This window comes from Salmonella sp. 32010601201800023SM (genome assembly GCF_017572235.1).
Lineage (GTDB): Bacteria > Pseudomonadota > Gammaproteobacteria > Enterobacterales > Enterobacteriaceae > Salmonella > Salmonella enterica.
On the sequence record NZ_JAGEQS010000003.1, the window covers coordinates 1 to 115,343 of the forward strand.

Annotated in this window: 106 protein-coding genes, 3 tRNA genes and 1 other annotated feature (1 of these 110 running past the window's edge); of the genes, 44 read left to right on the plus strand and 65 right to left on the minus strand. The window is 51.2% G+C overall.

What is annotated here, in order from left to right:
• The 3 genes from J4617_RS10835 to J4617_RS10845 all read left to right on the plus strand — a co-directional run.
• The coding region (locus tag J4617_RS10835) for a sodium ion-translocating decarboxylase subunit beta (protein ID WP_208201586.1) at positions 1–704 on the plus strand (704 nt) is incomplete at its 5' end.
• Between the two features lie 134 nt (positions 705–838).
• Positions 839–2,458 carry a sensor histidine kinase gene (locus J4617_RS10840; protein ID WP_001670823.1) on the plus strand — a complete coding sequence of 540 codons (1,620 nt, stop codon included), beginning with the start codon at positions 839–841 and terminating at the stop codon, positions 2,456–2,458.
• 1 nt (position 2,459) lies between these two features.
• On the plus strand, positions 2,460–3,146 hold the full coding sequence (locus J4617_RS10845) for a response regulator (protein WP_000377406.1): 687 nt from the start codon (positions 2,460–2,462) through the stop codon (positions 3,144–3,146).
• Between the two features lie 21 nt (positions 3,147–3,167).
• Here J4617_RS10845 and rihC read toward each other — a convergent pair whose 3' ends face one another.
• From rihC to J4617_RS10885, 8 genes are all read right to left on the minus strand, one after another.
• Positions 3,168–4,088, minus strand: coding sequence for a ribonucleoside hydrolase RihC (rihC, locus tag J4617_RS10850; RefSeq protein ID WP_000127279.1), 921 nt, complete (start codon positions 4,086–4,088; stop codon positions 3,168–3,170).
• 15 nt (positions 4,089–4,103) lie between these two features.
• Positions 4,104–5,306, minus strand: coding sequence for a nitrite reductase (locus J4617_RS10855; protein ID WP_000516322.1), 1,203 nt, complete (start codon positions 5,304–5,306; stop codon positions 4,104–4,106).
• Positions 5,307–5,505: 199 nt separating this feature from the next.
• On the minus strand, positions 5,506–6,456 hold the full coding sequence (ispH, locus tag J4617_RS10860; protein ID WP_001166422.1) for a 4-hydroxy-3-methylbut-2-enyl diphosphate reductase: 951 nt from the start codon (positions 6,454–6,456) through the stop codon (positions 5,506–5,508).
• A 2-nt stretch (positions 6,457–6,458) separates the two neighbouring features.
• Positions 6,459–6,908, minus strand: a complete 450-nt coding sequence (gene fkpB / locus J4617_RS10865) for an FKBP-type peptidyl-prolyl cis-trans isomerase (RefSeq protein WP_000047269.1) — start codon at positions 6,906–6,908, stop codon at positions 6,459–6,461.
• 154 nt (positions 6,909–7,062) lie between these two features.
• Positions 7,063–7,563, minus strand: coding sequence for a signal peptidase II (gene lspA, locus J4617_RS10870; protein ID WP_000042739.1), 501 nt, complete (start codon positions 7,561–7,563; stop codon positions 7,063–7,065).
• Positions 7,563–10,397, minus strand: coding sequence for an isoleucine--tRNA ligase (gene ileS / locus J4617_RS10875; protein ID WP_001674865.1), 2,835 nt, complete (start codon positions 10,395–10,397; stop codon positions 7,563–7,565). The genes lspA and ileS overlap by 1 nt, the downstream gene beginning before the upstream one ends.
• A gap of 44 nt (positions 10,398–10,441) precedes the next feature.
• Positions 10,442–11,380 (minus strand): bifunctional riboflavin kinase/FAD synthetase, encoded by a 939-nt coding sequence (gene ribF / locus J4617_RS10880; RefSeq protein WP_000767311.1) that lies wholly within the window; start codon positions 11,378–11,380, stop codon positions 10,442–10,444.
• Positions 11,381–11,387: 7 nt separating this feature from the next.
• The gene (locus tag J4617_RS10885; protein WP_001575565.1) at positions 11,388–11,603 is read right to left on the minus strand and encodes a YaaY family protein; all 216 of its coding nucleotides are present in this window, start codon (positions 11,601–11,603) and stop codon (positions 11,388–11,390) included.
• A 105-nt stretch (positions 11,604–11,708) separates the two neighbouring features.
• Here J4617_RS10885 and rpsT point away from each other — a divergent pair, with 105 nt between their 5' ends.
• The 3 genes from rpsT to J4617_RS10900 all read left to right on the plus strand — a co-directional run bounded on the left by rpsT (position 11,709) and on the right by J4617_RS10900 (position 15,880).
• Positions 11,709–11,972, plus strand: coding sequence for a 30S ribosomal protein S20 (gene rpsT / locus J4617_RS10890; protein ID WP_001518655.1), 264 nt, complete (start codon positions 11,709–11,711; stop codon positions 11,970–11,972).
• 455 nt (positions 11,973–12,427) lie between these two features.
• Positions 12,428–13,801: an MFS transporter gene (locus tag J4617_RS10895; RefSeq protein WP_000099989.1), complete on the plus strand. Its 1,374-nt coding sequence runs from the start codon at positions 12,428–12,430 to the stop codon at positions 13,799–13,801.
• Between the two features lie 39 nt (positions 13,802–13,840).
• Entirely contained in the window at positions 13,841–15,880 is a 2,040-nt protein-coding gene (locus J4617_RS10900; RefSeq protein WP_001615332.1) for a glycoside hydrolase family 31 protein, read from the plus strand.
• Positions 15,881–15,934: 54 nt separating this feature from the next.
• Here the strand turns inward: J4617_RS10900 and nhaR are convergent, their stop codons facing one another.
• The 6 genes from nhaR to J4617_RS10930 all read right to left on the minus strand — a co-directional run bounded on the left by nhaR (position 15,935) and on the right by J4617_RS10930 (position 24,121).
• Positions 15,935–16,834 carry a transcriptional activator NhaR gene (nhaR, locus tag J4617_RS10905; RefSeq protein WP_000062872.1) on the minus strand — a complete coding sequence of 300 codons (900 nt, stop codon included), beginning with the start codon at positions 16,832–16,834 and terminating at the stop codon, positions 15,935–15,937.
• Positions 16,835–16,895: 61 nt separating this feature from the next.
• Complete coding sequence (nhaA, locus tag J4617_RS10910) at positions 16,896–18,062, minus strand: Na+/H+ antiporter NhaA (RefSeq protein WP_000681340.1); 1,167 nt, start codon at positions 18,060–18,062, stop codon at positions 16,896–16,898.
• Positions 18,063–18,224: 162 nt separating this feature from the next.
• Positions 18,225–19,940: an aryl-sulfate sulfotransferase gene (locus tag J4617_RS10915; RefSeq protein ID WP_001094799.1), complete on the minus strand. Its 1,716-nt coding sequence runs from the start codon at positions 19,938–19,940 to the stop codon at positions 18,225–18,227.
• 117 nt (positions 19,941–20,057) lie between these two features.
• On the minus strand, positions 20,058–21,320 hold the full coding sequence (locus J4617_RS10920) for a hypothetical protein (protein WP_001055830.1): 1,263 nt from the start codon (positions 21,318–21,320) through the stop codon (positions 20,058–20,060).
• Between the two features lie 18 nt (positions 21,321–21,338).
• Entirely contained in the window at positions 21,339–22,529 is a 1,191-nt protein-coding gene (locus J4617_RS10925) for an anaerobic sulfatase maturase (protein WP_000971148.1), read from the minus strand.
• 98 nt (positions 22,530–22,627) lie between these two features.
• Positions 22,628–24,121 carry a sulfatase-like hydrolase/transferase gene (locus tag J4617_RS10930; RefSeq protein ID WP_017466083.1) on the minus strand — a complete coding sequence of 498 codons (1,494 nt, stop codon included), beginning with the start codon at positions 24,119–24,121 and terminating at the stop codon, positions 22,628–22,630.
• A 594-nt stretch (positions 24,122–24,715) separates the two neighbouring features.
• Here J4617_RS10930 and J4617_RS10935 point away from each other — a divergent pair.
• Both J4617_RS10935 and J4617_RS10940 read left to right on the plus strand, forming a co-directional pair.
• Positions 24,716–25,477 carry an outer membrane protein OmpK gene (locus J4617_RS10935; RefSeq protein WP_000791534.1) on the plus strand — a complete coding sequence of 254 codons (762 nt, stop codon included), beginning with the start codon at positions 24,716–24,718 and terminating at the stop codon, positions 25,475–25,477.
• A 98-nt stretch (positions 25,478–25,575) separates the two neighbouring features.
• Positions 25,576–27,147 (plus strand): bifunctional UDP-sugar hydrolase/5'-nucleotidase, encoded by a 1,572-nt coding sequence (locus J4617_RS10940; protein WP_000262866.1) that lies wholly within the window; start codon positions 25,576–25,578, stop codon positions 27,145–27,147.
• A 45-nt stretch (positions 27,148–27,192) separates the two neighbouring features.
• Here J4617_RS10940 and J4617_RS10945 read toward each other — a convergent pair whose 3' ends face one another.
• Positions 27,193–28,911 (minus strand): aryl-sulfate sulfotransferase, encoded by a 1,719-nt coding sequence (locus J4617_RS10945; RefSeq protein ID WP_017466082.1) that lies wholly within the window; start codon positions 28,909–28,911, stop codon positions 27,193–27,195.
• A gap of 522 nt (positions 28,912–29,433) precedes the next feature.
• Here J4617_RS10945 and J4617_RS10950 point away from each other — a divergent pair.
• Complete coding sequence (locus J4617_RS10950) at positions 29,434–29,874, plus strand: transcriptional regulator (RefSeq protein ID WP_017466219.1); 441 nt, start codon at positions 29,434–29,436, stop codon at positions 29,872–29,874.
• Positions 29,875–29,890: 16 nt separating this feature from the next.
• Here J4617_RS10950 and J4617_RS10955 read toward each other — a convergent pair whose 3' ends face one another.
• Positions 29,891–30,886 (minus strand): LysR family transcriptional regulator, encoded by a 996-nt coding sequence (locus tag J4617_RS10955; RefSeq protein WP_001247397.1) that lies wholly within the window; start codon positions 30,884–30,886, stop codon positions 29,891–29,893.
• A 369-nt stretch (positions 30,887–31,255) separates the two neighbouring features.
• Here J4617_RS10955 and J4617_RS10960 point away from each other — a divergent pair, with 369 nt between their 5' ends.
• Positions 31,256–31,705: a transcriptional regulator gene (locus tag J4617_RS10960; RefSeq protein ID WP_001250363.1), complete on the plus strand. Its 450-nt coding sequence runs from the start codon at positions 31,256–31,258 to the stop codon at positions 31,703–31,705.
• Between the two features lie 99 nt (positions 31,706–31,804).
• Here J4617_RS10960 and J4617_RS10965 read toward each other — a convergent pair whose 3' ends face one another.
• The 12 genes from J4617_RS10965 to J4617_RS11020 all read right to left on the minus strand — a co-directional run bounded on the left by J4617_RS10965 (position 31,805) and on the right by J4617_RS11020 (position 46,382).
• Complete coding sequence (locus tag J4617_RS10965) at positions 31,805–32,092, minus strand: hypothetical protein (RefSeq protein ID WP_017466054.1); 288 nt, start codon at positions 32,090–32,092, stop codon at positions 31,805–31,807.
• Positions 32,093–32,130: 38 nt separating this feature from the next.
• The gene (locus J4617_RS10970; protein ID WP_000291392.1) at positions 32,131–32,976 is read right to left on the minus strand and encodes a DsbA family protein; all 846 of its coding nucleotides are present in this window, start codon (positions 32,974–32,976) and stop codon (positions 32,131–32,133) included.
• A 63-nt stretch (positions 32,977–33,039) separates the two neighbouring features.
• Positions 33,040–33,771 (minus strand): fimbrial chaperone BcfG, encoded by a 732-nt coding sequence (bcfG, locus tag J4617_RS10975; protein WP_017466055.1) that lies wholly within the window; start codon positions 33,769–33,771, stop codon positions 33,040–33,042.
• The gene (locus J4617_RS10980; protein ID WP_017466056.1) at positions 33,737–34,255 is read right to left on the minus strand and encodes a fimbrial protein BcfF; all 519 of its coding nucleotides are present in this window, start codon (positions 34,253–34,255) and stop codon (positions 33,737–33,739) included. The genes bcfG and J4617_RS10980 overlap by 35 nt, the downstream gene beginning before the upstream one ends.
• A 15-nt stretch (positions 34,256–34,270) precedes the next feature.
• Positions 34,271–34,816, minus strand: coding sequence for a fimbrial protein BcfE (locus tag J4617_RS10985; RefSeq protein WP_001082038.1), 546 nt, complete (start codon positions 34,814–34,816; stop codon positions 34,271–34,273).
• A complete protein-coding gene (locus J4617_RS10990) occupies positions 34,817–35,824 on the minus strand; it encodes a fimbrial protein BcfD (RefSeq protein WP_000701247.1) in 1,008 nt (335 codons plus the stop codon).
• Positions 35,825–38,446, minus strand: coding sequence for a fimbrial usher BcfC (gene bcfC, locus J4617_RS10995; RefSeq protein WP_001245865.1), 2,622 nt, complete (start codon positions 38,444–38,446; stop codon positions 35,825–35,827).
• A gap of 4 nt (positions 38,447–38,450) precedes the next feature.
• On the minus strand, positions 38,451–39,137 hold the full coding sequence (gene bcfB / locus J4617_RS11000; RefSeq protein WP_000742551.1) for a fimbrial biogenesis chaperone BcfB: 687 nt from the start codon (positions 39,135–39,137) through the stop codon (positions 38,451–38,453).
• Positions 39,138–39,237: 100 nt separating this feature from the next.
• A complete protein-coding gene (locus J4617_RS11005; protein ID WP_000743357.1) occupies positions 39,238–39,780 on the minus strand; it encodes a fimbrial protein BcfA in 543 nt (180 codons plus the stop codon).
• 429 nt (positions 39,781–40,209) lie between these two features.
• Positions 40,210–40,914 (minus strand): winged helix-turn-helix transcriptional regulator, encoded by a 705-nt coding sequence (locus J4617_RS11010; RefSeq protein WP_000738617.1) that lies wholly within the window; start codon positions 40,912–40,914, stop codon positions 40,210–40,212.
• A gap of 280 nt (positions 40,915–41,194) precedes the next feature.
• On the minus strand, positions 41,195–44,191 hold the full coding sequence (locus J4617_RS11015; RefSeq protein ID WP_017466058.1) for a hypothetical protein: 2,997 nt from the start codon (positions 44,189–44,191) through the stop codon (positions 41,195–41,197).
• Between the two features lie 91 nt (positions 44,192–44,282).
• Positions 44,283–46,382 (minus strand): glycosyl hydrolase family 18 protein, encoded by a 2,100-nt coding sequence (locus J4617_RS11020; protein WP_000235796.1) that lies wholly within the window; start codon positions 46,380–46,382, stop codon positions 44,283–44,285.
• A 380-nt stretch (positions 46,383–46,762) separates the two neighbouring features.
• Here J4617_RS11020 and J4617_RS11025 point away from each other — a divergent pair, with 380 nt between their 5' ends.
• Positions 46,763–47,206, plus strand: coding sequence for a transcriptional regulator (locus tag J4617_RS11025; protein ID WP_000860681.1), 444 nt, complete (start codon positions 46,763–46,765; stop codon positions 47,204–47,206).
• Between the two features lie 16 nt (positions 47,207–47,222).
• Positions 47,223–47,756, plus strand: coding sequence for a glycoside hydrolase family 108 protein (locus J4617_RS11030; protein ID WP_001068132.1), 534 nt, complete (start codon positions 47,223–47,225; stop codon positions 47,754–47,756).
• A gap of 60 nt (positions 47,757–47,816) precedes the next feature.
• Here the strand turns inward: J4617_RS11030 and J4617_RS11035 are convergent, their stop codons facing one another.
• From J4617_RS11035 to dnaK, 4 genes are all read right to left on the minus strand, one after another.
• Positions 47,817–48,161, minus strand: coding sequence for a phage holin family protein (locus J4617_RS11035; protein WP_000026889.1), 345 nt, complete (start codon positions 48,159–48,161; stop codon positions 47,817–47,819).
• A gap of 126 nt (positions 48,162–48,287) precedes the next feature.
• Positions 48,288–49,235, minus strand: coding sequence for a LysR family transcriptional regulator (locus J4617_RS11040; RefSeq protein WP_000534905.1), 948 nt, complete (start codon positions 49,233–49,235; stop codon positions 48,288–48,290).
• A gap of 280 nt (positions 49,236–49,515) precedes the next feature.
• On the minus strand, positions 49,516–50,655 hold the full coding sequence (dnaJ, locus tag J4617_RS11045) for a molecular chaperone DnaJ (RefSeq protein ID WP_001119009.1): 1,140 nt from the start codon (positions 50,653–50,655) through the stop codon (positions 49,516–49,518).
• 85 nt (positions 50,656–50,740) lie between these two features.
• Complete coding sequence (gene dnaK / locus J4617_RS11050) at positions 50,741–52,657, minus strand: molecular chaperone DnaK (protein WP_000516126.1); 1,917 nt, start codon at positions 52,655–52,657, stop codon at positions 50,741–50,743.
• 348 nt (positions 52,658–53,005) lie between these two features.
• Here dnaK and J4617_RS11055 point away from each other — a divergent pair, with 348 nt between their 5' ends.
• The 3 genes from J4617_RS11055 (at position 53,006) to satP (ending at position 54,875) form a co-directional block, all read left to right on the plus strand.
• Entirely contained in the window at positions 53,006–53,410 is a 405-nt protein-coding gene (locus tag J4617_RS11055) for a DUF2541 family protein (RefSeq protein ID WP_001258090.1), read from the plus strand.
• Between the two features lie 35 nt (positions 53,411–53,445).
• Positions 53,446–54,159, plus strand: coding sequence for an acidic protein MsyB (gene msyB / locus J4617_RS11060; RefSeq protein ID WP_001103477.1), 714 nt, complete (start codon positions 53,446–53,448; stop codon positions 54,157–54,159).
• Positions 54,160–54,308: 149 nt separating this feature from the next.
• Positions 54,309–54,875: an acetate uptake transporter gene (gene satP, locus J4617_RS11065; RefSeq protein WP_000528525.1), complete on the plus strand. Its 567-nt coding sequence runs from the start codon at positions 54,309–54,311 to the stop codon at positions 54,873–54,875.
• Positions 54,876–54,931: 56 nt separating this feature from the next.
• Here the strand turns inward: satP and mog are convergent, their stop codons facing one another.
• Both mog and tal read right to left on the minus strand, forming a co-directional pair.
• Positions 54,932–55,522: a molybdopterin adenylyltransferase gene (mog, locus tag J4617_RS11070; protein WP_001094677.1), complete on the minus strand. Its 591-nt coding sequence runs from the start codon at positions 55,520–55,522 to the stop codon at positions 54,932–54,934.
• Between the two features lie 110 nt (positions 55,523–55,632).
• The gene (gene tal, locus J4617_RS11075) at positions 55,633–56,586 is read right to left on the minus strand and encodes a transaldolase (protein WP_000130175.1); all 954 of its coding nucleotides are present in this window, start codon (positions 56,584–56,586) and stop codon (positions 55,633–55,635) included.
• Between the two features lie 268 nt (positions 56,587–56,854).
• Here tal and J4617_RS11080 point away from each other — a divergent pair, with 268 nt between their 5' ends.
• Positions 56,855–58,285: a sodium:alanine symporter family protein gene (locus J4617_RS11080; protein ID WP_017466061.1), complete on the plus strand. Its 1,431-nt coding sequence runs from the start codon at positions 56,855–56,857 to the stop codon at positions 58,283–58,285.
• 78 nt (positions 58,286–58,363) lie between these two features.
• Positions 58,364–59,137, plus strand: a complete 774-nt coding sequence (yaaA, locus tag J4617_RS11085; protein ID WP_017466062.1) for a peroxide stress protein YaaA — start codon at positions 58,364–58,366, stop codon at positions 59,135–59,137.
• Between the two features lie 93 nt (positions 59,138–59,230).
• On the opposite strand, the gene thrC is transcribed toward yaaA, so the two are convergent.
• The 6 genes from thrC to yjjY all read right to left on the minus strand — a co-directional run bounded on the left by thrC (position 59,231) and on the right by yjjY (position 65,502).
• A complete protein-coding gene (gene thrC, locus J4617_RS11090) occupies positions 59,231–60,517 on the minus strand; it encodes a threonine synthase (RefSeq protein ID WP_001748841.1) in 1,287 nt (428 codons plus the stop codon).
• Positions 60,518–60,520: 3 nt separating this feature from the next.
• Positions 60,521–61,450, minus strand: a complete 930-nt coding sequence (gene thrB, locus J4617_RS11095; protein WP_000241685.1) for a homoserine kinase — start codon at positions 61,448–61,450, stop codon at positions 60,521–60,523.
• A 1-nt stretch (position 61,451) separates the two neighbouring features.
• Positions 61,452–63,914 (minus strand): bifunctional aspartate kinase/homoserine dehydrogenase I, encoded by a 2,463-nt coding sequence (thrA, locus tag J4617_RS11100; protein WP_001264677.1) that lies wholly within the window; start codon positions 63,912–63,914, stop codon positions 61,452–61,454.
• A 26-nt stretch (positions 63,915–63,940) separates the two neighbouring features.
• Positions 63,941–64,061 (minus strand) — a sequence feature (Thr leader region).
• The gene (thrL, locus tag J4617_RS11105; protein ID WP_001575544.1) at positions 63,997–64,062 is read right to left on the minus strand and encodes a thr operon leader peptide; all 66 of its coding nucleotides are present in this window, start codon (positions 64,060–64,062) and stop codon (positions 63,997–63,999) included. Its footprint overlaps the feature before it by 65 nt.
• Before the next feature lie 213 nt (positions 64,063–64,275).
• Positions 64,276–64,962: a tRNA/rRNA methyltransferase gene (locus J4617_RS11110; protein WP_017466063.1), complete on the minus strand. Its 687-nt coding sequence runs from the start codon at positions 64,960–64,962 to the stop codon at positions 64,276–64,278.
• Positions 64,963–65,361: 399 nt separating this feature from the next.
• On the minus strand, positions 65,362–65,502 hold the full coding sequence (gene yjjY / locus J4617_RS11115; protein ID WP_001541509.1) for a protein YjjY: 141 nt from the start codon (positions 65,500–65,502) through the stop codon (positions 65,362–65,364).
• 95 nt (positions 65,503–65,597) lie between these two features.
• On the opposite strand from yjjY, the gene arcA reads away from it, so the two are divergent.
• The 8 genes from arcA to sthE all read left to right on the plus strand — a co-directional run bounded on the left by arcA (position 65,598) and on the right by sthE (position 73,873).
• Complete coding sequence (arcA, locus tag J4617_RS11120) at positions 65,598–66,314, plus strand: two-component system response regulator ArcA (protein WP_001194359.1); 717 nt, start codon at positions 65,598–65,600, stop codon at positions 66,312–66,314.
• A 266-nt stretch (positions 66,315–66,580) separates the two neighbouring features.
• Positions 66,581–66,895: a hypothetical protein gene (locus J4617_RS11125; RefSeq protein WP_000749514.1), complete on the plus strand. Its 315-nt coding sequence runs from the start codon at positions 66,581–66,583 to the stop codon at positions 66,893–66,895.
• Positions 66,896–67,279: 384 nt separating this feature from the next.
• Positions 67,280–67,951, plus strand: a complete 672-nt coding sequence (locus tag J4617_RS11130; RefSeq protein WP_000811635.1) for a winged helix-turn-helix transcriptional regulator — start codon at positions 67,280–67,282, stop codon at positions 67,949–67,951.
• 338 nt (positions 67,952–68,289) lie between these two features.
• A complete protein-coding gene (locus tag J4617_RS11135; protein WP_001647479.1) occupies positions 68,290–68,835 on the plus strand; it encodes a fimbrial protein in 546 nt (181 codons plus the stop codon).
• Between the two features lie 70 nt (positions 68,836–68,905).
• Positions 68,906–69,589, plus strand: coding sequence for a fimbrial biogenesis chaperone SthA (gene sthA, locus J4617_RS11140; protein WP_000680523.1), 684 nt, complete (start codon positions 68,906–68,908; stop codon positions 69,587–69,589).
• A 45-nt stretch (positions 69,590–69,634) separates the two neighbouring features.
• Positions 69,635–72,172, plus strand: coding sequence for a fimbrial outer membrane usher protein (locus J4617_RS11145; protein ID WP_001160707.1), 2,538 nt, complete (start codon positions 69,635–69,637; stop codon positions 72,170–72,172).
• 17 nt (positions 72,173–72,189) lie between these two features.
• On the plus strand, positions 72,190–72,747 hold the full coding sequence (locus tag J4617_RS11150) for a fimbrial protein (protein ID WP_017465674.1): 558 nt from the start codon (positions 72,190–72,192) through the stop codon (positions 72,745–72,747).
• A gap of 40 nt (positions 72,748–72,787) precedes the next feature.
• Positions 72,788–73,873 carry a fimbrial major subunit SthE gene (gene sthE / locus J4617_RS11155; protein WP_001253765.1) on the plus strand — a complete coding sequence of 362 codons (1,086 nt, stop codon included), beginning with the start codon at positions 72,788–72,790 and terminating at the stop codon, positions 73,871–73,873.
• Between the two features lie 57 nt (positions 73,874–73,930).
• Here the strand turns inward: sthE and creD are convergent, their stop codons facing one another.
• From creD to creA, 4 genes are read right to left on the minus strand one after another with little or no spacing between them, the layout of a single operon-like run.
• A complete protein-coding gene (creD, locus tag J4617_RS11160) occupies positions 73,931–75,280 on the minus strand; it encodes a cell envelope integrity protein CreD (RefSeq protein WP_000920394.1) in 1,350 nt (449 codons plus the stop codon).
• A gap of 57 nt (positions 75,281–75,337) precedes the next feature.
• Entirely contained in the window at positions 75,338–76,762 is a 1,425-nt protein-coding gene (creC, locus tag J4617_RS11165; protein WP_001748835.1) for a two-component system sensor histidine kinase CreC, read from the minus strand.
• Positions 76,762–77,451 carry a two-component system response regulator CreB gene (gene creB, locus J4617_RS11170; protein ID WP_001187047.1) on the minus strand — a complete coding sequence of 230 codons (690 nt, stop codon included), beginning with the start codon at positions 77,449–77,451 and terminating at the stop codon, positions 76,762–76,764. Before creB ends, creC begins: the two co-directional genes overlap by 1 nt.
• Positions 77,452–77,463: 12 nt before the next feature.
• The gene (gene creA / locus J4617_RS11175) at positions 77,464–77,937 is read right to left on the minus strand and encodes a protein CreA (RefSeq protein ID WP_000875811.1); all 474 of its coding nucleotides are present in this window, start codon (positions 77,935–77,937) and stop codon (positions 77,464–77,466) included.
• A gap of 211 nt (positions 77,938–78,148) precedes the next feature.
• On the opposite strand from creA, the gene robA reads away from it, so the two are divergent.
• A complete protein-coding gene (gene robA, locus J4617_RS11180; RefSeq protein WP_000371685.1) occupies positions 78,149–79,018 on the plus strand; it encodes an MDR efflux pump AcrAB transcriptional activator RobA in 870 nt (289 codons plus the stop codon).
• On the opposite strand, the gene gpmB is transcribed toward robA, so the two are convergent.
• Positions 79,015–79,662 carry a 2,3-diphosphoglycerate-dependent phosphoglycerate mutase GpmB gene (gene gpmB / locus J4617_RS11185; protein WP_000942363.1) on the minus strand — a complete coding sequence of 216 codons (648 nt, stop codon included), beginning with the start codon at positions 79,660–79,662 and terminating at the stop codon, positions 79,015–79,017. The two genes, robA and gpmB, sit on opposite strands and share 4 nt — an antisense overlap.
• A gap of 48 nt (positions 79,663–79,710) precedes the next feature.
• On the opposite strand from gpmB, the gene yjjX reads away from it, so the two are divergent.
• Positions 79,711–80,226, plus strand: a complete 516-nt coding sequence (gene yjjX / locus J4617_RS11190) for an inosine/xanthosine triphosphatase (RefSeq protein ID WP_000554315.1) — start codon at positions 79,711–79,713, stop codon at positions 80,224–80,226.
• Between the two features lie 101 nt (positions 80,227–80,327).
• Here yjjX and trpR read toward each other — a convergent pair whose 3' ends face one another.
• Both trpR and sltY read right to left on the minus strand, forming a co-directional pair.
• Entirely contained in the window at positions 80,328–80,654 is a 327-nt protein-coding gene (trpR, locus tag J4617_RS11195) for a trp operon repressor (RefSeq protein ID WP_000192003.1), read from the minus strand.
• A gap of 57 nt (positions 80,655–80,711) precedes the next feature.
• Entirely contained in the window at positions 80,712–82,649 is a 1,938-nt protein-coding gene (sltY, locus tag J4617_RS11200; RefSeq protein WP_000373272.1) for a murein transglycosylase, read from the minus strand.
• 208 nt (positions 82,650–82,857) lie between these two features.
• Here sltY and ettA point away from each other — a divergent pair, with 208 nt between their 5' ends.
• Complete coding sequence (ettA, locus tag J4617_RS11205; RefSeq protein ID WP_000046770.1) at positions 82,858–84,525, plus strand: energy-dependent translational throttle protein EttA; 1,668 nt, start codon at positions 82,858–82,860, stop codon at positions 84,523–84,525.
• A gap of 117 nt (positions 84,526–84,642) precedes the next feature.
• Here the strand turns inward: ettA and nadR are convergent, their stop codons facing one another.
• From nadR to serB, 3 genes are all read right to left on the minus strand, one after another.
• On the minus strand, positions 84,643–85,875 hold the full coding sequence (gene nadR, locus J4617_RS11210) for a multifunctional transcriptional regulator/nicotinamide-nucleotide adenylyltransferase/ribosylnicotinamide kinase NadR (protein ID WP_000093829.1): 1,233 nt from the start codon (positions 85,873–85,875) through the stop codon (positions 84,643–84,645).
• Between the two features lie 150 nt (positions 85,876–86,025).
• Positions 86,026–87,408 (minus strand): DNA repair protein RadA, encoded by a 1,383-nt coding sequence (gene radA / locus J4617_RS11215; RefSeq protein ID WP_001029720.1) that lies wholly within the window; start codon positions 87,406–87,408, stop codon positions 86,026–86,028.
• A gap of 83 nt (positions 87,409–87,491) precedes the next feature.
• Positions 87,492–88,460 (minus strand): phosphoserine phosphatase, encoded by a 969-nt coding sequence (serB, locus tag J4617_RS11220; protein ID WP_001132983.1) that lies wholly within the window; start codon positions 88,458–88,460, stop codon positions 87,492–87,494.
• Between the two features lie 116 nt (positions 88,461–88,576).
• On the opposite strand from serB, the gene J4617_RS11225 reads away from it, so the two are divergent.
• From J4617_RS11225 to J4617_RS11255, 7 genes are all read left to right on the plus strand, one after another.
• Positions 88,577–89,221: a YtjB family periplasmic protein gene (locus J4617_RS11225; protein WP_000090067.1), complete on the plus strand. Its 645-nt coding sequence runs from the start codon at positions 88,577–88,579 to the stop codon at positions 89,219–89,221.
• A gap of 33 nt (positions 89,222–89,254) precedes the next feature.
• Entirely contained in the window at positions 89,255–90,271 is a 1,017-nt protein-coding gene (lplA, locus tag J4617_RS11230) for a lipoate--protein ligase LplA (RefSeq protein WP_000209759.1), read from the plus strand.
• A 312-nt stretch (positions 90,272–90,583) separates the two neighbouring features.
• Positions 90,584–91,273: a DUF1120 domain-containing protein gene (locus J4617_RS11235; protein ID WP_000734707.1), complete on the plus strand. Its 690-nt coding sequence runs from the start codon at positions 90,584–90,586 to the stop codon at positions 91,271–91,273.
• Between the two features lie 47 nt (positions 91,274–91,320).
• On the plus strand, positions 91,321–92,010 hold the full coding sequence (locus tag J4617_RS11240; protein WP_000722275.1) for a DUF1120 domain-containing protein: 690 nt from the start codon (positions 91,321–91,323) through the stop codon (positions 92,008–92,010).
• Positions 92,011–92,087: 77 nt separating this feature from the next.
• Positions 92,088–92,795, plus strand: coding sequence for a fimbrial biogenesis chaperone StjC (gene stjC / locus J4617_RS11245; protein WP_001112031.1), 708 nt, complete (start codon positions 92,088–92,090; stop codon positions 92,793–92,795).
• A gap of 13 nt (positions 92,796–92,808) precedes the next feature.
• Positions 92,809–95,217, plus strand: coding sequence for a fimbrial biogenesis outer membrane usher protein (locus J4617_RS11250; protein ID WP_017465675.1), 2,409 nt, complete (start codon positions 92,809–92,811; stop codon positions 95,215–95,217).
• Positions 95,214–95,786, plus strand: coding sequence for an outer membrane protein (locus tag J4617_RS11255; RefSeq protein ID WP_000841604.1), 573 nt, complete (start codon positions 95,214–95,216; stop codon positions 95,784–95,786). The genes J4617_RS11250 and J4617_RS11255 overlap by 4 nt, the downstream gene beginning before the upstream one ends.
• A 37-nt stretch (positions 95,787–95,823) precedes the next feature.
• Here J4617_RS11255 and deoD read toward each other — a convergent pair whose 3' ends face one another.
• The 4 genes from deoD to deoC all read right to left on the minus strand — a co-directional run bounded on the left by deoD (position 95,824) and on the right by deoC (position 100,253).
• Positions 95,824–96,543, minus strand: coding sequence for a purine-nucleoside phosphorylase (gene deoD / locus J4617_RS11260; protein ID WP_000224870.1), 720 nt, complete (start codon positions 96,541–96,543; stop codon positions 95,824–95,826).
• Between the two features lie 209 nt (positions 96,544–96,752).
• The gene (gene deoB / locus J4617_RS11265) at positions 96,753–97,976 is read right to left on the minus strand and encodes a phosphopentomutase (RefSeq protein ID WP_000816459.1); all 1,224 of its coding nucleotides are present in this window, start codon (positions 97,974–97,976) and stop codon (positions 96,753–96,755) included.
• Positions 97,977–98,027: 51 nt separating this feature from the next.
• Positions 98,028–99,350, minus strand: coding sequence for a thymidine phosphorylase (gene deoA / locus J4617_RS11270; protein WP_000477838.1), 1,323 nt, complete (start codon positions 99,348–99,350; stop codon positions 98,028–98,030).
• A 123-nt stretch (positions 99,351–99,473) separates the two neighbouring features.
• On the minus strand, positions 99,474–100,253 hold the full coding sequence (gene deoC / locus J4617_RS11275) for a deoxyribose-phosphate aldolase (RefSeq protein WP_001519713.1): 780 nt from the start codon (positions 100,251–100,253) through the stop codon (positions 99,474–99,476).
• Positions 100,254–100,512: 259 nt separating this feature from the next.
• Here deoC and J4617_RS11280 point away from each other — a divergent pair, with 259 nt between their 5' ends.
• Both J4617_RS11280 and J4617_RS11285 read left to right on the plus strand, forming a co-directional pair.
• Positions 100,513–102,063 (plus strand): YjjI family glycine radical enzyme, encoded by a 1,551-nt coding sequence (locus tag J4617_RS11280; RefSeq protein WP_017465676.1) that lies wholly within the window; start codon positions 100,513–100,515, stop codon positions 102,061–102,063.
• Positions 102,035–102,898, plus strand: a complete 864-nt coding sequence (locus J4617_RS11285; RefSeq protein WP_001064940.1) for a YjjW family glycine radical enzyme activase — start codon at positions 102,035–102,037, stop codon at positions 102,896–102,898. Before J4617_RS11280 ends, J4617_RS11285 begins: the two co-directional genes overlap by 29 nt.
• A 32-nt stretch (positions 102,899–102,930) precedes the next feature.
• Here the strand turns inward: J4617_RS11285 and J4617_RS11290 are convergent, their stop codons facing one another.
• The 8 genes from J4617_RS11290 to J4617_RS11325 form a co-directional block, all read right to left on the minus strand.
• Positions 102,931–103,704, minus strand: coding sequence for a metal-dependent hydrolase (locus J4617_RS11290; RefSeq protein WP_000119005.1), 774 nt, complete (start codon positions 103,702–103,704; stop codon positions 102,931–102,933).
• Positions 103,701–104,774, minus strand: a complete 1,074-nt coding sequence (locus J4617_RS11295; RefSeq protein WP_017465677.1) for a patatin family protein — start codon at positions 104,772–104,774, stop codon at positions 103,701–103,703. The genes J4617_RS11290 and J4617_RS11295 overlap by 4 nt, the downstream gene beginning before the upstream one ends.
• 123 nt (positions 104,775–104,897) lie before the next feature.
• Entirely contained in the window at positions 104,898–105,059 is a 162-nt protein-coding gene (locus J4617_RS11300) for a DUF1328 family protein (protein ID WP_000490276.1), read from the minus strand.
• A 128-nt stretch (positions 105,060–105,187) separates the two neighbouring features.
• The gene (gene osmY / locus J4617_RS11305) at positions 105,188–105,805 is read right to left on the minus strand and encodes a molecular chaperone OsmY (RefSeq protein ID WP_000178963.1); all 618 of its coding nucleotides are present in this window, start codon (positions 105,803–105,805) and stop codon (positions 105,188–105,190) included.
• 401 nt (positions 105,806–106,206) lie between these two features.
• The gene (prfC, locus tag J4617_RS11310; RefSeq protein ID WP_000175965.1) at positions 106,207–107,796 is read right to left on the minus strand and encodes a peptide chain release factor 3; all 1,590 of its coding nucleotides are present in this window, start codon (positions 107,794–107,796) and stop codon (positions 106,207–106,209) included.
• A 91-nt stretch (positions 107,797–107,887) separates the two neighbouring features.
• Positions 107,888–108,565: a pyrimidine 5'-nucleotidase gene (gene yjjG / locus J4617_RS11315; RefSeq protein ID WP_000870686.1), complete on the minus strand. Its 678-nt coding sequence runs from the start codon at positions 108,563–108,565 to the stop codon at positions 107,888–107,890.
• Positions 108,566–108,586: 21 nt separating this feature from the next.
• On the minus strand, positions 108,587–109,033 hold the full coding sequence (gene rimI, locus J4617_RS11320) for a ribosomal protein S18-alanine N-acetyltransferase (protein ID WP_001092436.1): 447 nt from the start codon (positions 109,031–109,033) through the stop codon (positions 108,587–108,589).
• The gene (locus J4617_RS11325) at positions 108,978–109,415 is read right to left on the minus strand and encodes a DNA polymerase III subunit psi (protein ID WP_000203998.1); all 438 of its coding nucleotides are present in this window, start codon (positions 109,413–109,415) and stop codon (positions 108,978–108,980) included. The genes rimI and J4617_RS11325 overlap by 56 nt, the downstream gene beginning before the upstream one ends.
• Before the next feature lie 102 nt (positions 109,416–109,517).
• Here J4617_RS11325 and rsmC point away from each other — a divergent pair, with 102 nt between their 5' ends.
• The 4 genes from rsmC (at position 109,518) to J4617_RS11345 (ending at position 111,054) form a co-directional block, all read left to right on the plus strand.
• The gene (gene rsmC, locus J4617_RS11330; RefSeq protein ID WP_001651446.1) at positions 109,518–110,546 is read left to right on the plus strand and encodes a 16S rRNA (guanine(1207)-N(2))-methyltransferase RsmC; all 1,029 of its coding nucleotides are present in this window, start codon (positions 109,518–109,520) and stop codon (positions 110,544–110,546) included.
• Positions 110,547–110,735: 189 nt separating this feature from the next.
• Positions 110,736–110,822, plus strand: a tRNA-Leu gene (locus J4617_RS11335).
• Positions 110,823–110,849: 27 nt separating this feature from the next.
• Positions 110,850–110,936: transfer RNA gene (locus tag J4617_RS11340), tRNA-Leu, on the plus strand.
• Positions 110,937–110,967: 31 nt separating this feature from the next.
• Positions 110,968–111,054, plus strand: a tRNA-Leu gene (locus tag J4617_RS11345).
• Between the two features lie 31 nt (positions 111,055–111,085).
• On the opposite strand, the gene J4617_RS11350 is transcribed toward J4617_RS11345, so the two are convergent.
• Entirely contained in the window at positions 111,086–111,322 is a 237-nt protein-coding gene (locus J4617_RS11350; protein ID WP_000941876.1) for a DUF1435 domain-containing protein, read from the minus strand.
• Positions 111,323–111,572: 250 nt separating this feature from the next.
• On the opposite strand from J4617_RS11350, the gene J4617_RS11355 reads away from it, so the two are divergent.
• From J4617_RS11355 to J4617_RS11365, 3 genes are all read left to right on the plus strand, one after another.
• On the plus strand, positions 111,573–112,637 hold the full coding sequence (locus tag J4617_RS11355; protein WP_000211207.1) for a GGDEF domain-containing protein: 1,065 nt from the start codon (positions 111,573–111,575) through the stop codon (positions 112,635–112,637).
• Between the two features lie 120 nt (positions 112,638–112,757).
• Positions 112,758–113,546, plus strand: coding sequence for a siderophore-iron reductase FhuF (fhuF, locus tag J4617_RS11360; protein WP_017465678.1), 789 nt, complete (start codon positions 112,758–112,760; stop codon positions 113,544–113,546).
• Between the two features lie 150 nt (positions 113,547–113,696).
• Positions 113,697–114,155 (plus strand): YbaK/EbsC family protein, encoded by a 459-nt coding sequence (locus J4617_RS11365; protein ID WP_000058276.1) that lies wholly within the window; start codon positions 113,697–113,699, stop codon positions 114,153–114,155.
• 50 nt (positions 114,156–114,205) lie between these two features.
• Here the strand turns inward: J4617_RS11365 and bglJ are convergent, their stop codons facing one another.
• Together bglJ and J4617_RS11375 are read right to left on the minus strand one after the other, a co-directional pair.
• The gene (bglJ, locus tag J4617_RS11370; protein WP_000431553.1) at positions 114,206–114,880 is read right to left on the minus strand and encodes a DNA-binding transcriptional activator BglJ; all 675 of its coding nucleotides are present in this window, start codon (positions 114,878–114,880) and stop codon (positions 114,206–114,208) included.
• Positions 114,841–115,343, minus strand: the 3' portion of a protein-coding gene (locus J4617_RS11375; protein ID WP_000936657.1) for a response regulator transcription factor. 223 nt of this gene lie beyond the right edge of the window; 503 of the gene's 726 nt are visible here — the last part of the coding sequence; its start codon lies off the right edge, out of view — the gene reads right to left on this strand; its stop codon occupies positions 114,841–114,843. The genes bglJ and J4617_RS11375 overlap by 40 nt, the downstream gene beginning before the upstream one ends.

Sequence of the window (115,343 nt, forward strand, 5' to 3'; positions counted from 1 at the left end):
GCGGCGCGGACGGCCCGACGGCGATTTATCTGTCGGGCAAGCTGGCGCCGGAGCTGCTGGGGGCCATCGCGGTGGCGGCGTACTCGTATATGGCGCTGGTGCCGTTAATCCAGCCGCCGATTATGAAAGCGCTGACCACGGAGACGGAGCGGAAAATCCGCATGGTGCAGCTGCGCACCGTCAGCAAGCGGGAAAAAATCCTCTTCCCGGTGGTGTTGCTCATGCTGGTGGCGCTGCTGCTGCCGGACGCCGCGCCGCTGCTGGGGATGTTCTGCTTTGGCAATCTGATGCGTGAAAGCGGCGTGGTGGAGCGTCTGAGCGACACGGTGCAGAACGGGCTGATTAATATCGTGACCATCTTCCTCGGGCTGTCGGTGGGCGCGAAGCTGGTGGCGGACAAGTTCCTGCAGCCGCAGACGCTGGGCATTCTGCTGCTGGGGGTGGTTGCCTTTGGTATCGGGACGGCGGCCGGGGTGCTGATGGCGAAGCTGCTGAACCTGTGCAGTAAGAACAAAATCAACCCGCTTATCGGTTCGGCGGGGGTGTCGGCAGTGCCGATGGCGGCACGCGTATCGAACAAAGTGGGGCTGGAATCAGACCCGCAGAACTTTCTGCTGATGCACGCGATGGGCCCGAACGTGGCGGGGGTTATCGGTTCGGCCATTGCGGCGGGCGTGATGCTGAAGTACGTGCTGGCGATGTAATAGTGGATGGGATACGCATGTCGTATCCCATTTTCATCCAAATTTTTTCTGAAAGAAAAGTAAGTATGAACTGGTTCAGGTTCCGGTGATGCCGAATGCAAGAAAATACCGTAATTAAATATTTAAATACCAATATGTTTATACGGGAAATTACACGCTGGTTTGCCAGACACTCGTTTCAAAACCGGATATTTCTACTGATCCTGTTTACATCCACCATCGTGATGCTGGCAATCACCTGGTATCTGACCGATATCACGAAAGAACGCCTGCATTATCAGGTGGGCCAACGTGCGCTTATTCAGGCAATGCAAATATCCGCTATGCCAGAATTAGTTGAAGCCGTAGAAGCGCATGATTTGTCACGCATCAAAGCGTTGATTGACCCAATGCGCTCGTTTTCGGATGCGACTTACATTACCGTTGGCAACGAAAAAGGTCAGCGACTGTATCACGTCAACCCGGATGAGATCGGCAAATATATGGAGGGCGGCGATAGCGACGACGCGCTGTATAATGCTAAAAGCTACGTATCGGTGCGCAAAGGTTCATTAGGCTCTTCCTTGCGTGGTAAATCCCCGATTCAGGACAGTACCGGTAAAGTCATCGGTATTGTTTCCGTCGGCTATACTCTGGAACAGTTGGAGAGCTGGCTTAACTTACAAATCAGCTCGTTGCTGTTCCCGATGGCGTTACTGCTGCTGGTACTGTTGTACTGCGCCCGCCGCTTCTCGCTGCATATTAAAAAGCAGATGCTTAACATGGAGCCGCAGCAGCTTTCACAACTATTAATTCAGCAAAGCGTGTTGTTTGAGTCGGTATTTGAAGGGTTGATCGCCATTGACTCCCATCACCGTATTACCGCCATTAACCAAACGGCTCGCCGCTTACTGAATCTGAGCCAACCGGAGTCTGAACTCATTGGCTATGCAATCCACCATGTCGTGTTGCCGGAGGCCTTCTTTTACGATGCGCCGCAAAAAAACAAAAAAGATGAGATCGTCACCTTTAACCAAATGAAAGTCATCGCCAGTCGCATGGCGGTCATTATTGACAACCAGCCTCAGGGCTGGGTTATTAGCTTTCGCAACAAAGACGATATCAATACACTCAGCCTGCAGTTAAGTCAGGTGCGGCAATACGCCGATAACCTGCGCGCCGTGCAGCATGAGCATCGCAACCTTATTTCCACCATTGCCGGACTGCTGTTCCTGAAGCGCTACGATAATGCGTTGGCGCTGATTCAGCAGCAGTCGGAAAGCCACCAGAAAGTACTCGATTTTATTTCCCATAATTTCCGCGACCACCACCTTGCGGGGCTATTAATCGGTAAATATTATCGGGCAAAAGAGCTGGGGCTGGAGCTGATTTTCGATCCTTCAAGCTTTGTTGAACACCTGCCGTCATCGCTCTCGCATAATGAATGGATTTCGATTGTTGGCAATTTATTGGACAACGCCTATAACGCCACCCTGCTCAATCGCGAAGGCTCGCGACAGATTGAGTGCCTGATCAACAGCGAAGGTAATGAAGTCATTATTGAAGTTGCCGATCAGGGATGTGGTATTGACGAAAATATCCGCCAGCATATTTTCGAGCGTGGAGTGACCACCCACAATAACGGCGATCACGGAATTGGATTATGGTTGGTGCACAGCTACGTCAAGCAGGCCAATGGCGACATTATCGTCGATAACAATAATCCTTTTGGCACCATTTTTACCCTCTATATCCCTTTTACCAGAGAAGAATAACATGGATAGCATTACGACACTCATCGTTGAAGACGAACCGATGCTAGCGGAAATCCTGGTGGACACCATCAAGATTTTTCCCCAGTTTTCAATCGTCGGCATCGCAGACAAACTGGAAAGTGCGAAGAAGCAAATACGCCTCTATCAACCACAGTTAATTCTATTGGATAATTTTTTACCCGATGGCAAAGGGATCGATTTAATTCGTCATACCATCAGCACCAACTACACGGGGCGAATTATTTTCATTACCGCCGACAATCATATGGATACCATCAGCGATGCCTTACGCATGGGCGTATTCGATTATCTGATTAAGCCGGTACATTATCAGCGCCTGCAGCATACCCTGGAGCGGTTCACCCGTTACCGCAGTTCGTTACGTTCCAGTGAGCAGGCAAACCAGACGCACGTTGATGCCTTATTTAATATCCAGGCCAAAGAACAAACCGCAGAACCGAATAGCGGACTGCGGGGAATTGATGAAAACACCTTCAACCGGGTACGACAAATATTCGCCGACCCGCAGGCAGTACATACAGCAGACACTCTGGCGCAAATTCTGGGCAGCAGTAAAACCACTGCCCGACGCTATCTGGAACAAGGCGTGAAAAATAACTTTCTCGAAGCGGAGATCAGCTACGGGAAAGTGGGCAGGCCGGAGAGACTCTATCGCGGCAAAGTATGAGATTATGGCGCCAACATGTAATTACGGCGCATAGGCAAACACCTCAGCCACCCACTGACGAAAACCGTCCACATCCAGCGCCAGCGCCACCTGCGCGTTGGCGGGCTGCCCCAGACGCCCTTCAATATCAACGACCGTCGTGCCTGCGGTATATTCCCCCTGCGTTTCTACGGCCACAAAACAGGATTGCAGGGTAAAAAGCTCCGGACGCACCAGCCAGGCGATAGCGCAGAGATCGTGCATCCGGACGCCAGTGCGCATACTACCGCTGCGATAATGGTTGAACAGGCTGTGCAACATCTTACCGGTGCGATTCAGCGCGGGCAGTTTATTCAGAAAATCTGGCGAGAGCATTGCCTGATTCGTGACGTCCAGCCCACACATCACAATCTCCAGACCGCTGCGGAACACCAGCGCCGCGGCCTCCGGATCGACAGCAATGTTAAATTCAGCATTAGGCGTAAAATTGCCGCGCCCTGCGGAACCGCCCATCAACACCAGACGGCGAATGTTACACGCACACTCCGGATAGTGCATCAGTAGCAACGCAATATTGGTCAATGGCCCAATCGCCACTAATGTCATGGGCTCCGGGGCGTTCATCAGCACATCCCGGATAGCGATAAACGCAGGCTTCGCCAACGGTTGGCGCTGATGGTCGACAAAATCATAGCCTTCCATACCGGATTCGCCGTGGACGTATGCCGCATCGCGTAACGGACGCAGCAGCGGTGTCGCGGCCCCCTGGGCAAGTGGGATATCGCTGTTCCAGAAATGCAGAAGCTGCAACGCATTACGGGTCGTTTTTTCAACGGAAACATTGCCTGCGACGGTGGTTATTAGTTGCAGATCAAGCTGGGGGGCGAACAGCGCGGCGGCAATCGCAGCCGCGTCATCAATGCCCGGATCGGTATCAAGAATAATGTGTAGGGATGCTGTCATTAATGCTCTCCTGACCTATTGTTTTATATCTTCATACTCAGCGCGACTGATACAGGCATCAGGCACATCGTCATCCGTCACCAGACGCGGACTTAGCTTATCACCTTCGACAAACGGAACTAATGGGCAAAAACGCCCTGGCGATGCTTTGTTTTCCTGCCACTGAATCTCAAGCGATTCGGGCTCAGCGCCGGGTTTTTCTGCCTGAATCACGGTACGAACATTACCGGTTAGCCAAAAAGATTGACACGTCCCATCAAGGCTAAGAGGCGGCGTCAAATGACCATTTTTACGTACTAGCGGATAAATAATACGCCCATCAGCGTAGGAAGGTGTCATGTAGCAGTTATACATTTTGCCTTTACTTATCACAGGCTGAAAGTAGCTTTCACCGCGATCGATCAGTTCAATCGTTTTTCCTTTCCAGCGATACACATTGACGCCATGGCTGCAGCAACCGCCGCGCCAATAGCTGACAATCTGTTTATGTTCAGCATCGATCTCTGGTGAAGTGATTTCCTGATAAGACGCTGGCGCATCAACATAACGCTGTTTGGCGGGGTCATAGAGCCATGTTTGTACTGGAGCATCCGGCCCAGCAAGTAACTCTGTTACAATCGATAGATCCGGGTAGCCATCAAAATTGACATCCCCCCATTGAGGCATAAACGGGCTACAAGTGCCCACCGAGGCGGTATCTAAGGTCTGTATGAGTTTACCATCACGGTATAATTTTATCGCCGAAATGGCCGGCGTATTGCCGCAATCAATCTCTTTGGAAGGGTCGTAACCCCCTGCATCATTCGTGTTCGTGACCAGCACAATATCAGGGGAGTTTTTAGGTTTGTAATAGATAAGGGCAACAGGAAAATGTCGTTTTTTATCTGCGGACGTCCATTCGCCTTTAATCTCACTGCTGGAGATTTCCGCATTCCAGTAACCCGAAAGCGCCTTTACGCGTTCTTCAAGATGCACCTCTTTATCCTGGAGTGAGCCGCGTAGAACAATCACTGCCTTGTGCTGATTGCAAGGTTCATAGCAGTAATACCCATTAAGAGAGTTACCAAATCGCGTGATATTAACGTTTACCGGTTTCCCCGCGATAGTCCCGGTATAGTTTCGCTCCCAGGCAGGTAGCTCCAGCACCGTGGCGCTTGTTGCGTCCATCCAAAAGCCGATGGCGAGTAACGTTGGCAATCCATATTTTATTTTGCCCATTTCCCTTATCCCTGTAGGCATTACAACCAAAAAACCAGCAACGATTGTGCTGGTTTTTCAGATGAATAGCAAAAAGGTGGGGCATTAGCAACGGATGACGACTACGCCTTATTCTTCCTGTCGCACATTGAATATCAAAAGAAATTCTTAAGATCTGGTCAACGTAGCGTCATCAGGCAGATTTCTGAATTATGAAATCTTATTCGACCTCACGAACATCCACACGCAGCTCTTTCGGCACTTCAAAAACAATATTTTCTTCGCGCCCCTCAAGCGTGACGGCTTCGCCGCCGCCAAACTCGCGCAGACGCGCAATAACATTCTGCACCAGAATATCCGGCGCGGAAGCGCCAGCAGTGACGCCGACGCAGGCGGCTTCTTTCACCCACGCCTCCTGGATATCCGCCGCATCGTCGATAAGAAACGCGGTTCTTCCCATCCGTTGGGCCAGTTCCGCCAGCCGGTTAGAGTTAGAAGAGTTTTTCGAGCCGACCACCAGCACTACGTCAGCCTGCTCCGCAAGCGCCCGCACCGCTTCCTGACGATTAGTTGTGGCATAGCAAATATCGTCTTTGCGCGGGCCGACGATTTTCGGAAAACGTTTACGCAGCGCATCAATCACATCGGACGTATCGTCCACGGAAAGCGTGGTTTGCGTCATGAAGGAGAGCTTGCCTTCATTTTTGACATTCAGCGTCCAGACGTCCTCTGGCGACTCCACCAGGTACATCCCCCCTTCCGGGTTGCTGTACTGACCCATGGTGCCTTCCACTTCCGGGTGCCCGGCGTGGCCGATGAGAATAGATTCTTCACCGCGACGGCTGGCGCGCGCCACTTCCATATGGACTTTCGTCACCAGCGGGCAGGTGGCGTCAAAAACGGTAAGATCGCGGCTTTTCGCCTCGTTACGCACCGCCTGGGAAACCCCATGAGCGGAGAAAATCAGAATGGCGCCATCCGGCACTTCGCTAATTTGCTCTATAAAGATCGCCCCGCGCTTGCGCAGGCTGTCCACTACATAGCGGTTATGCACGACTTCGTGCCGAACGTAAATTGGCGCGCCGTAAATAGCGAGCGCATTTTCAACAATGCTGATAGCGCGGTCTACCCCGGCGCAAAAACCGCGTGGGTTGGCCAACAGGATCTGCATGTTTATGCCTCCAGCGCCGGATCGATTTCCAGCACTTCAATATCAAAGTGAACGGTATGCCCGGCCAGCGGATGGTTAAAATCAACGGTAATCGAGTCGCCGTTGATTTCGCGAATCACGCCAGGCATTTCGCTGCCATCCATTGCGGTAAAAAGCATAATCGCCCCAACTTCCGGTTCGCCCGCCGCCATAAACTCACGGCGCGAGAAATACTGGATCAAGTCCGGACTGGGGACGCCAAACGCGGCGTCAGGCTCCAGCGAAAACGCTTTCTTTTCCCCTTCTTTCAACCCCAGAAGCTGCTGCTCCAGACCTTCGGAAAGCGAGGTATCGCCAAGACGGAACAGGGCTGGCTTGCCGTTATTGCGGGTAGATTCCGCCGTTGAGCCATCATCCAGTTTCAGGGTGAAGTGAACGAGGATCGCGCTGTTGCTCTGTACGGATTTAGACATGCAAATTGCTCACGTGTTTTGCCCGGAGGCACAAAGGACGATAAAACCGTAGGCCGGATAAGGCGTTTTCACCGCCATCCGGCACCACGTTTGCCTGATGGCGCGGCGCTTATCAGACCTACAAAACCGGATAAGCGCCACCCGGTATTTACGCTTATGCCTGTTCTTTCGCTGTCGGCTTCGGCAAAAAGCCTTCCAGTACTATCAGCGCCGCGCCGATACAGATCGCGCTATCGGCAAGGTTGAACGTCGCGAAATGCCAGTTGCCGACGTAAAAATCGATCATATCGACAACAAAGCCGTGCCACAGGCGGTCGAACAGGTTACCCAGCGCGCCGCCGATGATTAACGCATAAGCGATGTTATTCAGCTTCTGCGTTGCTTTCGAGCGATACATCATCACCAAAAGAATTACGCAGATCCCTATCGCAATCCCGGCAAAGAACCAGCGCTGCCAGCCGCCGCTATCCGCCAGGAAGCTAAAAGCCGCGCCGTAGTTACGCGCATAATGCAGATTAAGCGACGGGAACAGCCCTACCGTATCCCCCAGAGCGAAATTCTGGAGGATCAGGTATTTGCTGCCCAAATCGATAATCAGCACGACTACTACCAGCCATAGCCAGCGTAGTCCTGTTGAACAGAGTGGTTTACTCATCAGGCAAATTTACGTTGTTCGCCATTACCGGCGATGTTGCTGACACAGCGTCCGCAGATATCTGCATGTTCCGCCACCTTGCCGACATCAGTAGTGTAGTGCCAGCAGCGCGGACACTTATCACCCTCGGCACGCGTTACCACTGCCTGAACTGTCGTATTACCAGCATTGTACTGAATATTTTCATCATCAATACCCCCCGCTTGCTCAGAAATCACGAACTGGGAAGTAATGAAGATAAATCTGACCTCTTCACCCAACAGTTTCAGCTTCTTGATCGTACCGTTAGCATCGTCAGCATATTTCAGCGTCACTTTTGCTTCCAGGTTCGATTTGATGCCATTGGCTTTCTGATTTTCCAGCTCTTTGTTGACCTGGTCCTTGATATAGCGGACATCGTCCCAGAATGCGTCATTAAATTCTTCATTCTCTTCCAGGCCAAACAACCCGTCGTACCATTCGCCGGTGAAGACATATTTTTCACGCTCGCCCGGCAGGTAGCCCCAGATTTCATCAGCCGTGAAGGACATGATCGGCGCCATCCAGCGAACCAGCGCCTCTGCGATATGATACAGCGCAGTCTGGCAGCTACGACGCGCGACGCTATCGGCCTTCGCGGTGTACTGGCGGTCTTTGATGATGTCGAGGTAGAACGAACCCATTTCAACGGAGCAGAAGCGCATCAGGCGCTGTACCACTTCATGGAAGTCGTAAGCTTCGTATGCCTTCAGAATCTCTTGCTGCGCCGTTTTCGCGCAGCCCACCGCCCACCTGTCCAGCACCACCATCTCTTCCGGTTTGACCATATCGGTGGCCGGATTGAAGCCATTGAGGTTCGCCAGCAGGAAGCGCGCGGTATTACGGATACGACGATAGCTGTCGGCAGCACGTTTCAGGATTTCGTCAGAGACCGCCATTTCGCCGGTATAGTCAGTAGACGCTACCCACAGACGCAGGATATCCGCGCCCAGTTTATTCATCACATCCTGCGGCGACACGGTGTTACCGATGGACTTGGACATCTTGCGCCCCTGACCATCGACGGTGAAGCCGTGAGTCAGTACCTGGCGGTATGGCGCTTTGCCTTTCATCGCCACGCTAATCATCAGGGAGGACATAAACCAGCCGCGATGCTGGTCAGACCCTTCCAGATACATATCGGCAGCATGACCGGCGAATTCCGGACGTGCGTCAACCACGGAATAACTGGTGGAACCGGAATCAAACCAAACGTCCAACGTATCCGGAACTTTCTCGTATTGATCAGCATCTTCGCCGAGGATCTCTTTCGGGTCGAGATCCCACCATGCCTGGATACCGTCAACTTCGACGCGTTTCGCCACCTCTTCCATCGCCGCCAGAGTACGCTCAATCGGCAGCAGCTCCTGCGTTTCTTTATGCACGAACAGCGACATCGGTACGCCCCAGGTACGCTGACGTGAGATACACCAGTCAGGACGGTTAGCGACCATTGATTCAATACGCGCCTGACCCCAGTCCGGGATCCACTGAACGCCTTTGATCTCTTTCAGCGACTGTTGACGAAGCCCTTCTTTATCCATGCTGACGAACCACTGCGGGGTCGCGCGGAAAATGATCGGCGTTTTGTGACGCCAACAGCACGGATAGCTGTGCTGCATTTTTTCGACATGCAGTAGCGCGCCTTTTTCTTTCAGCAGTTCAATAACGATATCGTTCGCTTTGAAGACGTTAACACCGTCAAGCGTTGGATATGTGCCTGGCAGGTAAGCGCCGTCCGGGCCAACCGGGTTAGCGGTTTCCAGGCCATACTTTTGGCCGATCACGTAGTCATCCGGGCCGTGACCAGGGGCGGTATGTACCGCGCCGGTACCGGCGTCCAGGGTGACGTGATCGCCGAGGATCGCCGGCACGTCAAAGCCCATAAACGGATGGGTAAAGCGCAACAGTTCCAGCTCCGCGCCTTTAACGGTGCCGAGAATGGTGTATTCAGCCGCGCCAATACGCTGCATGACGCTTTCAACCAGATCTTTCGCCAGAATCACCGCCTGGCCGTCAATCTGCACCAGCGCATAATCAAAGTCCGGCGCCAGGGAGATGGCGCGGTTAGCCGGTAGTGTCCACGGCGTGGTGGTCCAGATAACCAGCGACACAGGGCCGCTCACGCCCGGCAGACCGAACTTCGCTTTCACCGCATCCTGATCGACGGCGCGGAACGCCACGTCGATAGACGGTGAAGTTTTGTCGTAATATTCAACTTCCGCTTCCGCCAGCGCGGAACGGCAGTCAACGCACCAGTGCACCGGCTTAGCGCCTTTGTGCAGATGACCGTTTTTGATAATTCTGCCCAGCGCGCGGATGATGTTGGCTTCGGTTTTGAAGTCCATGGTCAGGTACGGATGCGACCAGTCGCCCAACACGCCCAGACGAATGAAGTCTTTACGCTGGCCGTCAACCTGAGTGGCGGCATATTCGCGACACTTAGCGCGGAATTCAGCGGCAGTAAATTTCTCGCCCGGCTTACCGAACTCCTGCTCGACTTTCAGCTCGATAGGCAGACCGTGACAGTCCCAGCCCGGCACGTAAGGCGAGTCAAATCCCGACAGTCCTTTGGACTTCACGATAATGTCTTTCAGAATCTTGTTAACTGAGTGACCAATATGAATGCTGCCATTCGCATATGGAGGGCCATCATGCAGAATGAAGGTTTTTTTGCCTTTTTTGGCCGCACGAATGATGCCGTACAGATCATCATCGGTCCAACGCGCCAGCATTCCCGGTTCACGCTTGGCGAGGTCGCCGCGCATCGGGAACCCTGTTTCCGGCAAATTCAGGGTCGATTTATAGTCACTCATCAGATTCTCGGTTCCGTATTTCGGTTTGATAAACACCGTCAGGGTTACACCTGCCCGGCTAGCCCAAAAAACTTGCGGGCCGTTAACTCATCGCGTGCGATTTGCGCTTTTAGCTCATCAAGCGACGCAAATCGCTGCTCATTACGTATCTTTTTACGCAGTATTACATCTATATGGCGACCGTAGAGGTCCATTACAACGTCCAGCAGATGCACTTCCAGTTGTTGACGCACGCCAGCCACCGTTGGACGAGTGCCAATGTTCGCTACGCCGGGTAACGGCTTATCGCCAAGCCCGGTGACTTCCACCGCATAGACCCCTTTGACCGGGGAGACCTGACGGCGCAGCGGTAAGTTCGCCGTCGGGAAGCCAATGGTACGCCCCAGCTCGTCGCCATGAACGACACGCCCGGAAATAGTAAAGGGATGTCCCAGCAGACTTTCGGCAAGCGCCAGGTTATCCTCCGCCAGCGCCTGTCTCACTGCGGTACTACTGATACGCACGCCGCCTTCACAAAAGGTTTGGGTGCTGGAAACCGCAAAACCATACTCCGCCCCCGCCTTCTGTAATAACAAGAAATCGCCCGCACGGCTAGCACCAAAGCGGAAATCATCGCCGACGGCAAGAAATTGCACGCCAAGTCGCTCCACCAGCAGTTCGCTGATAAACGTTTGCGCCGTCAAAGCGGCAAAGCGGCGATCGAATTTCACGCACAGCACATAGTCCACGCCGCACTGCGCAAGGTAATGCAGTTTTTCACGCAGGCGCGTCAGGCGAGCGGGCGCTTTATCCGTCGCGAACAGCTCCAGCGGCTGCGGTTCGAAAATCATGACCACCACCGGCAGACCGCGTCTGCGTCCTTCTTCCTGCAAACCCTGCAGTAGAGCGCGATGCCCCCGATGTACGCCGTCGAAATTACCAATGGTCAGCACACACCCATGCGGGGCCTGACTGAGATTATGTATGCCGCGTATCAGCTTCATGTCTGACTCAAAACAGTGAAAATCGCAAGAGTATACCTTGTACAGCGGTCAAGGTTAACCGACGATTGCCCTGATGAAACATAAAGAAGATGCTTTTCATCGCCATGCGGCAAACTCCGCCCCAAAACCCGCCGCTTAATGCAATTTTTCTCATGGAAAGGCTGTATTCACAGCACGCAAGCTGGTAGAATCCTGCGCCATCACTACGCAACGAGTGCTGCAATTTAAACGGCGCTTATTTGCACAAATCCATTGACAAAAGAAGGCTAAAAGGGCATATTCCTCGGCCTTTGAATTGTCCATATAGAACACATTTGGGAGTTGGACCTTGGCTAATATCAAATCAGCTAAGAAGCGCGCCGTTCAGTCTGAAAAGGCTCGTAAGCACAACGCAAGCCGTCGCTCTATGATGCGTACTTTCATCAAGAAAGTATACGCAGCTATCGAAGCTGGCGACAAAGCTGCTGCACTGAAAGCATTTAACGAAATGCAACCGATCGTGGACCGTCAGGCTGCTAAAGGTCTGATCCACAAAAACAAAGCTGCACGTCATAAAGCTAACCTGACTGCACAGATCAACAAACTGGCTTAATCGCCTGCTTGTTATCAGCTTTGTAGAAAAACCCGCGTAAAGCGGGTTTTTTTATGCCTGCTATCTGCCGTTTTGCTCGTCAACCGCTGGCGCTGACCTCACTCGTTCACGCTCTTCCTGAGCAGCCTATTTTTTCAGCTACCCCTCCCTTAGTCACATAATACTTGAAAGTTATTTTCTTTCACTGTTTTCCTTTTCTTATTTCATTACTGAAAAAACTGTGACCACCTTAGCAAATAAAAACATCGCTCATTCAAAAACTAATAAACGCAATCCTGATGTAAGATTTAATAATTGATTGATGCCGTCGGGTTAACTACTTTTCATGTACACCTTACTTACTCATTTTAATCTGAGGTTAAATTCAAAAACGACATAAAAATAATATTCAAAACTTGCTTAGAAAGTAGAGGTTGTTTTTCTGGGCGTATCGTACCAATATCGGAGTTATCATTATGAGTTCTGTCATTGAGGATACCCAGCCTTCCGGGTCAGCATCATTGTCTTTACTACAGCGTATTAGCTACGGCTCTTTGGATGTGGCGGGTAATCTGCTGTACTGCTTCGGTTCAACGTACATTTTATATTTCTACACAGACGTTGCGGGCATTAGCCTTGCCGTAGCAGGCGTTATCCTGCTGCTGGCGCGTATTATCGATGGCATAGATGCCCCCATATGGGGGATCATCATCGATAAAACGCGTTCACGCTACGGTAAATGTCGTCCCTGGTTTTTATGGTTACCGCTGCCTTTTGCGGTATTCAGCGCGCTGTCATTTTGGTCTCCTGATATCAGTATGACAGGAAAAGCCATCTATGCAGCAATATCTTATATGATTGCCAGCATTCTATTTACCGGACTTAATACACCACTCAGTGCAATATTACCCCTGATGACCTTATCTCCCAAGGAAAGACTGGTTTTAAATTCCTGGCGAATGACCGGTGGGCAAATTGGGGTTTTATTAATGAACGCGACCGCCTTGCCGTTAGTCGCTTTTTTAGGTAACGGTGATGATCACGCTGGTTTTATTTATACGGCAATTACGTTTGCCATTATATCCTGCGCGCTAACGCTCTTTGCGTTTAAAAACATTCGTGAAATGGATACGGATAAAATACAGCATGAACCTAAGTTGCCGATGAAAAAAAGTTTCGCGGCGATGAAAGGTAACTGGCCGTGGATCCTGATGGTGCTGGCTAATCTGATCTTCTGGATTGCCCTACAGCAGCGCAACACGACCATTGTCTATTATCTGACCTACAACCTCGACCGTAAAGATCTGGTACCGCTGATTAACAGCCTGGCGACGATTCAGATCCTGTTTATCATCGCTATCCCCTTCTTTAGCAAATACCTAGCTAAAACCTGGATATGGGTAGGCGGTCTGCTGGTCGCCACGTTTGGCGGCGTCATGATGTGGCTGGCAGCGGACAACATTACTTTCCTCATCGCCGCCTGGATACTCGGCAATATCGGCAGCGGTATCGCCTGCTCAATGCCGTTTGCCATGCTGGGCTTCGCCGTCGATTTCGGCGCCTGGAAGACCGGTATTAAGGCTACCGGCATTCTTATCGCCTTCGGCAGCACCTTCTGCATCAAGATGGGTAGTGGCCTCGGCACCGCTTTCGCCGCCTGGATCATGAACAGTTTTGGCTATGTCCCCAACCATGCCCAGAGTGCTGCGGGTCTGGAGGGCATTATCTGGGCCTTTATCTGGGCACCCGCCCTACTCTTCGCGCTCGCAGCGATCCCACTACTTTTCTTTCGCAAATACGAAGCGATGGAAGAGAAGATTCGCCACGATCTGGAAACCGTCAACTCATAACGTTCTTTACCTTCACCCTCGAATATGGGAGGCACCACCATGCCATTTATGCAACAAGACCCGCGTCGTCTGGTCTGGCAGCAAAACGATCGCTATTTATGGATTGAACCCTGGGGCGAGAACAGCCTGCGCGTACGCAGCGGCCGTCATCTGCCGGTAATGAGAAATGAAGACTGGGCATTGACTGAGCCAGTCGCAGAAAGTCAGTGCCACATTGATTATGAGCACCACCAGGCAACGCTGACCAACGGCAAAATTATCGCTATCGTCAATCAAAAAGGACAAGTTACCTTTTACCGCCATCCACACAAACCCCTGTTGCAGGAGTTCTGGCGCCTGCGGGGCGAAATTGGCGAGGATGAATCATCTCACGGCCAGTACGTTAGCGCACTCAACCTTGAGGGACGCGAGTTCCGCCCGATTCAGGGTGGGAAATATTCACTGAAAGCCCGCTTCGAAGCCACCGAAGGGGAAAAAATTTATGGCATGGGGCAGTATCAACAGGCCAACCTGGATCTCAAAGGATGCGTGCTTGAGCTGGCGCAACGTAACTCCCAAGCCTCAGTACCGTTTATGCTCTCCAGTCTGGGCTACGGATTTTTATGGAACAACCCGGCAGTCGGACGCGTAACCTTTGCCCAAAACGTTACCGAATGGGAAGCGCAGGTCAGCGAACAGCTGGACTACTGGATCACGGCTGGCGATACCCCGGCAGAAATTAGCCGGGCTTACGCGCTGGCTACCGGCACGCCGCCGATGATGCCGGACTACGCCATGGGCTTCTGGCAGTGCAAACTCCGTTATCGTACGCAGGAAGAGCTGCTGGAGGTCGCCCGCGAATATAAGCGCCGCAATCTGCCTATCTCAGTGATCGTTATCGACTTCTTTCACTGGCCGAATCAGGGTGACTGGATGTTCGATGCGCGCGACTGGCCCGATCCTGATGCCATGATTGCCGAGCTGAAATCGCTGGGAATTGAGCTGATGGTCTCCGTCTGGCCGACGGTGGATAACCGTACCGAAAGCTATCGGGAGATGCGTGAAAACGGCTGGCTGGTACAAACGGAACGTGGCTTGCCGATCAATATGGATTTCCTCGGCAATACCACTTACTTTGATGCGACTCATCCGGGCGCGCGCGACTACGTCTGGGGCAAAGCCAAACGCAACTATTACGATAAAGGCGTGAAGTTATTCTGGTTAGATGAAGCCGAACCTGAGTTCAGCGTTTACGACTACGACAACTATCGCTACCATGCCGGGCCGGTACTGGAAGTGGGCAATATCTACCCACGTATGTACGCTAAAACCTTTTTTGACGGCATGAAAGCCGATGGCGAAGACCAGGTTATCAACCTGCTACGCTGCGCCTGGGCCGGCAGTCAGAAGTACGGCGCTCTGGTCTGGTCAGGGGATATTCACTCCTCGTTTAGATCGCTGCGCAACCAGTTTGCCGCCGGACTCAATATGGGAATAGCAGGGATACCGTGGTGGACGACGGATATCGGCGGTTTCCATGGCGGTAATATTCACGACCCGAAATTCCATGAATTGCTAATTCGCTGGTTCCAGTGGGGCGTCTTTAGTCCGGTGATGCGTCTGCACGGCAACCGCGATCCGCAGATTTTACCCGCGCAACCGTACCGGGATGGCATTGCTCAATGCCCTACAGGTGCGCCGAACGAGGTCTGGAGCTACGGTGAGGAAGTATGCGAGGTACTGACAGGTTGCCTGGCGTTGCGAGAAAAACTCAAGCCCTATATCAAAGCGCTGATGGAGGAAACCCATAAGCACAATACGCCAGTGATGCGCCCCCTGTTCTTTGAATTCCCCGAACAGGAAACAAGTTGGACAATCACCGACCAGTATTGTTTTGGTCCTGACCTGCTGATCGCCCCCGTCATGCATGAAGGTATGCGCGAGCGTGATGTCTGGCTACCAGAAGGGGAAACATGGACGGATCTTGCGACCGGTGAAAGCTATTCAGGAGGGCAGACGCTGCATTACGCTACGCCACTGAACAGAATTCCGGTGTTTATCCGCGAAGGTGGGCAGTACCGTAGCCTGCTGAACTTGTAGAATGATTCCGGCTGCGGGTTAATACCGCAGCCGGAAGTATTACGGTAGGTACGTCTACTGTAGTTTAAACAATGCCGAGTAGTCCGCATTGCAAATACGCTGCACCGCCGGATGCTGGATCATTCTCTCGGCAAAAATCGCATGATATTCTTCCATGACATTCTCCACGCGCCCAATCTCTATTACCGACTCATCGGCATAAAAATCCAGCGAATAAAGGCTCGGCGCCACAAAAATCGCATCGTGCGTCGCGCCAAACGCCTTCATTAAGGCCGCGTCATCAAATTCGCCGAGGATCTCAACCTGCAACCCCTGCGAATTAAACCAGTTCAACAATTTACGCCCCAGCATCGAGCGCCGTCCCGGCACCAGCAAACGTCGCTCTTCCAGGCAGGCAGGGAACGCTTTTTCAGGAAGCGGATTCGTACACCAGAAACTGACGCTGCATTCGCCGATTTTGACTGAGAATAGCCCCTCCTGCTGCGTGGAATCTATCGGGCAGTCGGAGATAATCATATCCAGCTTGTGCTGGCTGAGCTGTTCGAGCAACATTTCGTGCGTCGACTCGAAGCAGCGCAGATGTATGGGTTCGTCTACCACCACCGCCGCATCCAGAACGCTGCTGACCAGACGCTTGGATAAAGCATCGGCGACGCCGACATCAAACAACAGGTTTGATTCTTTGCGGTAATTGACGATATCCAGCATCTCCTGGCTTAGCGTAAACATTTTGTCCGCATAGCGAAAAACCAGCTCGCCCAGTTCGCTGGGCTCAAGACCGCGTCCCTTACGTTTAAATAGCTTCCCCTGTAAACGCTCTTCCAGGGCTTTAATTTGACCAGTAATGGTTTGCGGCGTCAGAAAAAGCGCCTCTGCGGCACCCACGACAGAACCTTCTTTATAGACATGCCAGAAGTAATAAAGATGGTTGTAGTTAATATGAGACATGCTCATTCCTCTCCCTGTTCAATGTCGCAAGGGAGCGATACATCGCTCCCCCTTTCCTTCGTACTGGTTATGCCGGCGCGTTCAAACGCGCGCGCAACCAGCTATACCCCACCACTGCGGAGAGCAATGAACCAATCAAAATGCCCAATTTCGCCCAGTTAATAAGTTCCGGATCGACATTGCCAAATGCCAGGCTGGCGATAAAGATGGACATCGTAAAGCCAATGCCACACAAAATGCCGACCGCCATGATTTGCTGATAAGTGGTTCCCTGCGGCAGATGCGCCAGCTTGAAACGCAGCGCCAGCCAGCAAAACAGGCTAATCCCCAGCGGCTTACCAATCAGCAGACCGGCAATAATTCCCAACGGCAGCATGGAGGTCAGACCGTCAATCGTGACGCCCTGAAGAGAAACGCCAGCATTCGCAAAAGCGAAGAGCGGCAGGATCAGGTACGCGACCCACGGGTGCAGAACATGCTCCAGACGCTTCGCCGGCGAGCGACCGTGTTTTTCTTTCAGCGGAATAAAGAAACCGACAATGACGCCTGCCAGCGTCGCGTGAACGCCGGACTTCAGTACCGCCGTCCACAGCACTGCCCCGACCAGAATATATACCCCAGTCCGTCTGACGCCGCACAGGTTCAGCAGCGCCAGCACGGCAATCGCGAACGCCGCCACGCCCAGCGAGACGATAGAAAGATCGCTGGTATAAAACAGTGCGATAATAACGATGGCGCCGAGATCATCGATGATCGCCAGCGCCATCAGGAAAATTTTCAGCGCCAGCGGAACCCGGCTGCCCAACAGCGCCAACACGCCCAGCGCAAAGGCGATATCCGTCGCGGCAGGAATAGCCCAGCCCTCGCGAGTGACCGGATCGGAGTAGTTAAAGGCCAGATAGAGCAATGCCGGTACAATCATCCCGCCGATGGCGGCAATCACCGGAAAAGCGGCCTGGCGCAGACTGGCTAACGAGCCTTGCATCAGTTCGCGCTTAACTTCCAGGCCAATCAACAGGAAAAACACGGCCATCAGCGCATCGTTGATCCACAACAGCATGTTTTTGTTGATCTCAAGCGCCCCAACCCGTAGCTGAACCGGCGTCTCCAGAAAATCATGATACCATCCACTGGTCGCGCCCATATTGGCCATCAGCATAGCCAGCGCAGCGGCGATGATGAGAATGATGCCCCCAGAGGCATCGCTGCTAAAAAATCGGTGCAGATGTTTCACTTTTTATTCTCTCAATCAGGTGAATTCTTCGGATCTACTATCTTACCTCGCCTGACTCATCGTTAAAATTAGATTATATATGATGAATAGCTCGTTTTTTACGAAATGAAGTCCGACTTACGCCGGACTTTTTTAGTGCAGTCAGTCATTGATGATAGACCGCTACGCGTACAGATCCATTTTATACACCCGGAAACTGGTAATATCGTAGCGATAGCCTTCCCCGTTCGTTTCCGCGTTTTTGTAGTAACCTGACGTCATGGTCGCTTCAAAAAGCACGGTTTTCTCCGTAGGCGCAATCTCCTGTAAAATTAGCAGCCCCATCGCCTCGCTGCCCGCCTGCGGATCGATAATATCGCTCTCGCCAGGCTGGCAAGAGATGGCGCGGCCATTTTCATCAAACGTGCAGTCGGCAAAATGCACCACAATATTGCCATTCTGCTGGATCGCTTTCGCGCTAACGCAGCTACTGTAGCCACGCGCGCCCAGCTCCTTGCCGTATTCAAATGGCCGCATAACGGTCATCTCATTCATATTCACCACGAAATGGACAATGCGGCTGTAGTTATCCGGCGGTAACAGACTTTTGCTGTCATCACGCGAACGGTAGTTACCGTTATCAAACACCATAAACTCCACCATGCCCGGCGTATTATTGGCGATTTCAACGACGTTATGCTGGCCCCACGTCCAAAAGTCACGGTCGGCCGCGTCGATATCCTCCTGTTTGCTAAAGTCGTAAAGCGCCACACCCTCACTGTCGACCGGGGTTAAAAGATAAGGCTGATAAGCGTCGTCCCAGTCTTCATGCGTTGACAAAATAAAGCGTAGCGCTTGCGTTTGCAGATCGACGCCAAACACCGCGCTCTGATGACGCCCGGACGCAATTAACAACTGATTCGTCTCATTCACGTAACTCTGGTTTATATGCAGCCAGTCTTTAACCGTCGGGTCTTCTCCCGGCGCCGTACCTGAAGGACGGGAAACCCGCGTCGTATCCAGCACCTTCGCCATATCGTAGTAAGCCGTCTCCAGTCCGGTAGTCAGATCGACAACCGATACGCCGTCTTCATTAGTTTTCAAATCGTCGGGCCGACCCGAGGTATATTCAGAGGGCGCAACAATGGTATTGCTGTCCCACGGCCAGATAGAATGGTGAAATTGATTATCGAGATTATAGAATGTGTGAAGACGCCCCATCATGTCGAACTCATACATATCCAGATAGGTATTTTTCGCTTCTGAAGTAGTGAGGAAATGGCCATTATCAATTCGAACAAAATTATAAGACGGATAATCCTGAGTAACGTACCAGCGCACCAGACCATTCTGATCTAATGCGTAATTATAGCGATCGAAATGCGTAATAAAATAAAACCCTGGCGCCATCTTGTCCGCATCGGTAGCAGGTTGCGTCACGTTGATAATCGGAAAACCTAATACGACTTCCGCGGAATCTACCGGCGGTAGCGGCTGTGTGGTGAGCGTATAGACGGCAAGTGGCGTATCTGCCTGAGAAAAGACAATATGGTTTTCAGTCTCCGCTACCAGCCCCAGAACCGGTAACAGATTTGCGCCTGGCGTAAGGGTGTAAAGATGTTCTATCGGCATCGCCGTTTTTGCCGCATCCTGGACCGTGACCATGATCTCAGCCGGTTCCAGACTCCAGACGCCGGCATAGGCGCTTAAAGGCGCCGTGCCGTAAGGGTCTAACAACATGAGCGCATTTTCTACCGTATTCTCTTGCGTGACCTGCGCAAGGCAATTTTCATAAATAGCGGTATGGTTAAGCACCATTTCATTATTGATATCGATACCCTGATTAATCGCCGGACGCGGCGCAGGAAGGACAACAGATGTTGCAGTCAACGTATTCATGATAAATCTCCAGTGTATTAATCTCATCGCCCCTCATGGGACCACGAAAATTAATACTCTGGATTTTTATGCCGTCCGAATAAAACGCCGTAAAAACAGCTCATTACACCTTTTATTTTAGCAATTCATTTCACGTGAAGCGTTATATTCAAATTTTAGGTAATCCAGTACGGCAACAACATTGCCAGGAGACATCCGGTTAAGATGCGGCAGGAAGGGATGGTTGTGAACATAGCGAATAAACGCCGTCGCGCTATTTAACGTCGCATGGCGTAACAAACTCACCTTTTTATTTCCTGTGAGATTGCATACCGCCATCGCATAATCCCGTGTGGAAAATGTACGCCAGACGTTGTTGCGAATTCCGCCGCTCAAAAACAACCGCGGAGGGAGATCGCGTTTGGGCGGCGTAACGCCTCTTTCACGCACAAACGAAATATGGCAGCGCCCCTGACGAAGATAGCTAAAATTCGCCATCATACAGCCGCCCAGAATGAAGCATTCGTGATCGAGATAATGTTGGACATTCAGGGAACGCTCATCCGTCAACGCCTGAACCAACTCAAAATGTCGATAAGCAGGTAATACGGGTTTTACTAACATCCCCGGATCGTTTTTATATAAAACGGCGGGGCCGTAATCCACATCAAATAATACATTGCGGCGCATGGTCAGCGCCTCTTTTCGCTGCACCAGATGCGCCAGCGTGCCGGACGGAAGTCGTTCTTCGTAATCAGAATGATATTGATAATCCGCTTCCACCGGTTGGGCGGAGTAATTCGTTGAGATCGCGACGACCTTACCGCTCTCCTCTTCCGCCGTCACCAGCACGTATAAGCTGCTGTCGCCGCCGTTAAATTTCACACGAAACGCCCGCGTGCTCATAGCGATATCAAACGCGGGAAACACAAAATCGCGTTCCGCTTGATTAGCGCGACGGGACAGTTTTTGTAATTCGCGGCTAAAACCCGTGCTGTCTATCGCCAGCGCCGCGCGTATTTCAACTAGCGACGCTCCTTCGCCAATCAACGTGGCAAGGTTCTCTTGTCTGGCGTCGCTCCTGATAGCGGTATAGGAGATGAACGTTTTATTACACTGGCGGCAATACATACGCCGTTCACCTTTAGTGGAAAATCCATATTTTTTCAGCGACGTCCCGCCACAATGCGGACAGGACTTCACCAGACCTTTCCAAGGTTGATTCGCCGCCTGGCGAAAAAGATTAAGCGATCTGGCTGAGATAATGGGGAACAAAAAACCGCACGCTCGACAGAGAACATTTTTCCCTTGCGGTAGATAGTCTGGGCTCCCCAGAATCCCCAGATTTTTGCAGCCTGGCGTTTTGCAAGCATCGACATTAATGTGAGAAAACATATTCACTCCCTGCGAATACTACCTTCAAACAAATATTGACTTTATTTCTGCAGGTGAGATGCCTTTTTCATACAGGGTTCGCATGGCACTCATCGCCGTCGCGGTATGCGAGAAAAAAGCCTGATAACCTGCACACAGATAGTTATGATTGGTTGCGCCTGACGCAGAGGGTAAAAAACGATGTTTCGGACAGCCGCCATAGCAGGCGAACTTCCATTGACAGCGATGGCACTCCTGCGCCATTGAACGCTGTTTATCGCTGCCGAACTGGCGATTTTGTTCGCCCTGATTCATTTGACGCAGCGTCTTCTGGTGGATATTCCCCAGTTTAAATTGCGGATATACGAAGTGATCGCAGTTATAAACATCGCCGTTCATTTCCATCGCAAACGCGCTGCCGCAGGTGGGAGCAAAAACGCAAACCTGCGGCGGCAGGCCGCACCAGGCCGCCAGCGTCTGTTCAAATAGCTGGATGCCGATATCGCCGATATCCTCACGGATCCAGATATCAAATACCGCATTCAGAAACTGACCAAATTGCAGGCTATCGACCGACCACGGCGTCATCGCGATATGTTTATCCTGCGGCTGCGCCAGCCCATTTTCCCCACAGCGTTCAACTAAAGGGATAAATTGCATATAGCGGCTACCAATGCTTTTCAGGTAGCGATAGACCTGAACAGGATGATGCATATTGGTACGGTTAACCACCGTGAGGGTATTAAATTCTACGTCGTGCTGCGCCAGACAACGCACCGCATTTTCTACTTTTTCATGCGTCGGCTTTCCGGAGCGCGTCACTCGCCATTCATCGTGTAACGCGGCATCGCCATCAATAGAGACGCCAACCAGAAAATCATGCTCCCGGAAGAAGGTCGCCCAGTCATCGTTGATCAGGATGCCGTTGGTCTGGAAGGTATTGACGATGGTTTTGCCGCCACAATAGCGCTGCTGAAATTCAACGGCTTTACGATAAAACGGGATGCCCATTAATGTGGGTTCCCCGCCCTGCCACGCAAAAATGACCTCATCAATATCCTGTGCGGCAATCTGCTGCCTGATGAAGAGTTCGAGGGTCTCTTCCGACATTTTGTAATGGTTTTTTCGATCCGGATAGAGCTTTTCTTTCTCCAGATAAAAACAGTACTTACAGTCAAGGTTACACACCGATCCGGTTGGTTTAACCATGACCTGACAACTTTTCCCAAACATCATTACCTTCCCTGAAATAAAAGAACCTGATCCGGCACAGAGTGACCGGATCAGGTGGGCATCGCCCTAAGTGGCATACTTAATTTTTTATAATTATTCCATTAGCCCCAGGTGACAGGCGTCGGCTTATCGCCACGGGCTTTCATCAGCGAATCGTTATCAATATCCTTTTTATACTTCAGGAACTTACCGTAAAGCTGTTTCTCAATCTGCGGCTGTTTACCAATTTGATTGAGCGTCTCGAAACGATCGTTTTTCAGGTTATAGAGATATTTAGGTTTATTCTGGCGATCGATGATCATCTTCCAGTCGCCGTCGCGGATCGCCCACTCATCCGTCGGATCGTCCTGGAACGGCATATCGATACCGAAGATCAGCGGTTTCTGGCGTTTTAACGTCTTGTCCTTCAGGAGCGGAACTAAAGACTGACCGTCGTAGGTACGATCGGTCGGGAGTTTAAAGTCCATCATGTTGGCCAGCGTCGGCAACCAGTCAAGACCATATACCGGCGTGTCCGTTACCATCCCCTGTGGAATGTGCTTGCCGTATTTGATGATTGCCGGTACGCGAATGCCGCCTTCCCACAGGTTGTCTTTACGCCCGCGCAGACCGTCGGTTTCCCCGGCCAGGTTCAGCTCGTATACCTTACGCGCTTCGCGCGTGACAGGGCCGTTGTCGCTGGTAAAGATGACGATGGTGTTATCTTCCTCGCCCATCGCCTTAATTTTATCCAGCACTTTACCGACCTGCTCATCCATGTAGCTGATATTGGCGTAATATTCGCCGGTGCCGCGCCACGGTTTGTCTGCCCAGTCGCCGTAGAACAGATCCGGATGCTGCTTCTGGTAGTCGGTCATGTACTGCGAATACATATCAAGGTATTTTTTCGGCGACGCCAGCGGGCTATGGACTTCGGTAAAGGCGACATATAAGAAGAACGGATTATCGTCTTTCTTATTATCCAGCCAGTTCACCACTTCAGAACTGACAAATTCGCCGCTCATCTTATCTGCGCGGCCAATATGTTGGCCATTACGAATCCACCCCGTAGGATGCACCACGCCATAGCGCGGGCGCTCCTTGGCGTTGTCCAGCGTAGCATCGGTGACAAATCCCGCCGGATTAACCAACGTATAGTCAAAGCCCATGTCTTTCGCCTGCGGCTGATCGGTGCGATCGCCGCCCGCATTCAGGTGTAATTTCCCCATCATCGCCGTATCGTAGCCCTGCTGTTTTAGCAGATTGGCGATAGTCAGTTCATTACGCCCCAGCGCAACATCTTTGCCTTCCGGTATCCAGGAACGGATTCCGGTACGGAACGGCATACGACCGGTTAACAGGCCCGCGCGGGAAGGAGAACACAGAGGCGCTGGCGCATAATAGTCGGTAAACTTCACCCCCTCCTGCGCCAATTTGTCTATGTTAGGTGTTTTAACGATGCGGTGCCCGTAGGTGGCGAGATCGCCATACCCTAAATCATCCGCCAGAATAATGACCAAGTTAGGACGCTTTGCGGTTGCCGCTTGCGCGGTTGATAATACGCTTCCAGCGCATAGCGCCAACCCTATCATACTGGCAACGACTGTTCTTTTCATTTCAACTCCTTTGAGTTATCGCACGGTCTGATTACGATATATTTGCCGATAGACCCGGCTGCGGAATACAGCCTAAATTAATTGCACTATATATATTCGATTTGTCTTATATTTCTTCCATTAACATCGTTTTATCGTAGAAAATTATTCACACTCATTATAATATTAATGCCATAAATATATTTCGTGCTAAAGAAAACACGCCTGAAGCAGTCTATAAAAAAAGAAATCGCGAACGAGTGATGCAGATCTCAAATATGGCCCATATGTCAGAACCGCTATTGTGATGTCAATATATGTTGCTGTTTCAACGGTAACACCCTCATTTACTGGCAGTAAGTTGTCTTTGCGGGAAATTATTCCCATTCGAAGTTTCATTAATTTCATGCTATCCGGTGTGACTTTTACAACAGAGACATAAACTATAAATCAAATAGTTATCACGTAATAAACAACATTATCTGACACGAATATTTGACGATTATATGTCGCTGATATTTTTGAGACATCTATCACCTACGTATAAAAAGACACTCCTTAGAATTCGCTTCTTTACACAACATTTCACTGTGTTTTTACCTCATGGAGTTGAGCATGAAAAATAAGAAATATATTAATAGTCTACTCGCCGCATGTGTTCTTTTCTCTTGCTTTAATGGCCAGGCAGCGGAGTTGAAACGCGTATACGGTAAACTTAGCTTCGGATATGGCGACTGGAATAAAGGCTTTGTCAATGTCGATCGCGGCGAAGTGTGGAAAGCGGTAGCCGATTTCGGCGCCGTGTTTGACAGGGGCGAATTTGCATCATTTTATGAAATGAACGTGCTCAACCATCCGGTAGAAGGCCGTAACCATGTTACCCAATTTCTGGGACATTATAGGGTGGTAGAAGGCTCTAACTTTACCGCAATGATGAAACTCTATATGTCGATGGAGAATAAATTCGGTGATGAATTAAACATGATGTACGGGGTAGGTTATCTGGGTTTAACCAGCCCATCAGGCTTTATTAAGCCCTATTTCGCTGTTCATAACTTATCGAACGATTATACCTCTAAAAAGTATGGACAGGCGACAGGCTTTAACGGTTATGTTCTCGGTTGGGTCGCGGCTTATAACTTCGATATGTTTAATGAAAAGTTCGTCATTTCAAACTGGAACGAAGTTGAAATGGATCGTAATGATGCCTACGCCGAACAACAGGGTGGGACGACCGGCCTGAACGGCGCGGTGACGTTTACATGGAAATTTATGCCGCGATGGACCGCCTCCGTCTCTTACCGTTACTTCAATAATAAATTGGGGTATGACGGCTACGGCGACCGTATGAATTACCTGATCGGCTTCGAGTTTTAATAATTAATAAACTTGATGAATATTACTTAATTTCCCCGGTTTGTAGTCGTGAATGACACGACTACAGACATTGTTTTTCTTTAATGTAGCGTAAATGGATGGTTTATATGAACAAAAAGTTTTCGATATCCCTACTGTCGCTGTGCATTGGTTTGTCTTCAGCCATTTCCTTTTCAGCCGATGCGCGTGACATCACAATTTATTATACAAACGATTTACATGCCCATGTAACCCCAGAAATTATCCCCTATGTATCCAAGACACGTCCGGTAGGCGGCTTTGCGCCCATCTCGAAAATTGTCAAAGATGCAAAAGCGAAAGAGAAAGATGTCTTTTTCTTTGATGCTGGCGACTATTTCACCGGACCTTTTATCAGTACGCTGACCAAAGGCGAGGCTATTATTGATATTTTAAATACCATGCCTTACGACGCCGTCTCTGTCGGTAACCATGAATTTGACCATGGCCATGAGAATCTGGTTAAACAACTCAGCAAATTGCAATTCCCGGTATTGTTGGATAATGTTTTTTACAGCGGCACAGATACGCCATTAATTAAAGAACCGTATACCATCGTGGAAAAAGATGGATTCAAGATCGGCGTCATCGGTATGCACGGCGTTTCCGCATTCTATGAAGCGATTGCCGCAGGCGTGCGTGAAGGCGTTGACTGCCGCGATCCGATTCCTTATGTGAAAAAACAGCTGGAAGAGTTAAAAGGGAAAGTTGACCTGACCGTGCTGCTCGCCCACGAAGGCGTGCCGGGTATGCAGTCCAGCGCGGGCGAGGCTGATGTCGCACGTGCGCTGAAAACCGACGTTGATATGGCGAAATCGCTGGAAGGCTATGGACTTAACGTCCTGATTACCGGCCATGCGCATAAAGGTACGCCAGAACCGATTAAAGTGGGCGATACCCTTGTCGTTTCCACGGATGCGTACACCATCGAACTAGGTAAACTGGTGCTTGACTGGAACCCGGAAACCAAAAAAGTGGACAGCTACAATGGTAAGTTGATCACCATGTATGCGGATACTTATAAGCCAGATCCGGTCACACAGGCCAAAATTGACGAATGGGATAACAAGGTTAAGAAAATTACCGATGAGGTGGTCGCGCACTCTCCGGAAGTGCTGACCCGTTCTTACGGTGAATCCGCGCCAACCGGCAACTTAATCACCGATGCCCTGATGGCTACCGTTCCTGGCGCCGACGCTTCCTTCTATAATGCTGGCGGCATCCGTACCGAATTGCCTAAAGGTAATATCACCTATGGTGATGTACTGAGTATGTATCCGTTCACCAACGATGTCATGAGCATGGAAATCAGCGGTAAGGACCTGAAATCCATCATGTCACACGCTGCCGATCTGAAAAACGGTATGCTGCACGTATCTAAAACCGTCCAGTTTAAATATGACAGCACCAAACCACTGGGCCAGCGTATTGTTGAATTTGATATCAAAGGCAAACCGGTAGAAGACAATAAACTCTATACCGTCGCGCTGGACTCCTTTATCGGTAAAGGTGGTGGCGGATTTACCTTCACTAAAGGTAAAAATATCAAATATATAGGGATACAAACCGCACCGGCGTTGGTTAACTATATGAAGCAGGTTAACAATATTCAACCTGACCACACCATGCGCGTGGATGATATTAGCAAATAAGCCATAATGTTATGCGGTCGATAACCGGCCGCATAACATACTTAGTTATGCAAACAGCGGCATTTTGTATACCCGAAATGCAGAAATATCATAACGATAATTCGTGCCATTCGTCTCTTCGTTCTTGAAATAGCCCGACGTCACCATCGCTTCGAATAAGACCTCTTTCGTCTCTTTATTGATTTCTTGTAATACCAGTCGACCTAACGCCTGTTGCCCTTCATCCGGATCGACAAGATCGCTGGAACCTGGTTGCGCGGTAATGGTATGTTCAAACTCATCAACCGTCGTCGCGCCGAAGTGAATAACCAGGTGACCATTAGTCAATAAATGCTTAGCGCTCACAAAACTGCTATAGCCCCGGTTCCCGACTTCCATTTTACCATACTCATACGGACGCGTTACGGTCATCGTATTTAGGTTTATTTTAAACTGCACCACCCGGCTGAAGTTATCGAGCGGCAACAGACTTTTCGCATCTTCGCGTGAACGATAGTTACCATTATCAAAGACCATAAACTCCAGGATACCAGGCTCATCATTTGGAATTTCAACAATATTATGCTGCCCCCAGGTCCAGAAATTCTTATCTGCCGCATCAATCCCTCCCGGCGAGGTAAGATCGTACAGCGGGACACCATCATCATCGACAGGGGTTAATAAGTATTGCTTGAATTCGTCAGACCAATCCTCATGGTTCGCCATAATAAAGCGCAGTTCGCCGGAATCCACATTTACGCCAAAAATCGCGCTCTGATGTCGACCGGAACAGATCAGCAAATTGTTGGGTTCATTAATATAGCTTTGGTTGATATGCAGCCAGTCATCCATTGATACATCCTGACCTGGCGCGCTTCCGGAAGGACGCGGCGATCTGGAATAATCCATCACATACAGCATATCGTAATAGGCGACTTCAAGTCCGGTAGATAAGTTAATAATAGAAACGCCATCTTTCCCGGTTGAGTAACCGTCTGGCCGTCCATTGCTATATTCTGAAGGCGCAATCGCCAGATTGTTCTCAATGGGAAGAATGGAGTGATGGAACTCATTGTCGAGAAGATAAACCGTATAAACCCGTCCCATAATGTCAAATTCATACATATTCAGACAATGGTTTATTCCCTGTGACGTCGCCAGGAAATGGCCGTTATCCATTCTGACAAAATTATAAGAAGGGATTTCCTGACTTACATACCACCGGACAATCCCGTTATGATCAAAAGCCAGATTATACCGATCAAAATAAGTGGAGAAATAAAGTCCTTCCTCCATCAGCGAGGCCTGCTGCGCAGGACAGGAGACGCTAATAATAGGGAAGCCGAGGCTCACGTTAGCCGAATCCGTGGGCGGTAATGCGTCTGTCATTACTGTATATTGCCCGACAATTTGCGAGGCAAGGCGTAGGGTAATCTGATTATTCACCGCGGATACCATCCCACACACAGGAATAAGGTTAGCGCCCGGATGTACATCATATTGATAACGCACTTCCTCTGTCGTCGCTTCGCTATCAACAACATTGATCTCAAGCGCGGCAGCTTCATCCATCCAAACCCCCAGATAGAGACTCAACGGGGCGGTCCCGTAGGGATTTACGGTGACAATGGCCTTGTCACAGGTATTAGATTGCGTGATCTCCGCTAATCGTTGTTCATATATGGCGTTATGGTTTAAAACCAGTGCGTTATTGGTATCGATTTTCTGGTTAATCGGCTCACGCGGTGCGGGCATGTTAACCATTGACGAACTTTTCTTATTCATACGTTTCTCCTGATTAATTGGGATATAGGCAACGAGCGGCTACAACATGCCAGCCCGTTGCTTAGCAAATAACCCTACGTCAACAAGAGAAATCGGTTTAATAATTTAAAATAAAACATCCATAAAATAACACCCAGACTAAAACTATTCTTTATCGTCCGAAGATTTTATTTCCCTGGCGCTACTATAAAAGCATAACAATTATGTAGCATTAATGCATTGTGACCAATAGCCTATACCTTTTTTATGGTTGGCATAGGCCTTGCGCCATAATTCAAATTATTTTATGTCAACAATAAATCAATCAAAGCATATCAATATACTGATAAAAATTAACACTACTATCATTTTATTTTTAGAGCGACTAAAAATAAAATTTTAGTTTTTCTAAAAAACCATCATTTTTGTGACACGATACGATTTTCTCTGGAAAAAAGACGCTATTACAATCACACCAGTTGATCCACAAATTTAATATGCATATTATTATCGCTACCCCAATTAAACCCATTAAATAACATCATGACTATTTATTTAATTAACAGCACGCACACTTACAATGATAAGACCAATGAGCTAAAAAACATAAAAACGGGAAAGATGATAAAAATTGCCGCAATGCGCATAAAGTGTCTGGAATATATGCTGAATCATGCACAACAAGAGATTATTTATAAAAAACAACTCACTAATGAACTTTGGGGGGAAAGAAGTCAATTTATCAGCGACGCCAACCTGACCCAGATTTTATATCTACTGCGGCGCGACCTTAAAGGCTTTGGCTTGAGCCAGTTTTTTTCCACGGTGCCTCGAACGGGTATTAAAGTAGATGCTAACATTATTATCAGCAATGAAAACAAAAGCTGCCTCCCCTCTTCTTTAAAAAAAGAAGGGGATAAATATATAGCATTATTTTTTGCTTTACTGACCATGGTCATAATGGTTATTTATTTAATACAGTAATTTGATATTAAACTGATCAATCGCATAAGGATGTGCTTCCTTCAACCAAAGCGTCAGGCTGTTTTTCCTGGCTAAAAAGAAAGGTCGACTGAAATGTTGATATCAGTTTTTTGGCATTTTTATAGTGGGTGCTATTTGTAGCCAGATAAGCATAAACGGGTAATGTACGAAAAATTATTTCATCAGGCATACGTAGTATTTTTATATTATAACGCCGCACATCTCTAAAATAAGTAGCAATCTTTCCTGGCAAAATCGCAACCATATCGCTTTTTTCAACAACACCGATAACGCCAAATAGTGAATCACTATAATAACCTATTTCCCTGCGCCCCGCATAAGGCGTACTGCTCTTGAATAAATCAATGCTATCAGCATTGAAAGAAGAGAACATATCTGAATGATAGACAGCATGTCTGGCAGCATAAAAATTATATAAAGACATTTTTTCAAGCCCAACCAATGGACTTTTTTCACCACAAACACAAACAAAATCAGATAAATTATCAATAAGAAAACTTTCGATCATCTCATTCTTAATTTCCAGAATTCCCATGATGATATCCGCATAGCCATGCGTCAGCATGGAGGCTGGCGAGTATTCCCCTGTTTTTTTAATCGCATAGTGTTTAATAATATATCGATTCATCAACACAGTATCCAGCAATGCCGGAAAATAGTAATTTTCAGTGATATCACTTCCCAGAACAATGAGTTCATTACTCTCCTGAGCATCTGTTTTATCGCACAGTGTGCTTTCTATAGATTCAATTGCCTGGCGAAATACCTGGTGGAGCGATTTACCTTTGCTGGACGGGACTAATCCTTTGCGGGTTCTGATAAATAACTCTTCGCCATAAAGATTTTGTAAACGAAGAAGAGCCTGAGAGATCGCCGCAGGCGTGACATCCAGTTTCCTCGCAGCCCTGGTTGCATTTCCTTCAGTAATAACCGTATCGAACACTTTGATCAGATTGTAGTCAATTTTTTTAGCATTTTTTATTGGCCGCATATAGGTTATCCTGGCTGGTATAATCTGGCACCATCATTTAAGGCGCAGATTAACCTTGCACCACACTTATTTCAATAAGTAAATCATTTCCTCTATCTGTTTGTTATTAAATTATAATTTTATTGATATCATTTCAGCCTGTGTAAAATAAGAACACATGATGCTATTTTATAAAAAACATCAAAAATATCTGGCACACTTTATAAAAAAGTAAAAAAGCATAATATTATCCCGTTTAATCATAAATGATTCTCTTATTTCTTTGCGGTTCTCTACGCTTATCCGTACTGATGTAAGGAGTACTTTACCGCCAGTGAACACACTGACAGTGTGAAACGTACCTTATGAATATCAAAACGGAGTGAATTCATGAGACAATATACTATTAATAACGAATTTATTTATAATGAGTCGTTAAGAGAAATAATATCATTACATGATAAAAAAGTGCTAAAGGTGACGCTAATGCGTGCGCGTTGTTTAAGCTATCTTTTTGAAAATGCCTACAAGAAACTGATTACGCGGGAGATGATTTCACACGCAGTTTGGGGAGAGCGAAGTCAATTTGTCAGCGATGCTAATTTGACGCAACTTCTTTATCTGCTGCGACGAGATTTACAACAAATCGGGCTTTTCGAACTGTTTGTTACGCTCCCCAGGCAGGGGATAAAAATCGATGAAAGATTTATCATTGACGCTGCTGACATACCGCCACAAGCTATTCAATATCATACTCACCGATGTAATAAAATTATATCCATTGGTATTCCCACTCTTTTTTTATTGATCGTGCTTTTCTTTTTAGCGCCGTTTATCTGAAGATAAAGTCTGTAGACCGTGTCCCGGGAAGGTGAGAACATTTTTCATAATATCCTCACACGACACTGACGGGACACCACCTGCGGTCTGCTACGCGGTTCAGTCATAGACAATGCGTAGCACTGTTAATTGCTTATCTTCATCCAAATAATCTCGTTTTACCGTTGCATGAGGAGACGATATCGGCGTGATAATATTCTCGACAATAATATAACGTTCAACTCCATCTTTATTATGGCATTGAATTTCTAAGGTTCCTACGTCATTCCAGCAGCCTGCCTCAACAACCGATCCCATAAAATGAATCTGAGCGGTCGGTTTCGCTGTCCCTTCATGAACGATAAAGGAAAGTAAAATCACCTGTATGACGCAACGCATAGACTTCATTTTACTTTCACTCCTGTGCGTTCTCCTCTGAGCGAATATCACCCCTTCGCTTTCTGAATCGCCATTTGCAACATATCCTGAGTCGTGCTTCCCGGGATCACGGTCACCCGTTTTACATCACCGTCTTGCGTCTGAGGCATGACGACAAAAGCAGGCGTGCCGCTAAAGTCCATATGCTGCGCCAGTGCCTGGTTAGTGAGGAGCGCATCATGTACTGCACCGCTGCTTTGCGCTTCTTTTACGGCGGCCAGCTGCGTCGGCGTTAGATAATGTTGCGCCAGGGTGTAGACATCGTGTTCCGTTAACGCGCCTTCCACCTTCCCTGTGGCATAAAGCGCATTATGCCAGTCGAGATATTTCGCCCCGCCCTGTGTAAGCCATACCTGTTCGCCGACTCTGGCCGCCAGTCCGGATACCGGCCAGCGGGAGGAAAAAATAGGAAACTCTTTGAAAATAAACCGGGTATCCGGGTTCGCCTTAATCAGGTTTTCGACCACAGGCGCCATTTTGCTGCACCACGAGCACTGGTAATCAAAGAACATCACCACCGCCGCTTTTGCCTCGTTGGGCCCAACGGAAGGACTGCTGCTACTGAGCAACTCAGCACGATACTGTAATGCCAGTTGAACATACGCCTGTTGTTGCGCAATCTGCTGACGCTGATGCAACGTCTCGCTGGCGGCGACCAAAAATTCCGGATGTTCGGCCAAATACGTTGCCACCACCTCTCCCACTTTATCCGGATGACTGACGATGTAGGCTTCCGCCGTCGGGCCAATTTGCGACGTCGGGGCAGAATCGGCGGCGATTGCCGAGGCGGATACGGCAACGCCTGCCAACGTCAACATCGCCAGTCGGGAAAGTTTTAACGCGTGATAATACATAATAAAAGTCTCGTTCGATAAGTTCGGAAAGCCTCCCGCTATCGGGAGACGCCTGAAAAAAAGTTAATGAATACGCGTCAGATCCACGGTTTGCGCTGGCATTACCCGCCCATAGTCATTAATACTTTGCCAGCGCACAGTGCAGCGAACCGTGTGCCGGCACCAGTCCGTTTGACGCGTTGCAAAGGGAGCCACGACCCCGGCGTTGTCCTGGGCGCGCTCGTTAGCGCGTAATAAAAAGAGCGTAACGTAATAGGGTGTCGGATTGCGTACCGTCGCGCCATCGGGGGTAAGCGACCAGATCAGATGCCGGTAGGCCTGCTGCGGATTGCCGGCGAGTCCCTCAGGGCGATAGAGCAATTTTAAAGCCGAACGAAACGCCATTTGTACACGGTTCGCTTCCGGTTTACCGGAGGGAATAGCGGCGATACTCAAGGTAAACAGACTTTCCCTGTCGGCGGGTAGCGGTCCACCGGTATAAACCACCCGCATTGAGTTTTCCTGGCGCGCTGAAAGCATAAATAATGGCGGCGTGACCACGAAGGGCATGATATTCCCTTCGTTTTTGGTTCCTGGCCAGCGGCCGCCTGGTAAAATATGCGTATCAATTAACCAGGACGCTTCTGAATGGTTACTTACCGGTACGCTTAATGCCGGGGCGCCCGCATGATAGATAAAGCGAGTACCGCCAATTACCACGCCAGCCTGCGCCCATGATATGGGAAGCAAGCACCAATATATCGCGCAGCGTAAAAAGAACTTATTCATAGGCAAGAATGAAGGTTGCGGAGGCATTGGCGTCCCCGGCCGTTACCGCGCCGCCATCGGCAAGATAACGCGCGTAAAATTGCAGATGCGCCGACGCCTGACCCGGACTGAGCGTCACCACATCACTCTCTTGCCCCAGTGGGATTAAAGTTTTATTTTGATCATAAAGCGCAATCCCAATGCCTGAAGCGTCGCTTTCCCCTGCGGTAAGCGCCAATAAATCCGTATTACGGCTGTCCGCCGCACCGCTAAAACTGACCGTTACGCCGCTGGCAGTGCTGCCGCAGTTTTGTAAATCGATAGCAAAAGGTTGCCATGCGGAACCGTCGCCTGCGCGATAAAACTGCCGTTGAGAAACCGCGCCCATCGCCACGTTAATATTTTCCGAGCCAGGAGAGAGCGAACACGTATTGTCCGTGATGGTTCCGGAAACATAGACCCGGCCATCGTGCGCCTGGACGCCGGATGCCGCCAGCAGCATCCCGATGCCGTACAGGATATCGTTACGCATAATTACGATGGCTCCTCATTCATACTGCATATCGAAATACATGACCGCCGTCGCGTTCCCGGACGTGACCGTAGGCCGGGTCGATTTATAGCGAATATAAAAAGACAGCGTGTTGCGTCCGGCTTTCAACGGATAGACCACCGAGTCGGCATTATTGATACTGATGGTATCCTGATCATCATTCAGAATTTCCACCCCAACCCCGCTTGCTAACATGTTTCCGCTTCCCATCCCGGTGTCGGTTATCGCCAGTAGCGCGGGATTGTCCGGATCGGGTTCGCCGGTAAACCAGATCTTCGCCCCGGCAATTCCTCGGGAACAATTTTTGAGGTTGATATTAAAGGGCTTAAATTTTGTCGTTGTTCCTGTCGAAGGAAAGTCGCCAACCGCAAACTGTCCTAAATCAATACTTTGACTGAGGCTGGAGATATCTATGTCGCAGGTTTGCGCCACAATAGTGCCGGTAAATTCGAGGTTATAAGCGAGGTCGTCAGCGCTGGCATTGATTTGTGGACACAGCATTAGTCCCATGGCAAAAAGAGCGCAGTGTGATCTGTTCATTTAGTCAAAGTCCACTCGCAGGCTGGCCAGTGCGGTAAACGCCCCTTCCGCTGGCGTTTCGCCTGTTGTACTCACCGGGTAGGCTTGCAATGTGATGTTAGCGCGTCCGGCGCTATCGGTGATAAAAGGCGCGACGCTCTGTACATCATTGGGGATAAGCGCGTTTCCTTCATCGGTTTCGACCACTACGCCGACATCGGCATTATCCGAAGCGATAGCCTGGGGAACGTGGCTATCCGGCGTAGCGATAAGACGCATTGTTAAATTGACCTGCGAATCCAGACCGCTGCACTTTACCGGTACGCTGAATTTTTTCGCTCGTACCCCCTCCGGCTTTTGGCCTGCATGGTTGAAATTGCCGCTGTATAATGCGCCGAAATTTACCAGAATCGTTTGTCCGGCGTTGATTTCACAGCTTTGCGGTACGGTCACCGTTCCACTATAAAGAATGCTGTACACGACATCTGTCAGCGGATCGCCTGCGGCGGTCATGACATAAACATTGAACATAGTCTTAGGACTAATATTCACCGTGCCGACGAACGGTTTAACAATTTTGAGCTGAAACTCCAGATTTGAGTCACGAACGTAAAACGGTTGACCCGCTTTCACATTTTCATCATATCCCATCAGAACGTTGTTCATTGGCGGATAGATATCGCCCGCCGAAGAATCCTCAATTCGCATTCCGCCTTCCAGGTAGTCCGGGTCCAGCTTTAAATATTTCCAGTTACCGCTCGTTTCTACGACCGGATATGGCGACACATAGGAGCGATAAGTCTGGCTATAGGTCGACGCGCCGGCGGGACACACCGCCTGTACATTAACTTCCTGGCTTTTTTCCAGTTGAACCGTCTTTCCCACCTGGTTTTGTTCTGCCGTCAGAGTGGTCGTTAAATCGTAATTAATACTGGAAGGCACGCCGTTAACGTTTTTACACACGTCTGCGAAGGCGTACTGCGATACGACACTTCCCGCCAGCAGAGCAAATAAAAGAGGTATTTTCATTTAATGACACTCCGCATGTTGTCGACTCAGAATCTGACGGGAGGAAGAGAGATGATAGGACGCGACACACTGTTGATCCGGCAGGTTCCCCCAGCGAACGTGCAGAACGCCTTGCGCTGACAACCCGGAAAGATAGACCTCCCCGGCCTCGTCAACAATCGCCTCCGCATGGCGATCATTCACCGTCACCGTTGCGCCAAAGGGTACAGGCTTACCGTTATGATTCAGCGTTACCAGGGCACGCGCGCCGACTCGCGCTTTAAAGCGGGCCAGAACCAGCGCGCCTTCGGTCGGCACAACGCGAGTCACCGCGTCATCAATATCGACATCATCCGCCATGGCGTTAACGTCCAGCGCCATACGGTTTTGGCGATATGTTGTCGCATACGGCACCACCGCATAGCCACGCGCGTCCGTATGAATACCCGGCTGGTCGACAACGCCGACGTTGGCTGCGCCCGGCGCGGCAATCAAAATATTGGTATTGCCCAGCGGCTGGCTTAGTGTCACTCCATGCGCGTGCGCTACCAGGCCGCCGCTCAGGCCATAATTCACCTGCTGGTAATCGCCGTTATCGCTAACGTTATAGCCAATGTTAGCGTTGCCTTTCGCGCCATCGTATTCCAGACTGGCGGCGCCGCTTTCGCCAATACCGTGATTCTGATAACCTTGCTGTATGTTGTAACTAAGATTGTTTTCGTCCAGCAGTGTGCCGCTAAGGCCCGCATTCTGCGTAACGTTATGCTGTTTGTCCGTACTGGTGCTAAAGGTAGCGTAAACATTGTGATGGCGCGTGACTTCATCATCGTGTTGCAGCCATTGACTTAGCGGCACCGAGATATTCAGGGCGAAAATTTGATCGCGCTCCGCATCGCCTGCGGATTTGTTATTGTTGTAAGAAACGCTCCATGCAATACCCGCCAGCGTATCGCTGTATCCCACCTGCAACAAAGAATCCTTTTCATCAGTGTGCCAGTAACTTTGCTGGCTGCCGGTAATAAAAAGCGATCCCAACCCGCCTAGCTGTTGATTGATATCGAGTTGTACTTTCCCCCTCCTGGTATAATAAAGGTTGTAATAATCCGCCCATTCCGGCCTGCTTTTATCGCTGTCAGTCCGACTGTCATCGTCATAGCCGCTCATCCGTTTCCACGTGGTATCATCCAGCGTATAAAAGCCCGAGGTTGAATAGCGATAGCCCATAAGCTGTAAATTGGTTCCTGACTGTGCAAGCGATTTGGCATACAGGAAACGCAGCGATTGCCCCTGGTAGGTGTTATTATCCGCCAGCGTACTGGTAGCCTGGGTGACATCCAGCGACACCGCGCCCCAGTCGCCCAGATTTGCGCCGCTGCCGATCGCCAGCGCGTGATAATGACTGGAAAGTTGTGTTCCGCCATACAGCGTAAAACCATGCGGTAACCCCCATATCAAGGTCGCCTGACTGAATTTCACCTTCTCTTTTTGACTACTATCGCTACGATACTCCGCCACCGTCGCCGCATACTTCAGCCGCCCTTCTCGTTGTAGAATCGGCACGGCGGAATAGGGCACGTTATAGCGATTAATAGAACCGTCGGACTCTTTGACTTCCACAGTCAAATCGCCGCTGGCGGCGGTAGGATAGAGATCATTAATAGTAAATGCCCCGGGCGGCACATAGCGCTGATTGATGATGTAGCCGTTTTGCCGAATGGTCACTTGCGCGTTGCTTCTGGCAATGCCGTGAATGGTCGGCGCGAAGCCCTTCATGCTGTCTGGCAACATATTGTCGTCAGACGCCAGTTGTAGTCCGCGAAAAGGAAGGCTGTCGAATAATGCGGAGGGGGTATAACTATCGCCTGCCGTCAGTTCTCCCTGCAAAAAGACCACATCACGTTCCAGATAAGTACTGATGTGCTGCCAGTCGCTGTCGCTATTCTGATCGCCGCTATTCGCGTTCCATGTGGAGTAGTCGCGTAACCGCCAGGCCCCCAGATTAAGGCCGCTATTCAATCCAAGAAAATAGCTGTTCTCCGCACTGCCGCCTGGGCTCCGATCCTGACTATTCGCGCCGGTAAAGGTGTAATTCAATAGCAACGCGTTAATACCTTCATCCCAGTATTGCGGTGGGATATAGCCTCTGGCGCTGGCAACCATCGCCGCCTGCGGGATGCTAATGTCGAGACGTTGCTGCGCAAAATCAAAGCGGGTCCGGGCGGCCGGTATCGCACTGGCGAGATCCGGGCAACTTCCCGCCGCCGCCTTCGCCAACAGTGGAAACGCCCCGGTGTTTACCCCCATATTTTTAAGCATTTCAGGCGTCAGGCAGGCGCGTAATCCGCTGTCATCGGTGGGCGCGCTTTTTCCCGTCGTTTTCACCGCCTGGAAGGCAATGTCTCTGGTCGCGAGAAACGTATTGTTCAGGTAAACGTCAACGCGATACATCCCCGCCGCCTGGGCATTACGGGAAAAGGTCGATAGGTCGGCCACCGCAGACGGGTCGTCAGACAGAAATGCCGGGTTGAAATAGTTTTCCGCCCACCCCGGCGCAGGCGCCAGTGCGATAGCCAACGCCAGCGGGGTTAATACGGGTTTAGTTACGCTGGAGTAATATCGCGTCATGAAAAGCTGATTACGCATAACATCATGAAGCTGGACAAACGCGTGCTGGCGTCGTTGCGCCAAAATCGTTTACCGTGCGCAAAGATACCTGGCCGGGCGTCGCCGGGAGAGTGATCGCGCCTTTCGGCGGTACCATAGTATTCGGCAGTTTTTTCCCCGCGCTGTACAGTTCAACCATCGAAACGTAGTACGGCGAAGGGTTAGTAATCGTTAGCTGGCCGCGCTCGTTACGGCAGCGAAGCGTCGACGGGGCATGAGCTGGCGCCTCCGCCAGATTTTTCGGGCGGATAAATAGCTTAATCACGCTTTGCGTCGCAATTTGCAGGGAGTTGCCGGTCAATTTATTTTTATCGACAGAGGGTATCGCTTTACTGTTTAAATAAAATACGCTTTCGCGATCGGTCGGTAATGACGGCCCGACATACATAATACGTAATATATTTTCTTTTTTAGGCTGGATCACAAAGAGAGGCGGCGTAATGATAAAATCCGTCGAGCGTGAACCATCGGCATTGGCGACCCATGACTGAATTAAAAAAACATTGCTGGCAGAAGAATTAATAATCGGCAAGGAGGTTTGCTTACTTCCCTGCGGATAAATCACCCTGGTCGCGCCCAGCGCAATGCCTCCCGCCTGCGCGGCAAACGACAGGCCGGCCGCCGACAGCAGTAGCAATAATCGAAGGAAAATCGGTACGTTTTTTTTCATCTGCGTAATATCCTGATGCCGTCGGTTTGTTACGCGCAGTGACGCGCGTAACGCCCCTTTCTCGCCTCCCAACAGACGAGAAAAAAATCCCGATAAGGAATCAGGAATAAACCATGCTAAATGTCGCCGTCGCGGTAACATTACCGGCAGTCGCCGTACCGGTAGCGATATAATCCACGCTAAGCGGAATAACGTTTTCGCCATCGTTCAAGGTAACAGTACTGGACGATTCACCGATATTCAGCGCCTGGCCATCTGGTCCATAAAGTTGTAATGCCACATTCGTCGCCGAACCTGCCCCAGCGGTATTCGCCAGCGACCCCGGCTGGTTTGCGTCCTGTTGGCCATTAAAAATCACCGCCGCATTCTGGCTGGTCTGAGTATCGCAGTCTTCCAGTTTGATGGTGAAATCTTCTTTTTGATTCGCCACCATACCGGCCTCGGTTAATTTACTGGCGCGAACCTGGCCTAATGTCACGGTCTGATCGACAGAGTCAGCGGAAACAGAACAGGCGGCGTCAACGACCTGTCCGACAAAATTTACCGTACCGCCAGTGACGGTTGTAGTATCCGCTTGCGCGGTGGACAACATTCCGCCAAAGGCAATGGCAGAGACCATTAATGCTAGTACAGGCTTTTTCATTCAAGCTCCTTTTAAATATAAAAATGAGGGTAATCAGATTTTTTAACGAAACGGCTGCTGATATTTCTTCACAGCAATATCACGACTTTTTCTTATGCGAAAAAAAGTGTCTTCTTGTTCTGATATAAATGTCAGAGGCAATAAAACAGCCACTCAACGTCGTGAGTTAATCTTTACGTTATAATGAGATAACGATGTTATTAATTATTAGCAAGCCAACGGCAAGTTGCAATCATCGACATTTGGTTTTATAGGACCAGGCATAACCTCTTGTTTTATATTAACTTTACACCGGTCGTTCGGCCTATCTCCTTTAGCCATATTGACTTTTTAAAAATAGCTTTCATAACAACCTTCAGTAAAACATTCTATTAACGATACCAGGCAAATTCAGTCGAGATATGTAAATATATCGTTGCGCATAGTACATTAATACGCCACTGGTAGTTTTCCGAGCGCCGTCAGCCGCCCATTATCAATATGGATATACCCGCCTTTTTTTAGTTCAGACAGAATCTTCATAGTCCGACTGCGCGATATCCCGGTACGCCGTTGAATAAAATTCAACACGATAATGCTTTCCCGGTAGGCCTGTGGATAAGCCCAGATTTCAGTCAGCAACGCCCGAACTTTCAGATAAGAATCGACGCCGACTAATTCACGATCGCGCGCGCTCATCACCATCAGACGGTAAGCCAGACAACGGGCCACGTCGTGCCACAAATCGCATTCATCGGCGATTTTTATAAAATCCGGCAGGCGAACAAATCTACCGGTACAAACCGTTTCTGCGAGCAAAAAGTGTTCCGGTCGCGCGGGGACATTATAGGTAGCGCCATAGCTGTCAACCATACCCACGACCGATGGCGCAAACGATGAAGATATATGGAGTCGTTTGTCATCATGACAGAAAGAAACAACGCCTGACTCCAGTAATACAATGTAGTGTTCATCATTTGCCTGTAAATAAAACTCATCGCCGATACCCAGCGTAAACGGTTGACCAAATGGCAACAAGGCCGAAAATAAGGCATCAATTGCCGCGTGAGGTTTAGCCTGCTGAGAAAAAAGAAAAGAGTGTAATGAATTCTCATTATTATCTTTAGCAAAAGCGTCGTTCATCATTTTTTTCATTAACGGTTGTCTACTCAATGTAGCGTCACAGTATAACCTCTCAAAAAGTACTTAAATTAATAATAAATAACATCGCTATGCAGTATTTCTGTATTCACAACGCACTAATACGCAATATTTTTAAGATTAAGACAATTCTTAATACAAAATGATTACAGAAAATTAATAACAAATTACGCATAAAGAATGAGAGGTCAGGGGGCGCAGGAAAAGAGATTCGAAAGAACGCGCCTTCGAATCTCAAACTAATAGTCCAGATTAATGCAAATAAGCAGTGATATTATCTGAAATAGCGAGGGGCAGCATAATACTCTACCATTTTATCCGCCAGCCAGCCGCCGTCTTCACCGTTAGAATGGATTGTCGTAATACTGATAGTAGAACCACCGCCCCATAAGATCGAAAAGACGTTAAAGTCCGGTAGGTTCAGCGCCTGCATCTGGCCCCAGTCATACCCTTTATCTTTACGTAAAAAGTCGCCGACGGTCGGGACGCCGTAAGTCGCGCTATTTAAGGCCGTATTGAGTAGCTGCAAAGAGAGCGTGTCAGGATCGCTGCCAATACGGGCGTCACCCATAAAAAAGGTTCCGCCGGATGCAAAGTGCGCAGCGCTGATTTTACTGACGCCCTCTTCTACTGTAGGCATATGGCCGCCTGGGATTTGCCACAGCATGGCGGGCGTCAGCAGCGCTTTCGTCACCTGTTTGACCATCGCCAGGTAATTAAGCCAGCATGTCGCATTCCAGCCATAGTGGGCAAGCGCATCAGGACTGAAACAGTCACGCTCAAATTTATCAAACGCAATAAAGTCCGGCGCATATTCTCCGCTATAAACGCCCAGTTCATGAATAAATCCGGCGATCGCCTGCCCTTCAGCTACCGGATCAGCGGTATCGCGCAGCACCCAGTCCGCCGTTCCTGTCGCCCAGACATTCGTCTGCCAGCCAAAAGCCACATCCGGGGCAAACTGACGAACAAGATAGTTCACCGCCTGAATATAGCCGTAGAGATCGTCGCTAAACGTCGGCAACGAAGGCGCGATAAAGCCAGCCATCGCCGGTAATGCTTGTATCGCCGCCGCCAGTTGGGCATTCACCGGCACACTGTTTTTTTGCCGTACTACGGTATAGCCATACGGTCCTTGCTGTAGCGCCCCGAGAAAATCCGGGTTAAGCACAAAGGTGGCCGGGACAGGATGCGTCTCATCTTTGTATGACTGCGCCGCCAGACACTGGGTAATAAAGTTACCAAAATGGTTACGTAGCTTTTGCGCATCCTGTAAATCCGCCAGCGCGCTACCGCCGCTGGCATTCGCGGTATAAATGACCATTACCGGCATGACGCTACGCCCGGCTTCTTTTTCTATCTGGCGCACCAGCGCAACGGTTTTATGGATCGGTAACGTCGCGTAATCCAGAAAACCATCCCCGTTCACGTCAACCTCCGCGGCCGGAACCGGATCGCCGCCGCCGTCAAAACCATCGTATTTAAACAACGCGCTAAACGGTATATCGCGATAAAGAGAAACCGTCTCTGGCGCGTTAACCGTCACGCCGCCATGAGCAAGGTAATCAGGCCAACCTTTTACCTGTAGCGTCACGCCGGGCAGAAACTCCAGCGCCACATGGTTGACCTTTTGCAACAACCGTAGCGGCCCGGCCTGTTCACAACGCCACGGCACGCTGTCGATGAAAATATCGTCCGTCTGAACATCATACAGCCCGGGCGCAAAGCGTAATGCCAACGTCTGCCGATCGCTGCCGCTCTCCAGCATTAATGAGTATTGATATTTACCGCTACTGAACAGATAACGCTGCGGCGCGACGCCATCTGGCAGACCCAGTATAGTGGCATCCACCGTCACGAAACTCGCCGTGTCGAGCGCCGACTGTTGGTAAGCGACAGCAACCTCGGCAATCTGCGCCGCAGCAGGGATAAATCCCGTAAGCTGTATGGGTGCCGCTATAAAGCGGTTATTAATCATCGCAGGCTGCAGATTGACCGTATAATGATGCCCCGCCAGTAGCCGGGTGATTAACTGCGGTTGGTTGGCGATCAGCGTGACGGTACGCTCATCCGCTTGCGTAGCATCGGCGATCTCAACGGTCAATTTCGCATTACCAAGCGCAGGGGCGTCAATCATCAGACGCGCGCTGGCATAACGGACAATCGGCAGACAGGATACCTGGACCTGCGCGGCGGCATCGCCGGATTGCAGCGTAACGGTAAAAGAGGACTCGACTGGCGCGATTTGCATCTCATCATTCGCCAGTACCGGTACGGTAAGCCGATACGTTCCTGCGCTAAGATCGCCTATTGTCAGAACCTCGCCCCACTCACCGACAAAGCGCCGGGTTTCGCCGGCAGGAAACAGCAGCTCAATCACCGGTTTGAGCGCCACGGTCTGCGTCATGGCAGGAAAATGAACGCAAACTTTTCCCTGACGGGCAGGATCATGGGCCAACGTCGCGTTCAAATCGCTGATGGCAACTGGCGTCTGCGTGGCGGCCAGATAGCACTGTAATTCGGCGGTATCCCCCGCCGCCAGCATCAGCGCGCCGTCATGATTAATGGTGATGGTATTCTTCTCGATGGGCCATCCCCCATCGCTGGCCAGCGTCACGGCCTGATTCCCCAACATTGTTCCCTGAAACGGACTGTAGGGATCGGGGTGCGCGCTGGCCGTAAAATTCAGTTGAAGCTGATTGAGATCTACCGCCTGGGCGTAGAGGTTGGTCAGCGTAAAGGTGACGCGTTGATACCAACTTGCGGTATTCAACTCGCTAACGTTAAGCGTAAGGCCGTGTTCCTGAAGATCATTGTCCTTTTCCGGCACATCGGGTTCGGCGAGTTGTTCGTCTGCGGCGGGTATCGCTGGCGTCTCCTGATCGGATGGGGTTTCAGACTCTGCGTCTTCGGATGACGATGACGCCAGCGTCAAGGTGATGGCGGACATTTTTACCGGCACCTGCGTCGCCGCGAGGCTGAAAGAGAGCGTCCCGCGTTCGCCCGGCTGAAGAAGTAATGCATCGCTGTTATTAATGATGATGTTGTTAGTTTCCAGCGTGCCATACGAACTCTCATTCAGCGTAAGCGGCAGGTTCCCTTTGAGCGTACCGCCGCTATTTCCCCATGGATCGATGTGCCCGGAAGCCGTGAATGATATTGCGGCATGGTTCATATCGACCGCATTACCGCTCTCATTGATGAAGGTTAAGGTGATTTTTTGATACCAGCTGTTGACGTCAAATGCGCTGGCGTGAATGGAAATGGTCATGGTCTACTCTTCCTCTGTCCCTGGTGGAGAAAAGCCCCGGTAAACCGGGGCTTGAATCATGAAGCCCAATACATCGGCTTAATACCGTGTATTAGTAAGCGCCAAGATCGGTCCATGCACCGCCGACACCGCAGTTCAGGTCAGGCTGGTTGCCCATAGACCACCATTTCACCTGATAGTTATGGCCTTTCCAGCTAACGATTTCGAAAGAACCCCAGTTTGCGCCATAAACGGTAGAAGCATCCCACTGCGCGTAAGGTGACGTTTTGTCATCTGCTGGCGTATCATCCTCAGCCGGTGTGGTATCTTCTTCCTCGTCCGGTACAGGAACGATAATCTCTTCTTCCTCTTCCGGTTCCGGTTGAACCTGAGATAGCGCAGGCACAGCCGTCAGAACAAAGCGCTGTTGAGAGGACGGTTCGTTGTAGCAGTCGCGTACAAACAGGGTGAACTGGAAGGCTGTTTTTTCGCTAACTTCCGGTACCACAACCTCAATGATTTCAGCCGTTTTGTCTGCCACAGTGATTTGAGAAGGCACGCCCCAGCTAAAGGACAGCTCATCGTTATCTTCATCAGAAGAACCTGCGCCAGACAGCTGTACCGTAGATCCGCCTACGACCAGCAGTTCAATCGCCGCTTTCGGCGCGTGGTTGACCTTCTGCGCGTCGTCGCTGTCGCTCTGCTCTTCATCTTTTTCTACATTGATACCTTCAAAGTAGAACGGTTCCATATCGATAACTTCAGATTCGATTTCATAACCCAGACCTTCACGCACGGCGTTAACCAGCACGCCGTTGTCCTGATCGATAGTCCAGGTAAACACGCCGCCCAGGCCCAGTTTCGCTGCATATTCGCCTTTTGCTTTGACAGTACGCGGCGTATCCAGGGATAAAAACAGTTTGGATTCCGGGCTATACAGGTAGTCAGCGTCAGCGACCTGGTCGGTGTAAACGTTGAAACCGTTACGGCCTTTCTGGTTTTCCAGATCCAGGTAGCTATAAATGACGTCATACCATTCACTGGTGCCGGATTCAAAGGAACCGGTAGTAGGGCCTGAACCTGGGTTGTAAGAACCTTTCAGCGGCGACAGGGATTCAATTTCTACCTGACGAGCGTTACGGGTATAGCCGGCATAACCGATGTTGATACGGTCAGCGGAGAAACCTTCCGCCAGCAGGTGATCAACGATGGTTTCGACAGCCCAGCCGCCCTCTTCCAGCGCTTTGCGGTTGGTGTGGTGGCCCAGAGTTTCCGCCCACGGCGTACCGAAGAAGTCATAGGTCATCAGGTTGATGCCATACAGGCCAGCAGCCATCAGATCTTTTACTTTCGCATAGTCAAAAATAGTAGTGACAGCAGAAGCGGCAATAGAGATCTTCACATTGCTCAGACCCGCGGAATCCAGCTGTTTACGCAGTTCGGCAATCAGCAGCGCGTAGTTAGCGCCATCTTCCGGACCAAACGGGTTGCCCGCCCCTTCATTGTTCGGGTATTCCCAGTCAATATCCACTTCGCTGAACATCGGGAACTGTTTGAACAGTTTCACCACGCCTTTGGCGAAGATTTTACGAGAAGAGTCAGAAGCGGCGGTTTCGTGGAACCCGTTACTCATGCTCCAGCCGCCGATACTCATGGAGAGCGCCAGCGTGTGACCTGCGGCTTTCGCTTTTGCCTGCATATCACGCAGCGCGCCCAGCAGACCCTTGGCGTTAGACTGAGTTACAGTCTTCGGATCCACATCCCAGCCGCTGACATCAAAGCCGAGGTTGATATAAGACTGGAAGTCGCCCCATGGGTCGAGGAAGGTCGGCTCATATTTCACTTTGCCGCACAGCGCTGCCGCTTCTGCTACGACATCGCGGTCTTCTGTATCAATTTTTCTGAAACCGGTGATGCCAACAAAGCCAAAAATCAGTTTGTCATAAGCCGTCGGTGAAACTTTGGTTAAATCATAACCACGGCCCGGTTGGGACATATTGCCTTGCAGACGGCTGTCATACTGTGACCAGTCGGTGTAATAACCGAATACCTTCGGTTTAGTCGTGGAATTTTTATATTTATTGTATACCGGTTTCGCAACACGAGCGGAAGTATAGCTTATTTTATCATCGCTTGTTGCAGGGTCAAAACCATTCGCTGCATGAGTAGTTTCAGTAATTGTATCGCCTTGAATCAGTTTGCTTGTAGCCATTTTCAAATTTCCTTTTACGTTTCAAAATTGTCGCAGCTCGTTCTGCGGGGTCCATAATCGTTACAGGCATAAAAAATAGCTAATCACAAAACATCATCTTTTTAGATGATATAAAAATCATAAAAATGAGGTTAACAACACCGTCTAACGAAGAGAAAACAACACCTCTCAGCGCCCGCTTACTCCGTTCTGGTGAGAACATAGTAAATATCATTTATCATGTAATTAAATATCATTTAATTACAATGAAATAATGTGATTACACTCGCTATAGACAATGACAATACAATAAAACCAGTGACATTTATTGGATTAAGACATTTCTCATACAATATAGTCACCACAGACAACCAGGATGTACATTTCTAAAGGAAGACGTTATGAAAACTTATATCATTAATAGCAATTGCATTTACAATGAAGGTAAATATGAACTGAGGACGGTCTCAAATTCACAGGTTATTAAAATGACTGCGATGAGAGCCAAATGTCTCAGTTTCATCATCGAGAATGCTCATCTGGAGATTATCGAGCGACAAAAAATAACCACTGCGTTATGGGGAAGTCGAAGCCATTATGTTAATGATGCAAATCTAACGCAGATTCTCTATTTAATCAGACGTGACCTTAAAGCGCTTGGTATTAACGATCTTTTTATTACCATTCCAAGACAAGGTCTCAAAGTGAATAGTGATATCGCCATTATCGCGACGGATAGCGAAACAAAGGGAAGAAAAAAACAGATTGTACGGCAAACCATCGCCGCCCTGACGACCGTATTTTCAGTAACGTTAGGTTCTCTCATGTATCTGCATATTCACTAAGCGAAGGAAAGGGAAGATGAATCCAATTATAGATGGAATTATTGCGCTTGAAGGCGGTTACGTATTTAACCCTAAAGATAAAGGCGGCGCCACCCATTGGGGCATTACCGAAGCCACGGCGCGAGCGCATGGCTATGCTGGCGATATGCGGGATCTGACCCACGCTGAAGCCTACGCGATTCTCGAAGAGGATTACTGGATAAAACCAGGTTTTGACGTCATCTCGACGCTATCGTGGCCAGTCTCCTTCGAGCTGTGCGATGCGGCAGTCAACATAGGCGCTTACCACCCCAGCGCGTGGCTGCAACGCTGGTTGAACGTCTTTAATCACGAAGGTAAACGCTACCCGGATATTCATGTGGATGGCAATATTGGCCCGCGGACGCTTGCCGCTCTCGAACATTATTTGGCCTGGCGAGGCCAGGAAGGGGAAGCCGTTTTGGTGAAAGCCCTCAATTGCAGTCAGGGCACGTACTACTTAAACGTTGCTGAGAAAAACCACAATAACGAACAATTTATTTATGGCTGGATCAAGAATAGAGTGACCTAGACCAGGCTGAAAAAAGACGCGTAAAAGGCTCACGGATGAGCCTGATACTGCAAATGATAATTAATCTGAATTATTACCTTCGATAATTTTTTTAATCCGCCGCCCAAGAATCTTTAAGATCGGACTCGCGAAAACACCGCCTAAGCCTGCCGCCAACAGAACAATGTTGAAACTGCATTCTTTTTCGATCGCAATCGCGCTTAACAAGAAACTGGTGAAGCAGGAAATCACGATCTGCGTTAAGCAATATTTAATACTTTCATGAGAACTATTATATTCTGTCTTATCTTTGCGTAAAAGATAGCTGACAAAGCCTCCCCACGCGCCAATCGAAATAATAGTGAGTAAGATCTCTAGCTCCAATAGCACAACTTCCGTTGTCGACACATGGTTGGGAATAGACATTTTAACACTCCGAAATCATTATAAATGAATAATTAACACAAGGAGTGTAAGCGCCCTGTCAGGAGGGTAAAAATCAAAGCACATCATTTAAAACCATATTAAATCAAAGCGTAAAAATGAGGTGTATTAACGACGGAAGGAGGAAAGCGTTTGTAACATACTTACCATCTCATTAATCGTCGATATATTTCTACTATTTTTATTCCAGGATGCATAAACCTGAACTGACTTCAAAGCCAGTTCGGGCGGAGGCTGAATAAATTTAATGTCATATTTACGATGATTTTTATAAAAAAGCGCTAATTTCAAAGGCATCAATGCAATCAATGAGGTTCGTTCGATCATGCTCATCAAACCGTTAAGCGAATCACTGCGATAGCCGACAATACGCCTGCCAGTATAGTAAAGCTCATCCTTAAATAACTCGCTATCATGATATATCACTGAAGCCCCCATCCCCGGCTGATATAACGCATGACGCGAAGAATAAAAATGATGTAGCGACAGTTGTGAGAGGGTACTCAGCATGTGTTTACTGCTGCAGATACAAACAAATGATTTAAAACTATCAATGATTTGATTCTCTATGCCGGACTCCAGCAAAGGTTCGGCACTAATCAACAGATCGCCTTGCGCAGTAAACAGAAGTTCGCTGATATGCTCCCGACTCATATTTCTGACGGAGAAATGATTTATCAAAATACGGTCAAATATATCGCTGTTATAGAGCTGAGAAAGATAATAGCTTTCAACAATATCACTGCCTAATAACGTTATCTGGAACGCTTCATCTTTTTTACTATTACAGAGAAAGGTGTCATCCACCAGTTTCATCACCTGACTGAAATTTTGGTGAATGTCGACAGCCTTAGCTGTGGGGATGAGCCCGCCTTTCCCTCTGCTAAACAGTTCTTCCGGGTAATAACTCTGCAGGCGCTTTAACGCCAGAGAAACGGCAGCCGGTGTAATGCCTAACTTTTTTGCCGCCATAGCCGCATTTCCTGACAAAATAACAGCGTCAAGAATTTTGATTAAATTATAATCAAAGCTCTTGTTGGCACCTTTCGATCCCATTCGCTGTCTGCCTCCGGAAACTAAAAAAAGCAATATAGATAATACTCAAGATAAATCAATTCACAGCATCTAAAAAAGCAATCATTAATGTCATCACATCACGTTTTTTTAAAGAATAAGCGTATACAAAACTGCTGATTAACATCAATTTGTTTATCAGTAAAAACAAAATATCAACAAATGAGAGGATACGATGCGTTTAACAGAAGCCTGGGCGCGTACAGGCAGAAAAAAGCCCGGATATACACCCGGGCTGAAGAAAAATACAACGGGAAAAAGATTAGCGAGTCAAATCGTCAAAGAATTTTTTCACGCCGTCAAAGAAGCTTTTTGAACGCGGGCTGTTTTTCTCTCCCGTCGGGCCGCCAAAACTTTCCTGAAGATCTTTTAGCAATTGCTTCTGTTTTTCGCTCAGACCGACCGGCGTTTCAACCACCACACGGCACAGCAAATCGCCCTGCGCGCCACCGCGTACGGACTTCACGCCTTTGCCGCGCATACGGAACAGCTTGCCCGTTTGTGTTTCGCTCGGTACTTTCAGCATCACACGACCATCTAACGTCGGCACTTCAATTTCACCGCCCAGCGCCGCCATCGCAAAGTTGATCGGCACTTCGCAATAAAGATTATTGCCTTCACGCTCGAAAATAGGGTGTTGTTTCACCTGGACCTGAACGTACAAGTCGCCTGCCGGTGCGCCATGCTCGCCCGCTTCGCCCTCGCCTGCCAGACGAATACGATCGCCGGTATCCACGCCCGCCGGGATTTTAACGGACAGAGTTTTACTCTTTTCAACACGCCCATGACCGTGACATTTATGGCACGGATCTTTGATCAGCGTACCGCGGCCCTGACAGTGTGGGCAGGTCTGCTGTACAGCAAAGAATCCCTGGCGCATCTGTACCTGACCAGAACCATGACAGGTCGGACAGGTTTGCGGTTGCGTACCAGCTTTCGCGCCGCTGCCGTGGCAAACGTCGCACTCCTCCAGCGTCGGAATACGGATCTCTTTGGTCACGCCACGCACCGCTTCTTCCAGGGTGAGATCCATGTTATAACGCAAATCAGCCCCACGCGCCGCACGTTGGCGACCACGCCCGCCGCCAAAGATATCGCCAAAAACGTCACCAAAGATATCACTGAAATCAGCGCCGCCATTAAAGCCGCCGCCAAATCCGCCGCCCATCCCGCCTTGTTCAAACGCGGCGTGACCATACTGATCGTAGGCTGCGCGTTTTTGCGCATCGGTCAGCACTTCGTAGGCTTCTTTAATCTCTTTAAACTTAGCTTCGGCCTCTTTATCACCCTGATTGCGGTCCGGATGATATTTCATGGCCAGGCGCTTATACGCCTTTTTGATTTCACGCTCTTCCGCTGTTTTGGAAACGCCTAAAATCTCGTAGTAATCTCTTTTCGCCATCTCTTTTTATCTGCCCTTAACATGCATACACGGGCGGAGAGGAAACCTCTTCGCCCGTGCCAGTAATTACCCGTTCAAAGGGCGATTATTTTTTATCTTTTACTTCTTCAAACTCAGCGTCGACAACGTCGTCATCTTTCGCATTGTTTGCAGAAGCGTCAGCGGAGCCAGCCTGCTGCTGCGCATGCTGCTGCTGAGCGATTTCCATCAGTTTCTGGGAAACCTGCGCCAGTTCCTGCATTTTCGCTTCGATAGCGGCTTTATCTTCGCCTTTCAGGGCAGTTTCCAGCGCGCTCAGCGCAGACTCGATAGCGGTTTTGTCATCAGCCGGCAGTTTATCGCCTGCTTCTTCAACCTGCTTACGGGTGCTGTGCAGCAGATGGTCGCCCTGGTTACGGGTCTGAACCAGCTCTTCGAACTTACGGTCGGATTCAGCGTTCGCTTCTGCATCGCGAACCATTTTCTGAATTTCTTCCTCGTTCAGACCAGAAGACGCCTTGATAGTGATCTTCTGCTCTTTACCGCTATTTTTGTCTTTCGCGGAGACGTGCAGGATACCGTCAGCATCGATATCGAAGGTGACTTCGATCTGCGGCATACCGCGCGGCGCCGGGTTGATGCCATCCAGGTTGAACTGACCCAGAGATTTGTTATCAGACGCACGTTTACGCTCACCCTGCAGCACATGGATGGTTACCGCAGACTGGTTGTCTTCCGCAGTAGAGAACACCTGGCTGTGCTTGGTCGGGATGGTGGTGTTTTTGGTGATAAGCGGAGTCATCACGCCACCCATCGTTTCGATACCCAGAGACAGCGGGGTAACGTCCAGCAGCAGTACGTCTTTCACATCACCGGTCAATACGCCGCCCTGTACCGCTGCGCCGATAGCCACAGCTTCGTCCGGGTTAACGTCTTTACGCGGCTCTTTACCAAAGAATTCAGCCACTTTTTTCTGCACCATTGGCATACGGGTCTGACCGCCGACGAGGATCACGTCGTTGATATCAGACACGGACAGGCCAGCGTCCTGCAGTGCGACTTTCAGCGGCTCGATAGAACGGTTCACCAGATCTTCAACCAAGCTTTCCAGTTTCGCACGAGTCACTTTGATGTTCATGTGTTTCGGACCGGTGGCATCTGCGGTAATGTACGGCAGGTTCACGTCGGTCTGCTGCGCAGAAGACAGCTCGATTTTGGCTTTTTCTGCGGCTTCTTTCAGGCGCTGCATTGCCAGCGGATCGTTACGCAGGTCAATGCCCTGATCTTTCTTAAACTCGTCAACGAGGTAGTTGATCAGGCGGGTATCGAAGTCTTCACCACCCAGGTGGGTATCACCGTTGGTTGCCAGAACTTCAAAGGTTTTTTCGCCATCAACTTCGTCGATTTCGATAATAGAGATATCGAAAGTACCACCACCGAGGTCGTAAACCGCGATAGTACGGTTGCCGACTTCTTTATCCAGACCGTAAGCCAGCGCTGCGGCAGTTGGTTCGTTGATGATACGTTTAACTTCCAGCCCCGCGATTCGACCAGCATCTTTGGTTGCCTGACGCTGCGCATCGTTAAAGTAAGCCGGTACGGTGATAACCGCTTCAGTTACCGGTTCGCCCAGATAATCTTCAGCCGTTTTCTTCATTTTCTTCAGCACTTCGGCAGAAATCTGCGGCGGCGCCATTTTCTGACCTTTCACATCAAGCCATGCGTCGCCGTTGTCGGCGCCGATGATTTTGTACGGCATGATAGAAACGTCACGTTGAACTTCTTCGTCCTGGAAGCGGCGGCCAATCAGGCGTTTAATCGCAAACAGGGTGTTTTGCGGGTTTGTCACTGCCTGACGTTTAGCCGGCTGACCAACCAGAGTTTCACCATCCTGGGTATAAGCAATGATAGAAGGCGTAGTGCGATCGCCCTCGGCGTTCTCCAGCACGCGTGCCTGCGTTCCATCCATAATCGCTACACAAGAGTTGGTAGTACCCAGGTCGATACCAATAATTTTACCCATCTAAACGTCTCCACTAAAAATTCGGTCATCATGTGGTTGTGAATCTGTAATAAGGGCGAAACGTGCGGTTTCAACTACCCTGAATCGTTTTTTTTCAGACTCACCACTGCGGTTGACTACAAGATGGGGTCGTAACCCACGTCATCAAGGGGGAGATGAAAAAATTTTTTAGTGACGAGAGGGCGCGATGGAAAACCAGACAGATAAATATTCATGAAATAAATTAAAAAACGAATATCATTCACAGAAAAATTGTAATAAAAAGAAAAGATTACAAAACTGAATCGTTGCCATGAGCAGAGTATGATAGACGGTAATTGCTTATTGAACCCGTCAAAGAGAAATTTCATGCGATCTGTGTTAACGATTTCCGCCAGCCTGCTTTTCGGCCTGGCGTTAAGTAGCGTCGCGCACGCGAACGACCATAAAATACTGGGTGTTATTGCCATGCCCAGAAATGAAACGAACGATCTCACGCTGAAAATTCCCGTCTGCCGCATCGTGAAGCGCATTCAACTCACGGCGGATCACGGCGACATCGAACTTAGCGGCGCATCCGTCTATTTTAAAACTGCGCGTAGCGCCAGCCAAAGCCTGAACGTCCCTTCCTCAATCAAAGAGGGCCAGACAACAGGCTGGATCAATATTAATAGCGATAACGACAACAAACGCTGCGTATCAAAGATTACCTTCTCAGGCCATACGGTAAATTCTTCCGATATGGCGAGACTTAAAGTCATTGGCGACGATTAATCGCTGTTATTTCTATTCCAAAAGCCAGACTGAAAATGAACGTCACCTATTTACACGACGAGGATTTAGACTTTCTTCAGCATTGTAGCGAAGAACAACTCGCCGATTTCGCCCGTTTGCTGACGCATAACGAAAAGGGCAAAGCTCGCTTGTCAAGCGTCCTTAGTCATAACGAACTGTTCAAAGCGATGGAAGGTCACCCGGAGCAACACCGCCGTAACTGGCAGCTCATTGCCGGCGAGTTTCAGCATTACGGCGGCGACAGTATCGCCAACAAATTGCGCGGACACGGAAAACAGTACCGCGCGATTCTGCTGGATGTCGCAAAACGGCTAAAACTCAAAGCAGATAAAAGCATGTCGACGTTTGAAATAGAACAGCAACTGCTGGAGCATTTTTTACGTCATACCTGGCAGAAGATGGACGCGGCGCATAAGCAGGAATTTCTGCAAGCCGTAGACGCCAAAGTTTCTGAACTGGAAGAACTGCTGCCGCTGCTCATGAAAGATCGCAGTCTGGCAAAAGGGGTCTCCCACCTGCTTTCCACCCAGCTTACCCGCATTTTGCGTACCCATGCCGCAATGAGCATCCTGGGCCACGGATTGCTGCGCGGCGCAGGTCTTGGCGGCCCGGTCGGCGCGGCGTTAAACGGCGTCAAAGCGATGAGCGGCAGCGCGTATCGCGTGACTATTCCGGCGGTGTTGCAAATAGCCTGCCTGCGACGAATGATGGCAGCCGTTCAGGCGTGAATGCCCTCACAGGGGGAAATATTTTCTTTTCCCCCTTATTAGATCATAGACAGTCCTCTTCCCCCTGATTATTATGCCGCGCCCCGAATACGGAACTCGTTATTCTGGGAAACTATTTCACCATTCAATTATGATGATTTTGAGGAATTATGGGCAACACTAAGTTGGCTAATCCGGCACCGCTGGGCCTGATGGGCTTCGGCATGACCACCATTCTGCTTAACCTGCACAATGCCGGTTTTTTCGCCCTGGACGGTATTATTCTGGCGATGGGGATTTTCTACGGCGGTATCGCGCAAATTTTTGCCGGTCTGCTGGAGTATAAAAAAGGCAATACCTTTGGTTTAACGGCCTTTACCTCTTACGGTTCGTTCTGGCTGACGCTGGTCGCTATCCTGCTGATGCCGAAAATGGGCCTGACGGATGCGCCTGACGCTCAGCTACTCGGCGCTTATTTGGGTCTGTGGGGCGTGTTCACGCTGTTTATGTTCTTCGGTACGCTGAAAGCCGCCCGCGCGCTGCAATTTGTTTTCCTGAGCCTGACCGTACTGTTCGCTCTGCTGGCGGTCGGCAATATCACCGGTAACGAAGCCATTATCCATATCGCAGGCTGGGTTGGTCTGGTTTGCGGCGCCAGCGCTATTTATCTGGCGATGGGTGAAGTGCTAAACGAGCAATTTGGCCGCACTATTCTGCCAATCGGCGAGGCGCACTAAATCTCTTTTATTCCTCCCGCACCGGGAGGAATAACCCTACTATCAGTATTTTCCGGTCAGGACGACATATTCTCACGTCTGGCGCTCTTCGGACGGAAAGCGGCAACCACTTCCGGCGCGGTTTCGACATACGGCCCGTCAAGCAGCTGTATGCAATACGGCACGCTCGCAAAAATGCCCGGCACGCTAACGCTGCCATCGTCCGCTTTTACGCCTTCCAGCGTTTCTTTGATCGATTTTGGCTGTCCAGGCAGATTAAGAATTAACGCCTGTTTACGGATAACGCCCACCTGGCGGGAAAGAATGGCGGTCGGCACAAAGCGCAGGCTGATCTGGCGCATCTGTTCGCCAAAACCAGGCATTTCACGGTCGGCGATGGCAAGGGTCGCGTCCGGCGTGACGTCGCGACGTGCCGGACCGGTACCGCCAGTGGTCAGCACCAGATGACAGCTCATCTCATCAACCAGTTCACATAAGGTCTGTTCGATGATCGCCTGTTCATCCGGGATCAGTCGCGTTTGCAGCTCAAAAGGGGTGGTAAGGGCAGATGCCAGCCACTCTTCAAGGGCCGGGATACCTTTATCCTGGTAAACGCCGCTGGAAGCACGGTCAGAAATGGAAACCAGGCCAATGCGTAAAGTATTCATGATTATTCCGTTTAAACAGTCTCGTTAAACAGAATGATACACTGCGAAAGGAAGGACAGACAGGTTTCAGAAGAGGTAGCGTGACCCATATCAGGGCCACGCGTTAATGATTACAGCAGATCGCCGATCATTTTTTCCAGTTTTTCCTGGTCTACCGCAAACTTACGGATACCATCCGCCAGTTTGTCAACCGCCATAGGGTCCTGGTGATGCTGCCACAGGAACTCGGCTTCGGTAATGCGTTCCGGACGCGCTTTGACTTCGCCGGAGAAAGAGAGCTTACGCTCAATCGCCCCTTCGCTTTCCGCCAGTTCTTTCAGCAATGCCGGCGCGATAGTCAGACGGTCGCAGCCCGCCAGCTCCAGAATTTCGCCTACGTTACGGAAGCTTGCGCCCATAACGACGGTTTCGTAACCATGCTGTTTGTAGTACTCGTAGATTTCCGTTACGGAAACCACGCCCGGATCTTCAGCTGGCGCATAGTCTTTCTTGTCGGTATTGGCTTTATACCAGTCAAGAATACGACCTACGAACGGCGAGATCAGGTAGACGCCCGCTTCGGCGCACGCACGCGCCTGCGCGAAGGAGAACAGCAGCGTCAGGTTACAGTTGATGCCTTCTTTTTCCAGCTGTTCGGCTGCGCGAATGCCCTGCCAGGTGGACGCCAGCTTGATCAGGATACGATCGTTGCTGATACCCGCATCATTGTAGAGTTTAATGATACGTTTTGCTTTGGCGATAGACGCTTCAGTGTCATAAGACAGACGCGCGTCAACTTCGGTAGAAATACGCCCCGGCACCAGCTTCAGGATTTCCAGGCCAATATTCACCGCCAGCTTATCGGTCGCGTCAACAACCTGCTGCGCGCGGTCGCTGCTCTGCTGCTTCGCCCAGGCGACAGCATCGTCAATCAGCTTACGATATTCCGGGATTTGCGCTGCGTTAAGGATGAGAGAAGGGTTAGTTGTAGCATCCTGCGGCTGGTACAGCTTCATTGCCGCGATATCTCCGGTATCAGCCACTACGGTGGTGAACTGACGAAGAGAGGTCAATTTGTCCGTCATGATAGAGTTTCTCTTTAAACAGCTTGTTAGGGGATGTAACCGGTCTACCCTGATGATAACACGACGCACTCACAGCGCAACCGCCTACATGCACCTGGCTGCCCTTGTGCACTGTTTGCGTATCTGCCGACGGTTGATGCGCAATTAAAGGATACCGCCGTATTTATGGTAAACTGCCGTTAATATTAGTCTGACAAGGTCATCTACATCATGGGTCACGCTTATACAGGATCATCAAAGCGTGACGGCATCAACAAGAGGGACGTTAATGCCTGAGTTTTTCAGTTTTATTAACGAAATACTCTGGGGCTCGGTAATGATTTACCTGCTGCTCGGCGCAGGATGTTGGTTTACCTGGCGTACCGGATTCATTCAATTTCGTTATATTCGCCAATTTAGCCGCAGTCTGAAAGGCAGCCTTAGCCCGCAGCCAGGCGGCCTGACGTCATTTCAGGCACTGTGTACCAGCCTCGCGGCGCGGATTGGCAGCGGTAATCTGGCCGGCGTGGCGCTGGCTATCGCCGCAGGCGGTCCCGGCGCGGTATTCTGGATGTGGGTCTCGGCCATCATTGGCATGGCGACCTCCTTCGCCGAGTGTTCGCTTGCCCAGCTTTATAAAGAACGTGACCCGACAGGCCAGTTCCGCGGCGGCCCGGCGTGGTATATGGCGCGCGGGCTGGGAATGCGCTGGATGGGCGTGATTTTCGCCCTCTTTCTGCTCGTCGCCTACGGGTTGATTTTTAATAGCGTGCAGGCGAATGCCGTCTCACGCGCGCTCCATTTCGCCTTCAACATTCCGCCGCTTATCTCCGGCATTGCTCTGGCGTTCTGTGCCCTGTTAATTATCATCCGCGGCATAAAAGGCGTCGCCCGCCTGATGCAATGGCTGATTCCCCTCATCGCGTTATTGTGGGTCGCCGGCAGCGTATTCATTTGCCTCTGGCATATTGAGCAAATGCCTGGCGTTATCGCCTCGATAGTCAAAAGCGCATTTGGCTGGCAGGAAGCCGCGGCAGGCGCAGCCGGATATACGCTCACCCAGGCTATTACCAGCGGTTTTCAGCGTGGGATGTTCTCTAATGAAGCGGGAATGGGGTCAACGCCTAATGCGGCCGCAGCGGCAACGTCGTATCCCCCTCACCCTGTCGCGCAGGGGATTGTGCAAATGATTGGCGTATTCAGCGACACCATTATCATCTGTACCGCCAGCGCGATGATTATCCTGCTGGCGGGGAATCACGCGTCCCATTCGTCAACAGAAGGCATTCAGCTTCTCCAACATGCAATGGTTTCGTTGACCGGTGAATGGGGCGCCAGTTTTGTCGCGCTTATCGTCATTCTGTTCGCGTTCAGTTCTATCGTCGCCAACTATATTTACGCCGAGAACAATCTGTTTTTTCTGCGGTTACATAACGCAAAGGCCATCTGGCTATTACGCCTTGCGACGCTTGGCATGGTCATCGCCGGTACGCTCATCAGTTTTCCGCTGATATGGCAGCTCGCTGACATGATCATGGCCTGTATGGCTATTACCAATCTGACGGCGATTTTGTTGCTCTCACCGGTGGTGTATACCCTCGCCGGCGATTATCTGCGACAACGGAAACTGGGCGTAAGACCGCAGTTCGATCCGCGGCGCTTCCCGGATATCGAACCACAACTGGCGCCAGATACCTGGGATGCGGCATCGCGCGATTAAGCCGACAATCGCAACCATCGGTCAACTCTGCGGCGTTTTTTTGCTAAAGTCGCAGAAAATTCCCTGCAAGGACTGGATATGCTGATTCTGATTTCACCTGCAAAAACGCTTGATTATCAAAGCCCGCTGGCCACGACCCGCTATACCCAGCCGGAGCTATTGGATCACAGCCAGCAGCTTATTCAACAGGCCCGCCAGCTTTCGGCGCCGCAAATTTCCAGGCTGATGGGAATTAGCGACAAACTGGCGGATCTCAACGCCACGCGTTTTCATGACTGGCAGCCTCATTTTACGCCGGATAATGCACGCCAGGCGATTCTGGCGTTCAAAGGCGATGTTTATACTGGCCTACAGGCGGAAACGTTCAACGACGCGGATTTTGATTTTGCTCAACAACATCTGCGTATGCTCTCTGGCTTGTATGGCGTATTGCGCCCGCTGGATTTAATGCAGCCTTATCGTCTGGAGATGGGGATTCGCCTGGAGAATCCGCGCGGCAAAGATCTTTATCAATTCTGGGGCGATATCATTACCGATAAGCTCAACGAAGCGATTGAAGCGCAGGGCGATCGGGTGGTAGTGAATCTGGCCTCCGAGGAATATTTTAAATCGGTGAAGCCGAAGAAACTGAATGCCGAACTGATTAAGCCCGTGTTCCTTGATGAGAAAAACGGCAAGTTTAAGGTGGTAAGCTTCTACGCCAAAAAAGCGCGCGGACTGATGAGCCGTTTTATTATTGAAAACCGCTTAACGAAGCCGGAACAGCTTACCGCGTTTGACCGTGAAGGGTATTTCTTTGATGAAGAAACCTCCACACAAGACGAGCTGGTCTTTAAACGCTACGAGCAGTAACGACATCGCCGGATGGCGGTTACGCCTTATCCGGCCTACAAATCGGCGCCACCCCATAGGCCCGGTAAGCGACAGCGCCACCGGGCGCAATGGTCACTGGCGGGTCATCATTAGCTTACGCAGGGCGGCAAAATCCGCAGGCAGATGATGTGAAAGCAGCGGCAGATCGGCGCGTTCGGCGAGCGCTTCAGGCAAGGCCAGCGTTTCTCCCAGAATGGACTCCACGCTTTCTTTAAACTTCGCCGGATGCGCCGTTCCGAGAAACAAGCCATACTCGCCAGGGTTTAACTGGTCGCGTAATGCCCGATACGCTACCGCCGCATGAGGTTCCGAGATATAACCTTTCGCTTTCAGCTCGCGCATCGTCTGTTGTGTCGTAGAATCATCCACCGCCGCATAGCCCAGCTCAGTCAGACGCCAGATTTTACGGCGGAATAGCTCCTCCACACGCGGCCAGTTATTCGGCTGGCTGACATCCATCGCATTCGACAGGGTCGCCTGCGTCGCTTTCGGCGCCCACTTCCCGTCATGCAGAAAACGCGGCACCGTGTCGTTGACGTTGGTGGCGGCGATAAAACGTTTCACCGGTAGGCCTAACGACTTCGCCAGCAGCCCTGCCGTCAAATCGCCAAAGTTGCCGCTGGGGACGGAGATCACCAGTTGGTTACGCGCCCCCTGCGGCAGTTGCGCCACGGCTTCAAAGTAGTAGCAAATTTGCGCCAACAGGCGGCTGATATTAATCGAATTAGCCGAATTCAGCCCCAGCGCCGTTTTCAGCTCTTCGTCATCAAATGCCTGTTTCACCAGCGCCTGGCAAGCGTCGAAATCGCCGTCGATCGCCACGGTTTCAATGTTGCCGCCCAGAGTACAGAACAGTTTTTCCTGCAACGGACTGATTTTACCGCGCGGGTAGAGAATGACGACCCGCACATTTTCCAGGCCATAGAACGCGTGAGCCACCGCCGCACCGGTATCGCCTGACGTTGCGGTCAGAATCGTCACCGGTTTGTCGCCGCTGATATGCGTCAGCATCTGCGCCATAAAACGCCCGCCGAAGTCTTTAAAGGCCAGCGTCGGACCATGGAACAGCTCCAGGCAGCCGACATCGCTTTCTACCTGCGCTACCGGCGCCGGGAACGCAAACGCCGCGCGGACGCGCTCTTCCAGAATTTGCTGCGGTATTTCATCGCCAATAAATGCCGAGAGGATCTTTGCGCTACGGCTGACAAAGTCCTGGTTGAGCATCTCATCAATTTCCGTCAGGCTAAACTCCGGCAGTTCGTGCGGAAAAAAAAGTCCCTGCTGTTTGCCCAGTCCTTGCGTGACGGCCTGCGCAAAGCTGACCTGCTCATTATGGTCTTTCAGATTATAGAGTTTCATTGATTATCCCACTACTCGTGCGCCCGCCGTATCCAGCCGGCAAATATGAACGAAGCCTTCCTGATTTTGCAGATAATGTTTGCTCAGCCAGTCCGCGACGCGCTGCGCCGTCTCCGGTTTATCGCATAGCGCAAACAACGTCGGCCCCGACCCGGAAATCCCGCTCGCCAGCGCGCCGATCTCCGACACCGCCTGCCGCGCCTGGCTAAAGCCCGGCAGTAAACGCGCGCGGTATGGTTCGGCAATAACATCTTTCATCAGCGCGGCGGCAAGCTGCGGCTGCCGCGAGTAACAGGCGTGAATAAAACCGGCCAGATGCCGTCCATGCGCAATGCAATCCTGACGGCGATACTGCGCAGGCAAAATGGCCCGTGCTTCTGCGGTAGAAACTTTAATGCCCGGATAAGCCAGTACCCATAGCCACTCATCAAAGCCCGGCACCTGCTGACTAATAATGCCGTTTTCTTCAATCATCAACTGCATACCGCCAAGAAAGCACGGCGCGACGTTATCGTAATGGATGCTGCCGGAGATACGGCCTTCCAGCTCGCCCATCAGCGCCAACAGACGCGTGTCGTTTAACGGTTTGCCGCAGTGCTCATTCATCGCGACCAGCGCAGCGACGACGGAACAGGCGCTGGACCCTAACCCGGAACCAATCGGCATATTTTTTTCCAACGTCATCGCCACCGGGATGGTTTTCCCCAATGCCTGGCAAAAACGTTCCCAGCACTGATAAACAATATTTTCACGCGGCTCCGGCGGCAGTTTATCGGCAAATCGCCCCAGGTTATGCAGACGGAAATGGTCCGCTGCTTCAACGGATACCACATCGCCCAGCAACGTGCCGTCAACGGGTGTGACGGCTGCGCCCAACACGTCGAAACCGACGCTCATGTTCGCGCTGGAAGCCGGGGCATACACTTTCACCATGTTAAACTCCTAACTTCCATGAGAGGGTCCGTAACAGATCGGCAAACACGCCCGCCGCCGTCACATCATTGCCTGCGCCGTAGCCGCGCAGCACCAACGGCAAGGGCTGATAATAGTGGCTGTAGAACGCCAGCGCGTTTTCACCGTTTTTCACTTTGAAGAGCGGATCGTTACCATCAACTTCGGCAATTTTCACGCGGCACACGCCATCCTCTTCGATATTGCCCACATAGCGCAATACCTTACCTTCATCACGAGCTTTCGCCACACGGGCGGCAAACGCGTCGTCAAGCTGCGGCAGATGCGCCATAAAGGCGGTCACATCGCCGGAGGCGTCAAACTCGTCCGGCAACACCGGTTCAATCACAATATCGGAAAGCTCCAGCTCGCGGCCCGTCTCGCGGGCGAGGATCAACAGTTTACGCGCCACATCCATACCGGAAAGATCGTCGCGCGGATCGGGTTCGGTATAGCCCATCTCGCGCGCCAGCGCGGTCGCCTGTGAGAGACTCATCCCCTCTTCCAGTTTACCGAAAATAAAAGAGAGCGACCCGGAAAGAATGCCGGAAAATTTTTGCAGTTCATCACCGGCATTCAGCAGGTTTTGCAGGTTTTCGATTACCGGCAAACCGGCGCCGACGTTGGTGTCATACAAGAATTTGCGCCGTGATTGCGCGGCGGCGAAACGTAGCTGATGGTAGTAGTCCATCGACGAGGTGTTCGCTTTCTTGTTTGGCGTCACCACATGGAACCCTTCACGCAGGAAGTCGGCATATTGGTCGGCCACCGCCTGACTGGAGGTACAATCAACAATCACCGGATTGAGTAGATGATATTCTTTCACCAGGCGAATTAAGCGTCCCAGATTGAACGGCGCGTTCGCTTGCGCCAGTTCCGCCTGCCAGTTGTCCAGATTCAGGCCATGCACATTGGTTAGCAACGCCTTTGAGTTCGCCACGCCGCACACGCGTAGATCGATGTGCTTGTTCTTCAGCCAGGTTTGCTGACGTTTAAGCTGTTCCAGTAGCGCGCCGCCGACGCCGCCGACGCCAATGACAAACACTTCAATCACCTGATCGGTATTGAACAGCATCTGGTGCGTTACCCGCACGCCGGTGGTGGCATCGTCGTTATTCACCACCACAGAAATGGAACGCTCAGAAGATCCCTGAGCGATCGCCACGATATTGATATTGGCCCGCGCCAGCGCGGCGAAGAATTTCGCTGAAATGCCGCGTAGCGTGCGCATACCGTCGCCGACAACAGAGATAATCGCCAACCGCTCAGTAACCGCCAGCGGCTCCAGCAGCCCCTCTTTCAGCTCCAGATAGAACTCATCCTGCATCGCACGGCGGGCACGCGCGCAGTCACTCTGCGGCACACAGAAGCTGATGCTGTACTCAGAGGAGGACTGGGTAATGAGCACCACCGAGATCCCGGCGCGAGACATGGCGGCGAAAACACGCGCCGCCATCCCAATCATCCCTTTCATTCCCGGGCCGGAGACGCTAAACATCGCCATGTTGTTAAGGTTAGAGATCCCTTTAACCGGCAGATTATCATCGTCGCTGGACGCGCCGATCAGCGTTCCTGGCGCCTGCGGATTACCGGTATTTTTAATCAGACAGGGGATCTGGAACTGGGCGATAGGCGTTATGGTGCGAGGGTGAAGGACTTTGGCGCCGAAGTAAGAGAGTTCCATCGCTTCCTGGTAGGACATCGATTTCAGCAGTCTGGCGTCCGGCACCTGGCGCGGGTCACAGGTATACACGCCATCGACGTCAGTCCAGATTTCACAGCAGTCAGCGCGTAAACAGGCGGCCAGCACGGCGGCGGAATAGTCGGAACCATTACGGCCCAGCACCACCAGTTCACCCTTTTCATTACCGGCGGTAAAGCCCGCCATCAGGATCATGTGATCGGCCGGGATCTGGCTGGCGGCGATACGGCGAGTCGATTCCGCGATATCGACGGTAGATTCAAGGTAATGGCCCACCGCCAGCAATTTTTCTACCGGATCGATCACCGTGACGCGATGTCCACGCGCCTCCAGAAGTCCCGCCATAATCGCGATCGACATTTTTTCGCCACGGCAAATCAGCGCGGCGTTGATGCTATCCGGGCACTGACCCAGCAGGCTGATACCATGCAAAACATGTTTGATCTGAGCGAATTCTTGTTCGACAACCATTTTCAACCGTGCAAGCGGGAATCCCGGCTGCGCGCTGGCAAGTCCTGCGAGCAGGTCAGAAAAAATACGTTCGGCATCGCTGATATTCGGCAAAGCATCCTGGCCGCCGATAGTTTTTTCAATCATCGCCACCAGATGGTTGGTAATTTTCGCGGGGGCGGAAAGTACGGTCGCTACCTGCCCTTGCCTGGCATTGCTTTCCAGAATATCGGCAACACGCAGAAAACGTTCTGCATTTGCCACTGATGTACCGCCGAACTTCAACACTCGCATGGTTGTTACCTCGTGATCTCTGGTCGAAAAAAAAAGCCCGCACTGTTCAGGTGCGGGCTTTTTTCTGTGTTTCCTGTACGCGTCAGCCCGCACCGTTACCTGTGGTAATGGTGATGGTGGTAATGGTGGTGGTGCTGATGCGGTTCATGGATGTTGTGTACTCTGTCATTTTTATTTGTCTGTCTTGTATTCCTATATTGGTTAAAGTATCTGACCGCCTAAGTCAATAAATTTTTAAATTGATCACATTCCGAAACTTGTTCATGTGCTGCTGGCGATATATTTATTTTCAACCAATTCCCCCTGTTATGATCTCTTGCAACCAGACGTAATCTCTTATTATTTTAAAAATTACAGCACGTTATTTTGTTAGTTTTTTTTCAATATCATGGACAAAACGGTGCAACATTACCGTATCTCGCTGTCCCAGCAGGCCGATTCGCTGTTGTAGCCAGTCGGTTAATTTGTGGTCATCGGCCGCCTCCAGAGTCGTTAACAGACGTAAAAGGCGCGCGCGTAACGCCTGTAACTGCGATTCATCAGCAATATCAACGGATTCAGTGGTCTGTTGCATTAAACCTGCTAATTGATAGCAATACACCATGACCGCCTGACCCAGATTGAGCGAAGGGTAATCCGCCGCCATCGGCACGCCGGTCAATACATCCGCCAGCGCCAGCTCGTCATTGGTCAGACCGGAATCCTCACGGCCAAAAACCAGCGCGGCATGACGCATCCAGCGTGATTTTTCCTGTAATAAGGGAACCAGTTCAGCGGGCGAAGCGTAGTAATGAAATTTTGCCCGGCTGCGGGCTGTCGTCGCGACGGTAAAATCCACATCGTGGAGCGCGTCGGCAAGGGTGTGGAAAACCTCAATATTATCAATAATATCTCCAGATCCATGTGCGACCCAACGGGTGGCGGGCTCCAGGTGCGCCTGGCTGTCGACAATACGCAGGTCAGTAAATCCCATGGTCTTCATAGCCCGGGCGGCTGCGCCGATATTTTCCGCTCTGGCGGGAGCGACAAGAACGATTGTTACACGCATTTCATTACTCTTTTTGACTAATTTACAGGAAATTAGCTGGCGTTTGTAAGCATATTACGCTTCGCAAATTTACAAAATTTTAACGGATATCACTGAAAAAGCATTTTTGATTTCGTAAAAGACGCTACACTATTGCGTATCTGTACTATTGCTGTTTATGTTAACAGAACATCGTTATCCTGCTGTTTATTTAGGATAATTTAATTTAAAATAGATCCTGTTCTTTGGATTCATCACATTTATTAGTTGGCTTACGTAACTAGTTGGAATATTGCAAATTTGTGATGAAAGCTAGCATTTAGCTACGATGATTTCATCAAACTGTTAACGTGCTACAATTGAACTTGATATATGTCAACGAAGCGTAGTTTTATTAGGTGTCCGGTACGTCTTAGCCTGTTATGTTGCTGTTAAAATGGTTAGGATGACAGCCGTTTTTGACACTGTCGGGTCCAGAGGGAAAGTACCCACGACCAAGCTAATGATGTTGTTGACGTTGATGGAAAGTGCATCAAGAACGCAATTACGTACTTTAGTCATGTTACGCCGATCATGTTAATTTGCGACATGCATCAGGCAGGTCAGGGACTTTTGTACTTCCTGTTTCGATTTAGTTGGCAATTTAGGTAGCAAACATGCAGACCCCGCACATTCTTATCGTTGAAGACGAGTTGGTAACACGCAACACGTTGAAAAGTATTTTCGAAGCGGAAGGCTATGATGTATTCGAAGCGACAGATGGCGCGGAAATGCATCAGATCCTCTCTGAATATGACATCAACCTGGTGATCATGGATATCAATCTGCCAGGGAAAAACGGTCTCCTGTTAGCGCGTGAACTGCGTGAACAGGCTAACGTTGCGCTGATGTTCCTGACGGGCCGCGATAACGAAGTCGACAAAATTCTCGGCCTCGAAATCGGCGCGGATGATTACATCACCAAACCGTTTAACCCACGCGAATTGACCATCCGTGCCCGCAACCTGCTGTCCCGTACCATGAACCTGGGTACCGTCAGCGAAGAGCGTCGTAGCGTTGAAAGCTACAAGTTCAACGGTTGGGAACTGGATATCAACAGTCGTTCACTGATCGGCCCGGACGGCGAGCAGTATAAACTACCGCGCAGCGAGTTCCGCGCGATGCTTCACTTCTGCGAAAACCCTGGCAAAATTCAGTCGCGCGCAGAGCTGTTGAAGAAAATGACCGGCCGCGAGCTGAAGCCGCATGACCGTACTGTTGACGTTACCATTCGTCGTATTCGTAAGCATTTCGAATCCACGCCGGATACGCCGGAAATCATCGCCACCATTCACGGCGAAGGTTATCGCTTCTGCGGCGACCTGCAGGATTAATTCGGCCCAGGCGCCAAACCGTAAAAACAGCCGGTAAGTTATTCTTACTGGCTGTTTCTTATGTCCCCCTTCCGCTAAGCGGCCTCGCTTTCCCTCCTGACCTGCCGTTATGACGTACTCTTTTACATAAAAATTGTCGTATAGCGCTGTTTATCTCAGCTTGCGAAAGTTAAGGTAGTTTGTGTATTTACATTAAAGAGTAATACACGGGATTTGTTAGTCCCCAAAAAATAAGGGGATGCTCACAGGACGTGAGGTTTCAAAGGATGAAAAAATCACCATTATGCTGCTACCTGTTTTGTGCAGCGATGTCAGCTTCACCAGCCGCGCTGGCTGCTACCGCGCCGGTCTCCGCAGGCGTTATTCATTTCAAAGGCCAGATTGTCGAATATGGTTGTAATCTTGCGCCTCACGATCGCAATATCGAGGTATCATGTTTGCGGAATAATATCCCCCATTTACAGACAGTCGCCACACCGTCTGGAAACGCTATTTCGTTGATGAATGGAATCGCCACGGTACGGCACGTGTCGTTAAAAGATCATCCGGAGATTCAAAGCCTGATCGTCCAGTACCGCTAACCGCTTATGGCTCCCGCCGGGAGGAGTTCCGGCAGGCGGCGATTTCGCTCAGTAAAACGCCGCCTGCCTGCATTTTGTACTTTTCTCTCATTCGTATCCTACAACAGCGATGTTCATCGCTTCGCTATCCTGTACGCTCTACGCGCTCGTTAAGCACGGTACCTATGATAGCTGTCATAAAATGATTGCAAATAAAATCATCACATTTACTATGGTTAACCTTACAAACAGCGTTGTCGCTCATGCATTGATAAGGTGAATACATTGACTTAAATATTCTTGTTGGCTATTTTAATTTACTTAATTATAATTTTAAGTGAATATTAAATTTATGTTTACCTTTTAATAGTCAACCACTTTATCAGCCATAATAATGGGGAAGATATGAAGCAGTTAAACGGCGGGAATGTGTATCGTCCCACAGGGAAAGAAAAAAACCTGCAAGCCATTTTAAATATTCATCGGCACGTTATTCAAAACATCTCCCCTGTCACTATTACGGCCGGTAAAACACTGGATATCAAGATTGATAATCAATCCCACATCCTGTTAATCACTAAAGGCGCTATTAAAGTATGTCGGCGTATCGACAGCATTGTAATGGGCTGCGGTGTCTCACCAATGATTTTAGGCCTTGTAGATGCCTATGCTGACTTATACCAGTTAGAAGAGAATTCAGACGTCTTTTTTATCGCCGAAACCACCTGTGAATATTATCCTGTCCCAGTAAAAGATTTTGTGGAAATAGCCGATGAAAAGCATCTCTGGCGTGACATTTCGAACATCCTGATGTACCGCATTGCTTTCATGACTAACCGTGACAGAAACCTTATCGGGCAGGACGCCTATAGCCAGATAAAAGCGCTGTTACTTGAACTGTGGTCGTATCCTGAAAGCTCACGATTTGAGATCAACGCACAGAACTTCATACAGCAGAGAACCGGGCTTTCACGCAGCCGTATCATGCAGGTACTTTCAGAACTAAAAGCGGGGGACTATATAAAAATACTGCATGGAAGACTGTTAGAGCTTCGAAACCTGCCGGTTTCATTTTAAACGGACAAGCGTCGTATATTCTTAAAAATAAAGCAATATAGAGTTAAATAAATCCTCCAGGAAATAATAACTATTATCAAAAAAGAGATCTTGCTCTATAAATCTAGTCATCAACCATACTTCTTTAGTGGTATTTTATTAAACTTTGTTACCGGGTCCGAAACTGGACTGCCGTTCAATATTGCATCAGAATTTTTATTGAGTTCATAGTTGATATACGTAGAATAGCCGCCTGCTTATCTACAGAACAGAAAGAAGCGCATACAGAGTAAAATATAATATTTTATTTTATATAGCTATCTTTATTTTTCAGCGAATAGAATCAGGCAACAATTAATATGTTTAATAAGAAAATTATCATCCTGGCAATGTTAACTGCCGTAGCATCCACACCGGTATTTGCCCAGAATACGATTACGTTCAATGGCAAAATTTACGATCAGGCGTGTACGGTTCAGGTTAATGGCTCTACGGATACCACCATTGATTTAGGTAATTACAGCAAAGAACGCATCGCGGAAAAAGGCGCCACAACCGATTACGTGCCGTTTATCGTAAGCCTGGTTAGCTGCCCGGAAGCAGGGACTGGCGTACCAACCCAGGCCATGTTCCGCTTCCACGGCGCAACAGATGATTCCAACCCAACGTACTTCAAAAACGCGGACGAAGGATCGGAAACGGGCGCCGCGGGTGTCGGTATTTCTATTCAGAACGCTTCACATAGCGATGTAACAGATAACACGGATGATGCCGCAGTAAACCTGCCAACCGACGGCTCGACAGCAGACTTTACCTATTACGCCGCCATGGCAAACGATGGTTCCGCAACCGTAACCGGTGGAGATGTTAGCACTCAGGTTACGTATACCGTTTCGTATCAGTAAGGCATTCTCATCCTGATGTGGACAGGCAGGATGCCAGTCCATAGCGTAAAACATCTTTACAGAGTAAAAAATGAAACACATAAAGAAATCCGTGTTGGTCGTATTACTGACAAGCCATGTTGCCCATGCCAGCATTGTTGTTGGCGGAACCCGACTGGTTTTCGACGGCAATAATGATGAGTCGTCAATCAATGTAGAGAATAAAGACAGCAAAGCGAATCTTGTTCAGTCATGGTTATCGGTTGCCGATCCCCAGGTCACAAATAAGCAGGCGTTTATTATCACCCCGCCTCTTTTTCGCCTTGATGCCGGGCAAAAGAACAGCATTCGGGTTATTCGCTCTGGCGCCCCTCTACCTGCAGATCGGGAGTCTATGTACTGGCTCAATATTAAGGGTATTCCTTCTATTGATGATAATGCCTCCGCGAACCGCGTGGAAATCTCCATTAATACCCAAATAAAGCTTATTTATCGACCGCCAGCATTAACAAAATCAACGCCTGATAGCCAGAGCCAACAATTAAAATGGCAGACGGCAGGTGATGTTATTACCGTAAATAACCCCACTCCCTATTATATGAACTTTGCCAGTGTGACGCTTAACAGCCATGAAGTGAAATCAGCGACTTTCGTTCCGCCAAAATCATCAGCGTCATTTAAATTGAGTTCTACTGCCGCCCCTCATGGCACGGTAACGTGGCGATTAATCAGCGATTATGGGATGAGTTTAGAGCCGCATTCCGGTTCATTCTAGCCATTAACGACTTCATTTTACTTTTACCCTTTCAGGACTTTTACTGTGCAATTCTCCAGAGTAGAGCCCCGTTCTCAATTAGCGTTATCGTTTCTCTTTATATGCTGTTCCATAAAACCAGCGTTAGCGCATGATCATTTTAATCCATTATCGTTGGAAAATGATGAACCGGGCGTGGAGAATGTCGATCTATCGGTTTTCGAAAAGGGGGGGCAGGCAGAAGGCACCTATAATGTTGATATTTATATTAATAACACCAGTGTTGAAACAAAAAATATTGCCTTTAAAAATAAAAAATCAGCAGATAATAAGCTCTCCCTACAGCCATGTCTTAGCGTTGAACAACTCAAGCAGTGGGGCGTAAAAACAGAAAACTTCCCCGAGCTTAAAAATGACCCAAACGGGTGTACCGATCTTAGTCTGCTGGCTGGCGCTGTAGCAAAGTTTAATGTCATCGGTAACCGGCTGGATTTAGCGATCCCTCAAATCGCGTTGATCGCCGACCCGCGAGAATTCGTCCCTACCAGCGAATGGGATGAAGGCATTAATGCTTTTTTGCTGAACTACAGTTTTACCGGATCGCAGGATCACGATATTGATGAAAACCGGACGGAAAATAGCGAATACGCTAACCTGCGCCCTGGTATTAACATTGGCGCATGGCGTTTTCGTAACTACTCAACATGGAATCACGATAGCGATGGGCAAAATAGCTGGGATTCTGCCTACACCTATGTTTCTCGCGATATCGAATTTTTAAAAGGACAGCTGATCGCCGGGGAAAATAACACGCCCGCAGACGTCTTTGACAGTATTTCATTTAAGGGCGTACAGATCTCTTCTGATGACGATATGTTGCCGGACAGTATGAAAGGGTTCGCCCCGGTCATTCGCGGGGTGGCCAAAAGCAGCGCGCAGGTAACCGTTGAACAAAACGGTTATACCATCTACAAAACTAACGTTCCGGCGGGCCCATTCGCCATCAATGATCTTTATCCAACCGGCGGTTCGGGCGACCTGTACGTCACCATCAAAGAATCCGATGGTTCTGAACAGCATTTCATTGTGCCCTACGCCAGCGTTCCGGTATTACAGCGTGAAGGCCACCTGAAATACGACCTGACGGTAGGCCGCACGCGTTCATCAGATACGCATTCCGCGCAACAGAATTTCGCAGAACTGACGGCCTTATACGGATTAGCAGGCGGCATAACCGCCTATGGCGGAATAGAGAGTACGCTGAGCAATGATGTTTATCATGCGGCGCTCATCGGGACAGGCTTAAACCTTGGCGATCTGGGCGCATTGTCTTTAGACGTCACCAACTCATGGTCAAAAATTAAAGCAGGCGATGTGGTTAGCGATACGCTTACCGGACAATCCTGGCGTATTCGTTACAGCAAAGATATTCAGTCAACAGGCACCAATTTCACTGTCGCCGGCTACCGTTATTCGACCAAAGATTACTACGCTCTTGAGGATGTGCTGGATACCTATAGCGATAATAGTCACTATGATCATGTACGTAATCGCACCGACCTGTCGTTATCGCAAGACATTATCTACGGTTCCATTTCACTCACTTTATATAATGAAGATTACTGGAATGACACTCATACCACATCATTAGGTATTGGCTATAACAACACATGGCATAACGTAAGCTATGGCATTAACTATTCTTATACGCTGAACGCCGATAATTCTCAGGATGAAGACGACGATACGGAAGACAGTAATGACCAGCAAATTTCAATCAATATTAGTATTCCGTTAGATGCCTTTATGCCGTCAACGTATGCCACCTACAATATGAACTCCGCGAAAGACGGCGATACCACGCATACTGTCGGTTTAAACGGAACAGCGCTGGCACAGAAAAATCTCTCATGGAGCGTTCAGGAAGGTTATTCCTCTCAAGAGAAAGCCACCAGCGGTAATGTGAGCGCAACCTATAACGGGACGTATGCGGATATTAACGGCGGATATAGCTACGATAATCATATGCGTCGCCTGAATTATGGCGTTCAGGGCGGCGTACTGTTACATCGAAATGGCCTGACACTATCCCAGCCAATGGACGACACCATCATATTGGTTAAAGCCCCTGGCGCAGCGGGTGTCCCCGTGAATAACGAAACGGGCGTGGACACCGATTTTCGGGGTTATGCCGTCGTACCTTATGCTTCGCCTTACCATCGTAATGAAGTCTCTTTAGATACGACGGGCATTAGAAAAAATATTGAGCTCATTGATACCAGTAAAACGCTGGTGCCTACCCGTGGCGCGGTGGTCAGGGCTGAATATAAAACCAATATTGGTTACAAGGCATTGATGGTATTAACCCGCATAAACAATCTTCCTGTTCCTTTTGGCGCGACCGTCTCGTCTTTAACAAAACCAGACAATCACAGCAGTTTTGTTGGTGATGCGGGGCAAGCCTGGTTAACCGGACTGGAAAAACAAGGGCGGTTATTAGTGAAGTGGGGACCAACAGCAGCAGACCGGTGTCAGGTCTCTTATCGTATACCGAGCTCCCCCTCCGCTTCTGGCGTAGAAATCTTACACGAGCAATGCCAGTGATTCTGGTGGGATAAAAGATGAATATGAACAGATTTGCTGCATTAGCCGCCCTGTTAACGTTCACGGGTCTGGCATTATGGTCGCCATCGATCAGCGCGGCATACAATACCGCAGATGCCGTAGACATTAACGTTGCGGGATTAATTTATGCCGATCCGTGTACCGTGACGGTCCCCGACACGCTCTCTCTTGGACAATATGCCCGGGCGGATATCGCCGTGGCCGGCGGCAATACCGCCACCATTCCTTTCACCATAAAAATGACGAATTGCCCGGCAACGACCACAAAAGCCGCGATTTCATTTAACGGCGTACCTTATCCCGATCCAAATTATGCTTCTGCGATTTATGCAAACAGCGCGGCCAATCCGGCGCAGGATTTAGGATTACAGCTTTTTAACCTGGACGGTAAAAGTCTGGTCAATCTGGCCAACAACGTCACTTACACGGTGGATATCAACAGTAATACCCATGAAGCCAATTTGCCTGTCGCCGCAAGGATGTATACCCCGTATGGAAAAGTCACGGCAGGGGATTTCACGTCCGTTGTGACGATCACTATCGCATGGCAATAACATCTTTCTATTTCACCTGGTATAAAAGCAGGAATTTTTCATGAGAAGGTTATATCTGGCGCTTATTCTGCTGTTCGCGTATTCCGGTCATGGTTACGCCTCCTGTAAACGTTCCGGAAATGAAGGCGCGATCACTATCACCCCGCCGTCGCAGCTTGTGGTGGATAGCCACGCCTATACCGCAGGCGAGGTGTTGTGGCAATCGGGCTGGGTTTCCACCTCCGAAGTCACAATGGATGGCTGTAGTCGCGATTATAAGGTCGGTTTTTTATATGAACCCGGTAGCGCGCAGTCAAATACATCAGCGACAATCAATGCGAATGACGGGAACAACACGCCGGTATTTAGCACCGGGATTTCCGGCGTGGGCGTTGCGATTAAAACCCAAACGAATGCTGGCCCTTACGATAATGTCATGCCAATCGATAATACCTACCATAATGGCGATGGCAATAAAACACACCATGCGATGGCTCCCGCCTACAATGTTGAACTGGTCGCCTTAGGCGGTCCGATCACCTCCGGTACCGCGACATTCCAAAGCCCACTGGCGCGCGTATCTTTTCGCGATAGCGCAACGGAAGACTCCGGCGGCGATATCCTGACCCATCTGTATTTGGGGAATACGCAATTGATTATGAAAGCGATGGGATGTCGGGTAGAAACACCTGCCATCACCGTGGATTTAGGCAGCGTCAATTTAGGCAGTTTCGCTAACAGTCAAACCGCGGGCACAGGCGAGCAGGATATCTTATTGACCTGCGAACAAGGCACCGCTATCTCCGCATCGTTAAGCGCCCAGCCTGCCAGCGGAAATAACCCTGATAATTCAGTCATCCAGTTGAGCAATGCGAGCGCGCCAACCAGCGCAACCGGCGTTGGCGTACAGTTGGGTATTCAGGCGCCGGACGCCGGTTTCTTTACCGACAGTTTGCCAATCAATCAAAAAATTGATCTCTTTACTCACACGATTACCACCAATGCCGATGGCAGCCAGACGGTTAACGGCGGAACCATGAATATGTCGACCACCCTGAAAATTAGCGCGCGCTACTATAAAACCGCCGCCACGGTAACGGCTGGGCAAGCGAATGCCACGGCAACATTAAACCTGACCTATAACTAACGGCATCACATTTTCTGGCGCTGCGCGGGAAAACGTTAACGCGCGCGCCCGTTATATTTATTTCCACAAACGTAATTCGTCATCTTTTACTGGCGGTAATGACTTACGTTGCTGACAAGAGAGCGAATACCAGTCCAGATGGCGCGTCAGGAACATCACGCCGCCAAGCGCCAGTAGCAGAACGCCGGTACCCAGAAGCAACGAGCTATCTTCCGAACGCAGCAATCCCCACATCACGCCATCCAGCGCCAATAACGCTAACGTAAACAGTACGCTATTGCGCCATCCTTTCAGCACCGCCTGCAAATAAACGCTATTCATCAACGCGCCCACCAGGCTTGCGGCGATCCAGGCTGGCGTGAAACCGATATGTTCCGACAGTGCCAGCAACAGCAGGTAGAACATCACCAGCGATAACCCCACCAGCAGATACTGCATCGGGTGTAACCGCTGCCCCGTCAGGGTTTCGAAGACAAAGAAAGCCATAAACGTTAGCGTAATCAACAAAATGGCATATTTCGTCGCTCTGTCCGTCAGTTGATACTGATCGGCTGGCGTCGATACAGCGACGCTAAACGCCGGTAAGTTGTCCCAATCCACCTTTTGCGCATCAGCAAACTGTTCGCCGAGATTCGTGGCAAACCGGCTGGTTTGCCACTGGGCCTGAAATCCTGAACCGCTGATTTCGCGTTTACCGGGAAGAAAATCCCCCACAAAATTTGGGTGCGGCCAGTTACTGGTCAGGGTCATTTCACTGCTACGCCCGACGGGAACCAGTGAAAAGCTGCCGGTTCCGCTTAAATTTAACGACATCGCCAACGTCAGGTTGCGCGTCGCCCACTGACTGTCCGGCAGCGGGATATGAATGCCCTCTCTACTTTCCGGTAAGCCGGTCCCCGGTTCTACAGTGAGCATTTCACCATTCACCTGCGGCGCTTTTACTGCGCTGATACCGCGCGCATCGCCGACGCCCACGACGATAAAGGGCTTTCCAAGGGTAATGTTCGGTCTGTTCAGCTCATGCAGACGGGCCACATCAAACTCCGCCTTTATCGCCATATCGGTATGCCACACCTGCCCCTGATAAATACCTATTTTTCGCGCTTCAACGTTTTGATTGCCTTCGACCAATAGCGACTCCGGCAGCCAAAAATAGAGATAGCTGCGCTTATACTGGACCTCTTTCTCCTCTTCCAGCACGGTATAGAGCTCTGTCACCGGAATCGCCACCAGCGGGCCGACAACCTTTTGTGGGCCGCTGGTACTCTGACGAATAGCATTCTCCACATGGCTTCGATAATCAGCACGCTCCACGATGGTGTGCCGTACCATCATCAGGGGAATTAACAGCAGGATCATGGCGCCGCCTAACGTAATCATTTTCCACAACAGGGGGGATTTCAACATAGCGTTCTCCTTTGCAATGCCAGCAGTGTAAGAACGCGATGTGGGGAGAATTTGAAGTTATGTGAAGTGACGGTGAAGTGTCAACGAGGCCAGCACGCCGCCTTCGGGACGATTGCACAACGTCACCTCACCGTTGAGGAGCCGCGCCGCCTCGCTGACAAACGCCAGCCCAAGCCCGCTGCTTTTACGCCCGTTTTCACGGGGCAACGAATAGAATCGGTCGAAAATGCGCGGCAGCGCAAAATCAGGAATACCACAGCCGGAATCCGTCACCTGCAGGATCGCTTTCTCCCCCATCGGCTGAGCGCTTAATGTGATAACGCCATTTTCAGGCGTAAAGTCGATGGCATTGTCCAACACATTGCCCAGCGCCTGCGCCAGAAGCTCCGCGTCGGCGACGACAACCAGCGAGGAAGGCCGTAGAGTAAGCGTGATCTTTTTTGCCGCCAACTGAATACTGCGCGCCTCGCTAAGCTGCGTAAATAGCTCATCAACAGCAACCGGCGCGAGAGGGATATCCTGTCGGTTTTCCAGCCGCGCCTGGCGCAGCAGGGTTTCTACCAGCGCCTGCATTCGCGTATTTTGCGCCAGTATATTCTCTGTAAAGCGGGTAACCACATCCGCGGGCGGTCCTTCACGCAGAATCTCCGCCGCGCCGCGTATCGCCGCCAGTGGACTTTTCAGCTCATGAGTCAACGCATACACGTACTGCTCAATGTCATTCTTGCCTTCCAGCTTAATGCGCATACTCTCCAGCGCCTGCGCCAGTTTACGCAGCTCGCTGCTGCCTAATGCAGGTAACGCAAGCGGGCGGTTTTCGGTGACGGAATCCGCATAGCGCGTCAACCGGGCGATGGAGCGGTTAATCCACCAGACCATCCCCGCGCCAATCGCCAGCGCAATTCCCAGTAAAACGGCGCTGGCCCACAGAATGCGCCGTTCGCTGCGCTTAATCACCGGCGCCATTGCCGCATTCGGTTTACCGACAGACAGGACGCCGATAATCCGTCCATCGCTGATTATCGGCGCGGCTACGTACATCACGGTGCTATTGGGATCGGCAGCATCTTTTGCCGTGCTGCGGGCGCCATACTGTCCGCGCAGCGTAAGCCAGACGTCATTCCAGCGAGAATAATCCTGCCCCACCGCTTTGTTTTCCGAATCAAACAACACCTTCCCCTGCGCATCCGTCATGTAGACATGGTATTCATTGCGCACTTTGACGATCCCGCTGATATTGGCGCGAAACGGGCGATGTTGCAGCTGGGCGAATGCCTTCGCCAACTGGCCGCCAGTCGGGTTGCCGGAAAGGAGATCGTCGCGGGCCAGCGCCGCCAGCAGCGTTGCGGTGTCAATCAGCGTCCCTTCCGTCGCGCGGCGGACGCCCGGCTTTATCTCCTGAACGAAGATAGACAGCACAAACACGGCGGCGACGGCGACAATAAGAAAGTAGCCCAGCAGCAAACGCATTCCGATGCGCATCAGACGCTCCTCAGGCTGTATCCCATTCCACGATGCGTGTTAATTGGCGAGAGCTCCGGATTGATCGCGCGTAGTTTAGCGCGCAGGGTTTTGATGTGTGTATCGACCGTCCGATCGAAGGTCTCCTGGGCATCAGACCAGACAATATCCATCAATTGCTGACGCGAGTACACGCGTTCCGGCGACAGCAGCAGGGTTTTAAGGAGCAGAAACTCATAACGCGTCAGCGAGAGCGGCGTACCAAACCAGGCGATCTGCGCCGCCGGTTCATTGAGTTCAAAATGTCCGGTACGCACCACCGGCGACGGCGCAGCAAACTTTTTCACCCGGCGCAGCAGCGTGCGCACGCGGGCGCTCACTTCGCGCGGCGAGAACGGCTTGGCGACATAATCATCTGCGCCGATCTCCAGACCAAGCAATCGATCCACTTCATCGCTACGGGCAGTCAGGAAAAGAATCGGCAGCGCAGGATGGCGTTCCAGCAACTGCCGACACAGCTCAAAGCCGCTGATATCCGGTAGTCCCACATCGAGAATCACCGCATCCGGCCGTTGCTGACGCGCTTTTTCCAGCGCGGGCAGCCCGCGAGCGAATAGCTCAACGGTAAACCCTTCCAGTTGCAGGGTGTAGATGAGCGTATCGGCGATTCCCTGTTCATCCTCGACTAACCAGACCTGCGGTTGCTGCATACTCTTTCCCTGTTATTGTCGCCACGGCATGACCGGCACCGCGCTGATGGCGTTCTTCGGCGACCCGTCGACTACTTTGTCGGAGTAGGCCAGATACGCCAGCGTGTTGCGTTTCTCATCATAGAAACGCACGACCTGCAATGACTTAAATATCAATGAGGTGCGTTTTTTGAACACCACCTCTCCCTGCGCCTTGCCGTTCTTAATTTTGTCGCTCAGTTCAATAGGCCCGACCTGCTGGCAAGAGATGGCGGCGTCAGACGTATCTTCCGCCAGCCCTAATCCGCCTTTTATGCCGCCCGTTTTCGCCCGGCTAACATAGCACGTCACGTTTTTGACATCAGGATCGTCAAAAGCTTCCACCACGATTTTATGGTCAGGACCGAACATTTTAAATACCGTATCGACTGAACCAATTTGTTCCGCACGGGCGCTCTGCCCCAGCAGCAACAAAATTGAGAAAAGTACTAAGCTCTTGTATTTCATATTGTTACCATTCATAAAAGTTACGTTGCGTAATTATTAGACATTCTAAAATAAAATGGTTATAGATCACAGGATTAGAATAATTACCTGTCACGTTGCCTAAAAAAAGCATTTAAGCTCAAAAAAAACACTGAATGCTAAAAGAACAAAAAATGCTATTATCCTCTTACCTGATATCGGGTGCTCGTTGTTGAAAGGATGGGGATATTTTATGGATCAGGCTGGCATAATTCGCGACCTGTTAATCTGGCTGGAAGGTCATCTGGATCAGCCGCTGTCACTTGACAATGTGGCGGCAAAAGCAGGCTATTCCAAGTGGCACCTGCAGAGAATGTTTAAGGACGTGACGGGCCACGCCATTGGCGCTTACATCCGCGCCCGTCGTTTATCGAAATCAGCAGTGGCGCTGCGTTTGACCGCACGTCCAATTCTGGATATTGCTCTTCAGTACCGCTTCGATTCTCAGCAAACCTTTACGCGCGCCTTTAAGAAACAGTTTTCCCAGACGCCAGCGCTGTACCGTCGCTCCTCGGAATGGAGCGCCTTTGGCATTCGCCCGCCATTACGGCTGGGCGAGTTTACCGTGCCGGAACATCAGTTCGTTACGCTGGAAGATACGCCGCTCCTTGGCGTCACGCAGAGCTATTCCTGCTCGCTGGAACAGATTTCCGACTTCCGCCACGAAATGCGCGTGCAATTCTGGCATGATTTCCTCGGTCATTCGCCAACTATTCCGCCAGTGCTTTATGGGCTTAATGAAACGCGCCCCAGCATGGAGAAAGACGATGAGCAGGAAGTATTCTATACCACCGCACTGCCGCAAGAGCAGGCCGATGGCTATGTTCAGTCGGCGCATCCCGTGCTGTTGCAGGGCGGTGAATACGTCATGTTCACCTATGAAGGGTTAGGAACCGGCGTGCAGGATTTTATCCTGACCGTTTACGGCACCTGTATGCCAATGCTGAATCTGACCCGTCGTAAAGGGCAGGATATAGAGCGATACTACCCGTCAGAAGATACCAAAACCGGCGATCGCCCTATCAACCTGCGCTGCGAATTTCTGATCCCGATTCGTCGTTAACGCTGTAGCTCATCCAATGCAGGGGCGTCCAGATGCGAAACGTCCCCTGCGGTTTCTACCACCCACCCAGACGCCAGCCACTGGCTTTCCTGGTAATCGATGCGGGAAATAGAGCAGTTGCGCAAACGTAACCGGCGTTCCGCCCAGGCGGGTAGTCCCAGTATAGTACTGACCAGACAGCCCAACGCGATACCGTGACTGACCAATAAAGGTCGGCTGCCCTGCGGTAGCTCCAGACAGGACGCCAGCGCGGCATGAACGCGATCGCTCAACTCCTGCATCGATTCCCCACCGGGAATGCGGCCATCCTGCGTGCCGTTGACCAGCTGACGGCGCCAGCCCTCTTCTTCTTCCGTCAGCGAATCGATCTGGCGCTTTTCCAGCACGCCCATATCCAGCTCGCGCAGGCGGGAGTCAAAGGTGATATCACACCCGCACGCCTGGGCGATAATCTCCGCCGTGCGTTTTGTGCGGCCTAAATCGCTGCTGATGATATGGGTGATGCCGAGGCTGCGGGCGCGTTCTCCTACCTGCATGGCCTGCTGCTCGCCTTTTGCTGTCAGGGGACTGTCCGATTGACCCTGAATACGTCGCTCGGCGTTCCACTGCGTTTCACCGTGGCGAACAAGGTATACCTGTAACATGTTTTTTTTCCGTTATACTGCGATAAATTTTTAAAACTGAGCTTAATTATGCACCAGGTTATCTCTGCGACCACCAATCCTGCCAAAATTCAGGCAATTCTACAGGCATTTGAAGAGATTTTCGGCGAAGGATCGTGCCATATTACGCCCGTCGCCGTCGAGAGCGGCGTACCGGAGCAGCCCTTCGGAAGCGAGGAAACGCGTGCTGGCGCACGAAATCGCGTGGGTAATGCGCGACGCCTGCATCCACAAGCTGATTTCTGGGTAGCCATTGAAGCCGGAATTGACGATGACGCCACCTTCAGTTGGGTGGTGATTGATAACGGCGTTCAGCGCGGTGAAGCGCGATCGGCCACGCTGCCGCTGCCCGCCGTCATTCTCGACAGAGTCCGCCAGGGAGAAGCGCTTGGCCCGGTAATGTCGCAGTACACAGGTATTGATGAGATTGGTCGTAAAGAGGGCGCCATTGGCGTATTTACCGCCGGAAAATTAACGCGCTCCAGCGTTTACTACCAGGCGGTGATCCTGGCGCTCAGCCCGTTTCATAACGCGGTGTATCGATAATTATTTGCGCTATATTGTAAGCCTGATAAGCACAGCGCCATCAGGCATTTCGCGGCGATGTTGCCGGATGGCCGCTTCGCCTTATCCGGCCTACGAGCAAATCAGGCGTTTTTCAGCAGTACGTTCTCAAGCCAATGACGCAGTTCAACCGGCGCGGATTTCAGGCTGTTTGACCCGCGCGTGATGGTGGCGATGCCCGCCCCCAGCTCGGTTTTCAACTCGCGCTGGCTCATTTCGCCACGCAGCAACTCCTCAATAATGCGCACGCGCGTTCCCAGCGCTTCACGCTCGTCCGGCGTAAGCATCAGTTGTAATAAAGGCAGATGCAGATCCTCTGCATATGCCTGACGGAGTAACTCCACAAAACGAAGCCACTCCTGATTACGTTGTTCGGCGATAGCCGATGAATAAGGGGAATGCTGGGTCATGTTATACCGCCGTTTGTACTGTTACACGAGTACAAATGATAACATAACCCGTCTGCATTAATACCGTCGCTGCCACTCAGAGTCGCTCATTAAGGCCTCTTTCTGTCCCATAAAGTGGCGATAGTAAGCGTCATAGGCCAGAACGTTTTTCACGTAGCCGCGCGTTTCCGAAAAGGGAATGCTTTCGACAAACGCTACGGCATCGATACGCCCGGCGCTATTGCCAAGCCAGGTGCGCACGCGCCCCGGCCCGGCGTTATACGCCGCCGAGGCGAAAATACGGTTATTACCAAACTGCTGATAGACATACTGCAAATAGCTGGTGCCAATGTTGATGTTGGTCTCCGGCTCCAGCAGTTGGCCGGGGCCGCGGTAGTCCGGAATCGAAAACATTTTCACCGTATGGGTGGCCGTTCCCGGCATAATCTGCATTAAGCCGCTGGCCCCTACCGGCGATTTTACTTTCGGGTTCCAGGCGCTCTCCTGGCGGGCAATCGCCATGGCATAGCTTTGTGAGATATCTTTTCCGCGGGTATAGCGGGTAAAAAGATCGTTATACGCCAGCGGGAAACGCTCCTCCAGATGATCCCACAGTTTTCCGGCGATCGTCGCCTGTACGCTCAGATCCCACCAGTGCTGGTTAAACGCATAGCGCGCCAGCTGCGCCTGTTCAGATTTACTACGGCTTTTTACCAGATTCGCCCATTCGCTGCGCGCCGTGTTATCCAGGTTCCAGTACATCAGCTCCCGTACACGTGCCATCTCCGGCCCCTGCGTCAACGCGCTGTTTACGTTGGCGGGCGCTTTATCGATTTTAAGCGTGTACTCTTCGCCTAAACGCTGCGCCGCGACCATCGGATAAAAACCGCGCTTCTGCATTAAAGCATGAAGGATCTCTTTCGCTTCGGCGTCACGACCGCGTTCCAGCAATAAATCCGCCTGCCAGTAACGCCACTCGTCTTTCTCTTTCGCCTCCATTGGCAGTCGGGCAAGCCAGGTATTGAGACCGCGACGATCGCCCATCCCCAGCGCCATGCGCACGCGCCGTTCGATAAGCGACGTCGATTGCGAGCGCATAATCGCGTCATCGCGCCATTTCGCCTGCGCATCGGTCACATCGTTGCCCATCAGTCGCCAGGCAACGATATCGCGCAGCGCCTGCGTTTGTTCCTCATTAAGTTTCTGCGCCTGTACCAGCGAGGGGATCATCAGACGTGCATTTTCCGCGTCCTGGCGGGCGACGCTGGCAAACGCGACTTCCGCCATCTGGCGGGTAAAATCGGTGGCGCCGGTGGTGCGTGCGAAGGTCAACACGTTATTAGGGTCATTAGCCAGGGTAATGATCGCTGAGGCGATCGTTTGATATTCCGCCGGCATCTGTCCGGCCAGCACCGTAACCAGCCCCGTATTTCCGGCTTTCATCGCCAGCCGAATACGTTCCAGATACGCCAGCGGGTCTTGCTTGCCGGAGGCCCGCCAGACACTGAACAGTTTATCGCAGGCATTCGGCTGACTTTTGCCGGTCAGCCAAAGGTCTTTCGCGCCCTGCCAGGCCGCTTCCGTTTGCCCGGTACTCCATTTCGCGTAGTAATAGTTACATTGCGCTTCCGTGGTGCCGGGTTTCTCCGGGCTAAACGCCAGCAAGCCGCGCCAGTCTTCACGACGCGCCAGCTCATTGACGAAGCGTGATTGCAGCGTACGCGCAGGCGGAAGCGTAGGATTGGCGCGCACAAACTGCGTGACAGCAATCGCCGGTTGGTTCATCAAATCGTCGGTGATCTTACGGTATTCCAGATACGGGTAGAGCGGATAATCTTTCAGACCCGGCATCATCTGCTCTACCACATCCATCTGGCGGTTGTCCCAGGCCTGCTTAATCTGCGCATAGCGGTTACGCTGCTCTTCCAGTGAGTCGGCCCGCGCGAGGTGACAAAAGGTCAGCAGGCATACGCTGGCGGCGACGAGACGCCAGACAAATGGTTTGGCTCTATCCACAAGCACTTCCTCAATTGTTATCCAATGCAGCATCATGCCGCGTAATGAATTTATGCTAACCAGTCATAGCCATTTGCGCCACGTTACGGACACTTTTTTACTTTTATTGCGAGTGCGATCTGCTGGCTGGGCTTAGGCAGGGAAAAAGGCTACACTTCGCCTTTGACATCTATTCACCATCACGATAAACATAGAGGCGAAGTCCAACGTGGCTCAATTCGTTTATACCATGCATCGTGTCGGCAAAGTGGTTCCGCCGAAACGTCATATTCTGAAAAACATCTCGCTGAGCTTCTTCCCTGGCGCCAAAATCGGCGTGCTGGGCCTTAACGGCGCCGGTAAGTCTACCCTGCTGCGCATCATGGCGGGGCTCGATAAAGATATCGAGGGCGAAGCGCGCCCGCAGCCCGGCATTAAGATTGGCTACCTGCCGCAGGAACCTCAGCTAAACCCGGAACACACGGTACGCGAGTCGATTGAAGAGGCCGTTTCGGAAGTGGTTAACGCCCTCAAACGTCTGGATGAAGTGTACGCGCTGTATGCCGATCCGGATGCCGACTTCGACAAGCTGGCCGCAGAGCAGGGCCGACTTGAAGAGATTATCCAAGCGCACGACGGTCATAATCTGAACGTGCAGCTTGAGCGCGCTGCTGACGCTCTGCGTCTGCCGGACTGGGATGCCAAAGTCGAAAAACTGTCCGGCGGCGAGCGCCGTCGCGTGGCGCTGTGCCGTCTGTTGCTGGAAAAGCCGGACATGCTGCTGCTCGACGAACCCACCAACCACCTGGATGCCGAATCTGTTGCGTGGCTGGAACGTTTCCTGCACGACTTCGAAGGTACCGTCGTGGCGATTACCCACGACCGTTACTTCCTCGATAACGTCGCCGGCTGGATTCTGGAACTTGACCGCGGCGAAGGTATTCCGTGGGAAGGCAACTACTCCTCCTGGCTGGAGCAGAAAGATCAGCGTCTGGCGCAGGAAGCGTCTGCCGAAGCGGCGCGCCGTAAATCCATTGAGAAAGAGCTGGAGTGGGTGCGTCAGGGCGCGAAAGGCCGTCAGTCGAAAGGTAAGGCGCGTCTGGCTCGCTTTGAAGAACTGAACAGCGTTGAGTATCAGAAACGTAACGAAACCAACGAACTGTTTATTCCACCAGGACCGCGTCTGGGCGACAAAGTCATTGAAGTCAGCAACCTGCGTAAATCCTACGGCGACCGCGTACTGATCGACGACCTGAGCTTCTCGGTGCCGAAAGGCGCTATCGTCGGGATCATCGGGCCAAACGGCGCGGGTAAATCGACCCTGTTCCGCATGATGTCCGGTCAGGAGCAGCCCGATAGCGGCACCATTACGCTGGGTGAAACCGTCAAGCTGGCCTCGGTCGATCAGTTCCGCGACGCGATGGACAACAGCAAAACCGTCTGGGAAGAAGTGTCCGGCGGGCTGGATATCATGAAGATCGGCAACACTGAAATGCCAAGCCGCGCCTATGTAGGCCGCTTCAACTTCAAAGGCGTCGATCAGGGCAAACGCGTTGGCGAACTGTCCGGCGGTGAGCGCGGTCGTTTGCATCTGGCGAAGCTGCTGCAGGTGGGCGGCAACGTCCTGCTGCTCGACGAACCGACGAACGACCTGGATATCGAAACCCTGCGCGCGCTGGAAAACGCCCTGCTGGAGTTCCCTGGCTGCGCGATGGTTATCTCGCACGACCGTTGGTTCCTTGACCGTATCGCCACCCACATTCTGGATTATCAGGATGAAGGTAAGGTGGAATTCTTCGAAGGCAACTTTACCGAATACGAAGAGTACAAGAAACGCACGCTGGGCGCCGAGGCGCTGGAGCCGAAGCGTATCAAGTACAAGCGTATTGCCAAATAAATGTCTGAATGCCGGGTGGCGCTTGCGCTTACCCGGCCTACAAACCCAGCGATTCCAGTACGTTGTGAAACTGTAGGCCTGATAAGACGCGGTAAGCGTCGCATCAGGCATTGGTTCTTATCCCTGCTCGCCCATCATCTCTTTCACCAGTTCCACACAGCGCAAAAAGCGACCATCGTAATCAGCCTCTTTAACGTGAACGAACTCAATGTTGTTCTCTTTCAGCATCTCGACCAGCAGGTTCTGGAACGCTTTGCGATCCACTGAACTGCCCAGGCTTCGCAGTCCGTCAGCTACCCACGGCGTATTATTCTCCAGCAAAATCACCAGGTCGAAGCGATACTCGTCGATCAGCGCCTGGACAAAGGGATGCTCGCGTCCTTCGTATTTTTTGCAAAATGCCTGGGTGGTGACGAAATCGGTATCGATAAACGCCACTTTATTCGCATATTTCACTGCGAAATCAATATATTGCGCATGGCCCAGCGCAATTTTATCGTAGTCGGAATACTGTAACGCCATCTCATCGCCGCCCAGATGCGAAAAGACATAGTCGCGGCCATATTCCCAGGCGCTGGTGGTATTAAAAATATTGGCGAGCTTATTGACCAGCGTAGACTTGCCGCTTGATTCCCCGCCCAGAATCGCGACGGTACGCACGAAAAACGGCTTCACTTCGGTAGGAATATATTCCCAGTAACGAAACGGATTTTCGCGGATTTGCGCCCCACTGATATTCATAAACGTGCGTTCAGGATCGACCAGCACCGTCTCAATCCCTAAATGCTCAAGATACTGCGGCGCATCAGCCTCTTCGGAAGTGTAGATCCAGCTCGGCTGTATTCCCTTCTCTGCCATAAACGCTTTAATGCCGTTGCTCCAGACGTCCCAGCCATGCGGATAAGGCTCCATCCCCTCTTCATTAAAGGCGTGGATGCGAATATTTTTTTGGTATTTGAAGGTTTGCAGCAACCAGCGCAGGCGATCCGACACGGTGGGCTGCTGCGACATGGCGCTATCCTCAAACAGCCCGCGGTCGCGCGTATCGTCATATCCCATAATGATGTGCAACTCATCCACCTGGCTACAGGCGCGCTGGATCAAGTAGATGTGTCCGGTATGCAATGGATAAAATTTACCGAACACCACGCCAATGTTTTTCTGCCGGCGGGGAAACTCCAGCCCGAGAAAACGGTGTAGCGCCTCCAGTTTTTGCGCGCTGGGGCTTTTGATTTTGGCGTTAAGTAACTGACTCAGATACCCCTTGGTCATACCGCTGGCGTCAGCCACCTGTTGCAGAGTGCAACCTTGCTGCTTAATCGCGGTTTTGAGATAGTCGAACGATGACACAAGAGCCTCCTGCTGGAAAAATCGCATAACACTGCCTGATGGCGCTTCGCTTATCAGGCCTACAACATCAATCCGTATCAATCCGTAGGCCGGATAAGACGCATTGCGTCGCCATCCGGCAAATTATACAACATCACTACATACAGCGAATTATAAGTCGTCAAACACGCTTAACGCATCTGCGAGCTTTTTAACACCGAACACCTGCATTCCTTCCGGCGGCTTTTTCGGTACGTTGGCGGCAGGCACAATCGCCCGACGAAAACCGTGTTTCGCCGCCTCGGAAATACGCTCCTGCCCGCTCGGCACCGGACGAATCTCGCCTGCCAGCCCCACTTCGCCAAACACCACCAGATCCTGCGGCAACGGCCTGTCACGCAGGCTGGAGACCATCGCCAGCAGTAAAGCCAGATCCGCGCTGGTTTCGGTGACTTTCACGCCGCCGACCACGTTAACGAAGACGTCCTGATCCGACATTTGCAGACCGCCGTGTCGGTGTAGCACCGCCAGCAGGATTGCCAGACGGTTTTGTTCCAGACCGACCGCCACGCGTCTGGGGTTCGCCATCATCGAGTGATCGACCAGCGCCTGAATCTCCACCAGCAACGGTCGCGTGCCTTCCCAGACGACCATCACTGAACTGCCGGAAGTGACCTCATCGCCACGGCTTAAAAAGATGGCGGACGGATTGCTCACTTCGCGCAACCCCTGTTCGGTCATGGCGAAGACGCCCAGCTCATTGACTGCGCCAAAGCGGTTTTTGTGGCTGCGCAGCGTGCGGAAACGAGAATCGGCGTCGCCGTCGAGCAATACTGAGCAATCGATACAGTGTTCCAGCACTTTCGGCCCCGCCAGCGACCCGTCTTTGGTGACGTGGCCGACCATCACGATCGCCACGCCGCGCGTTTTGGCGAAGCGCGTCAGGTAGGCTGCCGTTTCGCGGACCTGGGCGACGCTGCCTGGCGACGACTGGATGTCCGCCATATGCATCACCTGTATGGAGTCGATCACCATCAGTTTCGGCTGTTCTTCTTCCGCTATCAGGCAGATCTGCTCGATGCTGGTTTCGGAGAGCATATTCAGATTCGCCGTCGGCAGGCCGAGACGGTGCGCACGCATCGCCACCTGCTGTAGCGACTCTTCGCCGGTGACGTACAGCGTTTTCATCTGCTCGGCGAGCTTGCACAGCGTTTGCAGCAGCAACGTTGATTTGCCCGCGCCGGGGTTACCGCCAATCAAAATGGCGCTGCCGGGTACCACCCCGCCGCCCAGCACGCGGTCAAACTCTTTAAAACCGGTAGAAAAGCGCGGCAGTTCCTCAAGACTGATGTCAGACAGTTTCTGCACTTTTGATACGCCCGCACTGCCGGCGTATCCGCTCAGACGTTCGTTACGCGCCACCGTCGGCGACGCGGCAAGGCGCACCTCGGTAATGGTGTTCCAGGCCTGGCAGGCGCTGCACTGCCCCTGCCAGCGTGGGTAATCGGCACCACATTCATTACAAACAAAGGCGCGTTTTGGAGCTTTTGCCACGTTTTACCTCTTTCGTTAACGCTGTTGCCGGATGGCGCTGACGCTTATCCGGCCTACGGTCGCCTTGCCATTGGGCAGGTTAATCATTTCTGGTTCATGCTGCCGGAGAGAATGCAAAACACGCCCATCAGGTCAGCGTGGCGGATCGTAATCTCCGTCTTTTCGTTTACTTTTGGCTTGGCATGGAAGGCAATACCTAACCCTGCCGCTTTGATCATTGGCAGATCGTTAGCGCCGTCACCAATCGCCACCGTCTGCGCCAGCGGGATGTCATGCTCTTGCGCCAGACGAAGCAAGGTATTGGCTTTATACTCAGCATCCACAATATCGCCGATAACGTGACCGGTAAATTTACCGTCCATGATCTCCAGCTCATTGGCGACCGCCGCCGTCAGGCGTAGCTGGTCACGCAGATAGTCGGCGAAGAAAGTGAAGCCGCCGGAGGCGATAGCGATTTTCCAGCCGAGCGCTTCCAGTTTTAGCACCAACTGCGTTAATCCTGGCATTAGCGGCAGATTCCCGCGCACCTGGCGCAAAATATCGGCATCCGCGCCTTTCAGCGTCGCCACGCGGCTGCGCAGACTGGCGGTAAAATCAAGCTCGCCGCGCATCGCGCGCTCCGTCACTTCAGCCACCTTTTCACCGGTACCGGCCAGCTTAGCGATTTCATCGATACACTCAATCTGGATCGCCGTGGAATCCATATCCATGACCAGCAGCCCCGGCGTGCGCAGATGCGGAATTTTACCCAGCGGCGCGACATCCAGCTGCGCCTCATGCGCCAGCCGCGTCGCACGCGGCGTCAGCGACCCCGCCAGACGAATGACCTGATAATCCTCCACGCACCAGGCGGCGACAATCACCATTGCGGCGCCCAGTTTGGTCTGATATTGAGTTAAACGCTGCTTATCCAGCCCGCGCCCATACAGCAGCCAACCGCTGCGGCCTGCATGGTAATCCAGAGGCATCACCTCGTCGCCGCTTAAAGAAAGAGGCAAACCAGGCCATAAAGAGACATCTTCAGGCAGATCGCACCAGGTAATGTTAGGCATTAAAGCTCCTGTAAATCGTTCAGGCCGGTAACCGCCCCGCGGAAAATAACGCATGAGGCTACCTTGTAACCATCGCTTCTGGCAACATTAAGCCTCAAATTTTCAGCAGGTGGAATATGGCTCGCGCAAAACTGAAATTTCGGCTGCATCGTGCAGTCATTGTATTGTTCTGTCTCACACTGCTCGTCGCGCTCATGCAGGGCGCGTCCTGGTTTAGTCAAAACCACCAGCGACAGCGCAATCCGCAGCTGGAAGAGCTGGCCCGCACGCTGGCGCGCCAGGTGACGCTCAACATCGCCCCGCTGATGCGCAGCGAAACACCGGATGAAAATCGCATCAACGCCGTGCTGCGTCAGCTCACGCAAGAGAGCCGTATTCTGGATGCCGGCGTCTATGATGAACAGGGCGATCTTATTACTCGCGCTGGCGAAAGCGTCAATGTGCGCGACAGGCTGGCGCTGGATGGCAAAAAAGCGGGCAGCTATTTTAACCAACAAATTGTCGAGCCTATCCAGGGGAAAAACGGCCCATTGGGCTACCTGCGTCTAACGCTGGATACCCACACGCTGGCCACCGAAGCAAAGCAGGTCGATAACACCACCAACATTCTACGCCTGATGCTGCTACTCTCGCTGGCGATAGGCGTGGTGCTGACGCGCACCTTGCTACAAGGTAAACGCACCCGCTGGCAGCAGTCGCCCTTCCTGCTAACGGCCAGCAAGCCTGTTCCGGAAGAGGAAGAGCGTGAGGAAAAAGAGTAAAATGACGGCTTAATAAAGGTAAGGAAAACCACCATGACAACATTACGCCTGCTTATTTCTGACTCTTACGATCCCTGGTTTAACCTGGCGGTCGAGGAGTGCATTTTCCGCCAGATGCCCGCCACCCAGCGCGTGCTGTTCCTGTGGCGCAACGCGGATACGGTGGTCATTGGACGCGCGCAAAACCCGTGGAAAGAGTGTAATACGCGGCGTATGGAAGAAGATAATGTCCGTCTGGCCCGCCGTAGCAGCGGCGGCGGCGCGGTATTCCATGACCTCGGTAATACCTGTTTTACCTTTATGGCCGGTAAACCGGAATACGATAAAACCATCTCCACCCATATTGTGCTCGCGGCGCTGAATTCGCTGGGCGTCATGGCCGATGCTTCGGGACGCAACGATCTGGTCGTAAAAACGCCGGACGGCGATCGCAAAGTCTCCGGTTCAGCCTATCGCGAAACCAAAGATCGCGGCTTCCATCACGGTACGCTGCTGTTGAACGCCGACCTCAGCCGTCTGGCGAACTATCTGAATCCCGATAAAAAGAAACTTGCGGCGAAAGGAATCACCTCCGTTCGCTCCCGCGTGGCCAATCTTACCGAGCTATTACCGGGTATCACCCATGAACAGGTCTGCCAGGCGGTCACGGAAGCCTTTTTCGCCCATTACGGCGAACGCGTCGACGCGGAAGTGATTTCACCGGATAAAACGCCGGATCTGCCGAATTTTGCCGAAACCTTTGCGCGCCAGAGCAGTTGGGAGTGGAATTTCGGCCAGGCACCGGCGTTCAGCCATCTACTGGACGAACGTTTCACCTGGGGCGGCGTCGAGCTGCATTTTGACGTCGAGAAAGGTGTGATTACCCGTGCGCAGGTGTTTACCGATAGCCTGAACCCGGCACCGCTGGAAGCGCTGGCCGAGCGGCTGCAAGGGTGTTTGTACCGCGCGGATAAACTACAGGAAACGTGTGAAGCGCTGCTGATTGATTTCCCGGAGCAGGAAAAAGAACTGCGGGAACTGTCGGCGTGGATTGCAGAAGCCGTGCGCTAAATGAATAATATCAGAGAGACGAATGTGTCTCTGATATTATTTAAACATAACAACATATTCTGAAAAATGAGTGAATAGCACAAATAGTTAAAACACACTCACTAACTACTATATTCTTTAAAATTAATATTATTTCCCCGCACTTCATAAACCCAGCGAATTATAAACCATTTATCATCACCAATGATGATTAAAGTTTTTCTTAACCAAGATTTAATTTTATTAAATTTACAACATATTATTATCTTCATAGAATCCCGCCCCGCGCATTACATGTCATTTGGAAATATACTTAATCGTTAGGGATTACTGATGAAAAAATTATTAATAGCGACCTCTGTCATAATAGGATTATCAACTTCAGCGCAAGCGGTTGAATCCACTGCTGTATTAAAACTGACTGGCGTTTTAACCAACGGCGCATGTATACCAGAGTTAAGTGATGGTGGCGTTGTAGATTTCGGTACTAAAGCCGTTAGCGATCTGCTGCCAACTCAGACGAATCAACTGGGATACAAAGATATAACACTCACGATTCAGTGCCTTGCACCGGCAAAAGTTGGCTGGGTCGCTACCGACAATCATGGCGATTCGGCGACAACGCTGACTATCGATAACGCAACATTTGGCGGTCAGAACAATAGAATACCAAACTATCAGCTAGGTCTGGGTACAACAGCAGATGGTATCAAGATTGGTGCATACGGCCTCTCCATAGACGCGAATAATTCGACCGCCGATGGAGTTAAGACGAAGATGGTAACGACAAATGATTCGAATCCTGGTGTCTGGGCTTTAGCAATGAACGAATACGTTGCGCTTACAAATACATTTCCAACCCCCAATACATATAGTGTCGGCGATGAAAATGGCCCCGTTGCTTTTACCACCGCAACATTTCCTATACGCGTAGCTGCCGCTATACAGGGAACGGACACACTGGCTATTACCGATAACACCACGCTTGATGGTCAGGCGACCTTTACACTCGTATATCTGTAACTCCAGCATTCACATGGAATATTCAACACCTCTTTAATGGAACTATAATGAAAAAAATTTTGCTTATTACTGCAATTGCAGCTTCCTTTGCTACAACCAGCGTGAATGCTGACACCACTGCCGTATTAAAAGTCACCGGTCAACTGGTTGTTGGTGGTTGTACCCCAGAACTCAGCGGCGGCGGCGTGGTTGATTACGGTACTATCCGCCTCGCCACACTTTCCGCAACCGATGTAAACCAACTGGGTACTAAAGATGTCTCTCTGAGTATCTCTTGTCCGTCTGCAACCAAAGCAGCATGGACTATTACCGATGACCGTGCGGACACCCACCCAGGCGCATCCGTTATCTCCATAGCCAATGGCGATATGACTAATAGTATAGTATCTGATACCACAATGTCCTACGGCGTTGGCAAAACAACCGAAGGTGTAAAAATCGGCGCGTTCTCTATTTATACCGATACCGCGAACGTTACCGCTGATGGTGTAAAATCTGACGCTATCTCAGGAACCGTTGATAGCCCAGTCTGGCAGAAGTCTTCCACCGGGATTATCAAAAACGGCAATATGGAAATGTTTACCGTTGCTACAAAAGGCACCACCGAACCGGTTCCGTATACCCTCGCCATTTTCCCGCTGAAAACCTCACTGGCTATTCAGGATACTGCAACGCTGGCCATTACTGATGATACTGATCTGGATGGTCAGGCAACCATCACGCTTAAATATCTCTGATCCAGACCGTGTAAAAAGGTTATTGATCTGTCTCCCTTATTATGGGGAGACAGATTAAAATTAAAGGACTAACTCTGATGCCAGCAGTGACTAAACTTCCATTATTATTACTCAGCGTCCCCTTTGTTTTTTCAACACTCTTTTCACAGGCTAACGCTGCCGGCATGGTACCGGAAACTACGCTACTGGTGATTGAAGAATCCACACACAGCGGCGTAATGAATGTTAAAAACACCGACAGCAATCCGGCTTTGTTATATACCACCGTCGTTGATTTACCTGACGACAATGGTGTGAAGCTGGATGTCACTCAACCGGTTGTTCGCGTTGAAGCAGGCCAGCAGCAGCAACTACGCTTTATTATGGAAAGCACGGAACCGCTCGCCGTCGAGCACTATAAGCGCGTCACGTTTGAAGGTATTCCTCCGAAATCTACCAATAAGGGAATGAAAATAGGTTTTAATCTACGCCAGGATTTGCCGGTATTAATTCGTCCTAAAAATCTACCGGTCGTTACTGATGCCTGGAAATTATTAACCTGGTCCAGAAACGGACAAACAATCAACGTCAAAAATCCGTCTCCCTACGTTGTACGTTTAGCCCAAAATATTACCTTCTTACCTTCCGGGGGCGAAGGCACGATTAAAAAAACCTATATTCTGCCCGGCGAAACATTGAACGTCAGTATAAAAACGCCCCTTGCTGCTGATACATCCGTACGTTTTTACCCTGCCAGCCGTTACGGCATTGAAGTCCCCAGCTTTACCTCACCGCTGGTGCCGTGATGAGAGCTAGCACGTGAAGTATTTAAAACTGCCGCTATACATCAAAACTGCGCTTTATTGCTCACTGGCGACCACGGCGTTTTCGGCTCTGGCGGAGGAGCTGAATTTTGACATGGGTATTCTCACCTCCAGAGGCATTAGCCCCAACGTGGCACAATATTTTTCCCGTGCGCCGCGTTTTCTACCAGGCAGCCACACCGTCATGGTAAAGATCAATGGCGTAAATAGAGGGTCGTTGGTCGCGCGTTTCGACACAGAAGGCCAGCTTTGCGTGGATGACGATTTCCTCAGCGCCAGCGGGCTCGTACCGCTTAATATCAGCGCCAAAGAAACCTGCCATAGCCTACAAGAAGATTATCCCTCAGCGATTATTACCCCACTGCCAAACAGTGAATCGCTGGAGCTTTTTGTTCCGGCACAGGCTCTGGATAATAACTTGCTATCGCTAAACAACGTGATTAAAGGCGGCACCGCCGGGTTATTTAACTATAACCTGTACGCCAGTCGCAGCGAGTCATCCGGTAGCGATAGCCGAAACTATGCCCAGGCAAACCTTGAAGCTGGCTTAAACTTCGCGGAATGGACGCTGCGCAGCCGCTACATGCTGACGAATAATGATGGAGAATACCGTACCGATAGTCTATATACCTATGCGGAGCACGTATTTCAGGCACAAAAAATGCGTGCGCAAGTTGGGCAGATCAACGTCAACTCCAGTCTATTCAGTGGCGCGCCGATCAACGGCGTACAGCTTATCCCTGAACAAGGGCTGGCACAGGATACACAAGGCGTAACCATTAACGGTATTGCCCGAACCCACCAGGCTCGCGTTGAAGTTCGTCAGTCCGGACAGATTATTTATACCGCACCAGTGAACGCTGGGGCATTTACCCTTGAAAATGTCCCCATCATACGCAGCAATACCGACCTTAACGTCAGCGTCGTTGAAACCGATGGCTCAACGACAACCTTCACGGTGCCGGCAGTATCCTTTAATTTACGCGAACTCACGCCCGCAGGCTTAACAATGTCCATAGGGCGCATACGTGATACCACCAGCGACTATTCGCTCCCCTGGATCTATAACATCAGCGATGGTTGGAAACTGAGTGAAAACTGGCTGGCGCAGGCGTCTGGCGTACTGGCACAAGACTATCAAGCGGCAGGAGGGATGCTGCAATGGCTTCCAACCAACAAATGGACGTTTTCCGGCTCAATGCTGAGCAGTAAAGCGTCCTTTGGCGAATCTCTGCAGGGTGCGAAAAGTGAACTACGCGCCAGCATGGCGCTGCCCGGGGAAATTAGACTTGACGTCAGTACCGCCCGCTACAGCGACGGATATCGTGAGTTAACGGATGCGCTCAATAAAGATGCTTCCGAATATCAAAGTAGCTCCAGTGCTAATATTGCCTGGAACCATAATCTGTTAGGTACCTTCTCTCTGGGTTATTACACTTATCAGGCTACGGATAATGACAACGACTCTCGCAGCATAATGGCTTCCTGGGGCAAAACGTTTAAATATGCCTCAATTACCGCTAACTGGCAGCACGCTGTTAATCAGGATGATGAGAATCATAACGACAGTAATGATGATGATATGTTTTACATCAACATCAGCATTCCACTCGGTGAGCAGCGCGTCGGCGCTTATATGCGTAATCAAGGTGATAAAACAACCTACGGGCTACAAAATAATGGTTCGCTGAGTAAAGATACCCATTACTATATTTCTGCGGATCGTGATGCAAAAAACCAGCAAAATAGCTTCAACGGTAATCTCAATAGCAATCTTCATTACACTCAACTCAGCGTGGGCGGCGGCACTGATGGCGATAATTACCGCAACTATAACGCAACCTTCAGCGGAGGCATCGCTGCACACGAACATGGCATAACGTTCTCGCCTTATACAATCAAAAATACCTTTGCTATCGCACGCCTGAGTGAACCAGAAAGCGGCATTGAAATCGCCACGCCACAGGGGCGAATCTGGACTGACCACTGGGGGCAAGCCGTCATTCCGGGGCTAACTGAATGGCGGAAATCCCGCGTAGAGGTTAATGCGAATACGCTACCAAAGAGTATGGAACTGGCAAACGGTATTAAGAATATTACCGTCGCGCACAGCGCTTTTCGGGTACTGGATTTCAACGTGCTGAATACACGCCGTGTGATGCTGGCAGTAAAGCGTCCGGATGGCTCATGGCTACCTAAAGGCACCAGCATTGTAGATGAAAAAAATAACTATTTGGTCAGCGCTGTCGACAGCGGACGCGTATTTATCACCGATGTTGGGGATAATCCTGCGTTATATGCCGCTGATGATGATATGAATCGTCTGTGTCGCATCCACTACACGCTGCAGAAAACCCAGGATAAAGAGGCATTTTATGAAACGGCAAAGGGAGTCTGTCAATGAAATCCAACAGCAAATGGTTGGGGATTGCTATATGTTGTATCTTCACCGCACTACTCCCCCCATCAGCCCGGGCCGACGATGACTGCCAAATAACGTTTTCTTCGCCAAACGTCAGCTTTGGCTGGCTTAAGCAAGATGATATCGTCAATTCTCAGCAAGGCTGGAATCAAATGTCTTCACAGGAGGTTCACGTTAGTGTGAGTTGCCCAGAAAGCCAGAACATTGCTCTTTTTGTGCAGGCCTCAGCGGGGGAAAAGGGACGATTTTATTTTGGAAATAACGGTGGTCTCGCCGTACGTGTTAGTCAGATGATAGTAGATGGTAAAAGTTATCCTATTGCCAGCACCCTTGATAGAGTGAGCTTTGCTCCCAATGACAGTGCCCTGGATAGTCTGTTGCTACATAATAACAACGGTATCATCGCGATGGATAATAACCAGCAGGTCAGTGGGAAAATGATGAACGTCACGCTGACATTAACACCTGTCTTGAACGATAATCAATTTACGCATGCTACCGATACGGTCATGCTAGAAAGCAATTTACAGTGGGAAGTGCTGACGAAATAAACGATGAAGGGGGCCTGCTCTGGCCCCCTTCACAATCTTACTCTTTATCGCCCAGCAGTACGGATTCCAGCGCGATTTTGATCATGTCGTTGAAGGTCGTCTGACGTTCAGCGGCAGTGGTCTGCTCGTGGGTACGGATATGGTCAGATACGGTGCAGATGGTCAGCGCTTTCGCGCCAAATTCAGCCGCAACGCCGTAGATACCCGCCGCTTCCATCTCTACGCCCAGTACGCCGTATTTTTCCATCACGTCGAACATTTCGCCGTCCGGAGAGTAGAACAGGTCAGCGGAAAACAGGTTGCCTACGCGCGCGTCAACGCCCAGCGCTTTTGCCGCATCAACTGCGTTACGCACCATGTCGAAGTCAGCGATAGCCGCGAAGTCATGATCTTTAAAACGGATACGGTTCACTTTGGAGTCGGTGCAGGCACCCATACCGATCACCACGTCGCGCAGTTTGACGTCCATGCGCACAGCGCCGCAGGAGCCGACGCGAATGATTTTCTTCACGCCGAAATCGGTGATCAGCTCTTTGGTGTAGATGGAGCAGGACGGGATACCCATACCGTGGCCCATCACGGAGATCTTACGGCCTTTGTAAGTCCCGGTGAAACCTAACATGCCGCGAACGTTGTTCACTTCGCGAACATTTTCGAGGAAAGTCTCAGCAATGTGCTTCGCGCGCAGCGGGTCGCCCGGCATCAATACGACGTCAGCGAAATCACCCATTTCTGCATTAATATGTGGAGTTGCCATCTTCAGTTCCCTTTAAATTTGTTGTTATTGCCTGATGGCGGCTACGCCTTATCAGGCCTACAAAACGTGTGTCAAAACAGTGAAATACCCTAAGTATTTCGCGTTGTAGGAAGGCGACGAATTCGTGAATCCCCGGGAGCATAGATTAACTATGTGACCGGGGTGAGCGAATGAAGTCAACGCATCTACAGCGCGAAAGACAACAGGTATCACAGCATGTTTTTACCGTAGTCCATCGGCGATGTGCCAAAGTAGGTCGCCAGCGTCTGGCCGATATCCGCGAAGGTTTCACGGTGACCTAAAGAGCCCGGTTTGACTTTCGGACCGTAGATCAGCACCGGAATGTGCTCACGGGTATGGTCAGTACCGGTCCAGCTCGGGTCACAGCCGTGGTCAGCGGTCAGGATCAGAATGTCATCTTCACCCACCAGCTCCATCAGCTCCGGCAGACGGCGGTCAAACAGCTCCAGACCTGCGGCGTAGCCCGCGATGTCGCGACGGTGGCCCCAGGAAGAGTCGAAGTCGACGAAGTTAGTGAAGACGATGGTTTTATCGCCCGCTTCTTTCATCTCTTTGAGGGTCGCGTCGAACAGCGCGTCCAGACCGGTCGCTTTCACTTTCTTAGTGATGCCGCAGTTGGCGTAGATGTCGGCAATCTTACCGACGGACACCACGTGGCCCTGTTTTTCATCGACCAGTTTCTGCAGCACAGTCGGCGCTGGCGGTTCTACGGCCAGGTCGTGACGGTTGCCGGTACGCTGGAAGTTACCGGCCTTGTCGCCGATAAACGGACGCGCGATCACGCGGCCAATGTTGTAGCCGCCTTCGGTCAGCTCTTCACGGGCGATTTCGCACAGCTCGTAGAGTTTATCCAGGCCAAAGGTCTCTTCGTGGCAGGCAATCTGGAACACGGAGTCAGCGGAGGTGTAGAAAATCGGCTTGCCAGTTTTCATGTGCTCTTCGCCGAGCTGGTCCAGAATGACCGTACCGGAAGAGTGGCAGTTACCGAGGTAGCCCGGCAGGTTGGCGCGTTTCACCAGCTTATCCAGCAGTTCCTGCGGGAAGCTGTTTTCGTGATCGCTGAAATAGCCCCAGTCGAACAGCACCGGCACGCCGGCGATTTCCCAGTGGCCTGACGGCGTATCTTTGCCGGAGGACAGTTCGTGCGCCCATGCGTATGCGCCAATAACGTCCGCGTTGCCGTCCATGCCGGCGGCAATTTTACCGGTAGAGCCTTCATGCGCTTTCACCAGCCCCAGACGAGTCAGGTTAGGCAGATTCAACGGGCCCTTACGGCCATTGTCAGCTTCGCCATTGGCGCAAGCTTCTGCGATGTGGCCCAGAGTGTCGGAACCTACGTCGCCAAAACGATCCGCGTCTTCAGTAGCGCCGATGCCGAATGAGTCCAGCACCATAATAAATGCACGTTTCATATCTTCTCCGTACTTAGTGCTTCAAAAATAATTGATCAGATCAGTATACAACTATTCAGTAATTCGACGATAGACCGAAGGTGTGCTTGCTGGCGCTTTATCGTCAAGGATAATTGCCGCTTTGACGGCCTTCGCCGCTTCCTGCCAACTGGCTTCGTCTTTGGCATGAATCACCGCCAGCGGGCGCTGCCCGTCGATGCTGTCGCCCAGACGGGCCATGTCGGTAAAGCCAACGCTGTAATCAATGGTGTCAGACGCCTGACGACGGCCGCCGCCCATCGAGACGACCGCCATCCCCAGCGCACGCGTATCCATTGCGCTGATAAACCCTTCAGTATCAGCATATACCGCTTTGCTCAACATGGCGGTCGGCAAGTATTTATCGTAGTTCTCAACGAAATCGCTTGGCCCTTTCTGCGCGGCCACCATACGACCAAAGACTTCTGCCGCTTTACCGTTATCCAGCACCGCCTGTAATTTCGCACGCGCTTCGGCGTCGTCTTTCGCCAGCTGGCCGGAGATCAGCATCTCCACGCATAGCGCCATAGTGACGTCAAACAAGCGCGGATTGCGGTATTCACCGGTCAGGAACTGCACGGCTTCACGCACTTCCACCGCGTTACCGGCGCTTGAAGCCAGCACCTGGTTCATATCGGTTAACAACGCCGTAGTGCGAACTCCCGCGCCATTTGCCACGCCGACAATCGCTTCAGCAAGGGCTTCAGAAAGTTCATAGGTTGGCATAAACGCGCCGCTGCCGACTTTTACGTCCATTACCAGCGCATCCAGCCCTTCGGCCAGTTTCTTGGCGAGGATGGAGCCGGTGATCAGCGGAATAGAGTCCACCGTCGCGGTAATATCGCGGGTGGCGTAAAAACGTTTGTCCGCCGGTGCAAGCGAGCTGGTTTGCCCAATAATCGCCACACCCACGTCTTGAATAATTTCGCGGAAACGGTTGTCGTCCGGGAAGATATCGAAGCCCGGGATCGCTTCCAGTTTGTCGAGCGTACCGCCGGTATGTCCGAGGCCGCGACCGGAGATCATCGGCACATAACCGCCGCAGGCCGCTACCATTGGCCCCAACATCAGAGACGTCACGTCCCCTACGCCGCCGGTCGAATGCTTATCGACAATCGGGCCATTGAGATTCAGGCTTTTCCAGTCAAGGACAGTACCGGAATCCCGCATCGCCATGGTCAGCGAAACACGCTCCGGCATGGTCATATCGTGGAAGAAGATGGTCATCGCCAGGGCGGCAATCTGCCCTTCAGAGATAGTATTGTCACGAATACCATTAATAAAGAAACGAATTTCTTCGTCACTCAACGCATGACCATCACGCTTTTTACGAATAATTTCTTGTGCGAGAAACACGGTACCCTCCTGAGGGAAAAGAGTAGAAGGCTTACATCGCCGGATGGCGGCTAACGCCTTATCCGGCCTACAGGCCTGGATTTGTAGGCCGGATAAGCGCAGCGCCATCCGGCAAATCAGAGCTTAGTAGCTGCTGGCGCTCTTACCGTCGCCGTGACCCAGCGCTTTCAGCAGGCTTGCCAGCAGGCTGGATGCGCCAAAGCGGTAGTGACGAGAATCTGCCCAGTCAGCGCCAAACAGTTCGTCTGCAATCGCGAGGAATTTCTGCGCGTCTTCCGCCGTACGTACGCCGCCCGCCGGTTTGAAGCCAACGGTTTTGGAAACGCCCATGTCGCGGATCACTTCCATCATGATGCGCGCGCTTTCCGGCGTAGCGTTTACCGGCACTTTACCGGTAGAGGTTTTGATGAAATCCGCACCGGCTTTAATGGAGATTTCAGAGGCTTTACGAATCAGCGCCTCTTCTTTCAGCTCGCCGGTTTCGATGATCACTTTCAGCAATACGTTCGCTGCGGCACAAGCGTCTTTACAGGCTTTTACCAGGTCAAAACCCACCTGCTCGTTACCGGCGATCAACGCGCGGTACGGGAATACCACGTCCACTTCGTCAGCGCCGTAGGCGATCGCCGCACGGGTTTCCGCCAGCGCAATATCGATGTCATCATTGCCATGCGGGAAGTTAGTCACCGTTGCAATGCGGATGTCCGGCGTACCTTGTTCTTTCAGAGTTTTACGCGCAATCGGGATAAAACGCGGGTAAATACAAATCGCCGCCGTATTCCCGACCGGAGTTTTTGCCTGATGACACAACGCGATCACTTTTTCATTGGTGTCGTCATCGTTCAGAGTGGTCAGATCCATCAGTTTGAGCGCACGCAGGCTGCTTGCTTTTAAATCAGTCATGACATTCTCCAACGGCATTGCCGTATAAAATTTCACCTTGCGAGTCTGTTAATATTCTAACATTCACTCGCGTTTACACTTCGATATACATCACAGTTAATGAAAACTACGTACAAATTTGCATTACTGTAATGAGATCTTAATCAAATTATCCCGCCGTCACCGCCTGTTCTTCGAGCGATAAGCGCATCAGGATCAAAGTCGGTTTGCCGCCATTTTCTACAATAGCGCATCGTCCCGGCATAAAGAGGAAACGAAGATGCCTGCCTCATGCGAAACTGCGCTCCAGCAGCGTTGCCAGCAAATTGTGACCAGCCCGGTGCTCACGCCTGAACAAAAACGCCATTTTCTGGCGCTGGAAGCTGAAAACGCCCTGCCTTATCCCCCCCTGCCGGAAGATGCCCGCCAGGCGCTGGATGAAGGTGTCATTTGCGATATGTTTGAGGGGCACGCCCCCTTCAAACCGCGCTACGTGTTGCCCGATTACGCCCGATTTCTGGCTAACGGTTCACAGTGGCTGGAACTGGAAGGCGCGAAAGATCTGGATGATGCGTTATCCCTACTCACCATTCTGTATCATCACGTTCCTTCCGTGACGTCCATGCCGGTTTATCTCGGCCAGCTTGATGCGTTGCTGCAACCGTATGTTAGAATTCTAACACAAGATGCGATCGATATTCGAATAAAACGTTTCTGGCGTTATCTCGACAGAACGCTGCCAGACGCCTTTATGCATGCCAATATTGGCCCTGCCGATACGCCTGTCACACGAGCGATTTTGCGCGCCGATGCCGAGCTAAAGCAGGTGGCGCCTAACCTGACGTTTATCTACGATGCGGAAATTACGCCGGACGATCTGCTGCTGGAGGTCGCCAAAAACATTTGCGAATGCAGTAAGCCACACATTTCCAACGGCCCTGTAAATGATAAAATTTTCACAAAAGGCCATTATGGCATCGTCAGTTGTTATAACTCGCTACCGCTTGGCGGCGGCGGCAGTACGCTGGTACGTCTCAACCTGAAAGCCGTGGCAGAACGCAGTACGTCTGTCGATGACTTCTTTTCACGCACGCTACCGCACTACTGCCGACAGCAGATCGCCATCATTAATTCACGATGTGAATTCCTCTATGAAAAGTCACATTTCTTTGAGAATAGCTTTCTTGTACAGGAAGGTTTGATCGATCCCGAACGTTTTGCGCCGATGTTCGGTATGTACGGGCTGGCGGAAGCCGTGAACCTGCTGTGCGAAAACGCGGGCCTGACCGCCCGTTACGGCAAGAATGAAACGGCGAACGAGCTGGGCTACCGTATTAGCGCCCAACTGGCGGATTTCGTCGAAAATACGCCAGTGAAGTATGGCTGGAAGCAACGGGCGCTGCTCCATGCCCAGTCTGGCATCAGTTCCGATATTGGCACTACGCCGGGCGCACGTTTGCCGTATGGCGATGAACCGGACCCTATCACCCATCTGCAAACCGTCGCGCCGCACCATGCCTTTTACCATGCCGGGATCAGCGACATTCTGACGCTGGACGAAACCATCAAGCGTAATCCGCAGGCGCTGGTTCAGCTTTGTCTTGGCGCGTTCAAAGCCGGGATGCGGGAATTTACTGCCAATGTCAGCGGCAACGATCTGGTGCGCGTCACCGGTTATATGGTGCGCCTGTCGGATCTGGCGAAATTTCGCGCCAAAGGCTCGCGCACGAATACCACCTGGCTGGGAGAAGAAGCCGCACGTAATACCCGCATCCTGGAACGACAGCCACGCGTAGTCAGCCATGAACAACAGATGCGCTTTAGTCAGTAAGATCATTGCGTTTTCCTGCGTCGATGGGCCAGGCAGCCGCCTGGCATTATTCTTACAGGGCTGCAATTTGCGCTGCAAGAATTGCCATAACCCGTGGACGATGGGACGCTGTAACGACTGCGGGGAATGCGTATCGCAGTGTCCGCATCACGCCCTCAGCGTTGATGGCGGGAAAGTGGTATGGCGGTCGGACGTCTGCGAGCAGTGCGATACCTGCCTGAAAATGTGCCCACAGCAGGCAACGCCAATGGCGCAGACCATGAGCGTTGACGATGTGCTGCGTCATATTCGTAAAGCATCGCTGTTTATTGAAGGTATTACCATCAGCGGCGGAGAGGCGACCACGCAATTACCGTTTATTGTGGCGCTATTTACGGCGATCAAAGCCGATCCGCAGTTACAACGGCTGACCTGTCTGGTGGACAGTAATGGTCAGTTAAGCGAGACCGGCTGGCAGAAACTACTGCCGGTTTGCGACGGCGTAATGCTCGATCTGAAAGCCTGGAAGAGCGAGTGTCATCACCGTCTGACCGGACGTGATAACACGCATATTAAGCACAGTATCCGCTTTCTTGCTGCGCAGGGAAAACTGGCGGAGCTGCGGTTGCTGGTTATCCCGAATCAGGTGGACTATGCGGCGCATATTGATTCACTGGCGGCGTTTATTACTTCGCTGGGCGAGGTTCCGGTGCGTTTGAATGCCTTTCATGCGCATGGCGTCTATGGCGAAGCGAAGGCCTGGCCAGGCGCGACGCCGCAAGAGGTGGAACGGCTGGCTGACGGATTGCGCGCGCGTGGGGTGGCGAAGCTGATTTTGCCGGCGCTATATTTGTAAGCGTCGCCTGCCGGACGGCGGCTGCGATGCCATCAGAGCCGAAACAAGGTAATGGTATTGCGATACAGCGTATCGGCTATCACCTCTGCGGGCTCCGGACGTAATTCGCAGAGCGCATCAAATACGCGCGCCGCCTGCTCCGGGCGGTTCGGCTGCCCCTGAAACCCCTTTAGCGGCATATCCGGCGCATCGGTCTCCAGCAACAGCGCGTCCAGCGGCAACCGCGCCATAACATCACGGGTTTTACTGGCGCGCGGGTAGGTGATGGTGCCGCCGACGCCGATTTTATAGCCCAGTCGTACAAAGCGTTCGGCCTGCTGCAGACTGCCGGCAAAACCATGCACCACACCGGTTCGCGGCAGATCCTGGCGCTTTAAGTGCATCGCCAGTTTGTCATGCGTGCGCCGCGAGTGCAGGATCACCGGCAGATCGTAGCGTTTTGCCAGTTGCAGTTGCGCGTCTAAAAATCGCTCTTGCCTGGCGAACTGCGGATCGTCGCGATAAAGATCGAGCCCGATCTCGCCTACCGCCACGACGTTCTGTTGTTGCGCCAGCGCTTGTTGCAGCTTATCAGGATCGTCATCGGCATGACGCTCAATCACAATGGGGTGTAATCCCAGCGCAGCATAAAGCGACGGGAAACGCGCCGCCAGCGCCAGCACGCGGGGAAAGTGAGCCGCCTCGGTCGCCGGCACGATGATTTTTTCAACGCCCGCCTCACAGGCACGCTGAATACTGGCGCGCTCATCGCCCGTAAAGGGCGGGAAATCAAAATGGCAATGCGTATCAATAAAGCGCCAGCTCACGCCAGATCCTCGTCGGTAAATGTGGTGTCGTTTGCCTGCGGCGCGCTAATAACCTCCGTCACATGCGTATCATTGGCCACCGGCGCCGGAGGCACGACCACCGTTTCCGGCACGGCAATCCGCGACGTATGGCGCAAGAGAGGCGGCGTTGCGGCGAGCAATTTACCAACGGTGGCAAGGAAATAACGCCCGCATAATTGCCCGGTTTTGTAATCCTCACGCAGCGCCGGGATACGGCTGCCCAGCGCCATGCTGTGCAGCGGTTTCGGCGGATAAATTTCAATGATCCGCAGCTTACCCGGCGGCTTTTCAATAAATTGTTGAATCGCGCTGTAGGACGTTTCATGATGCTGCACCAGGTTGACCAACGGCTGTAGACTGCTCTCCCCCAGCCAGCGCTCCATACGCTTAAACCACTGCGGCGTGTAATACATTTGCGAGGGTACGGTGCGGATCACCACAATGGTTTTCGCCCCCCGCTTTGCCGCCTCCTGAACCGGAATGGCGTCGCTAATGCCACCGTCCAGATAGTTGATGCCCTCTAACGTAACGCCGGTACGGTAGAAACCCGGTATGGCGCTGGAGGCGCGAATGATATCAAGCCAGTTTTGTTTTGTCGGCGAGAAATAGCCCGGCGTGTAATCATCCCCCCGGCAGGCGCACATATAAAAGGATTTTCCGCTGTCGAACAGGCGCGCTGCGGTATCCATCTGCAGCGGCATTCGGGCGGCGGTGGATTCCACCAGCCAGTCGAGGTCAATAAGGTTTCCTCCGCGTACAAATCGCAGCGGATCAAAAAATTCGCGCCTGGTGGTATAGCGCATAATGACTTTACGCCCGTAGCCGGGCTGGTTGCAGAGATACGCCGAGAGATTTTGCGCACCGGCTGATGTGCCGAAGTAGAGATGGAAAGGATTAAACTGCGCACGCATAAACTCATCCAGCACGCCTGCGGTAAAGATGCCCCGCTGCCCCCCGCCCTCACAGACCAGCGCCATACGGCCTGGCCGGAACGGTGTTAATGATAACGGCGCAATATTGCCGAGCGTAACCGGTATTCGCTGGCCCACCTCTGCCTTCCTGTTTTTCATTTTTTTCCAGGCTGACAAGGTAACGCAAAACGTTAACGGCTAAAACCGTAAAAGCCAGTCCGCTGGACTGGCTTGATAGCAATATATCTTTACAGATGCCTGCTAGGGTCGTTTACGGCCCATGAACAGGCTGACCAGGAAGAGCACGATCCCGACGACGAAGACGATTTTCGCCGCGCCGGCAGCCGTACCAGCCAGTCCACCAAAACCCAATGCGGCGGCAATTAACGCGATAACCAGAAATATAATGCCCCAACGAAACATAAGCCTCTCCTTTACCATAGTTAATGTCGACCGCTAAATATGAGCGCTCAGGCTACTCATTCGCGATATTTTTAGTGTGGTGCACATTACGCCTCCCGACAAACGTCGGGAGGACGAATTACGACGAATTACTGAACTTTCAGATCGTTTTTAACACTTTTTACGCCATCAACGGCTTTCGCGATGCTTTCAGCGCGGTCGCTTTGTTCCTGAGTTTCAACAGTACCGGAGAGCTGTACGACGCCATCGGTCGTTTCCACTTTTACTTTACGGGAAGGGACGAGATCGTCCGCCAGCAACTTGGCTTTGACTTCACTGGTCGTGGCCGTATCGCCGGCATAACCTTTCACGGAACCTTCTTTATTGTCGCGAACGTGAAGTTTGTCGCTAACGGAGGTCACGCCTTCTACGCCTTTCGCCACTTTCACGGCGGCTTCAGCCTGCGCCTGGCTTTCTACAAAGCCGCTCAGGGTGACGACTTTCTGATTGGTTTCGACAGAAATATCGGTGCTTTTAATATTGTCATGGTCTACCAGCGCAGCTTTTACTTTCGCAGTGATGGCGCTGTCATCCATGAAGTTACCGACTTTATTCATAGAGCTATCGACTTTTTGCCCTGCGGTTTCGGTTCCGCTTTGCGCCTTGTCCGTTGTTGCGTTTTCTGCAAAGGCAGAACCTGTCGCAACAGCAGAGGTCAACATTACGGCCAGCAGAGTTTTAGAAATCTTCAGTCTTGTCATAGTCATCGATTTTGTCCTGTATAGTTTGCTCGTAATTTGAGCTCAGGCAACACGAGGTTGCATTGCTGAATGCGGTGAAACTCACCGGTTTCTGAAGTCAATGACTGGCATCACATTCGTGAATTTGTAACGACGCGTCGCCTGCCACCCTTCCGTTTCAGTTATTAATATCGTGACTGAAACAAATCTCAGCTTTAAGCTCTCATATTCACGCATTGAACAGGCATTAAAGCCGACATTTATGTCATCACTTTGTTAAATATAGATCACAATTTTAAAATCGCTTGTCGGTGCGTATAAAAAACAGGCAGATCGGAGAAAAAACGCGGGATTTAAGAACATTCCGTAAGCGGTTAAAAAGGCAGGGAAAGTACGAAGGCGCGGCGGATGCCGCGCCCGGAAAGGGATCAGTGTTCGCGCGTTTTACGGAACTGAACGTCAGGGTAACGTTCCTGGGTCAGGTTCAGGTTAACCATCGTGGGGGCGATATAGGTGAGGTTGTCGCCGCCATCCAGCGCCAGTTGTGTTTCATTCTTACGCTTGAACTCTTCGAATTTCTTCGCATCGGCGCTTTCCACCCAGCGCGCCGTCGCCACGTTGACGGATTCATAAATCGCCTCAACGTTGTATTCGCTTTTCAGGCGCGCGACAACAACGTCAAACTGCAAAACGCCCACGGCGCCGACAATCAGATCGTTGTTGGAGATGGGACGGAATACCTGCACCGCCCCCTCTTCAGAAAGCTGCACCAGCCCTTTCAGTAGCTGCTTCTGCTTGAGCGGATCTTTCAGGCGAATACGACGGAACAGTTCCGGCGCAAAGTTCGGGATACCGGTAAACTTCATCATCTCGCCCTGGGTGAAGGTATCGCCGATCTGAATGGTGCCGTGGTTATGCAGACCCAAAATATCGCCCGGGTACGCTTCTTCAACGTGCGAACGGTCGCCCGCCATAAAAGTTAACGCGTCGGAAATCACCACATCTTTGCCGGTACGGACCTGGCGTAGCTTCATGCCCTTCTCATACTTACCGGAAACCACGCGCATAAACGCCACGCGGTCGCGGTGTTTCGGGTCCATATTGGCCTGAATTTTAAAGACAAAACCGGTGAACTTCTCTTCCGAGGCTTCCACTGTGCGGGTATCGGTTTGACGCGGCATCGGCGCGGGCGCCCACGCCACTAAACCATCCAGCATATGGTCAACGCCAAAGTTACCCAGCGCGGTACCGAAAAATACCGGGGTAATTTCCCCTGCCAGGAACAGCTCTTCATCAAACTCGTTAGACGCGCCCTGCACCAGTTCCAGCTCGTCGCGCAGCTGCTGCGCCAGATCTTCACCGACGGCAGCGTCCAGATCCGGGTTATTCAGCCCTTTAACGATGCGCACTTCCTGAATGGTGTGGCCCTTACCGGTCTGATACAGATAAGTTTCATCTTTATAAAGGTGATAAACGCCCTTAAACAGCTTGCCGCAGCCAATCGGCCAGGTGATCGGCGCGCAGCCGATTTTCAGCTCGTTCTCGACTTCATCCAGCAGCTCCATCGGGTCGCGGATGTCACGGTCGAGTTTGTTCATAAAGGTCAGGATTGGCGTATCGCGCAGACGGGTAACTTCCATCAGCTTACGAGTCCTGTCTTCAACACCTTTTGCGGCGTCGATCACCATCAGGCAACAGTCCACCGCCGTCAGAGTACGGTAGGTATCTTCGGAGAAGTCTTCGTGCCCCGGGGTATCCAGCAGATTCACCAGACAGTCGTGATACGGGAACTGCATCACCGAGGTGGTGATAGAGATACCACGCTGTTTTTCCATCTCCATCCAGTCAGATTTTGCATGTTGGCTGGAGCCACGGCCTTTTACCGTACCGGCGGTCTGAATCGCCTGTCCGAACAGCAACACTTTTTCGGTAATGGTGGTTTTACCGGCGTCCGGGTGAGAAATAATGGCAAAAGTGCGGCGTTTGGCCACCTCTTGCAAATAAGGAGACAACGTCATAGTCAAATCTTCTTGAGTAAGCGCGGCGTTTGACCACGCATGTTGAATACGAAAAATGCGGCTATTTTACCCATCAACCTGGGGGAGGCAATCAGTGTTTACACAGGAGCTGCTCCAGTTCGCTTAATGACGCCACAGTCCAGGTTGGATGGATACCCGCGGGCTGCTCGCGATGATGCGCGTTAAGCCAGCAGGTCGACAGTCCGGCGTTAATGCCGCCAAGAATATCGGATTCCGCGGTATCGCCAACCATTAATACGCGCGAGCGGTCAGGATTCCCTGCCTGCTCCAGGGCGTAGTTAAAGATTTTCGGATCGGGCTTCGCGACGCCAACCTGCTCGGAAATCACCAGCAGATCGAAATACTCGCGCAGCCCGGTGCGCTCCAGACGAGTTTGTTGTAGCGCGGTAAAACCATTAGTAATAATACCGATTTTAGCCTGCCCGCGAATCGCATTAAGTAGCGAAACGGCGCCCGGCAAAGGAGAACAGATCTCCGCCATCGCACTAATAAAAGCGTCATTCAGCAGCCCCGGCGCAACGTTTAGCCGTTCAGCCCAACTTTGAAAACGCGCGTGCTGCAATTGTAATGAGGTAATCGCGCCGTTCTGATAATCTACCCATAGCGGCTTATTCACGGCCTGGTAATCCTGGAAATCCTCAGCGGTAAAGGTGACGCTATAGTCAAGGAACATCCGCTGTAAGCCGGTGAAAGAATCAAACGTAAACAGCGTTTCATCGGCATCAAAGAAAATCCAGTCCCACTTCATCATTACACCTTGCCTCTTTTATTACATGCTTATCGGTAACGCCATGATGATGGCGTCCTCATGCCCTTGTGCCGTGGGATAGTAATTGCGGCGAATCGTCGCCTCGTTAAACCCCAGACTTTCATACAGCGCGATGGCGGCAGCGTTAGAGGCGCGTACCTCCAGCCATAGCGTTACAACACCGCGCGTTTCCAGTTCATCAATCAGATGCTCAAGCAGCATACGCCCCAGCCCCCGACGCTGAAAATCCGGATCGACGGCGATATTGAACAGCGTCGCTTCGTCCAGCACCACCTGTGTAATGGCAAACGCGGCCATTCTGTCATCAGCGGTCAGCTTAAGGTTGAGATACCGTTCGCCCTGGTTGCCGAAAAACGTTTTTTCGCTCCACGGAAACGCATGAGCGCGTTGCTCAATCTGCCAGGCTGCGGGGAGATCGGTCGTGCTGAGGATAGAAATCGTGTTCATGTTCGCAGATTTGTTGCCATAGTGCGGCGCGTGCCGCCGGGTTTGCCCGGAGTTCATTAAACGCCGGCGTCGTGACCTGAGCGCCTTCGAGTTGGAGCGGCGCGTCAGTTCCTAACCGCCAGCTATTACAACGGCTGCCCTGCGGCAGCATGGCGACGCGCTCAGGCGTCAGCGGTAAAACCTGATCGGGACTCACGGTCAACGCGCGTAAGATATCGCGCATTAGCGGCTCGTTCAGCGCAGGTAATTCCTCTGCAACCACGATCAGACGAACGTGCGCGGGAAGGGAAATCGCAATCTCGCCCTGTAGCGCGCCAGGACGTCGCAGCGCCCACTGCGTAATACCCAGTTGCTGTAACTGCCAGTCTCGTCGGGATGTCATAGCGAAACGCTCCTGTAATCAGGGGCGCAAATATAGCAAATCTGTCGAATCTCCGCCATCAAACTACTATAATCGCCGCCAGTCTGAATTAAGGAGCATTCCATGTCTGCTTTTACCCCGGCAAGTGAAGTCTTGCTGCGCCACAGTGATGATTTCGAACAAAGCCGTATTCTTTTTGCCGGAGATTTGCAGGATGACCTGCCCGCGCGCTTTGAATGCGCCGCCAGCCGCGCGTATACGCAACAGTTTCACCACTGGCAGGCGCTAAGCCGCCAGATGGGCGATAACGTCCGTTTTAGCCTGGTCGCGCAAGCCAGCGATGTCGCTGACTGCGATACGCTGATCTACTACTGGCCGAAAAATAAACCCGAAGCGCAGTTCCAGTTGATGAATATTTTGTCGCTGATGCCGTCGGGCAGCGATGTTTTCGTCGTGGGGGAAAACCGCAGCGGCGTGCGTAGCGCCGAACCGATGCTGGCGGACTATGCGCCGCTGAACAAAGTAGATAGCGCGCGACGTTGCGGCCTTTACCATGGTCGTCTGGAAAAGCAGCCGCAGTTTAGTCTTGAATCCTGGTGGGCCGAGTACAATATCGACGGGCTGACCATCAAAACGTTGCCGGGCGTATTCAGCCGCGACGGACTGGATGTCGGTAGCCAACTGCTGTTGTCTACGCTGACGCCGCACACCAAAGGTAAAGTGCTGGATGTCGGCTGCGGCGCTGGCGTGCTTTCCGCCGCGCTGGCCAGCCATTCGCCGAAAGTGCGCCTGACGCTGTGTGACGTCAGCGCGCCGGCGGTGGAAGCCAGCCGCGCCACGCTTGCCGCTAATGGTCTTGAAGGCGAGGTATTCGCCAGCAACGTCTTTTCGGAAGTCAAAGGACGTTTTGACATGATCATCTCCAACCCGCCGTTCCACGACGGAATGCAAACCAGCCTCGATGCGGCGCAAACGCTCATTCGAGGCGCAGTGCGCCATCTGAACAGCGGCGGAGAGTTACGCATCGTGGCGAACGCCTTTCTGCCCTATCCTAAGATTCTGGATGAGACTTTTGGCTTCCATGAAGTCATCGCGCAAACCGGGCGCTTTAAGGTTTATCGTACCGTGATGACCCGTCAGGCGAAGAAATAGTTGGCCTGATAAGCGCAGCGCCATCTGGTTACATGTGCCGGTGGCGACGCCAGGCGTCTTATCCAACCTACGTCTCGCGCCCATTTTTGCAGCAATCAATCTGTCCCATGCAATTAACTGTTGACGAATAGCTGAAAACCACTAGAATGCGCCTCCGTGGTAGTGATTCTTTTCAAGAATCGATGGTATGCGAAGGTGGCGGAATTGGTAGACGCGCTAGCTTCAGGTGTTAGTGTCCTTACGGACGTGGGGGTTCAAGTCCCCCCCCTCGCACCAAAACCACGTTGATATTGCTCGCACTGGGCGAAGGTGGCGGAATTGGTAGACGCGCTAGCTTCAGGTGTTAGTGTTCTTACGGACGTGGGGGTTCAAGTCCCCCCCCTCGCACCAACGAGGCGATATCAAAAAGTAAGATAACTGTGCGAAGGTGGCGGAATTGGTAGACGCGCTAGCTTCAGGTGTTAGTGTCCTTACGGACGTGGGGGTTCAAGTCCCCCCCCTCGCACCAATTATCTTATCCTTCCTTTGTCTCTTTATTTTCATCCCTGATTCCAGTTCATCATTGCCAACATCATGCCGCCAATAAGCGCTATACACGATGGCAGCAGTACAAAATGCCGTAATTGTTTGTGATACAACATCAGCGCAGACAGTAGCAATCCTGATACAATCAACAGCTTCAGCGCATCAGCTGACAGGCCGATAAACGCCAGTCCAACGATAATCACTCCAGGCAATAACACGCCCCATCCGCTGCCTAACGTCCGCTGCAACATGGTTTCACCTCTGGAATTGATAATAATAACCAATATCATATGATATATTTTCTCATTTGTCAGCCAGGGAGAAAGCTAAAGAGATGAGTTTTACTTAACGGTTGATGACACGTATTCAGTAAGGTGATAAATTGTCCGACTGTTAACGTAAAAACAACAACACCTCGCTTTAGGCGACCTTTTCTCATACGTTATTTTCATGTTGGCGCCCGATTCCGTGTATATCACCGATAAATAACGACAATTACCCATGACAACACCATCCTGGCGGTCGCTTCGTATTAAGAAGTATCAGTTTTCTTTACGTCTTTTCTTGTTTCTCAACGCCGTGTCGGCGCTATTTACTCTCGTTTTCCCCCTTTATCAGATCAATGTATTTTGCACGCCAATGATCGGGATAGTGGTCCTGAGCGTATTACTGTTGATATGGCATGGGAAATATGGACAAAAAAGAATTAATCTCCCCTTTATCTCCCTACTCTTTGGGGGAATATGGGCGGCGCATATTGCGCTAAAGTATCCGGCGTTAGGCCATTATGATTTCTCTTTTTTACTGATTTCCCTGCTTAGCGTTCTGTTTATCGGCTCGATAGCCTTTGCCGCGAATATCGTCGCGTTTACGCTCTATTCGCTACCGCCAGTCGCGGTCTGCCTGTGGCTGAACGGTAATGAACAAGGTTTGCGAATTCTCTATTTGCTGGCCCTGCCAATGGTGGGAATCGCTATTCAACATGTTATCCAGAAACGCTACGATAATTTTGCCCAACAGCTCATGTTTAAGCTGCTGGCCGAGCGGGAAACCCTCAATGGCCTGAGTATGCTTGATCCATTAACCGGCTTATATAACCGCCGTGGCCTGCAAAATCGGCTGGATACGTTACAGGCGCCGGGCAGCCATGAACACTACGTCCTGCTATTGGATATCGATCATTTCAAAGCGTATAACGATCACTACGGTCATATGATGGGCGATCAGGCGTTAATTCGCGTCTCAGCGGCAATTCGGGACGCCGTGCGATCGCGCGATGTCGTCTGCCGTTTTGGCGGGGAAGAATTTCTGGTGTTGCTGACCACCGCCGAACCACAGCAAGCCCGCGCTACCGCAGAACGTATCCGACAGGAAGTATACGATCTTAAAATCCCGCATATGTTTAACGAAAGCGTCGCCACCAATGTCACTGTCAGTATCGGCATTGCGCCCCTGACGGATCGCAATATCGGAGACGCTATCGAAAAAGCGGATAAAGCGCTCTACGAAGCCAAGCATCTTGGACGTAACCACATTCTGGTCAGCGACGACATGCGCGCCCTATGAATCCTGCTGACGTAATCGTGCTACGCCAACAGCGTTAACCATAAACCGCTTGCCATCGTTTATCGCTATCGATAGGATTAGCAATCATTATCATTTAGATTAACATCATTAAACTGCGCTATGGCCTACCGTTCCGCACCGATTGCTGACGATATTATCTGGCGAGCCGCTCCCCAGCCGGAAGACGCCTCGCTGGCGGACGCAGTACGCGAGACGATCGCCTCTACCCGTAAGCACCTGTTGGACTTCATCCGGCTGGATGAAACGCCGCCGCCAGCGGCGATGACTCTTGCCCAGTGGACGCGCCCCGCGACGTTTCGTTCATTGCTGGCCGCCTATTCCGATCACATCTATCGGCACACGCCAGGCCTGCCACGTGAAAATAAGCCGTTACTCTCCCTGTGGGCGCAATGGTATATCGGGCTGATGACGCCGCCGCTGATGCTGGCATTACTGACGCAAGCGCGCGCTATCAATGTCTCGGCAGAACATATTCACGTTGAATTTCATGAAACCGGGCGCGCCGCGTGTTTCTGGCTTGATGTGCATCAGGATAACCTGGCAACGGAGCGTTCCCCGGAAGAACGAATGGAAACGCTGGTAGTCTCCGCACTACAGCCGGTCATTCAGGCGCTGGAGGCGACTGGCGACATCAACGCGAAACTTATCTGGAGCAATACCGGTTATTTAATCAACTGGTATCTGACTGAGATGAAACCGCTGCTTGGCGAAGCCCTGCTGGCAACGCTACGCCAGCGCTGTTTTTTTGAAAAGCAGCTATCCGACGGTCAGGATAACCCGCTGTGGCGGACCATCGTAATGCGCGACGGTCTTCTGGTACGCAGAACCTGCTGCCAACGTTACCGCTTACCTGACGTACAGCAGTGCGGCGACTGCACGCTAAAGTAAACCGCTTTACGTTGCCTTCAGTTATCGTCACGGCTTACTGCTGCTGGCCTGTCACATTATTATATTTACAGCGGCGCTCTCCGTATGCCAAATTACGTTTTGCCATTTTTGGGTCTACCGTGGCTATTGGTAAGGTCTCAGGAGAGAAGAATGAGTCTGCAATCTGTACGGCAATTTCTGGCCGATCATGCTCCCGATATTGAAATTATCGAATTAAATCAAAGCACAGCGACTGTCGAGCTGGCAGCCAAAGCGCACAACGTAGAGCCAGGGCAGATAGCTAAGACACTCTCGCTTAAAGTAAAAGACACCATTATCCTGGTGGTCGCGAAAGGCGATGCCCGCCTGGATAATAAGAAGCTTAAAACCACTTTCGGCGCAAAAGCGCGTATGTTGAGCAGCGATGAAGTGGTCAATGCAACCGGACATCCTGTCGGCGGCGTATGTCCTTTCGGGCTGGAGCACCCGCTGCCCGTTTATTGCGACATCTCTCTGAAGGGGTATAACGAAGTATTGCCTGCCGCAGGCGCCACGCACAGCGCGGTACGCATCACGCCGGAAAGAATGGCAGAACTGACATCGGCGACCTGGGTAGACGTGTGCCAATAACGTGCCTGGCCCCCGGATTCCCCGAACAAGCACGGCGCATCCGGCGCGGGCTATACCCGATGCTGGAGCGCGGTAGCATCTCCGGCGCGCAGATATAACAGAATATCCGCCGCATCGAGTAACCCGGCATCAGAACTCACGCCCAGCTTGGACATCACATTAAACTTATGCGCCCGGATAGTCTTAATGTTACGTTCTAACTGGACGGCAATTTGCGGCATTGAGTAGCCGTTCGACATGAAACGCAGAATCTCCCGCTCGGTTGGACTAAGCATACAATTCTGGTGAAGCTCCCAAAGATTGTCTGTACGCTCCGTTGTCCGTCGGGCGCTATTAAGCGATGTAAATAAGGCATCCTGTAAAACATCCAACGGCGACGCTTTGCTGATGACCCCATCCAGCGGCAGCGGGGATAGCGCGCTGATTAAGCGGGCTTCAGCATCATCATCGGCAATCACCAGACGCCGCATATGGGGATAATTTATCGCCAATTCCGTCAGACTGGATAATCCTGTCCGGCGTTCAGTTCTTAACGCAGAAAGAGAAAAAATAACGGCAGAAAACGGCGTCTTTAGCGCAGCCTTATAAAACGTGGATGGTTTTGAAAAAATATGAAGCGTATGTCGGCAATCCGGCATTGCATCAAATAGCCCTTTAATACCAATGGTGCTCATCACGCATTTTTCTACGAGCGCAACATTTCTCTTGCTGATTCTGTTTTCCATTCCATGGTTTCTCCATATACCGAAGGTAGGTTCAATTCTCTGGCTCCCTGAGAACTGTTTATCCATGCATACATCTCTGCATTACTGTGTATTGATAAGCGTCGCATGGCGCTATTTTTTTGGGCGCTAATTGTTTTATTACTTTTTTTAAGTAACGCCGCAATTTGGTTAATGCCCCACCCTTTTCCTAAAAGGCGTAATACTTTTCGTTCAGACAGCGTAAGGACAATCGGCCTGTCGTGGGACTGCTGAATTTCAGACGGTACCTGAGGCGATAATAATGTTTTGCTTATTCTTTCTGAGCGAGCGTTTCCCGCATGGATAACGCTAATAAGATTCTCGATTGGCTCTTCGTCTGAAAGCAAGGTGCTGACGGGGCCCATCAGGAGATCAACCGCATGTGGATAGCAGGATTTAGGAACCAGAAATACCCAATGTATGTCGCGATATTGCGAGAGTAAGC

Coding starts and splice junctions, on each gene's coding strand:
- J4617_RS10840 (WP_001670823.1), top strand. CDS start 839: ATGTTTATACGGGAAATTACACGCTGGTTTGCCAGACACTCGTTTCAA.
- J4617_RS10845 (WP_000377406.1), top strand. CDS start 2,460: ATGGATAGCATTACGACACTCATCGTTGAAGACGAACCGATGCTAGCG.
- rihC (WP_000127279.1), bottom strand. CDS start 4,088: ATGACAGCATCCCTACACATTATTCTTGATACCGATCCGGGCATTGAT.
- J4617_RS10855 (WP_000516322.1), bottom strand. CDS start 5,306: ATGGGCAAAATAAAATATGGATTGCCAACGTTACTCGCCATCGGCTTT.
- ispH (WP_001166422.1), bottom strand. CDS start 6,456: ATGCAGATCCTGTTGGCCAACCCACGCGGTTTTTGCGCCGGGGTAGAC.
- fkpB (WP_000047269.1), bottom strand. CDS start 6,908: ATGTCTAAATCCGTACAGAGCAACAGCGCGATCCTCGTTCACTTCACC.
- lspA (WP_000042739.1), bottom strand. CDS start 7,563: ATGAGTAAACCACTCTGTTCAACAGGACTACGCTGGCTATGGCTGGTA.
- ileS (WP_001674865.1), bottom strand. CDS start 10,397: ATGAGTGACTATAAATCGACCCTGAATTTGCCGGAAACAGGGTTCCCG.
- ribF (WP_000767311.1), bottom strand. CDS start 11,380: ATGAAGCTGATACGCGGCATACATAATCTCAGTCAGGCCCCGCATGGG.
- J4617_RS10895 (WP_000099989.1), top strand. CDS start 12,428: ATGAGTTCTGTCATTGAGGATACCCAGCCTTCCGGGTCAGCATCATTG.
- J4617_RS10900 (WP_001615332.1), top strand. CDS start 13,841: ATGCCATTTATGCAACAAGACCCGCGTCGTCTGGTCTGGCAGCAAAAC.
- nhaR (WP_000062872.1), bottom strand. CDS start 16,834: ATGAGCATGTCTCATATTAACTACAACCATCTTTATTACTTCTGGCAT.
- J4617_RS10915 (WP_001094799.1), bottom strand. CDS start 19,940: ATGAATACGTTGACTGCAACATCTGTTGTCCTTCCTGCGCCGCGTCCG.
- J4617_RS10925 (WP_000971148.1), bottom strand. CDS start 22,529: ATGATGTTTGGGAAAAGTTGTCAGGTCATGGTTAAACCAACCGGATCG.
- J4617_RS10930 (WP_017466083.1), bottom strand. CDS start 24,121: ATGAAAAGAACAGTCGTTGCCAGTATGATAGGGTTGGCGCTATGCGCT.
- J4617_RS10935 (WP_000791534.1), top strand. CDS start 24,716: ATGAAAAATAAGAAATATATTAATAGTCTACTCGCCGCATGTGTTCTT.
- J4617_RS10940 (WP_000262866.1), top strand. CDS start 25,576: ATGGTTTATATGAACAAAAAGTTTTCGATATCCCTACTGTCGCTGTGC.
- J4617_RS10945 (WP_017466082.1), bottom strand. CDS start 28,911: ATGAATAAGAAAAGTTCGTCAATGGTTAACATGCCCGCACCGCGTGAG.
- J4617_RS10950 (WP_017466219.1), top strand. CDS start 29,434: ATGACTATTTATTTAATTAACAGCACGCACACTTACAATGATAAGACC.
- J4617_RS10955 (WP_001247397.1), bottom strand. CDS start 30,886: ATGCGGCCAATAAAAAATGCTAAAAAAATTGACTACAATCTGATCAAA.
- J4617_RS10960 (WP_001250363.1), top strand. CDS start 31,256: ATGAGACAATATACTATTAATAACGAATTTATTTATAATGAGTCGTTA.
- J4617_RS10965 (WP_017466054.1), bottom strand. CDS start 32,092: ATGAAGTCTATGCGTTGCGTCATACAGGTGATTTTACTTTCCTTTATC.
- J4617_RS10970 (WP_000291392.1), bottom strand. CDS start 32,976: ATGTATTATCACGCGTTAAAACTTTCCCGACTGGCGATGTTGACGTTG.
- bcfG (WP_017466055.1), bottom strand. CDS start 33,771: ATGCCTCCGCAACCTTCATTCTTGCCTATGAATAAGTTCTTTTTACGC.
- J4617_RS10980 (WP_017466056.1), bottom strand. CDS start 34,255: ATGCGTAACGATATCCTGTACGGCATCGGGATGCTGCTGGCGGCATCC.
- J4617_RS10985 (WP_001082038.1), bottom strand. CDS start 34,816: ATGAACAGATCACACTGCGCTCTTTTTGCCATGGGACTAATGCTGTGT.
- J4617_RS10990 (WP_000701247.1), bottom strand. CDS start 35,824: ATGAAAATACCTCTTTTATTTGCTCTGCTGGCGGGAAGTGTCGTATCG.
- bcfC (WP_001245865.1), bottom strand. CDS start 38,446: ATGCGTAATCAGCTTTTCATGACGCGATATTACTCCAGCGTAACTAAA.
- bcfB (WP_000742551.1), bottom strand. CDS start 39,137: ATGAAAAAAAACGTACCGATTTTCCTTCGATTATTGCTACTGCTGTCG.
- J4617_RS11005 (WP_000743357.1), bottom strand. CDS start 39,780: ATGAAAAAGCCTGTACTAGCATTAATGGTCTCTGCCATTGCCTTTGGC.
- J4617_RS11010 (WP_000738617.1), bottom strand. CDS start 40,914: ATGAAAAAAATGATGAACGACGCTTTTGCTAAAGATAATAATGAGAAT.
- J4617_RS11015 (WP_017466058.1), bottom strand. CDS start 44,191: ATGACCATTTCCATTCACGCCAGCGCATTTGACGTCAACAGCTGGTAT.
- J4617_RS11020 (WP_000235796.1), bottom strand. CDS start 46,382: ATGGCTACAAGCAAACTGATTCAAGGCGATACAATTACTGAAACTACT.
- J4617_RS11025 (WP_000860681.1), top strand. CDS start 46,763: ATGAAAACTTATATCATTAATAGCAATTGCATTTACAATGAAGGTAAA.
- J4617_RS11030 (WP_001068132.1), top strand. CDS start 47,223: ATGAATCCAATTATAGATGGAATTATTGCGCTTGAAGGCGGTTACGTA.
- J4617_RS11035 (WP_000026889.1), bottom strand. CDS start 48,161: ATGTCTATTCCCAACCATGTGTCGACAACGGAAGTTGTGCTATTGGAG.
- J4617_RS11040 (WP_000534905.1), bottom strand. CDS start 49,235: ATGGGATCGAAAGGTGCCAACAAGAGCTTTGATTATAATTTAATCAAA.
- dnaJ (WP_001119009.1), bottom strand. CDS start 50,655: ATGGCGAAAAGAGATTACTACGAGATTTTAGGCGTTTCCAAAACAGCG.
- dnaK (WP_000516126.1), bottom strand. CDS start 52,657: ATGGGTAAAATTATTGGTATCGACCTGGGTACTACCAACTCTTGTGTA.
- J4617_RS11055 (WP_001258090.1), top strand. CDS start 53,006: ATGCGATCTGTGTTAACGATTTCCGCCAGCCTGCTTTTCGGCCTGGCG.
- msyB (WP_001103477.1), top strand. CDS start 53,446: ATGAACGTCACCTATTTACACGACGAGGATTTAGACTTTCTTCAGCAT.
- satP (WP_000528525.1), top strand. CDS start 54,309: ATGGGCAACACTAAGTTGGCTAATCCGGCACCGCTGGGCCTGATGGGC.
- mog (WP_001094677.1), bottom strand. CDS start 55,522: ATGAATACTTTACGCATTGGCCTGGTTTCCATTTCTGACCGTGCTTCC.
- tal (WP_000130175.1), bottom strand. CDS start 56,586: ATGACGGACAAATTGACCTCTCTTCGTCAGTTCACCACCGTAGTGGCT.
- J4617_RS11080 (WP_017466061.1), top strand. CDS start 56,855: ATGCCTGAGTTTTTCAGTTTTATTAACGAAATACTCTGGGGCTCGGTA.
- yaaA (WP_017466062.1), top strand. CDS start 58,364: ATGCTGATTCTGATTTCACCTGCAAAAACGCTTGATTATCAAAGCCCG.
- thrC (WP_001748841.1), bottom strand. CDS start 60,517: ATGAAACTCTATAATCTGAAAGACCATAATGAGCAGGTCAGCTTTGCG.
- thrB (WP_000241685.1), bottom strand. CDS start 61,450: ATGGTGAAAGTGTATGCCCCGGCTTCCAGCGCGAACATGAGCGTCGGT.
- thrA (WP_001264677.1), bottom strand. CDS start 63,914: ATGCGAGTGTTGAAGTTCGGCGGTACATCAGTGGCAAATGCAGAACGT.
- J4617_RS11110 (WP_017466063.1), bottom strand. CDS start 64,962: ATGCGTGTAACAATCGTTCTTGTCGCTCCCGCCAGAGCGGAAAATATC.
- yjjY (WP_001541509.1), bottom strand. CDS start 65,502: ATGACTAAAGTACGTAATTGCGTTCTTGATGCACTTTCCATCAACGTC.
- arcA (WP_001194359.1), top strand. CDS start 65,598: ATGCAGACCCCGCACATTCTTATCGTTGAAGACGAGTTGGTAACACGC.
- J4617_RS11125 (WP_000749514.1), top strand. CDS start 66,581: ATGAAAAAATCACCATTATGCTGCTACCTGTTTTGTGCAGCGATGTCA.
- J4617_RS11130 (WP_000811635.1), top strand. CDS start 67,280: ATGAAGCAGTTAAACGGCGGGAATGTGTATCGTCCCACAGGGAAAGAA.
- J4617_RS11135 (WP_001647479.1), top strand. CDS start 68,290: ATGTTTAATAAGAAAATTATCATCCTGGCAATGTTAACTGCCGTAGCA.
- sthA (WP_000680523.1), top strand. CDS start 68,906: ATGAAACACATAAAGAAATCCGTGTTGGTCGTATTACTGACAAGCCAT.
- J4617_RS11150 (WP_017465674.1), top strand. CDS start 72,190: ATGAATATGAACAGATTTGCTGCATTAGCCGCCCTGTTAACGTTCACG.
- sthE (WP_001253765.1), top strand. CDS start 72,788: ATGAGAAGGTTATATCTGGCGCTTATTCTGCTGTTCGCGTATTCCGGT.
- creD (WP_000920394.1), bottom strand. CDS start 75,280: ATGTTGAAATCCCCCCTGTTGTGGAAAATGATTACGTTAGGCGGCGCC.
- creC (WP_001748835.1), bottom strand. CDS start 76,762: ATGCGCATCGGAATGCGTTTGCTGCTGGGCTACTTTCTTATTGTCGCC.
- creB (WP_001187047.1), bottom strand. CDS start 77,451: ATGCAGCAACCGCAGGTCTGGTTAGTCGAGGATGAACAGGGAATCGCC.
- creA (WP_000875811.1), bottom strand. CDS start 77,937: ATGAAATACAAGAGCTTAGTACTTTTCTCAATTTTGTTGCTGCTGGGG.
- robA (WP_000371685.1), top strand. CDS start 78,149: ATGGATCAGGCTGGCATAATTCGCGACCTGTTAATCTGGCTGGAAGGT.
- gpmB (WP_000942363.1), bottom strand. CDS start 79,662: ATGTTACAGGTATACCTTGTTCGCCACGGTGAAACGCAGTGGAACGCC.
- yjjX (WP_000554315.1), top strand. CDS start 79,711: ATGCACCAGGTTATCTCTGCGACCACCAATCCTGCCAAAATTCAGGCA.
- trpR (WP_000192003.1), bottom strand. CDS start 80,654: ATGACCCAGCATTCCCCTTATTCATCGGCTATCGCCGAACAACGTAAT.
- serB (WP_001132983.1), bottom strand. CDS start 88,460: ATGCCTAACATTACCTGGTGCGATCTGCCTGAAGATGTCTCTTTATGG.
- J4617_RS11225 (WP_000090067.1), top strand. CDS start 88,577: ATGGCTCGCGCAAAACTGAAATTTCGGCTGCATCGTGCAGTCATTGTA.
- lplA (WP_000209759.1), top strand. CDS start 89,255: ATGACAACATTACGCCTGCTTATTTCTGACTCTTACGATCCCTGGTTT.
- J4617_RS11235 (WP_000734707.1), top strand. CDS start 90,584: ATGAAAAAATTATTAATAGCGACCTCTGTCATAATAGGATTATCAACT.
- J4617_RS11240 (WP_000722275.1), top strand. CDS start 91,321: ATGAAAAAAATTTTGCTTATTACTGCAATTGCAGCTTCCTTTGCTACA.
- stjC (WP_001112031.1), top strand. CDS start 92,088: ATGCCAGCAGTGACTAAACTTCCATTATTATTACTCAGCGTCCCCTTT.
- J4617_RS11255 (WP_000841604.1), top strand. CDS start 95,214: ATGAAATCCAACAGCAAATGGTTGGGGATTGCTATATGTTGTATCTTC.
- deoD (WP_000224870.1), bottom strand. CDS start 96,543: ATGGCAACTCCACATATTAATGCAGAAATGGGTGATTTCGCTGACGTC.
- deoB (WP_000816459.1), bottom strand. CDS start 97,976: ATGAAACGTGCATTTATTATGGTGCTGGACTCATTCGGCATCGGCGCT.
- deoC (WP_001519713.1), bottom strand. CDS start 100,253: ATGACTGATTTAAAAGCAAGCAGCCTGCGTGCGCTCAAACTGATGGAT.
- J4617_RS11280 (WP_017465676.1), top strand. CDS start 100,513: ATGCCTGCCTCATGCGAAACTGCGCTCCAGCAGCGTTGCCAGCAAATT.
- J4617_RS11285 (WP_001064940.1), top strand. CDS start 102,035: ATGAACAACAGATGCGCTTTAGTCAGTAAGATCATTGCGTTTTCCTGC.
- J4617_RS11300 (WP_000490276.1), bottom strand. CDS start 105,059: ATGTTTCGTTGGGGCATTATATTTCTGGTTATCGCGTTAATTGCCGCC.
- osmY (WP_000178963.1), bottom strand. CDS start 105,805: ATGACTATGACAAGACTGAAGATTTCTAAAACTCTGCTGGCCGTAATG.
- prfC (WP_000175965.1), bottom strand. CDS start 107,796: ATGACGTTGTCTCCTTATTTGCAAGAGGTGGCCAAACGCCGCACTTTT.
- yjjG (WP_000870686.1), bottom strand. CDS start 108,565: ATGAAGTGGGACTGGATTTTCTTTGATGCCGATGAAACGCTGTTTACG.
- rimI (WP_001092436.1), bottom strand. CDS start 109,033: ATGAACACGATTTCTATCCTCAGCACGACCGATCTCCCCGCAGCCTGG.
- J4617_RS11325 (WP_000203998.1), bottom strand. CDS start 109,415: ATGACATCCCGACGAGACTGGCAGTTACAGCAACTGGGTATTACGCAG.
- rsmC (WP_001651446.1), top strand. CDS start 109,518: ATGTCTGCTTTTACCCCGGCAAGTGAAGTCTTGCTGCGCCACAGTGAT.
- J4617_RS11350 (WP_000941876.1), bottom strand. CDS start 111,322: ATGTTGCAGCGGACGTTAGGCAGCGGATGGGGCGTGTTATTGCCTGGA.
- J4617_RS11355 (WP_000211207.1), top strand. CDS start 111,573: ATGACAACACCATCCTGGCGGTCGCTTCGTATTAAGAAGTATCAGTTT.
- fhuF (WP_017465678.1), top strand. CDS start 112,758: ATGGCCTACCGTTCCGCACCGATTGCTGACGATATTATCTGGCGAGCC.
- J4617_RS11365 (WP_000058276.1), top strand. CDS start 113,697: ATGAGTCTGCAATCTGTACGGCAATTTCTGGCCGATCATGCTCCCGAT.
- bglJ (WP_000431553.1), bottom strand. CDS start 114,880: ATGGAAAACAGAATCAGCAAGAGAAATGTTGCGCTCGTAGAAAAATGC.